Here is a 112,592-nt window from a genome sequence, read left to right on the forward strand (position 1 = left end):
CTCCGACGGTGGCAGGAACAAGGACCTCGACAATCCTCATTCTTGCTGGTCAGAGGCACTTTCTGCGTTTCTGATCAACCACTGGACAGGCCACCTCGTGAAAGCACGAGGTTAGGACGTTCAAGACCCTCCAGGCCAAGGAGAGGCTCGTCCTCGGTGAGGCTTACTCGGACTCCGGGTACGTCGTGGTGCACGAGACCGGGGAGGCTTTCACGATCAAGCAACTCCGCAGGCGCGCGTACCGGCTCATGGAGGTTCTTGGCCTGCGCAGAGTACGTCTCTACGACGCTCGTGCCTCCTGCCTCACCTTCCTTGCCAACAACGGCGTGCCGGATCACATCCTCGCCCGGTGGGCCGGGCACACGAACGTGAAGACCACGAAGAAGTGGTACGTGAAGCCAGACGTGGAAGACCTCCGCGAAGCCGCCACCACATGGGATGGCCTGCACGGTGAGGCGGAGGGTCGTGCGTGAGTTCGGCGGCGTTTCCCGAGGGTGGTTTTCAGGTGGCGATCGGAGCGGCCCGAAAGGTCTCCCGCTACGTCGTCCCGTCCTTCAGGACGGCACCACATGCTTTGCTGCAAACTCGGAACAGCCGGCAGCTGTACTGATGGAGGAGGCAGCGCGTCGATGCGAGGACCAGGAGAGAGTGTGGTCGGCAGGTCACGCTGCGTCAGGGGCGCGTGTACACGCTGAAAGGCTCAGACTCGATCGACGAGGCCGTCGGCAGTGCCCGACGAGTCGATCCTCGAGTGCACCGAGCCGCCGGCTTCCCCGGGCTGTGTGAGATTTCGTGAGACGTGAGAGGGTCTGGGGCGTGAGCGAGACACCACCCAACACCCTGCAATACCGCTTTGACGGGCCAGAAGACGCTCCGGTCCTGATCCTGGGTCCCTCACTGGGTACCACATGGCACATGTGGGACCGCCAGGTGCCCGAACTGGCCCAGCAGTGGCGCGTGTTCCGGTTCGATCTGCCGGGGCACGGCGGGGCTCCCGCCCGGCCGGCGGACTCCGTGGGCGAACTCGCCACGCGGCTGCTGGCCACCCTCGAGGGGCTCGGGGTGCAGCGGTTCGGGTACGCCGGGTGCGCGCTCGGCGGCGCGGTGGGCATCGAGCTGGCGTTGCGCCACCCCGAACGCCTCGCCTCCCTCGCGCTGATCGCGGCCTCACCGCGCTTCGGTTCGGCCGACGAGTTCCGGCGGCGCGGGGTGATCGTCCGGACCAACGGGCTCGACCCGATGGCGCGCAGCGCGCCCGAGCGCTGGTTCACCGGCGGGTTCGCGGCGGCGCAGCCCGCCATCACCGAGTGGGCCGTGCAGATGGTGCGCACGACCGACCCCGGCTGCTACATCGCCGCCTGCGAGGCCCTCGCCTCCTTCGACGTGCGGGCCGGGCTCGGCAGCGTCGGTGTGCCCACGCTCGTCCTGGTCGGCTCCGAGGACCAGGTCACCGGGCCGGCCGAGGCGCGCAACCTGGTCGCGGGCATCCCGGACGCCCGGCTCGCCGTCGTCCCCGGCGCCTCCCACCTGGTGCCGGTCGAGCAGCCCGCCGCCGTGACCGATCTGCTGGTGCGGCACTTCTCGACCGCCTGGCAGCCGGCCTACGACAGCAGCACCGGGCAGGTCGCCCTGCCCGCCGGCGCCGTCGCCCGCCCGACCTCCGCCCCCGTCCCGGCGGCCGCCCCCGTGCGGCATCCGGCGCCCGCCGCGCCGGTCGCCGAGATCGCCCCGGCCGTCGCCCCCCAGCAGCCCGCCCACGGCCCCGCGGACGCGTACGACGAGGGGATGAAGGTCCGCCGGGACGTGCTGGGGGACGCGCACGTCGACCGCGTGCTGGCACAGGCCGACGACTTCTCGGCCGACTTCCAGGAGTTCGTCACCCGCTACGCCTGGGGCGGTGTCTGGGACCGGCCCGGCCTGGACCGGCGCACCCGCAGCTGCGTCACGCTGACCGCCCTGGTCGCCGGCGGTCACCTGGAGGAGCTGGCCTCCCACACCCGCGCGGCCCTGCGCAACGGCCTGACCCCCGACGAGATCAAGGAGGTCCTGCTCCAGGCGGCCGTGTACTGCGGCATCCCGGCCGCGGGCAGCGCCTTCCGCGTGGCCCAGCAGGTCATCCGGGAGGAGACCACACCCCAGGAGTGAGGAGAAGACCACCCCGCGGAGTGAGTTAGTGAGTTAGTGAGCCAGGGGCTCGTGACCGGCCGCTCGCCGAGCCCGCGGGCCGACGGACGGGCCGACCGGGCCCGTCGCCCGCCCGGCCGCCTTGCCCCCGCCGGGCCGCCCACCCCGCCGGACCCACGCCCGTCTCGTCGTCCCGCCCGGTGGCGTCGCCCGCTCGCCCGGCCCGTCTTCCCCGGACCGGTCTCCCGGCCCGTGCTCTGGCCGTCCGCCCGGCCGGACTCCCGCCGCGGGGGCAGGATGGAGACATGAAGCTCACCAAGATGTCGCACTCCTGCGTCCGTCTGGAACGGGACGGCCGTGCCCTGGTCATCGACCCAGGCGGGTTCACCGAGCCGGACGCCGCCGTCGGCGCGGAGGCCGTGCTGGTCACGCACGAGCACCCCGACCACTTCGACGAGGGACGGCTGCGGGCGGCCCTGGAGGCCGACCCGGCGACCGAGATCTGGACCCTGCGGGCGGTCGCCGAGCAGCTCACCGCGGCCTTCCCCGGGCGCGTGCACACCGTCGGGGACGGTGACACCTTCACGGCCGCCGGCTTCGACGTCGAGGTGCACGGCGAGCTGCACGCCGTGATCCACCCGGACATCCCGCGCATCACCAACGTCGGCTACCTCGTCGACGGCGGCGCGGTCTTCCACCCCGGTGACGCGCTGACCGTCCCCGACCGCCCCGTGCGCACGCTGATGCTGCCGGTCATGGCCCCCTGGAACAAGATCTCCGAGGTCATCGACTACGTCCGTGAGGTGCGCCCCGAGCGCGCCTACGACGTCCACGACGCCCTGCTCACCGACCTCGCCCGCCCGATCTACGACCGGCAGATCGGCGCCCTCGGCGGGACCGAGCACCTGCGGCTGGAGCCCCGGGCATCGGTCGAGCTGTGAGCGGGCGGCGGCGGATCCGGGTTGTCACAGGTGCCGGGTAGGTTGGGGGGCATGCGCATCGCGACCTGGAACGTGAACTCGATCACCGCCCGCCTGCCGAGGCTCCTGGCCTGGCTGGAGAGCAGCGGCACGGACGTGCTGTGCCTCCAGGAGGCCAAGGTCGCCGAGGAGCAGTTCCCCGTGGAGCCGCTGCGCGAGCTGGGCTACGAGGCGGCGGTCCACGCCACCGGCCGGTGGAACGGCGTGGCGGTGCTCTCCCGCGTCGGTCTGGAGGACGTCGTCAAGGGTCTGCCCGGCGATCCCGGTTACGACGGCTCCGTGGAGCCCCGCGCGATCTCCGCCACCTGCGGGCCGGTCCGCGTCTGGTCCGTGTACGTGCCCAACGGCCGGGAGGTGGACCACCCGCACTACGCCTACAAGCTCCAGTGGCTGGAGGCGCTGCGGGCCGCCGTCGCCGGTGACGCGGCCGGCAGCCGCCCGTTCGCCGTGATGGGCGACTACAACGTGGCGCCGACCGACGACGACGTCTACGACCGGGCGGCGTTCGAGGGTTCCACCCACGTCACCCCCGCCGAGCGGGCCGCCCTCGCGTCCCTGCGCGGTGCTGGGCTGACCGACGTGGTGCCGCGTCCGCTGAAGTACGACCACCCGTTCACGTACTGGGACTACCGCCAGCTGTGCTTCCCGAAGAACCGGGGCATGCGCATCGACCTGGTGTACGGCAACGAGGCGTTCGCCAAGGCGGTCACCGACTCCTACGTGGACCGCGAGGAGCGCAAGGGCAAGGGCGCCTCCGACCACGCACCGGTCGTCGTCGACCTCGACGTCCCCGTGGACACCGCCCCGGACGCCTGAGCCGCGTCCAGCCACCTGCCCCGGCTCCCGCCGCCCCGGCCCCCCGCCCCGGCCCGCCCGCACGCCGGGGCGGTCCCGTGGCTGCGCCTCGCGGGCCTCGCCCGCACCGCCGGGAGGTCGCGCACCCCTCCGGAACCCGCGCGCCCTGTGGTGCACCACGCGGTACGGGTGCCAGGCTGGAGGGATGAACATCCCCTTCCTGGGCAGCCGGCGCCGGAAGCCGGGGTTCCCCGACGCCGAGGGCCTCGCGGAACCCCTGGCCGAGTGCGAGCTGCTGCGCTCCCAGGCGTCCCGGGCCGGCGTCCGACTGGACGACTCCCCGGCCTCGTTGGAGGCACTGGACCAACTGGTGCCCGGCTGGCGGGACGACGAGGACACCCTGAACTGGCTGGGCAACGACGCCGGTCTCTACCTCGGCACGGTGATCGTGCGGACCGTGCAGGGTGCCCGCTGGGAGATCCGCGGCGACGGGCAGCCCGTCGTACGGCTCGCCTCCGGCCGCGAGTTCGACGTCGTGGAGTCCGGGCACGCGTGGGCGTCCAGCGGAGCGCCCGAACTGTCCCAGCTCTACGCCGAAGTCGCGGAGGCGTGACCCCCGGACCACCCGGCCCACCCGCACCACTCCTCCCGTTCCTCCCGGTCCTCCCGTTCCTCCCGGTCCTCCCGTTCCTCCCGGTCCTCCGGCCCCGCCCGAACAACCCGGCCTCACCCGCCCGTTCGTCCGTGCACCGCCCGGACGCGTGCCGTCGGATGGAAGGCCGCCGGGCCGCCGGGTCACGGGACCGCTAACGGCGAGGAGGGGGTGACGCACCCGCGCGGACAACCGGGCGGACACCCGCGCGGACAACCGGGCGGACACTCGCGCGCACAACCGCGCGGACACTCACGCGGACAACCGCGCGGACACCCGCCCGGCCCCTCGCCGAGAGCGGGCGAGCAACGGCGGGCGGTAAATACGGCTATTGGCCGGAAAGTGCGTGTCGCGCCCTCCGTGCGATCTTGCCTGGATACGTTGCGGCAGCACCACACGGCTGAGAACGAGTAGGGGCGGTATGGCCGTCGATCCGCTGATCGAGCTGCAGGGCGTCAACAAGTACTTCGGTGACCTGCACGTACTGCGGGACATCGATCTCGCCGTGAACCGGGGGGAGGTGGTCGTCGTCATCGGTCCCTCGGGCTCGGGGAAGTCGACCCTGTGCCGGGTGATCAACCGGCTGGAGACCATCAGGTCAGGCACCGTCCGGCTCGACGGCAGGCCGCTGCCTGACGAGGGGAAGGAACTGGCGCGGCTGCGGGCCGACGTCGGCATGGTCTTCCAGTCGTTTAACCTCTTCGCGCACCGCACGGTCCTGCAGAACGTCTCGCTGGGCCAGATCAAGGTGCGCGGCCGTAAGAAGGAGGAGGCGGACCGGCGTTCACGCGAACTGCTCGACCGGGTGGGCGTCGCCGACCAGGCCGACAAGTATCCGGCGCAGCTCTCCGGCGGGCAGCAGCAGCGGGTGGCGATCGCGCGGGCCCTGGCGATGGAGCCGAAGGCGATGCTGTTCGACGAACCCACCTCCGCCCTGGACCCGGAGATGATCACGGAGGTGCTGGAGGCCATGAAGGCGCTGGCCGCGGACGGCATGACGATGATCGTCGTGACCCACGAGATGGGCTTCGCCCGCTCGGCCGCGCACCGCGTCGTGTTCATGGCCGACGGCCGGATCGTCGAGGACCGCACGCCCGACGACTTCTTCGCCCGCCCGAGCAGTGACCGGGCCAAGGACTTCCTCTCCAAGATCCTCAAGCACTGAGCGGGGTGGCGCCGAGCCGTCCGCCCGTCCGGACCTCGACTACGATGGCTCCTCCGCCCCGGTGGAGGAGGGGACTTCGCACCGGGAGCGGGGACGTCGCCGCAGGGAGGGGCCCACCGCCCTCCGCCCGTGGGCGGCGGCCACATCGGCCAGTCCCGTCCGGCCGCAGCCGGAGATCACTGCTCGCCCAGCGGCACCGACACGTACGACGGGTCGTGGGCCGGCGAGGAGAAGGTCAGCTGCGCGCCGGACGGGTTGTGCTCGATGTAGAGCGGATCGACCGTGTCGACGACCAGGGCGAGCCGGTGCCCGGCCGGCACGTCGTAGGCCGTCGCGAACAACTCCAGGTCGACGCCGAACGCCCGGCCGGGGGTGCGGCCGTGGAAGGTGTACGGAGCGCTGCTCACCAGCTTGCCGACGCCCAGTGGTCCCACGTCGTACAGATAGGCGATGAAGGTGCCGCTGCCGGCCGTCGGGGTGAGGGTGGTGTGCAGCGTCGGCGTGCCGCGCACCGTGCGGGCCGTCGGGTACCGCTCCGACTGCCACACGGCCGCCCAGCGGCGGGGCAGCAGCGGCACCCACGCCACCGGCGGCAGCCGGGCCACCTGGTCCAGGATGCTCGACAGGAAGACGACGCCGCCGTCGGCACCGGAGTTGACGTTCGTGCGGATGGTGGTGGAGCCCGCCAGGTCGAACTTCCGGGTGGTGGCGGCCACCGACTTCCAGTCCGGGTAGGTCTCGTAGCCGCCGGAGGTACGGGACGTGAGCAGGACCGGCTGTTCCCGGTCCACGCCGTTGGAGGCGCCGCGCAGGTGGTGGTCGAACCAGCGCCGGGTGTCGCTCCACACGTCGTTGGGCAGCCCGAGCAGTCCGGTCACCTCCGGGGTGGCGTGGTCCCCGGGGCGCAGCTGGAGGCGCTTGGGGCCGGAGAGCTTCTCGAAGAAGTCGGCGTACTGGCCGGGCGGGAACACGGTGTCGCCCCAGGCGCCGGCGAGCATCACCGCCGTGCCGCTCCGGTTGAGCCGGTCGACGTGGGTCGCGGGGGAGCGGACCCTCCCCCAGGCGATCATCTCCTGCTCCCGGGACAGGTCGGAGGCGTAGAGGGCGTCGAAGATGCGTCGGATCTCGGGACTCGGGCGGCCGGTCAGGCGTCCCACGCCGTCGAGCACGGCGGCGGCCTGCACGTGCTGGGTCCGCTCCGAGTAGATCGACTCGATCAGGTCGGCCCAGCCGCTGAGGGCCGCCACGGCACGGACCCGGGGGTCGTGGGCGGCGGCCAGCAGGCTGATGCCGGCGCCGTAGGAGACGCCCGCCATGCCGACGCGGTCCCCGTCCGCCGGAGTGTGAGCGAGGGCCCAGTCGATCACCCGGGAGGCGTCGGCGGTGTCGGCCGGCCCGGCGACCTCGATCTGCCCGCCGGACTGCCAGAAGCCGCGCACGTTGTACGCCACCACCACGTACCCGGAGTCGGCGAGCCTCCGCGCCTGGGCCAGGTACTCGGCCTGGGGGAAACCCCAGCTGGTGGGCAGCACGACGAGCGGGTACCGGCGGCCTGCCTCCGCGCGGGCCGGGGTGAGGACGTTGGCCTTGAGGAGGGTGCCGCCGTCCCCGGTGATGTCGACGAAGCGGACCGGAGCGGGCGCCGCGTGGACGGCGGGCGCGGTGGTGAGGGCGCTGCCGGCGATCAGGGTCGCCGAGGCGGCGCCCAGGGCGGTGGCACGCAGGGCCCTGCGAGGTCGTCGCACGGTCACTCCTCACTCGTGTCAGTGCAAAGTGACCAGACGGTAACCTCGGTGCGCCACCCCCGGTAACCCGTCGGTAAGTTACGTGCCAGTAAAGAATGGTGAAGCGTGAAGGAGTCAGGGCGCCCGGTGCGCCCCGCGTTCGGCGGGCACCGGCAGCGGCGACTGCGCCGCCCGCGTCACGTCCCCGACGAGTTCGACCACGTCCGGCCCGTACGCCTGGGAGTTGACCACCTTCAGCAGCAGCACGAAGGAGCCGGTGCCGTGCTTGCGGGCCAGCCGCTCGTGGTGCCGGGCGAGATAGCGGGTGGCCGCCTGGTTGGTGATCGCCCGCTGGCCGCAGAACAGGAACACCGGGCGGGCCTCCCGCCGGTCCCCGGCCGTCAGCCGGGCCAGGAGCACGTACTCGGTGACCCCCGGCTCCATCCGGTAGCGCTCGCCGCCGATCTGGAACGCGCCCCGGTCCGGGCCCGGTTCGGGATCCACGTTCACCCGTACCCCGGGCAGCATGGCCGCCATGTGGGCCACCATCCGGCGGTTGGTCCCCGGGCCGCCGACGCAGAACTCCGTGCGCTCGCCGAAACCCTGGTGCGCGGTGTCCTGGGTGACCACCTGCACGTTCGCCCCGCACTCCTTGACCAGCGCGGAGAGTTCGAGCAGGGAGAACACGTCGAAGCGGTGCACCGCCGGTTCCGCCGTCGCCGGGTCGCGGTTGACGACGAGCAGCGACTCGGCGTTCTCCGGCAGCCCGAAGAAGACCTGCTTGCGCCGGAGCCTGCGCCGGTACAGATACGTCCTCGCCGTCCAGCCCAGCGCGGCGCCGGCCACGGCGGCGATCACCACACCCAGCACCACGTTGCGTATGTCGTCCGTCATGGGCGCGCATGCTAGCGGTCCGGGGCGCGCCGGTCTCCGCCACCCCGGAACGGCCCGGTCCGGGCCCCGCCGGTTCACAGCCCGCCGCCGGACGCCGGGATAGACCCGTCGGCCACCCCTCGGCATCCCTCGGCCACCCTTCGGCCACCCGAGGATCGCCCGGCGAGGCGTTCCTGACGGGAGCATGGCGAGCACGTAGGCTGCGCCAACGGTCCCTCACCGGAGGTGCGCATGCGTCGTCCCGTCGCACGGAAGCCGGCGGTCCTCATCGCGGTCTCGGCCGCCGTGCTCTCGCTGGGAGCGGGCGCACCGCCCGCCGACCCCCACCACCACCCGGGCCCGCCGCCCGCCAAGACCCCGGTGGCCGTCGGACACGGCGGCGCCGTCTCCAGCGTCGACGCCGACGCCTCCGCCGCCGGGATCGAGGTCCTGCGCCAGGGCGGCAACGCCGTCGACGCGGCCGTCGCCACGGCAGCCGCCCTCGGCGTCACCGAGCCCTACTCGGCCGGCGTCGGCGGCGGGGGCTACTTCGTGTACTACGACGCCCGCACCCGCTCCGTGCACACCCTCGACGGCCGCGAGACCGCGCCGCTCACCGCCGGACGGGACCTGTTCCTGGAGGACGGCGAGCCGATCCCGTTCGCCGAGGCCGTCAGCAGCGGACTCGCCGTCGGCACCCCGGGCACCCCCGCCACCTGGCAGCGGGCGCTCGACGCGTGGGGCCGCAAGGGACTCGGGGCGGTGCTGAAGCCCGCCGAGCGGCTGGCCCGCGACGGCTTCACCGTCGACGCCACCTTCCGCTCCCAGACCGCCGCCAACGAGACCCGCTTCCGCCACTTCCCGGACACCGCCGAGCTGTTCCTGCCCGGCGGCGAACTCCCCGTCGTCGGCTCCACGTTCACCAACCCCGACCTCGCCCGCACCTACGCCGAACTGCGGCGCGAGGGCGTCGACGCCCTCTACCGGGGCGCCATCGGCTGGGACGTCGTCGCCACCGTCAACAAACCGCCCGTGGACCCCGCCTCCGGCTGGAACGCCCGCCCCGGCGACCTGAACGCCCGGGACCTCGCCGCCTACCGCGTCCCGCACCGGCCGCCGACCAGGACCTCCTACCGCGGCCTGTCCGTGCACTCCATGGCCCCGTCGTCCTCCGGCGGCACCACCGTCGGCGAGGCCCTGAACATCCTGGAGCGCACCGACCTGTCCCAGGCCGGCGAGACCCGCTACCTGCACCGCCTGATCGAGGCGAGCCGGATCGCCTTCGCCGACCGGGGACGCTGGGTCGGCGACCCGGCCTTCGAGGACGTACCGACCCGGGAACTGCTCTCCCAGCGGTTCGCCGACAGCCGGGCCTGCCTCATCCGCGACGACGCGGTCCTCACCAGCCCGCTCGCCCCCGGCGACCCGCGCGACCCCGAGCCCTGCGCCGCGCGCGGCACGCCCGCCCCGACGACGTACGAGGGCGAGAGCACCACCCACCTCACCACCGCCGACCGCTGGGGCAACGTCGTCGCCTACACCCTCACCATCGAGCAGACCGGCGGCAGCGGCATCACCGTGCCCGGCCGCGGCTTCCTGCTCAACAACGAGCTGACCGACTTCTCCTTCGCCCCCGCGAACCCGGCCGTCCACGACCCGAACCTGCCCGGTCCCGGGAAGCGGCCCCGGTCCTCGATGGCCCCGACGATCGTGCTCGACCGCCACGACCGGCCCGTGGTGGCGCTGGGCTCACCCGGCGGCTCCACCATCATCACGACCGTGCTGCAGACCCTCACCGGCTTCCTCGACCGCGGCCTGCCGCTGGCCGACGCCATCGCCGCGCCCCGCGCCAGCCAGCGCAACACCGCGCGGACCGACCTCGAACCCGGCCTGTACGACGCCCCGGTCCGGCAGCGGCTGGAGAGCATCGGACACCGCTTCACCCGGAACCCCGAGATCGGCGCCGTCACCGCGGTACAACGCCTCCCCGGAGGGGCGTGGCTCGCCGCCGCCGAACCCGAGCGCCGGGGCGGGGGCTCCGCACGGGTGGTCCGCCCCGCCCGCTGAGACCCCGGGCGCGGACAGGACGGGCAGGGGGGGGCGCGGCGTGCCCGGCGCGCGCCGCCCGTCGCGCGCCGCGCACGGACGGCGCCGGGCTCGCCGTCGGGCCACCCCGGCGCCCGGCCATGGGCGGCCCCGCTCAGGGTTCCGGCGGCGGCGTCTGCGCCACGCGGAACGCGAGGCGTCCGTCCTCCGTCGCCACGGTGACCCGGCCGCCCTCCCGGAGCGTGCCGTCCAGCAGCATCCGGGACAGCTCGTTGTCGACCTCCCGCTGGATGGTGCGGCGCAGCGGCCGGGCCCCGTACTCGGGCTGGTAGCCGCGCCGGGCCAGCCAGTCCACCGCGTCCTCGGTGAACTCCACGCCGATGCCCTGGCCCTTGAGGCCGCGCCGCGTCCCCTCCAGCAGCAGGTCGGTGATCCGGCGCAGCTCCTCGGGGGTCAGCTGGCGGAAGACCACCACCTCGTCGATCCGGTTGAGGAACTCGGGGCGGAAGTGGTCCCGCAGCGGCCGCAGGATCTGTTCGCGCCGCGCCTCCTCGTCCGCCTCCGTGCCGCCGGTCGCGAACCCCAGGGTGGCGCCCCGACGGGTGATCACGTCCGAGCCGAGGTTGCTGGTCATCACGATGACGGTGTTGGTGAAGTCCACCGTCCTGCCCTGCGCGTCGGTCAGCCGGCCGTCGTCGAGCACCTGCAGCAGGATGTTGAAGACGTCGGGGTGGGCCTTCTCCACCTCGTCGAGCAGCAGCAGCGAGTACGGGTGCCGCCGCACCACCTCGGTCAGCTGGCCGGCCTCCTCGTGGCCGACGTACCCGGGCGGGGCGCCGACCAGGCGGCTGACGGTGTGCCGCTCCTGGTACTCGCTCATGTCGAGCCGGACCATCCGGTCGTCGCTGCCGAACAGGGCCTCGGCGAGCGCGCGGGCCAGTTCCGTCTTGCCGACACCGGTCGGTCCGAGGAAGAGGAAGCTGCCGATCGGCCGGTCCGGGCTGGCGAGCCCGGCCCGGGAGCGCAGCACCGCGTCGGAGACGACCCGCACGGCCTCGTCCTGGCCGACGACCCGCTGGTGCAGGTTCTGCTCCAGGCCCAGCAGCCGGGACTTCTCCTCCTCGGTGAGCCGGCTGACCGGGATACCCGTCTGCCGGGACACCACCTCGGCGATCGCCTCGGTGTCCACCGCCAGGTCCTGCCCCTCGTCCACCTCGCTGCCGCCCCCGGCCTCCTCGATGCGGCGCTTCAGCTGCGCGATCCGGTCCCGCAGCTCGGTGGCCCGTTCGTACTGCTCGTCCGCGACCGCCTGGTCCTTGTCGTAGGTCAGCTGCTCCGCCTCCCGCTCCAGGGCCCGTACGTCGGTGCCCTTGGTGCGGGCCCGCAGACGCACCCGGGCGCCGGCCTGGTCGATGAGGTCGATGGCCTTGTCGGGAAGGCGGCGGTCGCTGATGTAGCGGTCGGACAGTTCCACGGCCGACACCAGCGCCTCGTCGGTGTACCGCACCTGGTGGTGGGCCTCGTACCGGTCGCGCAGGCCGCGCAGGATCTCGACGGCGTCCGCGGGGGTGGGCTCCGGCACCAGGATGGGCTGGAAGCGCCGGGCGAGCGCGGCGTCCTTCTCGATCCTGCGGTACTCCTCCAGCGTGGTCGCGCCCACCACGTGCAGCTCGCCCCGGGCCAGGGCCGGCTTGAGGATGTTCCCGGCGTCCATCGACCCGCCCTCGCCGCCGCCCCCGGCGCCGACGACGGTGTGCAGTTCGTCGATGAAGACGATCAGCCGGTCGGAGTGGCCGCGGATCTCGTCGACGATGGCCGTCATCCGTTCCTCGAAGTCGCCCCGGTAGCGGGTGCCGGCCACCACGGCCGTCAGGTCCAGGGCGACCACCCGCCGTCCGAGGAGCACGTCGGGCACGTCACCGTCGGCGATGCGCAGCGCGAGCCCCTCCACCACGGCGGTCTTGCCGACGCCCGCGTCCCCGATCAGCACGGGGTTGTTCTTGCCGCGCCGGGAGAGCACCTCGACGGTCTGCTCGATCTCCTCCTCCCGGCCGATCACCGGGTCGACGCGGCCCTCCCGGGCCAGCTCCGTCAGGTCGCGCCCGTATTTGTCCAGGGTCGGCGTGCCGGTGGCGGGACGCGGCCGCTCGGCACGCGGCGCCGGTCCCTCCGGCGTCTCGGAGGGCGCAGGTGACGGTGCGAAGTGGGCCGCGCTGAGGATGTGGCCCGCGGCCGAGTCGGGGTTCGCGGCCAGGGCGCTGAGCACGTGCTCGGGGCCGATGTAGCCCGCGCCGCCGGCCCGTGCCATCTCGTGCGCGTCCAGCAGGGCACGCTTGACGGCCGGGGTCAGGGACAGGGAGGTCGGCGGGGGAGCGGAGTCGGGCGCGTGCTGGGCCGGGCCCGACCGCTCGTCGATCTGCGACGCCAGTGCGTCGGGATCCGCGCCCGCCCGGCTCAGCAGGCCCCGGGTCGGCTCACTGGCGAGGGCGGCCCGCAGCAGGTGCTGCGTGTCCAGGTCCCGGCTGCCGTGCTCGGCGGCGTACTGGGCCGCGTCGCGCACGAGTTCCCGGGCCGGCCGGCTCAGCAGCCGCCCGATGTCTATCTGCCGGGGGCGCGGCCCGCCGAAGAAGCGTGCGAGGAATTCTCCGAAGGGGTCCGAGCCGTAGCCCTGCGGACCTGTGAACCCGCTGGTCATGGCGATCCGTTCCGGCGCCTCGCGGGGTCCCCCTCAGGCGGAGCCGGGACCGGAGGACCCCGGGGCGCGCTCACTGCTCGACGTACCGGTCCGGACGCGGGTGCCCGGCCGGGTTCCCGGTTACACACGTGCGGGTGGTGCGGGTCGTGCGGTCGTGCGTCACGCGTGTCCCTGGGGCACCCCGAGGGCGCCCACCCCGTCACCTTCGCACGATCGCCGGGGGGCGGCACCCCGGGCCGGAAGGGGCCCGGTGAGGGCCCCGGAGGAGGCCCGGGAGGGGGCCTTGCCCCAGGGGAGCGGGAAGGCTCCGGGAAGGCGCGGGGGAGGCCGTGGGTGGGCGCGGGGGAGGCCGTGGCCGGGCGCGCCGCGGTCCGTCAGCGGGCGGTGAGGATCCGGGGGCCGTCCTCCGTGATCGCCACCGTGTGCTCCGCGTGCGCCGCGCGCGAGCCGTCGTCGGTGCGCAGCGTCCAGCCGTCGGGGTCGACGTGGTACCCGTCGGTGCCGCCGCCGATGACCATCGGCTCGATGGCGAGGACCAGGCCGGCCCGCAGCCGCAGCCCCCGGCCCGGCCGCCCCTCGTTCGGCACCGACGGGTCCTCGTGCATGCGGCGGCCGATGCCGTGCCCGCCGAAGTCCTGCGGGATGCCGAGGCCCGCTTCCCGGCACACGGTGCCGATGGCGTGCGCGATGTCGCCGATGCGGTTGCCGACCACGGCGGCCCCGATGCCGGCCGCGAGCGCCCGCTCGGCGGTCTCGATCAGCCGCAGGTCCGCCGGGCGCGGGGTGCCCACGACGAAGCTGAGCGCCGAGTCGCCCGCCCAGCCGCCGAGCTGCGCGCCGAAGTCCACGGACACCAGGTCGCCGTCGCGCAGCCGGTGGCCGGTCGGGATCCCGTGCACGATCGCGTCGTTCACCGAGGTGCACAGGACGGCGGGGAACGGGGTCGGCGCGAACGACGGCCGGTAGCCCAGGAACGGGGAGGAGGCGCCCGCCGCCCGCAGCGCGTCGTGCGCGACCTCGTTCAGTTCCAGCAGGGACACGCCGACGTCCGCGGACTTCCGCACGGCCGTCAGCGCACCCGCGACGACCTGGCCGGTCTCGTACATGGCATCGATCGATGCCGGGGTCTTGAGCTCGATCATTCCAATTACTATACCGGTATTAGAATGGGTGTCATGGTGCGCACTCCTCTGACTCCGGAAGAACGCAGGCGCGGTGAGCGGCTCGGCGGACTGCTCCGCGAGGCGCGGGGCGACCGCAGCATGGCCGAGGTGGCGGCCGGCGCCGGCATCTCGCCGGAGACCCTCCGCAAGATCGAGACCGGACGGGCGCCCACCCCGGCGTTCTTCACGGTGGCCGCGCTGGCCGGGGAGCTGGGACTGTCCCTGGACGACCTGCTGAGGCGATGCCCACCGGAAGTGCCCCTGGCCGCCTGAGCCACGGGCGCCGCCGCGCGGCCGGCGGTGCGTGCTTCCTCCAGGGGTGCGGCACTCCGGAGCGCGGCACTCCGGGGTGCGGCTGTCGGGCCGGTGCGCCCGGGCACCGCTCCCGCTCCCGACCCCGTCCCCGGCTCACCCACCGGAGTGCGAAACGCCGGGAACACCCCGGTCCGTATGGCGATGGTCTTGGCAAGGGCGTCCGAGAGGCTTACGTTCGTCCCTCTACGGCCGTTTCTACGAGCGTAGAGGCGGCCGTTTCCACGGGCGTAGAGGCGCTGACCCCGCGTCGAAGGAGCAGCTCATGGCCAACGTCGTACGCGCCGCCCTGGTCCAGGCGACCTGGACCGGCGACACCGAGTCCATGCTGGCGAAACACGAGGAGCACGCCCGGGAGGCGGCCCGGCGGGGCGCCCGGATCATCGGGTTCCAGGAGGTCTTCAACGCCCCCTACTTCTGCCAGGTCCAGGACCCGGAGCACTACCGCTGGGCGGAGCCGGTGCCCGACGGGCCGACCACCCGCCGCATGCGGGACCTGGCCCGGGAGACCGGCATGGTGATCGTGGTGCCGGTGTTCGAGGTGGAGCAGTCGGGCTTCTACTACAACACCGCCGCCGTGATCGACGCCGACGGCACCGTCCTCGGCAAGTACCGCAAGCACCACATCCCGCAGGTCAAGGGCTTCTGGGAGAAGTTCTACTTCAAGCCCGGCAACCTCGGCTGGCCCGTCTTCGACACCGCCGTCGGCAAGGTCGGCGTCTACATCTGCTACGACCGGCACTTCCCCGAGGGGTGGCGCCAACTCGGTCTCGGCGGAGCGCAGTTGGTCTACAACCCCTCGGCCACGCACCGCGGGCTGTCGTCCCACCTGTGGCAGCTGGAACAGCCGGCCGCCGCCGTCGCCAACGAGTACTTCGTCGCCGCCATCAACCGCGTCGGCCAGGAGGAGTACGGGGACAACGACTTCTACGGCACCTCCTACTTCGTCGACCCGCGCGGCCAGTTCGTCGGGGACGTCGCCAGCGACCGCGAGGAGGAACTCGTCGTCCGGGACCTGGACTTCGACCTCATCGAGGAGGTGCGGCAGCAGTGGGCCTTCTACCGCGACCGCCGCCCCGACGCCTACGAGGGGCTGGTGCTGCCGTGAACGACGACCTGCTGGGGCGCCACCGGGCGGTGCTCCCCGACTGGCTGGCGCTCTACTACGACGAGCCGCTGGAGATCACCCACGGCGAGGGACGCCACGTCTGGGACGCCCGCGGCAACCGCTACCTGGACTTCTTCGGCGGCATCCTCACCACCATGACCGCCCACGCCTTGCCCGAGGTGACCAAGGCGGTCGCCGACCAGGCCGGGCGGATCGTGCACTCCTCCACCCTCTACCTCAACCGGCCGATGGTGGAACTCGCCGAACGCATCGCCAAGTTGAGCGGCATCCCGAACGCCCGGGTGTTCTTCACGACCTCCGGCACGGAGGCCAACGACGCCGCCCTGCTGCTGGCCACCACCTACCGGCGCAGCAACACGGTCCTCGCCATGCGCAACAGCTACCACGGCCGTTCCTTCAGCGCCGTCGGCATCACCGGCAACCGCGGCTGGTCCCCGACCTCGATGTCCCCGTTGCAGACCCTCTACGTCCACGGCGGCGTCCGGACCCGGGGGCCGTTCGCGGCGCTCGACGACCGCGACTTCGTCGCCGCCTGCGTGGACGACCTGAAGGACCTGCTCGGCCACACCCGCCCGCCCGCCGCCCTGATCGCCGAACCGATCCAGGGCGTCGGTGGTTTCACCTCACCGCCCGACGGGCTGTACGCGGCGTTCCGCGAGGTGCTGGACCGGCACGGCATCCTGTGGATCTCCGACGAGGTGCAGACCGGCTGGGGCCGCACCGGGGAGCACTTCTGGGGCTGGCAGGCCCACGGCCGCAACGGCCCGCCGGACCTGCTGACCTTCGCCAAGGGCATCGGCAACGGGATGTCCATCGGCGGTGTCGTCGCCCGTGCCGAGATCATGAACTCCCTGGACGCCAACAGCATCTCGACGTTCGGCGGCACCCAGATCACCATGGCCGCCGGCCTCGCCAACCTCACCTACCACCTCGAACACGACCTCCAGGGCAACGCCCGCCGGGTCGGCGGACTGCTCATCGAACGGCTGCGGTCCGCCGCGGCCCACGTGCCGCACGTCCGGGAGGTGCGCGGACGCGGCCTGATGATCGGCATCGAGCTGACCCGGCCCGGCACCGACACCGCGGACCCCGAGGCCGCGTCCGCCGTGCTGGAGGCGGCCCGGGCGGGCGGACTGCTCATCGGCAAGGGCGGCGGTCATGACACCAGTTGCCTGCGCGTCGCCCCGCCGCTGTCCCTGAACGTCGCGGAGGCCGAGGAGGGCGCCGCGATCCTGGAGAACGCCCTGCGGAGCCTGCTGTAACCCACCCCGCACGGTTCCGCGGCCCCGCCTCCGCCCCGGCCTCGGAGGCAGGGACACCCCCCGGGGGTGCCGATCGCGGGACGAGGAGCAGCAGACCGAGTCGGACCGAGTCGGATCGAGTCAGAGCACGTCGGACCGAGTCGGACGAGTACCCCGGCAGTTCCCCCGCGACGGCCGCCCCGATGCCCACCTCCCGCCCACTCACCGGGCCCCGATGCCCACCTCCCACCCACTCACCGCGCCCCGACGGCACTTGCCGGCCTCCTCGACCCGGTGGACGGGGCCACCCGCCCCCGGGCCCGGGGGACCGCGCCGGCCGCCCCCGGCGCACCGCACCGTCCGACCACGACCCAGCGGAGCGTGCACCCATGAGCCGTACCGTCATCCGGGATGGACTCGTCATCACCGCCTCCGACGAGATCCACGCCGACGTCCTGATCGAGGACGGCCGCATCGCCGCCCTCGCCGCCTCCGGCACCCCGGCCGCCGAGGCGTTCACCGCCGACCGGACCCTGGACGCCACCGGGAAGTACGTCCTCCCGGGCGGGGTCGACGCCCACACCCACATGGAGCTGCCGTTCGGCGGCACCTTCGCCTCCGACACCTTCGAGACCGGCACCCGGGCCGCCGCCTGGGGCGGCACCACCACCGTCGTCGACTTCGCGGTGCAGAGCGTCGGCCGCCCCCTGCGCGAGGGCCTCGACGCCTGGCACGCCAAGGCCGAGGGCAACTGCGCCGTCGACTACGGCTTCCACATGATCGTCTCCGACGTCACCGACGAGACGCTCAAGGAGATGGACCTGCTGGTGGGGGAGGGCGTCACCAGCTTCAAGCAGTTCATGGCCTACCCGGGCGTCTTCTACAGCGACGACGGCCAGATCCTGCGCGCCATGCAGCGCTCCGTCGACAACGGCGGCCTGATCATGATGCACGCCGAGAACGGCATCGCCATCGACGTCCTGGTCGAGCAGGCGCTGGCCCGCGGGGAGACCGACCCCCGCTACCACGGCGAGGTCCGCAAGGCCCTCCTGGAGGCCGAGGCCACCCACCGCGCCATCCGGCTCGCCCAGGTCGCCGGCGCCCCGCTGTACGTGGTGCACGTCTCCGCGGCCGAGGCGGTGGCCGAACTCGTCCGGGCCCGCGACGACGGCCTGAACGTCTTCGGCGAGACCTGCCCGCAGTACCTGTTCCTGTCCACCGACAACCTCGCCGAACCGGACTTCGAGGGCGCCAAGTACGTGTGCAGCACACCGCTGCGGCCCAAGGAGCACCAGGCGGCCCTGTGGCGGGGCCTGCGCACCAACGACCTGCAGGTGGTCTCCACCGACCACTGCCCCTTCTGCTTCACGGGCCAGAAGGAACTCGGCCGCGGTGACTTCTCCAAGATCCCCAACGGCCTGCCGGGCGTGGAGAACCGCATGGACCTGCTGCACCAGGCCGTCGTCGACGGGCACATCTCCCGCCGCCGCTGGATCGAGATCGCCTGCGCCACCCCGGCCCGGATGTTCGGCCTCTACCCGAGGAAGGGCACGATCACGCCGGGCGCCGACGCCGACGTCGTCCTCTACGACCCGCACGCCGAGCAGGTGCTCTCCGCCGAGACGCACCACATGAACGTCGACTACTCGGCGTACGAGGGCAAGCGGATCGTCGGCCGCGTGGAGACCGTCCTCTCCCGCGGGGTGCCCGTCATCACCGAGCGGGAGTACACCGGGCGTGCCGGGCACGGCGCCTACCTCCCGCGTTCCACCTGCCAGTACCTCACCTAGGAGTGGTGCGCATGGACTTCGGATTCGTCCTGCAGACCGACCCGCCGGCCTCGCGGGTCGTCGAGCTGATGCAGCGCGCCGAGCGCAACGGGTTCAGTCACGGCTGGACCTTCGACTCCGCCGTGCTGTGGCAGGAGCCCTTCGTGATCCACAGCCAGATCCTCGCGAACACCTCGACCCTGACGGTCGGCCCGATGGTCACCAACCCCGGTACCCGCACCTGGGAGGTGACCGCCTCCACCTTCGCCACCCTCAATGACATGTTCGGCAACCGCACCGTCTGCGGCATCGGCCGCGGCGACTCCGCGATGCGGGTCGCCGGCCGCGCCCCCAACACCCTGGCCCGCATCAGCGACGCCATGAAGGTGATCCGTACCCTCGCGAACGGCGGGGAGGCCGACCTCGGCGGCGGCACCGTCGTCCGCTTCCCGTGGATCGGTCCCGACGCCCGCCTCCCGGTCTGGATGGCCGCCTACGGCCCGAAGGCGCTGAAGATGACCGGCGAGGAGGCCGACGGGTTCATCCTCCAGCTCGCCGACCTCTACCTCACCGAGTACATGGTGAAGGCCGTCAAGGACGCGGCCGTCTCCGCGGGCCGCGACCCCGCCGAGGTCACCGTCTGCGTGGCCGCCCCCGCCTACGTCACCGCCGACGACTCGCCCGAGGCGCTCGCCCACGCGCGCGAGCAGTGCCGCTGGTTCGGCGGCATGGTCGGCAACCACGTCGCCGACCTGGTCTCCCGGTACGGCGCCGACGGCAGCGTCGTCCCGCACGAACTCACCGACTACATCAGGTCCCGTCAGGGCTACGACTACTCCCACCACGGGCGCAGCGGGAACCCGGACACGCGGTTCGTGCCGGACGAGATCGTCGACCGGTTCTGCCTCATCGGCCCGCCCGAGAAGCACATCGAGAAGCTGAAGGCCCTGCGCGCACTCGGTGTCGACCAGTTCGCCGTCTACGACATGCACGACGCGCAGGAGGCCGTGATCGACACCTACGGCGAACGGATCATCCCGGCGCTGAAGGGCTGAAGGGCTGAACGGCTGAACGGCTGAACGGCTACAGGGTTGACGGGAGTTACCGGCGCTGAAGCGCTGTGTCGGGCTGACGGGGCTGCGGGCTGAAGGGGGTTACGGGCCGACCGGGCGGCTCACCGTGGGTCGGGTGGCTGCCCGGCCCCGGCCCGGCCCCGGCCCCGGCGCGGCCCCGGCCCCGGTCCGGCGGTCAGTCTCCGGTGCCCTTCTGCAGGGCGGCCATCGCCTCCTTGGCGGCCTTGATGGCGCCCTTGTTGATCTCGTCCGTGCTCGGCGCCTTCTTCGACTCGAAGTCACTGCCGTTGTACGTCACGATCACCAGGGCGTTGGAGGCGCGGGCGAGCACCACGCCCTCCCGTGTCTCCTGCTTGTCCTCGGTGGTCAGGTTCACCACGGAGTAGGCCTCGTCACCGAGCCCGGGCACGGCGCCGCCGCCGCTCTTCTCGTCCACCCGGCCCGCGTAACTGCGCTCCGCCGCCTCGTCGGACGCCAGCACCTCGTAGGACACGTCGAGCCAGCGGTACTCGTAGCCCTTGAGCGCGTTCCACGAACAGGTGCGGCGCAGCTTGGAGTCGGTGGACGCGATCTCCTTGCCGGCCGTCTTGGCGCCCGGGACGAGGGACTTGACGCTCTTGGACGCCAGGGCGTCACAGGGCGCGGGCGCGCCCTCGTACGTCTTCGACTCCTGGGTCGTCGACGGGCCCGGTTCGGACCGGCTCTGGGTCCGGGTCTCCTCGACCGGCTTGTTCTCGGCAGCCTGCGGTGCCGCCAGGGGTCCGGACGACAACGCCCAGCCGGCCGCGGCGAGGACGACCACCGGGGACAGACGTGCGGTGAGGGCGAGCGGCAGAGGCAAGGAACGCACGGCGCACTTCTCGTGGGGGACGGTGCGGAAGGGGCCCGCACTGCGGACGGGACGGCCAGTCTCACACGAGTCCCGATGGGGCGGAAGGGCGAACTCGTACCGTAGGGGCGCGGTGACTGCAACGGGCCGAACTATGCCCCGATACATCCCCTTTGACCCGTGAGCGGGCGATTCGTCCCACCGCCCCCGTTCGCGGGCCGGTCAGGGCACCCGGGCGGTCCACTCCGGCGAGGAGAACTTCGCCCGCGCCAGCTCCGTGGCCCGGGACAGCTCCTCGTCGGTCACCTTGCCCGGGCCGAGGCCGTACCGCTCCCGGAAGGAGGCGATCATCCGCTCGATGACGGCCTCGCGGGGCAGTCCGGTCTGCCGGCGCAGCGGGTCCACCCGCTTCTTCGCGCTGCCGGTGCCCTTGTCGGACAGCTTCTCCTTGCCGATGCGCAGCACGTCGACCATCTTGTCCGCGTCGATGTCGTAGGCCATCGTCACGTGGTGCAGCACCGCGCCCGGACCGCCGGCGGGCCCCACCAGCCGCTTCTGCGCGGCGCCGGCGATCTTGCCCTGGTCGGTCGCGATGTCGTTCAGCGGCTGGTACCACGCCCGGATCCCCATGTCGCCGAGAGCGCCCAGCACCCAGTCGTCCAGGTAGGCGTAGCTGTCCTGGAACGACAGTCCCTGCACCAGCGACTCCGGCACCGAGAGCGAGTAGGTGATCGTGTTGCCGGGTTCGACGAACATCGCGCCCCCGCCGGAGATCCGGCGGACCACCTCGATGCCGTGGCGGCGCGCGCCCTCGGCGTCCACCTCGTTGCGCAGGGACTGGAAGCTGCCGATGATCACCGCCGGGCGGCCCCACTCCCACACGCGCAGCGTCGGTGGACGGTTCCCCGCGGCGACCTCGGCGGTCAGCACCTCGTCCAGGGCCATGTGCAGCGCGGGGTCCTGCGGGGCCTCGTGGATCAGCTGCCAGTCGTAGTCGGTCCAGTCGGTGGCGTGCGCGAGTGCCCGGCGCACGGCGATGCCGATGCCCTCGGAGGTGAGCCCGTACATCACGGTCCCCGCGGGCAGTGCCGCGTCGATCCGTGCCGCCAGCCCGGCGGCGTCCGTCTCCGCCGGGGCGCCCTCCAGCGCGCCGTTCACGGCGTCGAGGGCCTCGTCCGGCTCCAGGAAGAAGTCGCCCGCCACGCGCACCCTGCGCAGCACCCCGTCCGCCACGTCGACGTCCACCACGACCAGCTTGCCGCCGGGGATCTTGTATTCACCGTGCACGTTCGACGTCCTTCCCTCCGGCCGCTCGCTGCCCCTCTGGCCCGGCCGTCCAGGTCAACGCCCACCGGGGACGGGCTGTTCCCGGCGGTCCCACCGGCGTCCGGGGGCCGACGTCCGGGGAGCCGGCGTCGTCGTGACCAGCCTTGCTGCGGGAGCGTGCCGGTGGGTGCCCCCACTGGGCGGTGCCACCGTGGCCTGCATACGGTCCTGCCCGATCAGAGCTGCGATCCGCCGGTGGCGTCGATGACCTGTCCCGTCACCCAGCGGGCGTCGTCGGAGGCGAGGAAGGCGACCACGTCGGCCACGTCCTCGGGGCGCCCGACCCTGCCGAGCGCCGACAGGTCCGCCGCGGACCTCTGGGCCGCCTCGTTGCCGCGCAGCCAGGTGGCGTTCATGTCGGTGTCGATGATGCCGGGCGCGACCGCGTTGACCGTGATGCCCCGCGGGCCGAGCGTCTTGGCCAGGGTGAGGGTGAAGGCGTCCACGGCCCCCTTCGTCATCGCGTACGCGATGATGTCGGTGAGCGCGATCCGGGTCGCCCCCGAGGAGACGTTGATGATCCGCCCGCCGTCGTGCAGGCGCTTGAGCCCTTGCTGGGTGAGGAAGAAGGGCGCGCGCATGTTGACGGCGACGGCCGCGTCGAACGCCTCGGCGGTGGTCTCCTCGATCTCCCCGCGCGGGGTGATGCCGGCGTTGTTGACCAGGATGTCGAGGCCGGCGCCGTCCGCGTGCTCCAGGACCTGCCGGTCGTAGCCTTCCCACAGGGTCGCCACGCCCTCGGGGTCGCTCAGGTCGGCCCGCACGGCGAACGCCTTCCCGCCCCCGGCGCGGATGCCGGTGACGACCTCGTCGGCGGCTGCCGCGTCGCGGCCGTAGTGCACCGCCACCAGCGCCCCCTCCGCGCCGAGGCGCTCGGCGACCGCACGCCCGATTCCCCGACTGCCGCCCGTGACCAGTGCCGTCCGGCCCGTCAGAGCACCCATGACCTCTCCTCCACGTATCACGCCGTCAATGTGTAGCGATCGCTACGCAATGAGGTTACATCAATTCCCTAGCGATCGCTGTAAAATTCATGGATGACCACGACCAAACGCGGCAGACCGTGGAGTTTCGACAGGGAGGCGGCCCTCCGTCAGGCCACGCTCCTGTTCTGGCAGCACGGTTACGAAGGCACGTCCGTCGCGGACCTGACCGCCGCCATGGGCATCTCGCCGCCGAGCCTCTACGCGGCCTTCGGTGACAAGCGCACCCTGTTCAACGAGGTCGTCGAGCGCTACGGCGGCAGCTTCGGCGCCTTCATGGACCAGGCGCTGGACCAGGAGAGCGACCCGCGTGCCGGGTTCGCCCGGATGCTGGACGAAGCGGCGGTCTCCTACACCGCGCCGGACCGTCCCGCGGGCTGCCTGATCATCAGCGCGGCGGCCAACTACTCGCCCCAGACGGCCGACGTCGAGCAGGACCTGCGCGCCCGCAGAGTGGCCAACGTCCGGTCCTTCGAGGAGCGGCTGGCACGCGCGAGGGACCGCGGAGCGCTCGCCGAAGAAACTGACGTGCGCGCGCTGGCGGTCTACTTCGCGGCAGTGATCCAGGGGATGTCGCAGCAGGCCCGCGACGGGGCGACCACCGAGGAGCTGCGGCGCACGGCCGCGTACGCCATGTGCGCGTGGCCCGCGCCGGAAGCCTGAGGGGCGGCCTGGTCCGCCCACCGCCGGGCCCGGCCTTCCGCGGCCGAGCGGCATCCTCGGCCCCGGCGTTCTGCTGCCGAGCGGTATCACGTGCTCTGGCTCCTGGACACCCGGTTCCGTCAGGGCAGCCCAGTACTGGGGGAGACCGCCCTTTGTGCGGGCCTCGACTCCCCACGGCCGGCGAGCAGGAAGACCGCCCGAGCCCTGGCGTCGTAGCCGGGCGGCTGCCCAGGTCCGCCCGACCGCCCGCCCGTCCGCCCGCCCGTCCGTCCGCCGGTCCGCCCGTCCGCCTGTCTGCCCGTCCAGCGGTCCCTGATCCCCGGCACCCCGGCACGACGAAGCCCCGGTGCGCTCCCGTGTGAGGGCGGGCGCACCGGGGCCGGGCGGGTCGGTCGGGGTCTCAGGGCTTGCGGGCCAGGCCCCCGTGCTCGGCGATCAGCGCCGGGGCGGGGCCGTCCGGGTCCGGGCGCCACTCGGTCACCGGGACGACACCGGGCTCCACCAGTTCCAGACCGTCGAAGAACGCGGTGATCTGGTCGACGGTCCGGAGGATGTACGGCGCGGCCCCGCTGTCGTTGTACGCGTCCTGGGCCTGCTCGAACTCCGGGTCGATGCCCCGCGACCCGTCGTTGATCGACAGGTAGCTGCCCGAGGGGAGCCCGGCCATCAGCCGGGTGACGATCGCCCGCGCCTGGTCGTAGTCCGGGATGTGGCCCAGGATGTTGCTCAGGATCAGCGCCGTGGGGCGGCTGAGGTCCAGCGTCTTCGCCGCCGCCTCCAGCACCCGCTCCGGGTCGTGCACGTCCGAGTCGACGTACGCCGTCGCCCCCTCGGGCGTCGAGTACAGCAGCGCGCGGGCGTGCGCCAGCACCATCGGGTCGTTGTCGACGTAGACGATCCGGGTCTCCGGGGCCAGGCGCTGCGCGACCTCGTGCGTGTTGTCGGCCGTCGGCAGGCCCGTGCCGACGTCGAGGAACTGCCGGATGCCGGCCTCCTCGACCAGGTACGTGATGTTGCGGCGCAGGAACGCGCGGCTGCTGCGGGCGATGGTGACGATGCCGGGGAACACGGCGGTGTAGGCGTCGCCGGCCTGCTCGTCCACCGGGTAGTTGTCCTTGCCGCCCAGCCAGTAGTTCCAGATGCGGGCCGAGTGCGGCACAGAGGTGTCGATGTTCTGCTGCGAAGGTCCGGGCGGGGTAGCGGGGTCGCTCATGGGTACGGTCCATCTCTCAGCCGAGGCGCGGGTGATCGAGCACAACCTATGCCCCAACGGGGAGGGTGTGCACTTCAGTTCGCACACTCCGCGGGTCGCGCCCGGCCCCCGTGCCCCGGCCGGCCCACGGGTGACCGTACCGGCGGAGGATCGGTAGCCTGCCGGCATGTTCACGACCCGCCCCACCCTCCAGGGCACCTTCGGCATGGTGTCCAGCACCCACTGGCTCGCCTCGCAGTCCGCGATGGCCGTGCTGGAGGACGGCGGCAACGCCTACGACGCGGCGGTCGCCGGGGCCTTCGTGCTGCACGTCGTCGAACCGCACCTCAACGGCCCCGCCGGGGAGGTCCCGATCCTCCTCGCCCCGGCCGGCGGCCCGGTGCGGGTGCTGTGCGGGCAGGGCGTCGCCCCGGCCGGGGCGAGCACCGCCCACTACCGCGGCCTCGGCCTGGACCTCGTCCCCGGCACCGGACCGCTCGCCGCCGCCGTGCCCGGCGCCTTCGACGCCTGGATGCTGCTGCTGCGCGAGCACGGCACCAAGCCGCTCGCCGACGTCCTGAAGTACGCCGTCGGCTACGCCGAGCACGGGCACCCGCCGGTGGAGAACATCGGCGCCACCGTCGAGACGGTGCGGCACCTGTTCGAGACCGAGTGGACCTCCTCGGCCGAGGTCTACCTGCCCGGCGGCCGGGCCCCGCGCCCCGGCACCCCGCTGCGCAACCCGGCCCTCGCCGCCACCTGGCGGCGCCTGCTCGCCGAGGTCGCCGGCGCGGGGGACCGCGAGGCGCAGATCGAGGCCGCCCGCGCGGTCTGGCGCACCGGCTTCATCGCCGACGCCCTGCTCCGGCAGGCCGCCCGGCCCACCTTGGACACCAGCGGCGGACGCCACCGCTCCACCCTCACCGGCGACGACCTCGCCGCCTGGTCCGCGACCTACGAGGACCCTGCCACGTACGACCACGACGGCTGGACCGTCTGCAAGGCCGGCCCCTGGAGCCAGGGCCCCGTCCTGCTCCAGCAGCTCGCCCTGCTCCCGCGCGACCTGCCGCCGTACGGCTCCGCCGCGTACACCCACCTGCTGATCGAGGGCTGCAAGCTGGCCATGGCCGACCGGGAGGCCTGGTACGGCGCCGCCGCCGAGGTGCCGCTCGACGACCTGCTCTCCGACGCGTACAACGCCGAACGCCGCACCCTCGTCGGCCACCACGCCTCCCACACACTGCGCCCCGGCAGCCCCGGCGGGCGCACCCCTCGGCTCGCCGCCCACGCCCTCGCCGCCGCCACCGACCCCCGCGGCACCGCGCCCGGCGCCGGCGAGCCCACCGTCGCCAAGCACCCGACGTCCCCCGTCCCCGGCGAACCGGAGGTCACCTGGGACGGCGCGACCCGCGGCGACACCTGCCACCTGGACGTCGTCGACCGCTGGGGCAACATGATCGCGGCCACCCCGAGCGGCGGCTGGCTCCAGTCCAACCCGGTCGTCCCCGAGCTGGGCTTCCCGCTCGGCACCCGGCTGCAGATGACCTGGCTGGAGGAGGGCCTGCCGAACACCCTCACCCCCGGCCGCCGCCCCCGCACCACGCTCAGCCCGAGCATCGCCCTGCGCGACGGCCGGCCCGTCCTCGCCTTCGGCACGCCCGGCGGGGACCAGCAGGACCAGTGGCAGCTGCACTTCTTCCTCGCCGTCGCCCTGCGCCCGCCCGTGCGCGGCGGACTCGACCTGCAGGGCGCGATCGACGCCCCGAACTGGCACAACGACAGCTTCCCCGGGTCCTTCTACCCGCGCGGCATGCGCCCCGGCAGTGTCACCGTCGAGTCCCGCACCGACCCGGCGGTCGTCCGTGAGCTGCGGCGCCGCGGCCACGACGTCACCGTCTCGGACGCCTGGTCGGAGGGCCGGCTGTGCGCGGTCGCCCGGGACCCGGCGACCGGCGTGCTCTCCGCGGCCGCCAACCCGCGCGGCATGCAGGGCTACGCGGTGGGCCGCTGAGCCCATACCCCGGTGGTCCGGCAGCCCATTTTTCGCCGGGCCGTCGCCGCTAGCACACCGGGCCGCTGGGGTTTGTCAAGCGGGCATGGTCTCATGGAGGAATGATCGAGGACAACGAAACCATCGAGGAGTTTCTCGCCCGGCACGCCGTCGACGTGGAGGAATCCGTCCGGAAGGCCGCCGCGCAGGAAATCATGCCGCGCTGGCGCCGGCTCGCCGAACACGAGGTGGACCGCAAGTCGGGCCCCCACGACCTGGTCACCGACGCCGACCGCCAGGCCGAGCTGTACCTGACCGACGCCCTGCGCGCCCTGCTGCCCGGCTCCGCCGTCGTCGGCGAGGAGGCGGTGCACGACAACCCCGGCATCTACGGGGCGCTGCGCGAGGACGCGCCGGTCTGGATCGTCGACCCCGTCGACGGCACCCGCCAGTTCGTGCACGGCGACACCGGGTTCTGCACCCTGGTCGCCCTCGCCCACCGCGGCGTCGTGCACGCCTCCTGGACCTACGCCCCCGCCCGCGACCAGATCGCCACCGCCGTCCGCGGCCAGGGCGCCTTCCTGGACGGCGAGCGCCTCCACGCCGGCTCCCCGGAGCCCGGCCGTGACCTGCGGGTGGCCACCTCCCACCCGGACTTCACCACCGACGAGCAGAAGCGCGCCCTGCTCGGCCTGAACACCGAGGGCGTCGCACCCCGCTCCTGCGGTTCCGCCGGACTGGAGTACCTGGACATCGCGCGCGGCGTGTGCGACGCCACCGCGTTCTGCTGGGAGGCCGCCTGGGACCACGCCGCGGGCCTGCTCCTGGTCGAGGAGGCGGGCGGCGCCCACCTGACCCGCGCCGGCGTGCCCTTCCGCATCACCGGGGACAACGTCCTGCCCTTCACCACGGCCCGCGACGAGGCCACCGCCCGCCGGATCGTGGACCTGCTGTCGGCCGGCGTCTGACCCGCACGGACCCCCCGCCCCGCCCCAACTGCCCGCCGCCCGCGGCAGGTGGGGCGGGGCGGCCCCGCCTATGCTGATCCCCCTGGCCGTCGGCTGACGAAGGAGTCCGAAGGTGCCGTCGATGCTCGATGCGGTCGTCGTGGGTGCGGGACCGAACGGCCTGACCGCCGCCGTGGAGCTGGCCCGGCGCGGCTTCTCCGTCGCCCTGTTCGAGGCCCGGGAGACGGTGGGCGGCGGCGCCCGCACCGAGGAACTGACCCTCCCCGGCTTCCGCCACGACCCCTGCTCCGCCGCGCACCCCCTCGGCATCAACTCGCCCGCCTTCCGGGACCTCCCGCTCGAACGCTACGGCCTGCGGTGGCTGCACGCCGACCTGCCCATGGCCCACCCCTTCCCGGACGGCACGGCGGCCGTGCTGTCCCGGTCGGTCGCCGAGACCGCCGCCTCCTTCGGCCCCCGCGACGCGGGCACCTACCGCCGCCTGGTGTCGCCCTTCCTGCCCCGGTGGGACACCCTCGTCCGCGACTTCATGTCCCTGCCGGCGACCGCGCTGCCCCGCGACCCCGTCACCCTCGCCCGCTTCGGCCTGGCCGGCCTCCCCCCGTACAGCTGGCTGATGCGCCGCTTCCGCGACGAGCCGGCCCGCACCCTGCTCGCCGGTCTCGTCGCCCACGTGATGGCCCCGCTCAACGGCTTCGCCACCAGCGCCGTCGGCCTCGTCTTCGCCCTCGCCGCCCACGCCCGCGGCTGGCCCGTCGCCCGCGGCGGCTCCCAGTCCCTCTCCGACGCCCTCGCCGCGTACCTCAAGGACCTCGGCGGTCTGATCCACACCGACTACGAGGTCAAACGCCTCGACGACCTGCCCCCCGCCCGCGCCTACGTCTTCGACACCTCGCCCACCGCGCTGGCCCGCATCGCCGGCCTCGGCACCGCCTACGCGGGCTACCGCTACGGCCCCGGCGTCTTCAAGATCGACTACGCGCTGGACGGTCCCGTCCCGTGGACCGCCCCGCAGGCCCGCACCGCCACAACCGTGCAGATCGGCGCCGACAGCGGCGAGATCGGCACCGCCCTGCGCTCCGCCGCCCGCCAGGACCGCGCCCCCGACGCGCCGTTCCTCATCACCGTCCAGCCCGGCGTCGCCGACCCCTCCCGCGCCCCCGCGGGCCAGCACGTCTTCTGGGCCTACGGTCACGTCCCGAACGGCTGGACCGGCGACCTCACCGACGCCATCGAGCGCCAACTGGAGCGCTACGCCCCCGGGTTCCGCGACCTCGTCCTCGCCCGCGCCACCGCCGGACCCCCCGAACTGGCCGCCCGTAACGCCAACTACGTCGGCGGCGACATCGGCACCGGCGCGGCCTCCGGACTCCGGCTGCTGCTGCGCCCCAAGCCCACCCTCTTCCCGTACGCCACCCGGCACCCCGCCGTGTTCCTGTGCTCCTCGGCCACGCCGCCCGGCCCGGGCGTGCACGGCATGTCGGGCCACAACGCGGCGAAGGCGGTGTGGAGGAGGCTGCGCCAGACATGAGCACCACCCTCACCCTCGTCCAGGGCGACATCACCCGCCGGCGCGCCGACGCCCTCGTCAACGCCGCCAACTCCTCCCTGCTCGGCGGCGGGGGAGTGGACGGCGCCATCCACCGCCGGGGCGGCCCCGAGATCCTCGCCGAGTGCCGTGCCCTGCGCGCCTCCCGCTACGGTGGGGGCCTGCCCACCGGCCAGGCGGTCGCCACCACCGCGGGCCGCCTGGACGCCCGTTGGGTGATCCACACCGTCGGCCCGGTGTTCAGCGCGGACGAGGACCGCTCGCACCTGCTGGCCTCCTGCCACCGGGAGGCGCTCCGCGTCGCCGACGAACTCGGCGCCCGCTCGGTGGCGTTCCCCGCGATCTCCACCGGCGTCTACGGCTGGCCGCTCGACGACGCCGCCCGCATCGCGGTGGACACCGTGCGGGCCACGAACACCGAGGTGGAGGAGATCACCTTCGTCCTGTTCGACGAGCGCGCGTACGAGGCGTTCGCGGCACGGCTGGGCTGAGCGTCGCCCGCCCGGAATGAACCGTCCGGCGGGCGGGTTGGGGCCGAGTGACGACGATCTCCGAGGAGCCCGCATGTCCGACGAACCCGCTGTCCGCGAACTCCGGTTGGTGGTCACCGCGGCCGACTACGACGCCGCCCTGCACTTCTACCGCGACGTCCTCGGCCTCACCGAGCGCGAGGCGTTCAGCTCACCCGACGGCCGGGTCACCATCCTCGACGCGGGCCGGGCCACCCTGGAGCTGGCCGACCCCCGGCAGGCCGATTTCATCGACGAGGTCGAGGTCGGCCGACGGGTGGCCGGGCCGCTGCGGGTCGCCTTCCAGGTGGACGACTCCACCGCCACCACGGCCCGGCTGGCCGCCGCCGGCGCCGAGGTGATCGCCGAGCCGACCCGCACCCCCTGGAACTCCCTCAACTCCCGCCTGGAAGCCCCGGGCGACCTCCAGCTGACCCTGTTCACCGAGCTGGACGGGACCGGGGAACAGGACGCCGACGGGACGGAGGTACGAGACACCGAGGGGACGGAGGAACGGGCAGGGGGCGCCTAGGCTCGGCACCGGCACCGGCAGTGCCACCGGACGGGGATCGTTCCCCGCCGCGTCCCGGCGTCAGCACGCCTCGGCGTTCCGCCCGGCCCCGCACGTCCCCAGGCTGCACCACCGCCGCCGTCCGTCCTCGTCGAGGAACAGCCAGCCGCAGTCCGGGCTCGGGCAGGTGCGGACGGTGAACCGGCGGGGATCGGCGAGCAGGTCGCCCGCGGTGAGGGCGACGGCGCGCAGGGGCAGCCGCAGACCGGACGACGGCGACGGCCGCCAGCGCCCCAGACCGTCCTCGCCCCGGACGAACACGGACGACCGGGCGGCCCGCTGCACCTCCTCCGCGACCGCACGGAAGGCGCTGCCGTCCCGCGTGTCCCGCAGGCAGGCGCGCAGAGCGCTGCGCAAGCGCAGGGCCTCGTCGAGCGCGGCGGCGGCCTCCCCCGGCTGCCGGCCCGCCCGCTCGCGCAGGTGGGCGACCTGCCGGGCGTCGACCAGACCCAGGTGCCCGGCCCACACGGCGAGCGTGGCGTAGTCCCGCAGCCACTCCGATCCGGGCCGCGGGTCCCCGCCCCAGCCGGCGTAGGTGTTGCAGAACTCCAGGGCCGGGTGTCCACCCGTGCTCCACGGCAGCCACCGGTCGTCCACCCGCACCGCGTGGACGGGCCCCGGCGGCCGGTCCAGCCGGGGGTCGCCGCGCAGCATGTGCTCGTGGAGGGTGCGCAGGCCCGGCTGGGGTGCGACGCCGAGTTCCGCCGCCAGCAGGCGCCGGGTGCGGTCGTACAGCTGGAGCGCCTCGGCCCGGCGGCCCGCGCGGTACAGCGCGGTCATGCCGGCGGTCACCAGCGACTCACGGGTGGGGTGCTCCGCGACCACGGGGAGGAGGTCCACGACGACACGGTCGTGCAGCCCCATTCCGAGGTGGTCCCGTGCCCGCTGCTCCACGGCGGACAACCGCAGTTCGGTGAGCCGCACCCCGAGGCCGTCACGCAGCCGGTCGTCCGCGACATCGGCGAGCAGCGGACCCCGCCACAGGGCCAGGGCCTCCTCGTGGTGGCGGAGCCGCTCCACCGGATCGCCGGCCCCGGCCGCCTTCCCGGCGAGCGCGGTGAACTCCTGCACGTCGGTCGAGTAGGGCCCCGGCTCCACGACGTACCCGTCGTGGCGGGTGCCGACCGTGACCCCGTACGGGGCGAGGGCGGCACGCAGCCTGCCCACGTAGGTGTGGACGGTGGCGCGGGCCGACGCGGGCGGTGTGGCGTCCCAGAGCAGGGCGATGAGGCGTTCGGTCGTGACGACGCGCCCCGGGTGCAGCAACAGCACGCCCAGCAGGCACCGTTCCTGCCGGCGGTTGCCCAGCGCCACCGGCCGGCCGTCGTGGCGGGCCGCGAACGGGCCGAGCAGCTGGAACTCCATGGTGGGGCCGGAGCCTAGCAGCGCGGTGCGCCCCGCAGCATGGTCAGACCGTGGTCAGAGACCGCGGGAAGACTGCGTCGCGCCACCCCCTCGGAGCCCCGACACAAGGGAGAAACCCATGCGACGAGCCGTTCTCGCCCCACTGGCGCTGACCGCCGTACTCCTCGGCGCGGCGCCGGCCAACGCCGGGACGGACCCGGGCTGGGAGCCGGCCCCGTCCGCCCCCTGGGACGTCGCCGCCGGTGCGCGCTGCGACTTCCCCGTCCACGGCGAACCGGTCGTCGATGAAGTGGTGCAGCGGGTGCTGAGCACCCACCCCGACGGCTCCCCGAAGCGGGTCGCGTACCGGGGCGATCTGGTCGTCCGGGTCGCCAACACCGACACCGGCGCCCACCACGACGCCGACGTGAGCGGCTCCGCCCTGGTCGAGTACCGGCGCGACGGCTCGCAGTTCTGGGCCGTGCACGGTCCGGTCCTGGTCGGCGTGGGCGAGGGCAGCCTGCCGCGCGGGCTGTACGTCGTCGACGGGGTCTACACGATGGACATCAGCGCCACCGGCCACAAGGACGTCCGTCTCCTCCACGGGACCACCGACGACCTCTGCGCGCGCATCGACTGACGGCGGCCGGAGCGTCCCGCCTGGTCCCCGGGGCCGGGCGGGACGCTCGGTCGGTGACGTGGGCCCGTGGGTGTAGGCGCCGGGATGCGGGCCTGTGGGTGCCGGTGCGGGGATGCGGGCGCGTGGATGCCGGTGCGGGGATGTGGGCGGTCCGGGCGTGGACGGGTGGACGCCGGTACGTGGCGGCGGGCGTCCGGGCGCGGACGGGCGGTGACCGGCACGTGGTGGCGGGCGTACCGGCGTGGAGGAGCAGTGTACGCACGTGGGTGGCGCGTAGCCGGTGGCAGACGAACGGGCTCCGGCCGGTGGTGGCGCGCGTCCCGGCGTGGACGAGGGGACACCGGCGAGCCGGTCCGGCAGGCGATCCGCCCCGGTGCAGGACCGCCGACGTCCATGTCGGATTTCCGCCGGAACCGGGCCGCCCCGTCCCGGATCCTGGAGGCATGCGGAACGCCATGCACACCGACACCGAGCGCTGCGTGCGCGCCGTGCGGTCCAAGGACGCGCGGTTCGACGGCTGGTTCTACACCGCCGTCCTGACCACCGGCATCTACTGCCGGCCGAGCTGCCCGGTGGTGCCGCCCAAGGCGGAGAACATGGTCTTCCACCCCAGCGCCGCGGCCTGCCAGCAGGCCGGCTTCCGGGCCTGCAAGCGCTGCCGGCCCGACACCAGCCCCGGCTCCCCGGAGTGGAACCACCGGGCCGACGCGGTCGCCCGCGCGATGCGGCTGATCGCCGACGGGGTGGTGGACCGCGAGGGCGTGCCCGGGCTCGCCGCTCGGCTCGGTTACAGCACCCGGCAGGTCGAACGCCAGCTGCTCGCCGAACTCGGCGCCGGCCCCCTGGCACTCGCCCGCGCCCAGCGGGCCCAGACCGCCCGGCTGCTCATCGAGACGACGGCGCTGCCCATGGCCGACGTCGCCTTCGCCGCCGGGTTCGCGTCCGTGCGCACCTTCAACGACACGGTGCGCGAGGTCTTCGCGCTCTCGCCGAGCGGCCTGCGCGCCCGGGCGCCCCGCGAGGACGCCCGCCCCACCGCCGGCGCGCTGTCCCTGCGGCTGCCGTTCCGGGCTCCGCTCACCCCCGACAACCTCTTCGGCCACCTCGCGGCGACCGCCGTACCGGGCGTGGAGGAATGGCTCCCCCACAGCCTCGAGGGCGTGGGAGGTGCCCCCATCGGCGCCTACCGCCGCACCCTGCGCCTGCCGTACGGGCACGGCATCGTCGCCCTCGCCCCGCGCCCCGGCCACATCGCCTGCCGGCTCACCCTCGGCGACCTGCGCGACCTGCCCGTCGCCATCAGCCGCTGCCGTCGCCTGCTCGACCTGGACGCCGACCCCGTCGCCGTCGACGGCCACCTGCGCACGGACCCCGTCCTCGCGCCCCTGGTCGACCAGGCCCCCGGCCGCCGGGTGCCGCGCACGGTCGACGCGGCGGAGTTCGCGGTCCGCGCCGTCCTGGGCCAGCAGGTCTCCACGGCCGCCGCCCGCACCCACGCCGCCCGCCTGGTCACCGCCCACGGCGAACGGGTCCACGACCCCGAGGGCGGCCTCACCCACCTCTTCCCGACGCCGGACGCCCTGGCCGCGCTCGACCCCGGCACCCTGGCCCTGCCGCGCGCCCGCCGCGCCACCCTGACCACCCTGGTGCGCGCCCTGGCGTCCGGGGACCTCCCCCTGGGCGTGGACAGCGACTGGCCCGAGACCCGTGCCCGGCTCCTCGCCCTCCCCGGCTTCGGCCCGTGGACCGCCGACGTCATCGCCCTGCGCGCCCTCGGCGACCCCGACGCCTTCCTGCCCACCGACCTCGGCATCCGCCGTGCCGCCCGCGACCTGGGTCTGCCCTCCACCCCGGCCGCCCTCACCGCCTGCGCGGCGGCCTGGCGGCCCTGGCGTGCCTACGCCGTCCAGTACCTGTGGGCGACGGACAGCCACCCGATCAACGTCCTCCCGGTATGAGAAGCCCGTACGAGCCCCGCACGAGCCCGCGCGAGCACCGGAGACACGAGCCCTGCACGAGCCGGCACAAGCACCGGAGACACGAGCCCCGCACGAGCACTGGAGAATCGAAGCCCATGAAGCAGCACAAGCAGCACACCGTGATCGACAGCCCCTACGGCCCGCTGACCCTCGTCGCCGACGACGACGGCGTCCTGTGCGGCCTCTACATGACCGAGCAGCGCCACCGCCCGGCCGAGGAGACCTTCGGCGACCGCGACGACACCCCCTTCGCCGAGGCGCGGGAGCAGCTGTCGGCGTACTTCGCGGGCGAGCTGAAGGAGTTCACCCTCCCGCTGCGCCCGCACGGCACCCCGTTCCAGCGCCGCGTCTGGGACGAACTGAGGCGCATCCCCTACGGCGAGACCCGTTCCTACGGCCAGCTCGCCGACGCCCTCGGCAGCCCCAAGGCGTCCCGCGCCGTCGGCCTCGCCAACGGCCGCAACCCCATCGGCATCGTCATCCCCTGCCACCGCGTCATCGGCGCCTCCGGCAGCCTCACCGGTTACGGCGGCGGCCTGGAGCGCAAGCAGCGCCTGCTGGACTTCGAACGGGGCGCGGGCCTGTTCTGAGCGGCGGGCCCGCCGCCGGTGTCAGCGGGGCTCGCCCTCGGCGCCGATCCGGCGCAGCAAGGCCGGCAGCGCCGTGCCGATGGGCTCCCGGACCACCTCGTCGGCGATCCCGTCGTACGGCGTCGGTTCCGCGTTGACGATGACCAGCCGGGCCCCGTGGTCGGCCGCGACGCCGGCCAGCCCGGCGGCGGGCTGGACTTGAAGGCTGGTGCCGACGGCGAGGAACACCGAGCAGGCCTTGGCGATCGCGAGGGCCTCGGACAGCACCACAGGGTCGAGCGGCTCGCCGAACATCACGGTCGCGGACTTGAGGATCCCGCCGCACACCTCGCACGGCGGGTCCGGCTCGCCGGCCTCGACCCGCGCCAGCGCGTCGGCCATCGACCCCCGTGCGGAGCAGTCCGTGCACTCCACTTCGCGGACGGTGCCGTGCAGTTCCAGCACCTTGCGGGCGGGCATCCCGGCGAGCTGGTGCAGACCGTCCACGTTCTGCGTGATCACCCGCACCGCCGCCGCCCCGGACCGCTCCAGCTCGGCGACGGCGCGGTGCGCGGCGTTCGGCTCGGCGGTGAGCGCGCCGTTCTCCCGGCGCATCCGCCAGGACCGGCGCCGGATGTCCGGGTCGCCCATGTAGTACTCGTACGTCACGAGCTTCTCGGCCTCGGGATCGCGGCGCCAGACACCGTTCGGCCCGCGGTAGTCCGGGATGCCGGAGTCGGTGCTGATGCCGGCGCCGGTGAGGAGGGCGACGAGGGGCTTGCTCATGCGGCCGAGGGTAGGCGGCGGGGCCCCGTGCGGGCCACCGCGTATCCGCAGGCCGGCCCGCCCCCGTCCGTCACCGCACGCGGTGGCCGTCCTCCAGCTCCGCGGTGCCCGAGCCTTCGTCCAGGACGTCCAGGGCCGCCAGCACCCGGCGCCCCAGCGCGTCCGGGAGGTAGGAGGTCAGCTCAGCGCGGGGCACCAGACGCCAGGACAGCAGCTCCTCCTCCTGCAACCGGATCGCCCCCAGTTCCTCGTCGCCGAGCACCCCGCCGTCGAAGAGGTACGCGACCAGCGGCGGCCGTCCCGGACCCCGCACCCAGTCCACGGCCAGCAGCCGCCCCAGCTCCCGGTCCAGCCCGATCTCCTCGGCCGTCTCCCGCCGTGCCCCCTCGCGGGGCGTCTCCCCGTCGTCGGACTCGATCGTGCCGCCGGGCAGCGCCCAGCCCTCCCGGTAGTTCGGCTCCACGAGCAGCACCCGCCCCGCCTCGTCCCGGAAGAGCGCACCGGCTCCGGCGAGAACACGGGGGAGGGAGGCGATGTAGGAGGCGAAGTCCTGGACGTCCGGCGTGGTGGTCATGCCGGGAAGGGTAACCGCGCGGCCGGTCCCCATTCCCGTGAGCGGCGTTCCGGCCCCCGGCGCACGGCAGCACGCGCCGGTGCCACGACCTGCACCGGAGGCGCAGGCGCGGGGCGCACGGGGGGGGGAGGGCAGGGCGGCCCGGGCGATGGCCGGCTCACCGGCGCAGGGCCCCCGCGTCCTCCGCCAACCGCACCGTCCGCTCCGCCAGTTCGGTGATGCTGATGCCGTCGTAGCCGAACACCGCGCTGCGGACGGTGTCGGCCAGGGGCGTGCGCCACTGCTCGGGTACGGCTGCCGCGCCGCACAGGACGCCGGCCACCGAGCCCGCCGTCGCGCCGTTGGAGTCGGTGTCGAGGCCGCCGCGGACGGTGAGGGCGAGGGTGCGGGTGAAGTCGCCGTCGCCGTACAGCAGTCCGGCGGTGATGACGGCCGCGTTCGGGACCGTGTGGATCCAGCCCAGGCCGGCCGTCTCCCGTTCCAGCGTGGCGAGCGTGTCCTCCCAGGCCAGGCCCGCCCCGTGCAGCGAGGCCGCGCGGCGCACCGTGCGGGCCAGGCGGCTGCTCGCCGGGATCACGGCCAGCGACGCCTCCACCGCCTCGCGTACCGTCGCCGCCGTGAAGGCCGCCGCGATCAGCGCCGCCGCCCACATCGCGCCGTAGACGCCGTTGCCGGTGTGGGAGAGCACGGCGTCCCGGCGGGCCAGCGCGGCGGCGCGGCGCGGGGCGCCGGGGGAGGTCCAGCCGTGGATGTCGGCGCGGATGAGGGCGCCGATCCACTCCTGGTACGGGTTGTCGTACGTGGCCGTCAGCGGGGGCTTCAGCCCGTTCGCCAGGTTCCGGTACGCCGCCCGCTCCGCCGTGAAGGTCTGGAGGTACGGCAGCCGCAGCAGCCACAGGTCGCCGACCTGCTCGGTGGTGAAGGCGAAGCCGTGGGTCTCCAGCAGGTGCAGGCCGAGGATCGAGTAGTCGACGTCGTCGTCGCGGCAGCTCCCGTGCACCCGGCCGCGCACACACGCCCGCCACTCCGGCCGAAGCAGGGCGGCCTCGCTCTCGCCGGGCGGCTCGGGCAGGTAGTCGGTCAGCGGCAGGGCGTCGGCCGAGCGCAGGTAGCGGTCGATGCGGTCCCGTGTCCACACCTCGCCCTGCTCGACCGGCTTGCCGAGCATGTTGCCGGCGATCCTGCCGAGCCAGCCCCCGAGGATGCGATCGGCCGGCCCTGCTTCGGTGCCCACGTCCGTGCCCACTGCGGTCATGGGTCCGGTCTACCCGAATCCCGCCCCGCTCGCCCGCGCCGCCCCGTCCGGTGCGCCGCCCCGTCCGCCCGCGCCGCCCCGTCCGCCCGCGCCGCCCCGTCCGGTGCGCCGTCCCGCCCGGTGCGCCGCCCCGCCCGGTGCGCCGCCCCGCCCGGTGCGCCGCCCGTCCGCCCGCGCCGCCCCGCCCGCGCCCGTCACCACGCGGGTCGGAGCCGTTCCACCGGCTGGGCAGCGCATGACGGGGGACACACCCGCCGGTTAAGGTCGCAGCGGCGCGACTGGTCCCGGACGCATGTGCGGGGCCCGGACAGCGAGGGGATGCAAGTGGCGGACACTGCAGTGGGCAGCACCCGGTCGGCACGGTCGATCCGCAGGGTGCTCGTCGCCGCGGACAAGTTCAAGGGCTCGCTGACGGCCGTGGAGGTCGCCGACCGGGTGACGGCCGGGCTGCGCGGCATCGCGCCGGGACTGGAGGTCGAGGCCCTTCCGGTGGCCGACGGCGGCGACGGCACCGTCGCCGCGGCGGTCGCGGCCGGCTTCGACCGCCGGGAGGTACGCGTCCAGGGGCCGCTCGGCGACCCGGTGACCGCGGCGTTCGCGCTGCGCGGCGACACGGCCGTGGTGGAGATGGCCGAGGCCAGCGGCCTCCAGCGGCTCCCGCGGGACACCTTCGCGCCGCTCACCGCCTCCACCTACGGTTCCGGCGAACTGCTGCGGGCCGCGCTGGACGCGGGCGCCCGCACCCTCGTGTTCGGGGTGGGCGGCAGCGCCACCACCGACGGCGGGGCCGGGATGCTGGCCGCGCTCGGCGCCCGCTTCCTCAAGGCCGACGGCGAGCCGGTGGCACCCGGCGGGGGCGGACTGGCCGAGCTGGCCTCGGCCGACCTGTCCGGCCTCGACCCGCGGCTGGGGGACGTCGAGCTGGTCCTCGCCAGCGATGTCGACAACCCGCTGACCGGCCCGAAGGGCGCTCCCGCGGTCTACGGACCGCAGAAGGGCGCCTCACCGGAGGACGTGGAGCGGCTGGACGCCGCCCTCGGGCACTTCGCGACAGTCCTGGAGGGCGCGGTCGGCGCCCGCGCCGCCGAGTACGCCGCCTCGCCGGGCGCGGGCGCGGCGGGCGGCATCGGCTACGGCGCGATGCTCCTGGGTGCCCGGTTCCGGCCGGGCATCGAGGTCATGCTGGACGTCCTCGGCTTCGCGTCGGCGCTGGAGCGGGCCGATCTGGTGATCACGGGGGAGGGGTCCCTCGACCAGCAGACCCTGCACGGCAAGGCCCCGGCCGGCGTCGCCGCCGCGGCCCGCGTCGCGGACCGGGAGGTCGTCGCGGTGTGCGGCCGGCTGGCCCTGCCCCCGGAGGAGCTGGGGCGCGCGGGCATCCGCCGGGCGTACGCCCTGACGGACCTGGAGCCGGACGTCACCCGGTGCATCGCCGAGGCGGGCCCCCTCCTGGAACGCACGGCGGCCCGCATCGCCCGCGACTTCCTGACCTGAGCCCCGGGGCGGGACGGGCCTCGGGCCGGGGGCCCCGCCCGTGGCCGTGGCGGCCCGGTCCCGCGCGGAGCCCGGGCCGGTGCTGATCCCGGGCCGCGGAGAGCCACGCCCCGGGCCTCCGGCCTCGCCCGTCCAGCCTCGACTCGATCCGCAGCACAAGCCCCGCCCCGGAGCCCGTAGGAGAACCGCCCCACCCCGCCCGGGCGGGCACAGCGAAGGGCCCCCGAACCCAAAGGGTCCGGGGGCCCACACCGCCGTACCGGCCGGGACGACCGGCCGCTCCAGCCGAGCGCAGCGCTACGGCATCTGCGCCGCCCGCGCCTCCCGCCGGTTGTCGCGGAAGTTGTTCACCCGGCGTGCCGTGGCGAACAGCGGGATGACCGCGCCCATCACCAGCTGCAGCGCGCACCCCGTCTGCAGCAGCAGCTGGCCGCTCGGCGCGTCGAACGCCCACGCCGCCAGCAGGCCCATCGACAGGACGATCCACGACAGCATGGCCACGGCGAGGCGGCCCCGCGGCTTCGGGTACTCGACCCGGCTCACCATCAGCCAGGCGGTGCCCAGGATCGCCAGCAGCGTCGCCACGAACGGCAGCTCCAGCAGCACGATCGAGACGACGGTCAGCGCGCCGAACGGCGAGGGCATGCCCTGGAAGGTGCCGTCCTTGACCGTGACGCAGGAGAACCTGGCGAGCCGCAGCACCACCGCCAGCAGCACCACGATCGCCCCGACCGCCGCCACTCTCTGGTGCGCGTCGTCGGCGACCATGCCGTAGACGAGGACGAAGTACGCCGGCGCGAGGCCGAAGCTGATCAGGTCGGAGAGGTTGTCCAGCTCCGCGCCCATCGGCGAGGAGCGCAGCTTGCGCGCGACCAGGCCGTCGAAGAGGTCGAAGACCGCCGCGCAGAGCATCAGGATGACGGCGGTGGCCGCGCTGTGGCGGGCCATGCCGGTCTCCTGGCTGCCCGTGAGGTGCGGGATCAGGATGCCGGTGGTGGTGAAGTACACCGCCATGAAGCCACAGGTGGCGTTGCCCAGGGTGAGGGTGTCCGCTATCGACAGGCGGAGCGAGAGCGGCATCTCCTCCTCGTCCTCGTCACGGTCGGCCTCGGGCACCCACCCGGCCTGTGTGTCGGGATCAATCACGGTCAATGCGAGTCACCCCAGCCACGGTCTTCTGACCGACCTCGACCGCGACCTCCACGCCCTCGGGCAGGTAGAGGTCGACACGCGAGCCGAAGCGGATGAGACCGATCCGGTCGCCCTGCTCCACCTTGGTGCCCTGCGGCACGTAGGGGACGATGCGGCGGGCGACGGCGCCGGCGATCTGGATCATCTCGATGTCACCGAGCTCGGTGTCGAAGTGCCAGACCACCCGCTCGTTGTTCTCGCTCTCCTTGTTGAAGGCGGGAACGAAACCACCGGGGACGTGCTCGACCGACGTCACGGTGCCGTCCAGCGGCGCACGGTTGACGTGGACGTTGAGCGGGCTCATGAAGATCGCGACGCGCGTGCGGCCGTCCTTCCACGGCATGATGCTCTGCACCACTCCGTCGGCGGGCGAGATGACCCGGCCCCGGGTGATCTCGCGCTCGGGGTCGCGGAAGAACCACAGCATCCCCGCGGCCAGGGCGGTGGCGGGGACGGCTACGGCCTTCGCGGCACCCGAGCGGCGGGCACGGAGCAGGCTCACGGCCGCCGTGGCCACGGTCGGCAGAAGCCACGGCGAGGCTCCGCGCGCGAGGCGTACGCCGGTGCGGCTGTCGCGGGGTGCAGAGGTTTGGCTGTGGGGCATGGATGACCTTCGTAGCGGATCGTGCCGCGCACTGACGGGGGACGGCGGCTTTCCGGCGATCGTAGCGGCTCCGGACGACAACTGGGTAAGGCAGGCAACCGAGTCGACGGCCGAGGAGTGCTGACGGGGTGTGATCCTGTACTCCAAGAAAACACCCCGTATCCGGACAAGTCAGCCCTGGAATCGATACTCTTCGAGCAGTCGCCGACCGATGATCATTTTCTGGATCTCGGCCGTCCCCTCACCGATCAGCAGCATCGGCGCCTCCCGGTAGAGGCGCTCGATCTCGTACTCCTTGGAGAAGCCGTAGCCGCCGTGGATCCGGAAGGCGTCCTCCACGACCTCCTTGCAGTACTCGGAGGCGAGGTACTTCGCCATCCCTGCTTCAAGGTCGTTTCGTTCCCCGGAGTCCTTTTTGCGCGCTGCGTTCACCATCATCGCATGCGCCGCCTCCACCTTGGTAGCCATCTCCGCCAGCTTGAACTGGATGGCCTGGTGCTGGGCGATCGGCTTGCCGAACGTGTGGCGCTGCTGGGCGTACTGGACGCCCAGCTCGAAGGCACGCTGAGCGACGCCGCAGCCACGCGCGGCGACGTTGACGCGGCCGACCTCGACCCCGTCCATCATTTGGTAAAAACCTCGGCCGGTGACGCCGCCGAGCACCCGATCGGCGGGAACCCGCAGGCCGTCCATGATGAGCTCGGTCGTGTCGACGCCCTTGTAGCCCATCTTGTCGATCTTGCCCGGGATGGTGAGGCCGGGACGCACCTCACCGAAGCCCGGCTCCTTCTCGACCAGGAACGTGGTCATCGACCTGTGGGGCGCCGTGCCCTCGGGGTGTCCTTCGTCACTCCGGACCAGAACGGCCACCAGCGACGAGGTTCCGCCGTTCGTCAGCCACATCTTCTGGCCGTTCAGGACGTACTCCTCGCCGTCCCTCACCGCCTTGGAGGTGATCGCCGACACGTCCGAGCCGAGGCCCGGCTCCGACATGGAGAACGCGCCGCGGATGTCGCCGGCCGCCATCCGGGGCAGGAAGTGGTCCTTCTGCTCCTGCGTGCCGTGCTGCTTGAGCATGTACGCCACGATGAAGTGGGTGTTGATGATGCCGGACACCGACATCCAGCCGCGGGCGATCTCCTCCACGCACAGCGCGTAGGTGAGGAGCGACTCGCCCAGACCCCCGTACTCCTCGGGGATCATCAGACCGAACAGACCCAATTCCTTGAGCCCGTCGACGATCTGCTGCGGATACTCGTCGCGGTGCTCCAGCTCGGTGGCGACCGGGATGATCTCCTTGTCCACGAAGTCGCGGACGGTGGACAGGATCTCCTGCTGGACGTCGGTCAGACCGGCGGTCTGGGCGAGACGGGCCATGGCCTACTTCTCCTGCTCCCTGAGTTCCGGGCGGCCGGGCTGCTCGCCGCCGCGCTCCTTGATGTACGTCTCGGTCGGCACCATCACCTTGCGGCGGAACACGCAGACCAGCGTGCCGTCCTGCTTGTAGCCCTTGGTCTCGACGTACACGATCCCGCGGTCGTTCTTCGACTTCGACGGCCACTTGTCGAGCACCGTCGTCTGGCCGTAGACCGTGTCCCCGTGGAAGGTCGGCGCCACGTGCCGCAGCGACTCGATCTCCAGGTTGGCGATGGCCTTGCCGGAGATGTCCGGCACCGACATGCCGAGCAGCAGCGAGTAGATGTAGTTCCCGACGACGACGTTCTTGCCGAAGTCCGTCGTCTTCTCCGCATAGTTGGTGTCCATGTGGAGGGGGTGGTGGTTCATCGTGAGGAGGCAGAACAGGTGGTCGTCGTACTCGGTGACCGTCTTGCCGGGCCAGTGCTTGTACGTCGCCCCGACCTCGAACTCCTCGTAGGTGCGTCCGAACTGCATGGCGCTCAGCCCTCCGGGATCTCGAACTTGCTGGTGCGCTGCATGCCGGCGGCGCGCCCCTTGCCGGAGATGACCAGGGCCATCTTGCGGCTGGCCTCGTCGATCATCTCGTCGCCGAGCATCGCGGAGCCCTTCTTGCCGCCCGCCTCGGAGGTGTAGTAGTCGTACGCGTCCAGGATCAGCTCGGCGTGGTCGAAGTCCTCCTGCGAGGGCGAGAACACCTCGTTCGCCGCGTCCACCTGACCCGGGTGCAGCACCCACTTGCCGTCGAAGCCGAGGGCGGCGGCCCGCTCGGCGACCGCGCGGAAACCGTCGACGTTGCGGATCTGCAGGTAGGGGCCGTCGATCGCCTGGAGGTCGTTGGCGCGGGCGGCCATCAGGATCTTCATCAGGATGTAGTGGTAGGCGTCCGCCGGGTAGCCGGGCGGCTGCTCGCCCACGACCAGTGACTTCATGTTGATGGACGCCATGAAGTCGGCCGGGCCGAAGATGATGGTCTCGACGCGCGGGGAGGCCTGCGCGATCTCGTTGACGTTGTTCAGGCCGCGGGCGTTCTCGATCTGCGCCTCGATGCCGATCCGGCCGACCTCGAAGCCCATCGTCTTCTCGATCTGCGTCAGCAGCAGGTCCAGGGCGACGACCTGCTGCGCGTCCTGCACCTTCGGCAGCATGATGCAGTCGAGGTTCGGGCCGGCGCCCTCGACGACCGTGACGACGTCGCGGTAGGTCCACTCGGTCGTCCAGTCGTTGACGCGCACCACGCGCGTCTTGCCGGTCCAGTCGCCCTCGTTGAGGAACTTCACGATGGTGTGCCGCGCCTCCGGCTTGGCGAGCGGCGCGCACGCGTCCTCCAGGTCGAGGAAGACCTGGTCGGCGGGGAGGCCCTGGGCCTTCTCCAGGAAGCGCGGGTTGGAACCCGGCACCGCCAGACAGGAGCGCCGGGGGCGCAGACGGTTGACCTGGGGAGCGGGGCTGGTCATGCGGGGACCTCCAGGGGGTCGAGCTTGTTCGCTGTGCGGATCTCGTCGACGATGCGGCCGATGATCCCGGTGATGTCGAAGTCCTTCGGGGTGAAGACCGCGGCCACTCCCGCGGCCCGCAGCGCCTCGGCGTCTCCGGTGGGGATGATGCCACCGGCGATCACCGGTATATCTGTGGCACCGGCCACACGGAGCCGCTCCAGCACGTCCGGCACCAGCTGGGCGTGCGAGCCGGAGAGGATGGACAGGCCCACCGCGTGCACGTCCTCCGCCAGGGCGGCGTCCACGATCTGCTCCGGGGTGAGCCGGATGCCCTGGTAGACCACCTCGAACCCGGCGTCGCGGGCCCGCACGGCGATCTGCTCGGCGCCGTTGGAGTGACCGTCCAGGCCCGGCTTGCCGACCAGGAAGCGCAGCTTGCCGACGCCGAGGTCCTGGGCCGTCAGCTCCACCTTGCGGCGCACCCGGCCGAGCGCGGTGCCCTCCTCGGCGGTCACCGCGAGCGGCGCGGACGACACGCCGGTCGGCGCGCGGAACTCGCCGAACACCTCGCGCAGGGCCCCGGCCCACTCGCCGGTGGTCACGCCGGCCCGGGCGCACTCCAGGGTGGCCTCCATCAGGTTCTCGGTGCCCTTCGCGGCCTCCTTCAGCCGCTCCAGCGCCTTGCAGGGGCGCGGGTGGTTGAACGGCGGCTGGTAGCGGGTGTCCCGCCACTCCTGGAGGGCGGTGACGACCCGGGCCTCGACCGCCGGGTCCACCGTCTGGATCGCGGTGTCCAGGTCGGCGGTCAGCGGGTTGGGCTCGGTGCCCTCGAAGGCGTTCACACCGACGATCTTCTCCTCGCCGGACTCGATCCGGGCGCGGCGCGCGGCGTGCGAGGCGACGAGCTGTGACTTCAGGTAGCCGGACTCGACGGCGGCCATCGCGCCGCCCATCTCCTCGATCCGCTCCATCTCCGCGAGCGAGTCCTCGACCAGCTGCGCGACCTTCGCCTCGACCACCTTCGAGCCCTCGAAGAGGTCGTCGTACTCCAGCAGGTCGCTCTCGTAGGCGAGGACCTGCTGGATGCGCAGCGACCACTGCTGGTCCCAGGGGCGGGGCAGGCCCAGCGCCTCGTTCCAGGCGGGCAGCTGCACGGCGCGGGCGCGGGCGTCCTTGGAGAGGGTGACGGCCAGCATCTCCAGGACGATCCGCTGGACGTTGTTCTCCGGCTGCGCCTCGGTCAGCCCGAGGGAGTTGACCTGCACGCCGTAGCGGAAGCGGCGGTGCTTGGGGTTCTCGATGCCGTACCGCTCGCGGGTGACCTTGTCCCAGATGCGGCCGAAGGCGCGCATCTTGCACATCTCCTCGACGAAGCGGACGCCCGCGTTGACGAAGAAGGAGATGCGGCCGACCACGTCGCCCATGCGTTCCTGCGGCACCTGGCCGCTGTCGCGCACCGCGTCGAGCACGGCGATCGCGGTGGACATCGCGTACGCGATCTCCTGCACCGGCGTGGCCCCGGCCTCCTGCAGGTGGTAGCTGCAGATGTTGATCGGGTTCCACTTCGGGATGTGGGAGACCGTGTACGCGATCATGTCCGTCGTCAGGCGCAGGCTCGGCCCGGGCGGGAACACGTGGGTGCCGCGGGACAGGTACTCCTTGACGATGTCGTTCTGCGTCGTGCCCTGGAGCCTGGTGATGTCCGCGCCCTGCTCCTCGGCGACGACCTGGTAGAGCGCCAGCAGCCACATGGCGGTGGCGTTGATCGTCATCGAGGTGTTCATCTGCTCCAGGGGGATGTCCTGGAACAGCCGGCGCATGTCACCGAGGTGGGAGACCGGCACCCCGACCCGGCCGACCTCGCCGCGGGCGAGGACGTGGTCGGGGTCGTAGCCGGTCTGGGTCGGCAGGTCGAACGCGACCGACAGACCCGTCTGCCCCTTGGCGAGGTTGCGCCGGTACAGCTCGTTGGACGCCTCGGCGGTGGAGTGGCCGGCGTAGGTCCGCATGAGCCACGGCCGGTCCCGTTCCCTGGGCGCCTGCGGCGCCTGACGCTCTGTCATGTCCGACCTCAGATGTTCCGGAAGCGGTTGATGGCGTCGATGTGCTGGGCGCGCTTGGCGTGGTCGCGCACGCCCAGGCCCTCCTCGGGCGCCATGCACAGCACGCCGACCTTGCCCTGGTGCAGGTTGCGGTGGACGTCGTAGGCGGCCTGCCCGGTGTCCTCCAGCGAGTAGGTCTTCGAGAGGGTGGGGTGGATCTTGCCCTTGGCGATGAGGCGGTTGGCCTCCCACGCCTCGCGGTAGTTGGCGAAGTGCGAGCCGATGATGCGCTTCAGCGACATCCACAGGTAGCGGTTGTCGTACTCGTGCATGTAGCCCGAGGTGGAGGCGCAGGTGGTGATGGTGCCGCCCTTGCGGGTGACGTAGACGGAGGCGCCGAAGGTCTCGCGGCCGGGGTGCTCGAAGACGATGTCGATGTCCTCGCCGCCGGTGAGTTCGCGGATGCGCTTGCCGAAGCGCTTCCACTCCTTGGGGTCCTGGGTGTTCTCGTCCTTCCAGAACCTGTAGCCCTCGGCGTTGCGGTCGATGATCGCCTCGGCGCCCATCTTCCGGCAGATGTCGGCCTTCTGGTCGCTGGAGACGACGCAGATCGGGGTGGCGCCGCCGGCCAGCGCGAACTGCGTGGCGTAGGAGCCGAGTCCGCCGCTGGCGCCCCAGATGAGGACGTTGTCGCCCTGCTTCATGCCGGCGCCGTTGCGGGACACCAGCTGCCGGTAGGCGGTGGAGTTGACCAGGCCCGGCGCGGCGGCCTCCTCCCAGGTGAGGTGGTCCGGCTTGGGCATCAGCTGGTTGGACTTGACCAGAGCGATCTCGGCGAGGCCGCCGAAGTTGGTCTCGAAGCCCCAGATGCGCTGCTCGGGGTCGAGCATGGTGTCGTTGTGCCCGTCGGACGACTCCAGCTCGACGGACAGGCAGTGCGCGACGACCTCGTCGCCGGGCCGCCAGGCGTTGACGCCGGGACCGGTGCGCAGCACGACGCCGGCGAGGTCGGAGCCGATGATGTGGTACGGCAGGTCGTGGCGCTTGGTGAGCTCGCTGAGCCGGCCGTAGCGCTCCAGGAAGCCGAAGGTCGGCAGCGGCTCGAAGATCGAGGTCCACACCGAGTTGTAGTTGACCGAGGAGGCCATGACGGCCACCAGGGCCTCGCCGGGGCCGAGTTCGGGCAGCGGCACGTCGTCGAGGTGGATCGACTTGCGCGGGTCCTTGTCGCGGGTCTCGAGGCCCGCGAACATCTCCGTCTCGTCCTTGTGCACGGTGATCGCACGGTACGACTCGGGGAGCGGCAGGGCGGCGAAGTCCTCCGACGTGGAGTCGGGCGACTGGATCGCGGCCAGGATGTCCTTGACGGTCACGGTGTTGCCTCCGGCGGTGAGCGCCCTGAGGGAGGGGCGCTGAGGGTTACGTCGGTGTGCTGCTGGGGGTTGCGAGGGGTGTGCCGTCGGTTCGGCTGTGGTGCTGGGGCAGCGCTGGTGGCGCGGGAGGTGCCTGTGACGCAGGCGTCCGGGCGGGCAGGCCGGGGGACCGGCTTGCTGGGACAGCCGGCGCACGATCGGTCTCTGCGCGCCGGCCGCCCGGACTTCCCTCAACGTATGGCACGCCGTGTCATCCGGCAAGGCACCGAGTGCCAGAACTTGCTCTCAGATGAAATCTTTACGTGACAAATGAGCGATGATCGATCGAACGGGGTCCGCGAGCGTGCAGAAAAGGGCCCCTGACATGCCAAAACGGCCACCCCGTGGGGTGGCCGTCATCACAGGCGCCGCACCGCGCCCGCCGCTCGCCCGGGGCCGTCCCGAGACGTTCCCGACACCTCGCGTCGCGCCTTGGCAGCGGTGTTCTCGGTGCCTCCGCGAGCCTCTTCGGCCGCCGGGTCTCTCCGGGCTTCTGCGGGCCCCGGTTCCGGTTCTCTCCGGTGCCGCTGCGCGTCCTTCCGGACTCCGGGCCACTCCGGCCCAGGCCCTCCGGCCTCCGGGCCACTCCGGGCCGTCCGGCGCCGCCCTCGCGCCGCTGTCCGCCCGGGGCGCCGCCCGGCGGCCCGGGGGTGCCGGGGCGCCCTGTGTGCCCGGGAGGGCCCGCGTCACCGCTCCTTGAGGGCCTGCTCGATGGTCCGCATGACCTCGTCCAGCGGGGCGTCGGTCCGCGTGACCGTCACCAGCACTTCGCCCTGGTCCGCGGCCGACGTCGTCGGGCGCGGCTGCGGAGCGGTGCGTCCGCGGCCCGCCATGATGCCGCTGCCGAAGGTCCTGCGGACGATGGCGAAGGCGTGGTCGAGCTGGGCCTCCACGTCGCCCCGGCCGCCGGCCCGCAGCCAGCGCCGCAGCACGTGGTTGTGGGCGGTCACCACGGCGGACGCGGCCACCTCCGCCAGCAGCGGGTCGTCGTTGCCCGCGTCGTGGTGCGCGTGCTCGTCGAAGTGACCGAGCAGGTAACGGGTGAAGAGGCGCTCGTAGCGGGCCACGGACGCGATCTCCGCCTCGCGCAGGGTGGGCACCTCACGCGTGAGCTGGTAGCGGGCGACCGAGATCTCCGGGTGCGCCGCGTACATCTTCATGACCTCTTTGATGCCGCGGCACACCGTGTCGAGCGGATGCTCGTGGGCCGGCGCGGCGTTGAGCACCGCCTCGGCGCGGACCAGGGTGTCGTCGTGGTCCGGGAAGATCGCCTCCTCCTTGGACCGGAAGTGCCGGAAGAAGGTGCGGCGTGCGACCCCGGCCGCGGCGGCGATCTCGTCGACGGTGGTCGCCTCGTACCCCTTGGACGCGAACAGCTCCATCGCGGCGGCCGCCAGTTCCCGGCGCATTTTCAGCCGCTGGGCTGCGGCACGGGACCCTGCTGTGCTCTCCGGCGCCTCGGTCGTGGCGGATGGACGTACGGACTTGGCGGGCTGGGACATGCCCCGAACGTACTGCATGTGCGCAGCTCGGTGCGCGTGGCCGGGGGCTCCCCCGCCCTCCTCGGGCGGGGGAGACGTGCCGTTCGCGGACGGTGGGAACCGGTCGGGATCGAGCAGCCCGCCCCATTCCGGCCCGGCCGCCGGCCAGTCGCCGGGGCGCCGCTCAGCGCTTGGCATATTCGCGGAAGCCACGGCCGGTCTTGCGGCCGAGGCAGCCCGCGGCCACCAGGTGCTCCAGCAGTGGCGCCGGGGCCAGACCCGGGTCGCGGAACTCGCGGTGCAGCACCTTCTCGATCGCCAGCGAGACGTCCAGCCCGACCACGTCCAGCAGCTCGAACGGGCCCATCGGGTAGCCGCCGCCGAGCTTCATCGCGGTGTCGATGTCGTCGAGCGACGCGTAGTGCTCCTCGACCATCTTGACCGCGTTGTTCAGGTACGGGAACAGCAGCGCGTTCACGATGAACCCGGCCCGGTCGCCGCAGTCGACGGCGTGCTTGCGGATCGTCCCGCACACCTCGCGCACGGTGGCGTGCACGTCGTCGGCGGTCAGCACGGTCCGCACGACCTCGACCAGCTTCATGGCCGGCGCCGGGTTGAAGAAGTGCATCCCGATCACGTCCTGCGGGCGGGAGGTGGCCCGCGCGCAGGCGATGACCGGCAGCGAGGAGGTGGTGGTGGCGAGCACCGCGCCCGGCTTGCAGACCTTGTCCAGCGCGGTGAACAGCTGCCGCTTGACCTCCAGGTCCTCGGCGACCGCCTCCAGCGCCAGGTCGACGTCCGCGAAGTCGTCGTAGGTGCCGGTCGGGGTGATCCGCTCCAGCGCCTGGGCGGCTGCCTCGGCGGTCATCCGGCCCTTGTCGACCGAGCGGGCCAGGGACGTGCCGATCCGGGCCTTGGCGGCCCGCGCCTTCTCCTCGCTGCGGGCGGCGAGGACCACGTCGTAGCCGCCCTTGGCGAACACCTCGGCGATGCCGGACGCCATGGTGCCCGAGCCGGCGACACCCACCGAGCGGACCGTCCGGCCGCCGGTGCCGGCGCCGTCCTCGCGCGGGGTGAGCGCGTCCGGCACGACCGTGCCGCTGCCCGGCGCCTCGTAGGTGTAGAAGCCGCGGCCCGCCTTGCGGCCCGTCAGGCCCGCCTCGCTGAGCTGCCGCAGGATCGGGGCGGGGGCGTGCAGCCGGTCCTGCGACGCGGAGTACATCGCCTCCAGGACGGTGCGGGCGGTGTCGACGCCGATCAGGTCCAGCAGCGCCAGCGGACCCATGGGCAGCCCGCAGCCCAGCCGCATCGCGGCGTCGATGTCCTCGCGGGAGGCGTACTTCGACTCGTACATCGCCGCGGCCTGGTTCAGGTAGCCGAACAGCAGGCCGTCGGCGACGAATCCGGGCCGGTCGCCGACCGCGACGGGCTCCTTGCCCAGGTCGAGGGCGAGATCGGTGACCGCGGAGACGGCCCCCGGGGCGGTCAGCACCGAGGAGACCACCTCCACCAGCCTCATGGCCGGCGCCGGGTTGAAGAAGTGCAGCCCCAGCACGCGCTCCGGCCGCGCCGACTCCGCGGCGAGCCGGGTCACGGACAGCGCGTTGGTGCCGGTCGCCAGGATCGCCTCGGGCCGCACGATCGCGTCGAGTTCGCGGAACACCTGCTGCTTGACCTCGTACGACTCCGGCACCACCTCGATGACCAGGTCGGCGTCGGCCGCGAGGGCCAGGTCGGTGGAGACGCGCACCCGGGAATGCAGGGCGGTGCGCTCCTCGCCGGTCAGCCTGCCGCGCCGCACGGCACGGTCGGTGGAGGCCTCCAGGGCGGCGAGGCACCGGGCGGCCTGGGACTCGCTGATGTCGATGCCGACGACCTCGCGGCCGGCCCGGGCCAGGACCTCGGTGATGCCGGTGCCCATCGTGCCGAGGCCGACGACGGCGACGGTCCGCAGGGCGGAGGGAGGGGTGTGGGACAGGGGAGTGGCCATCGCGGGACTCCAGGAATGAGGGTGACGACGGGAAACGCCGCCCGGGTGCGCCCCGTCGGGGACGCACCGGGCCTGCGTGCGGAGTGCGGGTGTGGTGCCGGGCTGCGAAGCGCACACGCCCGGTGCCGGTGGGGGAAGGGCGTGCACACGCCCCTGCCCTGCGGCGGATCCGGCCGGCCCTGTCCCGGGGCCGGGCCGTACTGCGGTACATCGCGTACCGAACCGACTGCGACTCGCGGCGGCTGCGTCACCAAACCGCCACGAGGAGGGTCTGCGAGTGGGTAACTCGCTCGTCTGAGCTTAACCGGCCGGTAACGAGCGCGCCAGCCCCCACCTTTGTGATGTGGGTCCCGAACGCCCCGTCGCACACCTAACCTCGGGACATGGACGAGGAGTGGCGACAGCTCACGGAGCGCTTACGGACCGAGGCCGCCGGATCGACGGCCTTCGACGACCTCGTGGCGACGGAGGACCCCGACAGTCTCGCCGAGGTCCTCACCGCACCCGGACAGCCGCTGTGGGCCCGCGAACTGGCCGCCGTCCGGCTCGGCCTGGCCGGCGACCGCCGCGCCTTCGAGGCCCTGGTGCTGCTCCTCAACCACCGTGACCCGCCGCGCTGCGCCGCGGCCGCCCTCGCCCTCTCCCGCCTCGGCGACCCGCGCACCGCCCGCGCCGCCGCGGCGCTCGCCACCAACGAACTCCGCGTCGCCTACGCCCTGCACCCGGTCCGCCTGCTGACCGCGCTGGGCGCCCCCGAGGCGGTCCCCGCCCTCATCACCACCCTCCGCCGCCGCCTCGGCCCCCACGACCCCCACCGCCGGGTCGCGCTCGCCTGTGTGGAGGGACTCGGCGAACTCGGCGACCCCCGCGCGGAACCCGTGCTGACCGAGGCCCTGGCCCACCCGGTCCTGGCCGGGGCGGCGGCCCGGGCCCTGGCCCGCATCCCGCGCCAAGGGGGTGCGCGCGGGCGGATCCCGGGGCAGCGGTAGGGCCTGACGGCCCTTCATCTCCGTGCCCGGCCTTGCCGTGCCGGGGTGCGGTCAGCCGCGCGAGCCGAGCAGGCCGTGCAGGACGGTGCCGCGGGACGTGGCCGGGACGGCCTTCGACGTCAAGGGCTCCGGGTCCGGCAGCGCCTCGCACACCGCGTCGGCCACGCCCGCGCCGCCGCCGCGCGGCACCGTCCCGTCGGCCAGGTAGGCCGCCAGGTGCCGGTCCAGGCAGGCGTTCCCGCTCAGCGTGACGCCGTGGTTGCCGCCGCCCCGCTCGACGACCAGTCCGGAGCGGGCCAGCAGGCGGTGCACCGTGACGGCGCCCCGGTAGGGGGTCGCCGCGTCACCGGTCGCCTGGAAGAGCAGGGCGGGCGGGATCAGCCCGTTGGCGACGGAGACCGGGCGCAGCGACCGCGTCGGCCAGAAGGCGCACGGCGCGTTGTACCAGGCGTTGTTCCAGGTCATGAACGGGGCCTCGGCGTGGACCGCCGCGTTGTCCTTGCGCCACTGCCGCCAGTCCCGCGGCCAGGACGCGTCCCGGCACTCGACCGCCGTGTAGACGCTGTAGCCGTTGCCCGCGCCGGGTTCGGCGGCGCCGAGGTTCTCGTACGCGGTGAGCAGCGGGCCGGTGTCGCCGTCGTTCGCGTAGGCCGCGAACGCCTCGGCGAGATGCGGCCAGTACCCGTTGTAGTAGCCGCCCGGGATGAAGGTGTCCTCCAGTTCGGCCGCGCCGACCCTGCCCCCGGCCGGGTCCTCGGCCAGCGCTGCCCGCATCGCGTACCAGCGGGCCTCGACCCGCTCCGGGTCGGTGCCCAGCCCGTACGTCGCGTCGTGCTCGGCGATCCAGGCCATCAGGGCCCGGTGCCGGGCGTCGAAGGCCCGGTTCTGACGCAGGTTGGCGTCGTACCAGACCGCGTCGGGGTCGACCACCGAGTCCAGCACCAGGCGCCGCACCCGCTCCGGGAACAGCTTCGCGTACACCGCGCCGAGGTACGTGCCGTAGGAGTAGCCGAAGTAGCTGATCCGCTCGGCGCCGAGCGTTTCCCGGATCACGTCCAGGTCGCGCGCCGCACTGGTGGTGTCGATGAACGGCAGCAGGTCGGCGTACCTGGTCCGGCAGGCGTCGGCGAAGGACTTCACCCGGGCCAGGTTGGCCTCCTCCACCGCCTTCGCGGTGGGCACGGAGGCCGGGCGCACCGGGGCGAAGTGGTCCGGCGCGCAGTCCAGCGCGGGGCTGCTCGCCCCCACCCCGCGCGGGTCGAAGCCGATGACGTCGTACTGCGCCGCCACCTCGCGCGGCAGCGAGGCGGCGACGAACCCGGCGAGCGTCCGGCCGCTGCCGCCGGGACCGCCCGGGTTGACCAGCAGGGGACCCTGGTACGTCGAGGCGGTGTGCGGGATCCGGGACAGCGCGAGCGTGATGGTGCGCCCGCCGGGGTCGGTGTGGTCCAGCGGCACCTCGACACTGGCGCACTGCAGGGCCGGGTAGTGCTCGGTGGGGCACTTCTTCCAGGCGGGCGCGGCGGCGGGCGCCGCGGCGGGGGCGGATCGGGCGGCCGGCGGGGTGCCGGCCGAGGCGGGCAGGGCCGTCAGACTGCCGGCCACGACGACGGCGGCGCCGCACAGCACGGCTGCGCGCTTCCTCATGAGGTGCTCCCGGGACGGAGGGTCGGCGGACCGCGCGGCGCACGGCCCTCGCCGGATCGTCCCGGGACCCGGGCCCCGGACCAACGCGCTCCGCCGGTACGTGACCCGAACGGGTCGCGGGATGCGCTCCGACGTGCCCCATCCGGTGCCGCGTCCGAACGCCGGCGCGGCGACCCTCCCGCGGCGGCGGGCGCCCGAGCGGAGCCGCCCGCGCGGCCTCGGACCTCTTCGGCCCTGTCGGCTCCCGCGCGGCTACAGCAGCGTCAGCTGAGTCGGCTCCGGGTGTGCGGACTCCACGGACCCCGAAGCCGTGGGGGCGGCCGGGCGGATCCGGCGGGGCAGTCCGGGTGCCGTGGGGCCGATGCCATGGGCGCGGGCCAGCTCGTGCACCTGGCGGGTGATGCGGCGCTGGTACCACTTCGGTGCGTAGGCGCCCTCCGCGTACAGCCGTTCGTAGCGGCTCACCAGGTGCGGGTGGTGCCGGGCGAGCCAGGACATGAACCACTCGCGCGCACCGGGGCGCAGATGCAGCACGAGCGGGGTCACGGACGTGGCGCCGGAGGCCGCGATCGCCCGCACCGTCGCGCGCAGTTGGTCGGGGCGGTCGCCGAGGAACGGGATGACCGGGGCCATCAGCACCCCGCAGCCGATGCCGTGGTCGGCCAGCGTGCGGACGACGTCGAGGCGCCGCTCGGGGGCGGGCGTGCCGGGCTCCACGGTGCGCCACAGGGACTCGTCGACGAAGCCCACGGAGACCGAGATGCCGACGTCGGTCACCTCGGACGCCTGCTTGAGCAGCTCCAGGTCGCGCAGGATCAGCGTGCCCTTGGTCAGGATCGAGAAGGGGTTGGCGTGGTCCCGCAGGGCGGCGATGATGCCGGGCATCAGACGGTAGCGGCCCTCGGCGCGCTGGTAGCAGTCGACGTTGGTGCCCATGGCGATGTGCTCGCCCTGCCAGCGGGCCGAGGCGAGCCGGTGGCGCAGCAGTTCGGGGGCGTTCACCTTGACCACGATCTGGGTGTCGAAGTCGAGGCCGGAGTCGAGGTCCAGGTACCCGTGGGTCTTGCGGGCGAAGCAGTACACGCAGGCGTGCGAACAGCCGCGGTAGGGGTTCACCGTCCATTCGAACGGCATGCGGGAGGCTCCCGGCACCCGGTTGACGATCGACCGGGCGCGGATCTCGTGGAAGGTGATCCCGCGGAACTCGGGCGTGTCGACGGTGCGGGTGGTGACGGCGTCCGCGCCGAACAGCGCGGCGTCGGCCCGGCTGTGGCCGTCCCCGGTCGAGAGGTTCTCCCAGCGCATGGCGCCTCCTCGGTAGTGCAGGACCACAGAATAGAACAAGTGTTCCCTTGATCGTGCGGGTGACAGGTTCGATCACGCTTCCGATCAGTTGTGGACTCCCGATTTGGGCGGCCGGGTGCGGGGGTGGTTGGCTTGGCCGGACCCCCGACACACCAGGTCCTGGAGGAAAGCCATGGCGCAGGTCGAGGCCACTACGGAGCGGATCGTCGCGGCGGACGCGGAGACGGTGTTCGACGCCCTCGCCGACTACAGCGGCACCCGGGCCAAGGTGCTGCCCGAGCAGTTCAGCGAGTACGAGGTCCGCGAGGGCGGCGACGGCGAGGGCACCCTCGTCCACTGGAAGCTCCAGGCCACCAGCAAGCGCGTGCGGGACTGCCTCCTGGAGGTGACCGAGCCGAGCGACGGCGAGCTGGTGGAGAAGGACCGCAACTCCTCCATGGTCACCGTCTGGCGCGTCACCCCGGCCGGCGAGGGCCGCTCCCGGGTCGTCGTGACCACCACCTGGCAGGGCGCCGGAGGCATCGGCGGCTTCTTCGAGAAGACCTTCGCCCCCAAGGGGCTGGGCCGGATCTACGACGCCTTGCTCGCCAAGCTGGCCGCCGAGGTCGAGAAGTAGCCCCGTCCGTCGCGGACTTCGGGCGCCCTTCGCTCAAGGGGTCGCCCCGCGCGGGGACATGATGAGGGCGGCCGGCATTCCGCGCCGGCCGCCCTCACCGGTTCGGGTGATCTCCGGCCGACCTCTCCGTACGCCGTAACTCGCCGTGCTTGCTCGTAGTTGTCGCTTTTACGCGGGAATGGTGCGGCAGGCGACGAGGGGAGCGGGACGTGGGCGGGATCACTCTGACGAAGGACGAACCGGCGGTCGCGGCCCCGCCGGCCCCGGGCCCGCCCCCGGCGTCCGAGGGCCCCGGGCTGAGCCCGCGCCGGATCCGCCTGGTCTTCGTCGCGCTCATGCTCGCGCTGCTGCTCGCCGCCCTCGAGCAGATGATCGTCGCCACCGCGCTGCCGAGGATCGTGGGCGACCTGCACGGCCTGGACCGGATGTCCTGGGCGATCACCGCCTACCTGCTCACCTCCACCATCGGCCTGCCCGTCTACGGCAAGCTGGGCGACCTGCTCGGCCGCAAGGGCGTCTTCCAGTTCGCCATCGTCGTCTTCGTGGTCGGCTCCGCACTGGCCGGCCGGGCGCAGACCATGGACCAGCTGATCGCCTACCGGGCGGTGCAGGGCGTCGGCGCGGGCGGACTGATGATCGGGGTCCAGGCGATCATCGCGGACATCGTCCCGGCGCGGGAACGGGGCCGCTTCATGGGCCTGATCGGCGCCGCCTTCGGTCTCGCCTCCGTCGCCGGACCGCTGCTCGGCGGATACTTCACCGATCACCTGTCGTGGCGCTGGTGCTTCTACATCAACGTGCCGTTCGGGATCGTCACCCTGATCGTGGTCGCCCTGGTGCTGAAGCTGCCCCGGCCCACCGCCCGCCCCCGCCTCGACGTCCTCGGCACGCTCCTGCTGGCCACCGCCTCCACCTGCCTGGTGCTGCTCACCAGTTGGGGCGGCACCGAGTACGCGTGGGGTTCGCGCGTCGTCCTGGGCCTCGGCGCGGGCGCCCTCGCGGCCACCGTCCTCTTCCTCGTCGCCGAGCGCTTCGCCGCCGAACCCCTCATTCCGCTCCGGCTGTTCCGCGACTCGGTCTTCAACGTCACCGGTCTCGTCGGCCTGGTGATCGGCGTGGCGCTGTTCGGCGCCGCCAGCTACCTGCCGACCTACCTCCAGATGGTCGACGGAGCCACCGCCACCGAGTCCGGACTGCTGATGCTGCCCATGATGGCCGGAATCGTCGGCGCGTCGGTCATCTCCGGTCAGCTCATCAGCCGGACCGGACGGTACCGGTCGCACCCGATCATCGGGTCCGCGCTCTCGGTCGTCGGCATGGCGCTGCTGTCCCGCCTGGAGACCGACACGCCCCGGCTGCACTACAGCATCTGGATGGCCGTCCTCGGCGCCGGTATCGGCATGGTCATGCCGGTCCTCGTCCTGGCCGTCCAGAACTCCGTGCGGCCCGCCGACCTCGGCACCGCCACCAGCGCCAACAACTACTTCCGCCAGATCGGCGGCAGCGTCGGCGCCGCCGTCTTCGGCACCCTGTTCGCCTCCCGCCTCACCGACGCCCTGGCCGACCGTCTCCCCGCGTCCGGGGACGGCGGCGCCCTGCCCCACGCCGAGTCCATCACCCCGCAGGCCGTGCACGCGCTGCCGCCCGCCCTGCGCGACGCCTACATCCAGGCCTACGCCGACGCCATGCCGCGCATCTTCCTCCACCTGGTGCCGGTCCTCGTCCTCGGCCTGCTGCTCGCCTTCTTCCTCAAGGAGAAACCCCTGGTGTCCCACAACGCCCCCACCGCGGCCCCGGCCCCGGACGCGTCCTACGCCCCCGGCTCCGTCCCCCAGGCCCGCCTCCACGCCGCGGGCGCGGCGCACACCGCCACGGCGCGCCCGCCGCACGCCGGCGGCGTCCCCGTGTGCGGCACCGTCCAGCATCCCGACGGCACCGTCGTGCCGCGGGCCGCGCTCACCCTCATCGACGTCGGCGGGCGGCAGATCGGGCGCGGCGCCAGCGGCGACGACGGACGCTACGCCCTGGCCACCCCCGGCTCGGGGTCGTACGTCCTGATCGCCGCCGCGGGCGGCCACCAGCCGCAGGCCGTCTCGGTCACCGTCGGCGAACGCCCGGTCGAACTGGACGTCGTCCTCGGCGGCGCGGGCCGCCTCGCCGGTTCCGTCCTCACCGCCGACGGCACCCCGGTCCGCGACGCCGCCGTCACGCTCACCAACGTCCACGGCGAGGTCGTCGCCACCACCCGCAGCGGCCGGGAGGGCGGCTACGTCATCACCGAACTGGTCGCCGGGGAGTACACCCTCGCCGCGAGCGCGCCCGCCTTCCGGCCGGCCGCCCTCCCGGTCACCGTCCAGGCGGCGCGCGAGACCCGCCAGGACGTCGAACTCGCCGGCGGAGCCGTGCTGCGCGGCACCGTCCGGGGGAGCGGCGGGCGTGCCGTTCAGGACGCCCGGGTGACCCTGCTGGACGCGGCGGGCAACGTCGTGGACACCCTCACCACCGGCGCCGACGGGATCTTCCGCTTCGTCGACCTGTCCTCCGGCGAGTACACCGTCATCGCCGCCGGATACCCGCCCGTGGCCACCGTGCTCCAGATGGCCGGAGGGGGCCGGACCGAACGCGACCTGCAGCTGGGACACGAGGACTGAGGCCGCCCGCCGGAGTCGCGGCCGGCCGACCCGGCGCCGGATGTACCGTGCGCCGGGGAGCCGGACCCCGTGCGCGGTCCGTGGTGTGACCGTGGACGTCCGGGCTGCCCGTCGGGCGGGCTCTCCGGCGTGGTCCCCACAGGGCAGAACGTGCTGCGCGGAACGCCCATGAGCCGGCCCGCCTCCGGAGCGGGGGGACCGGCCGCCCGGCGGATCCGGAGGACGGGCCGGGGGATCCCGAGGCGCGGGTCCGGTCGGCGGAGGGCACCGTGCTGTCCTTCCGCCCGGCGCCCGAGCCCAGGACCGTCAAGAACCGGGTCCACCTCTGCCTGCGTCCACGGGCCTCGCGCGAGGAGGAGGTGGCACGGCCGCTGGACCTCGGCGCCACCCCGGTCGCCGACCACCGCGCTCCCGAGCGCGCCACCGGGGCGCTCTGGCAGCGCCCCCGCGAGGGCCCGGCGGGGCCGGTGCGGTGAGAGTTTTCCACAGGCCTGGCCGGGGTTCGGGCCGAGCACGTAGCGTGCCAGGCATGAAGATCCTCATCAGCGCCGACATGGAGGGCGCCACGGGTGTCACCTGGCCGGCCGACGTGCTGCCGGGGACACCGCAGTGGGAGCGCTGCCGGTCCCTGTTCACCTCGGACGTCAACGCGGCCGTGCTGGGCTTCTTCGACGGCGGCGCCGACGAGGTGCTGATCAACGAGGCCCACTGGACCATGCGCAACCTCCTCCTGGAGGAGCTGGACGAGCGGGCCACGATGCTCACCGGGCGGCACAAGGCGCTGTCGATGGTCGAGGGCGTGCAGCACGGCGACGTGGACGGCATCGCGTTCGTCGGCTACCACGCGGGCGCCGGCATGGAGGGCGTCCTCGCGCACACCTACCTCGCCAACTCCGTCACCGGGGTCTGGCTGAACGGGGAGCGCGCCAGCGAGGGCCTGCTCAACGCGCACGTCGTCGCCGAGTACGGGGTGCCGGTGGTCCTGGTCACCGGGGACGACGTCGCCTGCGAGGACGCCCTCGGCTACGCGCCGGGCGCGCTGAAGGTCGCCGTCAAGGACCACGTGTCGCGGTACGCGGCGGTGTGCCGCACACCGAGCAGAACGGCGGCCGACATCCGGGCCGCGGCGAAGGAGGCGGCGGGGCTGGCGGTGCGTCAGCCGCCCGCAGACGCCGGGCCGTTCACGGTCGAGGTGGAGTTCGACGCCGCGCACCTCGCCATGGCGGTCACCGTGGTGCCCGGAGTGCGCCACACCGGGGAACGCAAGGTGGCGTACACGAGCGCCACGATGTACGACGGGATCCGCGTCTTCAAGGCGGTCACCACGATCGCCTCGGCCGCGGTGGAGGAGCAGTATGGCTGACCGGCAGGCACAGGACGAGGTCGTGACCTTCACGTCCGACCTGATCAGGATCGACACCACCAACCGCGGCGGCGGCGACTGCCGGGAGCGTCCCGCCGCCGAGTACGCCGCCGCCCGGCTGGCCGAGGCGGGCCTGGAACCCACCCTCCTGGAGCGCACCGAGGGCCGCACCAACGTCGTCGCCCGCATCGAGGGCACCGACCCGTCGGCGGACGCCCTGCTGCTCCACGGTCACCTCGACGTGGTGCCCGCGGAGCCCGGCGACTGGAGTGTGCACCCCTTCTCCGGGGAGATCCGCGACGGCGTCGTCTGGGGGCGCGGCGCCGTCGACATGAAGAACATGGACGCGATGATCCTCTCCGTGGTGCGGTCCTGGACCCGGGAGGGCTTCCGGCCCCGCCGGGACGTCGTCGTCGCGTTCACGGCCGACGAGGAGGCCAGTGCCGAGGACGGGGCCGGGTTCCTCGTCGACCGGCACCCGGAGCTGTTCGAGGGCTGCACCGAGGCCGTCGGCGAGTCCGGGGCGTTCACCTTCCACGACGGCGCCGGACGGCAGATCTACCCGATCGCGGCCGGGGAGCGCGGCACCGCCTGGCTGCGGCTCACCGCGCGCGGCCGGGCCGGCCACGGCTCCAAGGTCAACCGCGAGAACGCGGTGACCCGTCTCGCCGCCGCCGTCACCCGCATCGGCGAGCACGAGTGGCCGCTGCGCCCCACCCCCACCGTCCGGGCCGCCCTCGGCGAACTGGCCGCGCTGTACGGCATCGAGACCGACCTCACCGACATCGACACGCTGATGGACAAGCTCGGCCCGGCCGCCAAGCTCGTCGAGGCGACCGTCCGCAACAGCGCCAACCCGACGATGCTGGACGCCGGTTACAAGGTCAACGTCATCCCGGGCGCGGCCGTGGCACAGGTCGACGGGCGCTTCCTGCCGGGCACCGAGGACGAGTTCCGCGCCACCCTCGACCACCTCACCGGGCCGGACGTCGACTGGGAGTTCGAGCACCGGGAGGTCGCCCTCCAGGCGCCGGTGGACTCGCCGACGTTCGCCGCCATGCGGGCCGCGATCGAGGAGTTCGCCCCCGAGGGGCACGTGGTGCCGTACTGCATGTCGGGCGGGACGGACGCCAAGCAGTTCTCGCGCCTCGGCATCACCGGGTACGGCTTCGCGCCGACGAAGCTGCCCGAGGGCCTGGACTACCAGGCCATGTTCCACGGCGTGGACGAGCGGGTGCCCGTCGAGGCACTGCACTTCGGCGTCCACGTCCTCGACCGGTTCCTGCGGACGGCCTGACCAGTGGGGGAGACAGTGCGGACACTGCAGTACGGGGCGTGGCCCTCGCCCATCGACGCGGCCACGGTCGCCGCCCAGGGCGGCAGCCCCGAGTACGCGGGCTTCGTCGGCGACGAGGTGTGGTGGACCGAGCCCCGGCCCGCCGAGGGCGGCCGGCGCACCCTGGTCCGGCGGCACGCCGACGGCCGGGAGGAGAGCGTCCTCCCCGCCCCGTGGAACGTGCGCAGCCGCGTCCACGAGTACGGCGGGCTGCCCTGGGCCGGAACCATGACCGACACCGGCCCCCTGGTGGTCTTCGTCGACTTCGCGGACCAGCGCCTGTACCGCTGGGAGCCGGGCACCGCGCCCCGCCCGCTCACCCCCGTCTCCTCCGTCGGGCAGGGCCTGCGCTGGGTCGAACCGACCTGGCGGGCGGACCGCGGCGAGGTGTGGTGCGTCCTGGAGGAGTTCACCGGGGACGGGCCCGGCGACGTGCGCCGCCTCCTGGCCGCCGTCCCGCTGGACGGCTCGGCCGCCGAGAACCGGTCGGCGGTGCGCGAACTCACCGACGACCGGCACCGGTTCGTCACCGGACCACGCCCCTCACCCGACGGCCGGCGCGTCGCCTGGCTGGCCTGGGACCACCCGCGCATGCCGTGGGACGGCACCGAACTCCTCGTCGCCGACGTCACCCCCGACGGCACCTTCGGCGAACCCCGGAGGGTGGCGGGCGGCCCCGAGGAGTCCGTCGCCCAGGCCGACTGGACCGCCGACGGCCGGCTGCTCCATACCAGCGACCGCACCGGCTGGTGGAACCTCTACCGGGACGGCGAACCCGTCTGCCCGCGCGAGGAGGAGTTCGGCGGCCCCCTGTGGCGGCCCGGCTCGCGCTGGTTCGCCCCGCTGGACAGCGGCCTCGTCGCCGTGCTGCACGGCCGGGGCGCCGCGGTGCTCGGGGTCCTCGACCCCGACACCGGCGAGGTCGTCGACGCCGCCGGACCCTGGACCGAGTACGCCTCCTTCCTCGCCGCCCACGGTGAACGCGTCGTCGCCGTGACGGGCAGTCCGCGCAGCGCTCCCGAAGTCGTCGAACTGGACACCCGCACCGGCAGGTCCCGGGTCGTCGGCGCCGAACACCAGGACGTCGTGGACCCCGCCCACTACCCCGAACCGCAGTCGCGCACCTTCACCGGCCCGGACGGCCGCGAGATCCACGCCCACGTGTACCCGCCGCACCACCCCGGCTGCACCGCCCCCGGCGACCGCCCGCCCCCGTACGTCATCCGGGCGCACGGCGGCCCCACCGGCCGGGCACCGCTCCTCCTCGACCTGGAGATCGCCTACTTCACCTCCCGCGGCATCGGCGTCGCCGAGGTCGACTACGGCGGCTCCACCGGCTACGGGCGCGCGTACCGCGACCGGCTGCGCGGACAGTGGGGCGTGGTGGACGTCGAGGACTGCGCCGCCGTCGCGCGGGCCCTCGCCGACGAGGGCACCGCGGACCGCGACCGGCTCGCCCTGCGCGGCGGCAGCGCCGGCGGCTGGACCACGGCCGTCTCCCTGGCCACCACCGACCTCTACGCCTGCGGCACGATCCTCTACCCGGTGCTCGACCTCACCGACTGGAGCACCGGCGGGACCCACGACTTCGAGTCCCACTACCTGGAGAGCCTGATCGGCCCCCGCGACGAGGTGCCCGCCCGGTACACCGAACGCTCGCCCGTCACCCACGCCGAGAAGCTCACCACGCCGTTCCTGCTGCTCCAGGGCCTGGACGACGTGATCTGCCCGCCCGCGCAGTGCGAGCGCCTCCTGGCCGGGCTGGCCGGCCGGCGGGTGCCGCACGCCTACCTCACCTTCGAGGGCGAGGGCCACGGATTCCGGCGCGCGGAGACGCTGGTGCGCGCGCTCGAGGCGGAATTCGCCCTCTACAACCAGGTGTTCGGCCTGAACGCGCCGGACGCCGCACCGCTGGAGCTGACCGGATGAACCGGGTGGAACCCCTGCGACGACCTCCCCGGCTCGCCCCCGGCGCGCGGGTGGCCGTCGTCGCCCCCAGCGGGCCGGTGCCGCAGGACCGGCTTCAGGCCGGTCTGGACGTCCTGCGCGGCTGGGGACTCGACCCGGTCGTGGCCCCGCACGTCCTGGACCGGCACCACCGGTTCGACTACCTGGCGGGCACCGACGCCGACCGGGCGGCCGACCTGCAGGCCGCCTGGTGCGACCCCGCCGTCGACGCGGTGATCTGCGCCCGCGGCGGCTACGGGGTGCAGCGCATGACCGAACTGCTCGACTGGACGGCGATGCGCGCCGCCGGACCGAAGGTGTTCGTCGGTTTCAGCGACATCACCGCGCTGCACGAGGCGTTCGCCACCCGGCTGGGCCTCGTCACCCTGCACGGACCGATGGCCGCCGGGCTCGACTTCGTCAAGAGCACCCGCGCCCAGGACCACCTCAGAGCCACCCTCTTCGCGCCGGAGACCGTCCGCGTGCTGACCTCCGCCGGCACCCCGCTGGTGCCCGGCCGGGCACGCGGGGTCACCCTCGGCGGCTGCCTCGCCCTGCTCGCCGCCGAGCTGGGCACTCCGCACGCCCGGACCTCCGCGCGCGGCGGACTGCTGTGCCTGGAGGACGTGGGGGAGGAGACCTACCGGCTCGACCGCTACCTCACGCAGCTGCTGCGCGCCGGACTGCTGGACGGGGTCGCCGGGGTGCTGCTGGGCTCCTGGACGGACTGCGCTCCCCCCGACGAACTGCGTGCCCTGTTCACCGACCGGCTCGGCGGTCTGGGCGTGCCGGTGGCCGACGCGTTCGGGTTCGGCCACTGCGACGGGGCGATGACCGTGCCCTTCGGCGTCCCGGCGGAACTGGACACGGAGGCGGGCACCCTGACCCTGGAGGAGCCTGCGCTCGGTTGAGCGGGCACTTGGTTGAGCGGGTGGCGGCTGAGCGGGTGGCGGCCGGTGCCGGGCTGCTGCCGGGGCTGCCCAGGGCTCCGGCTGGGCTCCCGTCTCAGGGGGATGCTGAGGCGGTCGGTCGGCCGGTCGGACGGCGGCCGTAAGGGGCGGCGGGCGGTGCCCGTGACCGGAGCGGGGTGTGGGGGACCGTCGTAGGGTGGCAGAGTGCCGCACTCCGCCTCCGCCCCCTCCTACCTCGCCGAGGGCCCCCGCGTGGGGCTGCGCCCGTTCACATTCGCGGACGGCGCCGAGTTCACCGCCCGTGCGCGGGAGAGCAAGGACCTGCACCACCCCTGGCTGTTCCCGCCGGACACCGTCGGTGCCTACCGGGCGTACGCGAAACGCCTGATCGACGACCCGGCCAGGGCCGGTTTCCTGGTCTGCGACAGGGACGACGGCGGCACCATCGCCGGGTTCGTCAACATCAACAACATCGTGCAGGGCGGCTTCCGGAGCGGCGCGCTCGGGTACGGCGCCTTCGCGCACGCGGCCGGGCGCGGACTGATGAGCGAGGGCCTGGACCTCGTCGTGCGGTACGCCTTCGGGCCGATGCGGCTGCACCGCCTGGAGATCAACGTGCAGCCCGGCAACGCCGCCTCCATCGCGCTGGCCCGCCGCCGCGGCTTCCGCCTGGAGGGGTTCTCGCCCCGGATGCTCTACGTCGACGGAGCCTGGCGCGACCACCAACGCTGGGCGCTCACCCAAGAGATGCAACGCTGACGCTCGGCGCTCCACCGTCCTCCACCGTCCTCCGCCCACCGAAGCCCCGCCCGACCGGAGGCAGCCGCCGACCGAGGCGGCAGGGGGCCGGCGCGCCAGCCCCTTCGCGCCCTCGGTGCCCATCGCTCCGTCGTACCGTACGTGTCGTCAGGCGCGGCGGTCGGCGTACTCGTAGATCGCGCCGTCCGGGTGACGCACGATCAGGTTGCGGCCCACCGGCGTGGGGACCGGGCCGGCGATGATGTCGGCACCCATGGCCGTCAGCACCTCGTGGGCCTCCTCCACGTCCTTCACGGCGATCGTCGCCGCGACCTTGCGCAGCACCTCCAACTCGGCCGCGGGGCCGCTCATCAGCAGGAAGCAGCCCACTGCGGCGACATGGACGCCACCCCGCTCGAAGCGGAGCGCCGGCCCGCCCGCCAGCCGCTCGTAGAAGGGGATCGCGGTCTCGATGTCCTCGACGCAGACACGCAGTGTGGCACCCATAATCTCCATGAGCACGAGCCTAGTTGTGCCCGCCCGGCCCCGGGAGTGACGGTGGGTCGTCAACCGCTGCTCCTACCGGGCGGGTTGAAGCGGCGTTACCAGGCCGCGTCGGCGGGTACCCGGGGTGTCATGCAGCGTTTGGAGCACTTGCAGCACTTGGACAAGCACCTGGTCGACGAGCTGGCCCAGGTGGCACGCGAGACGGTGCGGGACGAACTGCGGGAGCAGACGCGCAAGCAGCGTCGTAAGGCGGCCCTGTACGCGGCCTCCGGTGCGACCGCCCTCTACGCGGGCGCCGCCCTGGCGCTCGCGGTGGGGCTCGCGCTCGCCCTGGTCCTGCCGGACTGGGCGGCGGCGCTGATCACCGCCGTACTGTTGGCCGCCGCGGCCTACGCCCTGCGGGGCGCGGCCCGGCCGGCGCCCGCCGGTGGCCCGTCGCACGGAGCGGCTGCGCCGACCGTCCCCGGTCAGGCAGGTGCCTCGGGTCAGGGTCCGTCCGGTCAGACGGGTCCGTCCGGACCGTCCGGCGGCCACGGTGTACCCGTACCGCCCGCCACTCCGCCCACCACGGGTCAGGTTCCGCCGGTCCCGCCCGCTCCGCCGACGGCGGGCGCCGAACCGCCGCACTCCCGTGACGCCGGACCAGGTGCGCACGACCCCCGGTCGTGACGGTCCCGACACTCCGATCACCCTGACTATCCCGAGAGCTCCGACGGCTCCGAGAGCTCCGAGAGCTCCGAGAGCTTCGCGAGCTCCGAGAACCGCAGGAACCGTTGAACGTCGAGCACCCCACCGATCAGGACCGGAAAGCCACGGTCGCGATCGGTGGGGTGCTCCGTTCGACGCCTGTCCCCGAGCCTGTCCCGATGCCGGGTTCGATGCCGGTGGAGGGTTCGTCGTGAGCCGTCCCGGCCGCCGCCGCGTCCGTACCGCCGGGGAGGCCCAGGACCCCCGCGTCACTGGAGCTGAGGCAGCACCTTCGTGCGGTAGAAGTCGAAGAAGCCCCGCAGGTCGGGCCCGATCTGGCTGACGTAGACGCGGTCGAAGCCGGCGTCGGCGAACTGGCGCAGCTCCGCGACGTGCTGGTCCACGTCGTCGCCGCACACCCGGTTGTCCCGCACCATGTCCTCGGTCACCAGCGTCTGGGCCTGCTCGAAGTGCTTCGGTGAGGGCAGCACCTGGCCCAGCTCACCGGGCAGCTGTTCGTTGGCCCACAGCCGGTGCACGGTGCGGACGCACTCCTCGCGGTCGATGCCGTAGCAGACCTTGGTGCCGCCGCTCACCGGCTTTCCGCCGCCCCCGCCCTTGCGGTACTGCTCGACCATCGAGGCGTCCGGCATCATCGTGATGTAGCCGTCGCCGACCCGGGCGGCGAGCTTGGTCGCGGCCGGACCGAAGCCGGAGATGTCGATGGGCACGGGCTCGTCCGGCACCGTGTAGAGGCGGGCGTTCTCCACCGTGTAGTGCGTGCCGTGGTGGTTGACCTCCTCGCCGGAGAACAGCCGCCGCATGATCTGCACGGCCTCCTCCAGCATGTCCAGACGGATGTGGACGGGCGGCCAGGGGGCGCCCAGGATGTGCTCGTTGAGCAGCTCCCCGGTGCCGACGCCCAGCCGGAAGCGGCCGTCCGCCATCACCGCGGCCGTCGCGGCGGCCTGCGCCACCACCGCCGGATGCGTCCGCACGGTGGGGCAGGTCACCGCCGTGCCCACCGGCAACGACACCGCCTCCGAGAGGGCGCCGATCACGGACCACACGAAGGGGCTCTGCCCCTGCGCGTCGTTCCACGGGTGGTAGTGGTCGGAGATCCACAGGGACTCCAATCCGGCCTGTTCGGCCATCCGGGCCTGTTCGATCAGCTCCGCCGGGCCGTACTGCTCGCACGAGAGGAAGTAGCCGTACTCGGGCATGGGGGTGCCTTCCGCGACGAGGGCGGGTCGGTTCCGGATCCGGGTACCCGGGGCCCCGGGCGGAAACCGGCCGACGTTTGGCCCTCGCGGCCAGGGGGACGCGGAAGTCTCCCGAGGTACGCCGACAGCGCCGGAGGACCACCGTGAGCCGACCCTCGAGCCGACCCCGCATCCTGATCGTCGGAGCGGGCTTCGCCGGGTACCGCACCGCGCAGACCCTGTCCCGGCTGGCCCGGGGCCGGGCCGAGATCACCCTGTTGAACCCGATCGACTACTTCCTCTACCTGCCCCTGCTGCCCCAGGTCGCCGCGGGCATCCTCGAACCGCGCCGGGTCACGGTGTCCCTGTCCGGCACGCTGCCGGAGGTCCGCCTGGTGCTGGGGGAGGCCGGCCACATCGACCTCGACGGGCGCACGGTGCACTACACGGACCCGGAGGGCGGGGAGGGCAGCCTCTCCTACGACCGGCTCGTGCTGGCCGCCGGCAGCGTCAACAAGCTGCTGCCCATCCCCGGCGTCGCCGAGCACGCCCACGGCTTCCGCGGCCTGCCGGAAGCCCTCTACCTGCGGGACCACGTGACCCGGCAGGTGGAGCTGGCGGCCGCCACCGACGACCCGGCCCAGTGCTCCGCCCGCTGCACCTTCGTCGTGGTCGGCGCCGGCTACACGGGCACCGAGGTGGCGGCGCACGGCCAGTTGTTCACCGACGCCCAGGTGCGCAAGCAGCCCCTGCGCACCGGGATGCGCCCGCGCTGGATGCTGCTGGACATCGCCGACCGGGTCCTGCCGGAACTGGACGAACGGCTCTCCCGCACCGCCGACCGGGTGCTGCGCGAACGCGGCGTGGACGTCCGGATGGGCACCTCCGTGAAGGAGGCCACGCCCGAGGGAGTGCTGCTCACCGACGGCGAGTTCGTCGACACCCGCACCCTGGTGTGGTGCGTGGGCGTGCGCCCCGACCCGCTCGCCGAGTCGCTCGGCCTGCCCATGGAACGCGGCCGGCTGCTCGTCGACCCGCACCTCCAGGTGCCGGGCCACCCCGAGGTGTTCGCCTGCGGCGACGCGGCGGCCGTCCCGGACCTGGAGAACCCCGGTCAGTACACCCCCATGACCGCGCAGCACGCCTGGCGGCAGGGCAAGGTGTGCGCACAGAACATCGCCGCCTCCCTGGGGGACGGCGAGCGCCGCGCCTACCGTCACAAGGACCTGGGGTTCGTGGTGGACCTCGGCGGCGTCCAGGCCGCGGCCGATCCGCTGGGCGTTCCGCTGTCCGGACCGCTGGCCGGGCTGGTCACCCGCGGTTACCACCTCGCGGCGATGCCCGGCAACCGGGTCCGCGTCGCCGCCGACTGGCTGCTGGATGCCGTACTGCCGCGCCAGGCGGTCCAGTTGGGGCTGGTGCGGTCCTGGTCGGTGCCGCTGGACACGGCGTCCCCGGAACTGGCCCGCATGCCGGGCGGCCCCCAGGACGAACCGTCCGCCGACGCCCGGCCGAAGCCGGAGCCGCCCGGGACGAAGGACGGGACAAAGGGCGGAGAGCAGAACGGGGCGCCGGACGGGACGAAGGACGGCGAGCCCGGGAGGCAGCAGCCCGGCGGGGAACCCGCGAAGCAGCAGCCGGGCGGGGAGGCGGCGAAGCACCCGCCCGCGGGGTCGCGCCCGCCGGACGCGGCGCCCCTCGGGCCGCACGACGCCCCCGGCCCCGTCAAGCGCACCGACAACCCCGGCGACCGCGCCGAAGGAGACTCATGAACACCGGTGAACTCACCGAACTCGGACAGCAGTTGCGCGTGGACAGCGTACGGGCGGCGGACGCCGCGGGATCCGGGCACCCCACGTCGTCGATGTCCGCGGCCGACATCATGGCCGTACTGTTCGCCCACCACTTCCGCTACGACTTCGACCGGCCCGACCACCCCGGCAACGACCGCCTCATCCTGTCCAAGGGCCACGCCTCCCCGCTGATGTACGCGGCCTACAAGGCGGCCGGGGCGATCGACGACGACGAACTGCTCACCTTCCGCAAGGCCGGCAGCCGCCTCGAAGGGCACCCCACGCCCCGCCGGCTGCCGTGGGTCGAGACCGCCACCGGGTCGCTCGGGCAGGGCCTGCCGGTCGGCGTCGGCATCGCGCTGGCCGGGAAGCGGCTGGATCGCACCGACTACCGGGTATGGGTGCTGTGCGGGGACAGCGAGATGGCCGAGGGCTCGGTGTGGGAGGCCGCGGAGCACGCCGGTCACGAGCGTCTGGACAACCTCACCGTCGTCGTGGACGTCAACCGGCTCGGCCAGCGCGGCCCCACCCGGCACGGACACGACCTCGACGCGTACGCCCGCCGCTTCCAGGCGTTCGGCTGGCACACGGTCGAGGTGGACGGCCACGACGTGGACGCCCTCGACCGTGCCTTCGGGGAGGCCGTCTCGACCTCCCGCAAGCCGACCGCGGTCCTCGCCCGCACCCTCAAGGGCAGGGGCGTCGCCGCCGTGGAGGACCAGGAGGGCCGGCACGGCAAGCCGCTGCCCGAGGCGGAGGACGCCGTCGCCGAACTGGGCGGCTCCCGTGACCTGCGCGTACGGCTGCCGGAACCGGTCTCCGCCCGCGCCCCGCACGCCGTGTCCACGACGGACGCCGAGCCGCCCCGCTGGAAGCGCGGCGAGGAGGTGGCCACCCGCGACGCCTTCGGCGAGGCCCTCGCCGCGCTCGGCACCGCGCGCGGCGACGTGGTCGCCCTGGACGGCGAGGTCGGCGACTCGACCCGCGCGGAGTTCTTCGCCGAGAAGCACCCCGAGCGCTACTTCGAGTGCTACATCGCCGAGCAGCAGATGGTCGCCGCGGCGGTCGGCATGGCGGCCCGCGGCTGGGTGCCGTACGCGTCCACCTTCGCCGCGTTCCTGACCCGCGCCCACGACTTCGTCCGCATGGCGTCGATCAGCGGCTCCTCCCTCAATCTGGTCGGCTCGCACGCGGGCGTGGCCATCGGGGAGGACGGGCCCAGTCAGATGGGCCTGGAGGACCTGGCGATGATGCGGGCGGTGCACGGCTCCACGGTGCTGTACCCGTGCGACGCCAACCAGACGGCCCGGCTGGTGGCCGCGATGGCGGGCCTCGACGGCATCCGCTACCTGCGCACCTCGCGCGGCAAGAGCCCGGTGATCTACGGACCCGACGAGGAGTTCCCCGTGGGCGGCAGCAAGGTGCTGCGCGCCTCGGACCGGGACCGGCTCACCCTGGTCGCGGCCGGCGGCACGGTCTTCGAGGCCCTGGCGGCGGCGGACGCGCTCCAGCAGGAGGGCATCGCGGCCCGGGTGATCGACCTCTACTCCGTCAAGCCGGTCGACCGCGAGACACTGCGCCGGGCCGCCGAGGAGACCGGCTGCCTCGTCACCGTCGAGGACCACCACCCCGAGGGCGGGATCGGCGACGCCGTCGCGGAAGCCTTCTCCGACGGGAGCCCGGTGCCCCGCCTCGTGCGGCTCGCCGTGCGGACCATGCCGGGGTCGGCGTCGCCCGAGGAGCAGTTGCGCGCCGCGGGCATCGACGCCGCGTCGATCGCGGCGGCCGGACGGCTGCTGGTGGAGGAGGCGATCGTGCCGTGAGCGCGGGCTCCGGCTCGGACCGCACGGTCCGGGCCGGCCGTCGCAGCGTGGAGGTCCGAAGGCCGGACAAGGTGCTCTTCCCCGGCGGGCGCGGCACCCGCGCGTACACCAAGGGCGACCTGATCGAGTACCACCGGGCCGTCGCGCCGTTCCTGCTGCCCCACGTGCGGGGGCGTCCGCTGATGCTGGACCGGCGTCCGGACGGCCTCGGCGGGCCCGCCTTCATGCAGAAGAACACGCCCGGGCACTACCCGGAGTGGATCACCCGGGTCGAGGTCGGCAAGGAGGGCGGCACGGTCACGCACACCGTGTGCGACGACACGGCGACCCTGCTCTACCTCGTCGACCAGGCGAGCATCACCCTGCACCGCTGGCTGTCCCGGGCCGATCTCCGTCCGCCCCGCTCCCGGTCGCGGGAGGACGATGCCGACCCCGTCGACCGGCCCGACCGGCTGATCTTCGACCTCGACCCCTCGGGGGAGGGCCGCGACGCCTTCGAGACGGTCCGGGAGACCGCGCGCCTGCTCGGGGAGCTGCTGGACGAGCTGCGTCTGCCCTCGGCGCTGATGACCACCGGCTCGCGCGGACTGCACGTGATCGTGCCGCTCGACCGCCGGCAGGGCTTCGACGAGGTGCGCGCCTTCGCCCGCGACGTCGCCGACACGTTGGCCGACGCCCACCCCGACCGGCTCACCACCGCGGCCCGCAAGAAGGACCGCGGCGACCGGCTCTACCTCGACGTGCAACGCAACGCCTACGCGCAGACCGCGGTGGCCCCCTGGACCGTGCGCGCCCTGCCGGGCGCTCCCGTCGCCGCTCCCGTGTCCTGGGAGCAACTGGACGACCCGGAGCTGCACGCCGGCCGCTGGACCGTCGCCGACGCCGTCGAGCACGCCCGCACCGACCCCTGGCGCGGGCTGCCGCGCCGCGGCCGGGCGCTCGGCCCGGCCCGCCGCCGACTGGACGCGCTCGGCGGCTGACGCGAGGGGCGGGGAGAGCCGGGGCGGGGAGCCGGGTGGCGCCGAGCCGGGCGGGCCGTGGGCGGTGGGGCGTGGGCGGTGGGGCCGGTGCGGGGAGCGCCGGCCGGACGCGGCGCCGGGCCGTTGTGGCGCGCCGTTGGCGACGTGCCGCCGCGGCGCCCCGCACAGGCCCCGCAGGCTCGCCAACGGCCCCGCAGCCCTCCGCGGCCCCTGCCTTCCCCGCAAGCCACACGAGCCCCGCAAGCCCCGCAGACGCCTGCGGCGGTCGGTCGCCGAGCCGGCCGCACGGGCGTCCCCGGCGGCGCCCGACGCGCCGGCCCGAGCGGCGGCTCACCGGACCCGCCCCGCCGGCCCGCGCAACCGTTCACCGGAGCCGTCCCGGCACGCCGCGCCCCGCCCACCCGGCGGTCGAGGCCGCGCCCTGCCCGGCGGCACCCCGTCGCGCCGGCCCCGTACCCGCACCGTGACCAGGGGCGCGAGCCGGGTGAGGCAATCGGGTGAGCCGGTGGAGGTTTGACGAACAGACGAGCGGCCACACGGAGGGGGAGGTGGCCATGTCGAACGCTGAACACGCCGAACAAGCCGAGAACACCGAGGAACCGCAGGGTTCCGCCGAAGAACAGAAAACCGAGGAGGGGCAGGAGAAGCGGCAGCCCCGGAAGAAGGCCAGTGCCCCGCGCAGAACCCGGAAGACGACCGGGACGACGACGGCACGGCGGTCCGGGGAGTCGCGGGAGTCCCGGGAGTCCGGGGAGCCCGACGACTCGGGCCCGTCCCGCGAGTCGGAGGAGTCGGACACCACGACGGCCACGACGACCCGGCGGATGAGCCCGATGCAGGTGCTGCGCCAGGCGCGAGAGCAGCTGGCGGAGCTCACCGGCCGGGAAGCCGAGTCCGTGTCGTCCTTCGAGCGCACGGAGCAGGGCTGGGCACTGGAGATCGAAGTGCTCGAACTGGAACGTGTGCCCGACACGATGAGCCTGATGGCGAGCTACCAGGTGGAGCTGGACCCCGAGGGGCTGCTCACCGGTTACCGCCGGGTCCGGCGCTACGAGCGAGGGCGCTCCGACGCACGCAAGGGCGGTCGCTGAGGCAGCGCCCGGGCCCCGACCACACCACATACCCACGAGGAGGAATGGCCGGAAATGACAGTCGTACCGGCACAGCAATCCGGCGGCGGAGGCGGCAGCAGCGGCCTCTACGACGTGCTTGAGCTCGTCCTGGACAGGGGGCTCGTCATCGACGCATTCGTGCGCGTGTCCCTGGTCGGCATCGAGATCCTCAAGATCGACGTACGGGTCGTCGTCGCCAGCGTGGACACCTACCTCCGCTTCGCCGAGGCGTGCAACCGGCTCGACCTGGAGGCCGGGCCGCGCAAGGACCCGGGTCTGCCCGACCTGGTCGGAGAGATCACGGAATCGGGCGCCCGGGGCAAGTCCAAGGGGGCGCTGTCCGGCGCCGCCGAGACCATCTCGGACGCGTTCAAGCAGGCACGAGGCGAGTCCGAGCAGGAGAGCGAGTCCCGCCCGCGGGCCCGTAAGAGCACCTCCTCGCGCCGGAAGGAGGAGCAGTGAGCACCTACGTGTACGGCATCACGTCGAGTTCGCACCCCGCCCTGCCGGAGAACATGGGCGGTGTCGGCGACCCGCCGCGCCCCGTCCGGCTGCTGACCGTGGGCGGTCTGACGGCGGTGGTCAGCGACGCCCCCGACGGGCTGCGCCCGAAGCGGCGGGAACTGCTCGCGCACCAGAACGTGCTCAGCGAGACGGGTGCCGCCGGCTGCGTCCTGCCGATGCGCTTCGGTTCGGTCGCCGAGGACGACGACGCGGTGACGGCGGTGCTCGCCGAGCGCGCCGGGCACTACGAGGAGCGCCTGCGGGCCCTCGACGGGTGCGTCGAGTACAACGTCAAGGCCAACCACGTCGAGGAGGCCGTGCTGCACCACGTGATGGCCGGGAACCCCGAGATCCGTGCCCTCGCCGAGGCCAACCGTCAGGCGGGCGGCGGCAGTTACGAGGACAAGATCCACCTCGGGGAGATGGTCGCCGGTGCGGTGCAGGCCCAGGAGGCCGAGGACGGCGCCGCCGTGCAGCAGGCCCTGGAGCCGGCCGCGGACGCCGTCAGCGTGGGCCCCGAGTCCTCGGGCTGGCTCGCCAACGTCTCCTTCCTGGTGAAGCGGGACTCGGCCGAGAACTTCCTGGCCGCCGTGGAGCAGGTGCGCAAGGACATGCCCCACCTGGAGGTGCGGCTCAACGGTCCGCTGCCGCCGTACAGCTTCGTGGAGCCCGGCCCGGCCGAACCCGCGGCCACCACGGCGGGCGGGGCGGACGCCGGAGCGGGGTGACGTCATGGGTCTGATCTCGGAGGTCCTGCTGCTGCCGTTCGCCCCGGTGCGCGGCAGCGGCTGGGCCATCCGGCAGGTGCTCCGGGAAGCGGAGCGCATCTACTACGACCCTGCCACGATCCGCGCCGAGCTGGCGCGGTTGGAAGAGCAGTTGGAGGCCGGAGAGATCACCGAGGAGGAGTTCGACCTGCAGGAGGACGAACTCCTCGACCGGCTGGAGACCGCGACCCGCGCAGGCGCGGGCACAGGGGACGGGACGGCACCACAATGAATCGAACGGGACTCGGCCTCGCGATCGGGGCCGGCTATCTCCTCGGCCGGACGAAGAAGCTGAAGATGGCGCTCGCCGTCGGCGGACTCGTCGCGGGGAAGAAACTCAACCTCAGCCCGCGCATGGTCGCGGACCTGGTCTCCCAGCAGTTGCGGGACAACCCGCAGTTCAAGGAGATCGGTGATCAGCTCCGCGGTGATCTGAGGGGTGTCGGCAAGGCGGCCTCCGGCGCGATGATCGAGCGTCGGCTCGACTCCCTCGCCGACCGGCTGCACGGCCGCACCGCGCAGATGCGCGACCAGCTCGCGGGCGACGGCTCGAAGGACCGGGACCACGACGAGGAGCCCGACGAGCGCGACGAGCGGGACGAGCGGGACGAGGAGCCCGAGGACCGCGACGACGCGGAGGACGCGGGCGAGGACACCGGGGAAGCCGCGGCGCCCGCCAAGAAGGCGGCGAACAAGGCCCCGGCCAAGAAGGCACCCGCGAAGAGGGCGCCCGCCAAGAAGGCGCCCGCGAAGAAGGCCGCGCCGGCCAAGAAGACCGCGAAGAAGACCGCCGCCAAGAAGACGACGGCCGCCACGCGCGGCGCCGGCTCCCGGGCACGGAAGGGAGGCGGTGAGGAATGAGCGACACACTCGGCTCGGCCACCGGCGCCGCCCGCGACGGGGCGAAGCAGAACCCGCTCGCCGACGTCGCCCACAGCGAGGCCGCCGACCGTCTCAAGGCCGAGGTGCAGGAGTACCTCGCGGCCCAGGCCACCCGTCTGCTGACCGGGGTCGGCCGCAAGCTGGGGGAGACCACCAACAAGCTGAACGACATCGCCGAGGGCAACAGCCCCGGCTTCGCACAGCTCGCACTCGACGGAGGCCGCAAGATCGCCGAGGGCAAGGGCCCCCTGCGCAGCGCCGTCGAGGTGGGCGCCTCCCGCGCCAAGGACAACGTCATGGGTGCACTGAAGGGCCTGGGTGGCGGCGGCGGAGGCAAGAGCAAGCGCAAGCGCTCCGCCGGCAAGAAGCCCACCGTCATCATCGAGCAGATCGACATCGGGGTGCCGGTGCGCACCGCCTACGACCAGTGGACGCAGTACCAGGACTTCAGCACCTTCGCCAAGGGCGTCAAGAGCGCCAACAAGTCCGACGACACCACCTCGGACTGGCAGGCCAAGGTCTGGTGGTCCAACCGCAGCTGGAAGGCCCAGACCACCGAGCAGGTCCCCGACGACCGCATCGCCTGGACCTCCGAGGGCGCCAAGGGCACCACGAAGGGCGTCGTCTCCTTCCACCACCTCGCCGAGAACCTCACCCGGGTGCTGCTGGTCATCGAGTACTACCCCTCGGGGTTCTTCGAGAAGACCGGCAACATCTGGCGCGCCCAGGGCCGCCGGGCCCGGCTCGACCTGAAGAACTTCGCCCGCTTCATCACCATCAAGGGCGAGGCGGAGGACAGCTGGCGCGGCGAGATCCGCGACGGTGAGGTCGTCCGCAGCCACGAGGACGCGATCGAGGAAGAGGAGCAGGAGGAGCAGGAGCGGGACGACGCCGACGCCCCCGAGGGCGAGGCCGGTGACGAGGTTGACGGCGAGGAGGAGCCCCGGGACGACACGGAGACGGACGAGGCCGAGGACGACGAGGCCCCCGACGCCGAACACGACGAGGAGCCCCCGTCCGACGAGGAGCCCGAGGACGAGCCGGACGCCGAGTACGAGGACGAGCCGGAGGCCGAGGACGCCGAGTACGACGACGAGCCGGAGGCCGAGGACGTCGAGGACGCCGAGGACGGCTACGAGGAGTCGGACGAGCCCGAGCAGGACGCCGAGGGCTACGAGGACGAGTACGAAGACGAGGACGAGTACGAGGACGCCGAGGGCGGGAGCCGGCGATGACCACCCCCCGTCGGGTTCCCGATCCGTACGCCGGCCAGGGCACCGGTGCCAATCTGGCCGACATCCTGGAGCGGGTGCTCGACAAGGGGATCGTCATCGCGGGTGACATCCGCATCAATCTGCTCGACATCGAACTGCTCACCATCAAGCTGCGCCTCATCGTGGCCTCCGTCGACAAGGCGAAGGAGATGGGCATCGACTGGTGGGAGACCGACCCGGCCCTGTCCTCGCGTGCCCGCAGGGACGAACTCGCCCGGGAGAACGCCGAGTTGCGTGAACGCCTGGCCCGGCTGGAGGAGCTGGAGCCCCGGCGCGCCCAGGAGGAGGCCCCGTGACCGGACTGCGGTACGTCTACGCCGTCTGCCGCCCCTTCGGCACTCCGCTCCAGGCCCAGCTGACCGGGGTGGCCGGCGCGCCGCCCCGGCTGCTGGGCCACCGCGATCTGGTCGCCGTGGTGAGCCACGTGCCGGAGGCCGACTTCGCCGAGGAACCGCTGCGCGCGCACCTGGAGGACCTGGACTGGCTCACCGCCGTCGCCCGCGCCCACCAGGGCGTCATCGACGCCCTGACGACCGTCACCACGCCGCTGCCGCTGCGTCTCGGCACCGTGTTCCGGGACGACAGCGGCGTCCGCACGATGCTCCAGACGCGCGAGGAGGGGTTCCTGCGCACCCTGGACCGGCTCGCGGGCCGCGTGGAGTGGGGCGTCAAGGTGTACGTGGAGGAGGAACCCCCGCCGGCGGTGCCCGCGGCGAAGCCCGCGTCCGGCCGCGACTACCTGCGGCAGCGCCGCCTGCAGACCCGGTCGCGCGAGGACGTGTGGCGGAAGGCAGAGACCTTCGCCGCCCGGCTCCACGAGACCCTGCGGGAGCATGCCGAGGATTCCCGGCTGCACGCGCCCCAGAATTCCACCCTGTCCGGCGCCTCCGGACGGAATGTGCTCAACGCGGCCTATCTTGTTCCGCGGGCGGATTCCGAGGCGTTCGTGGAAAGGGTGGAACGGACGAAGGACGGTATGCCCGGAATTCGGGTGGAACTCACCGGGCCGTGGGCGGCCTATTCGTTCGCCGGTGAGGAATCCGCCGCCGGTGAGGAATCCGCCGTGGGGGAGGGGCCGTGACCGTCGTCGAACACCGGGAGATCGCCCTGGTGGACCTGCTCGACCGGCTGCTGGCCGGCGGTGTCGTCATCACCGGCGACATCACCCTGCGCATCGCCGACGTGGATCTCGTCCGCATCGACCTGAACGCCCTCATCAGCTCCGTCAACGAGAACGTCCCGTCCCCCTTCGAGGAGCTGCTGTGACCCCGGGACCGTACGGCGAGCACCCCGACGAGCGCCACGCCGGGCACGCCGGGCACGCCGGGCACGGCGGCGGACGGCCGCACCGGGGACGCCGCCACCACATGGACCTGGAGCCCGACACGGTCGAGCGCGACCTGGTCAAACTGGTGCTCACGGTCGTGGAACTGCTGCGTCAGCTCATGGAACGCCAGGCCCTGCGCCGCTTCGACGTGGGCGACCTGACAGAGGAGCAGGAGGAGCGCGTCGGGCTCACCCTGATGCTGCTGGAGGAGCGCATGACGGAACTGCGCGAGCGCTACGGACTGCGGCCCGAGGACCTGAACCTGGACCTCGGGCCGCTCGGACCGCTGCTGCCCCGGGACTGACGTCCCGGGGCACGGTCACCGGTACCTCACCTCGGGAACCGGCCGGTGCCTCACCACCGGTACCAGCGACCCCGGCCTCCGCCCGCCGTCGTGCTGCGCATCACGAAACCCAGCAGCCATACGACCAGCACGGCCACGGCTATCCACCAAAGAGCCTTGACTGCGAATCCCGCACCGAAAAGGATGAGGGCCAGCAGAAGTACGAGCAGAATCGGAACCATAGTGTCATCAACCTCCTGACACCTCTGATTGCCCCGAATTCGAGTTTCAGACTTCCTTGCGGCAGAGAATTTCGCCGTGCAGCACGCTGAACCACCCGTCGTCCCGTGCTCCCCATTCCCGCCAGGCGTCCGCCACCGCCGCCAGGCCGGCGCGGGTGGTGAATCCGCCGTCGACGGCCCGCCCGGCGTAGGACGAGGCCACGGTCCGGTCCGCCCACAGTCCGCTCCACCAGGCCCGCTCGGCCGCCGTGGAGAAGGTCCAGGCGGACGCGGTGGCGGTCACGTCGGTCAGCCCCGCCGCGAGCGCCCACGCCCGGAGCCGCCGCCCCGCGTCGGGTTCGCCCCCGTTGGCGCGGGCGACCCGCCGGTACAGGTCCAGCCACGCGTCCAGCCCGGGGGAGGACGGGTACCAGGTCATGGCGGCGTAGTCGGCGTCCCGCACGGCGACCAGCCCGCCGGGCCGGGTCACCCGCCGCAGCTCCCGCAGCGCCCGCACCGGGTCGCCGACGTGCTGCAGCACCTGGTGGGCGTGCACCACGTCGAAGCTGTCGTCGGGGAAGCCCAGGGCGTGCACGTCGCCCACGGCGAAACGGACGTTCGTCAGTCCCCGCCCGCCGGCCGTGGCCCGCGCCCGCTCCAGGATCCCGGGCGCCCGGTCCACGCCCGTGACGTGCCCGTCGGGCACCCGTTCCGCCAGGTCGGCGGTGATGGTGCCGGGACCGCAGCCCACGTCCAGGATCCGCATGCCGGGCCGCAGGGCGCCGAGCAGGTACCCCGCGGAGTTCTCCGCCGTGCGCCAGGTGTGCGACCTGAGGACCGACTCGTGGTGCCCGTGCGTGTAGACGGCACTGTCCTGCGGTGCGGACATCGTGCTCCACTCCTTCCGATGGCGGGCTGCCGGGAACGACGGTCCTCACCGTACGCCGGTCAACCGCATGATGAGACAGGCGTCTTGGATTGTGGACGTGCCGCTCGGCGGTCCCTGCCGTCCCACGGGGCGCGACGGCTTCCCACCGGGCTCCCCACCGGACCGCACGGCCTACCGGCACGCTGGCTTCAACGGCTACCGACTTCACGGCGGTACCGGTCTCACGGCCTACCGGTCTCACGGCCTCACCAGCCCCGCTGAGACCGGCCGGCCCCGACCCGCCCGGCCCGCTCCCGGCCCGCTCCCCTTGACCCCGACCTCACCGGCCACCGAACGCGCCCGGCTCACCGGCCGCCCGGCCGCCGGACGCGCCCGGCCTCACCACCCGCCCGTAAAGGGTTTGCTCCCCGCCCGCGCTCCCCGGACAATCGCCTTCCATGGGTCACCTGGAAGCCGCACACCTGGAGTACTACCTCCCCGACGGGAGGCCGCTCCTCGGCGACGTCTCGTTCCGGGTGGGGGAAGGCGCCGTCATGGCCCTGGTGGGCCCCAACGGTGCGGGCAAGACGACCCTGCTCCGCCTGCTGGCCGGCGAACTGAAACCGCACGGCGGTTCCGTGACCGTCTCCGGCGGCCTCGGCGTCATGCGCCAGTTCGTGGGCTCCGTGCGGGACGAGAGCACGGTGCGCGACCTCCTCGTCTCGGTCGCCACCCCCCGGATCCGCGAGGCGGCCCGCGCCGTCGACCGGGCCGAGCACGCCCTGATGACCGTCGACGACGAGGCCGCCCAGCTCGACTACGCCCAGGCGCTCGCCGACTGGGCCGAGGCCCGCGGCTACGAGGCGGAGACCCTGTGGGACATCTGCACCACGGCCGCCCTGGGCATGCCCTACGACCGCGCCCAGTGGCGCCAGGTGCGCACCCTCTCCGGCGGTGAGCAGAAGCGGCTCGTGCTGGAGGCCCTGCTGCGCGGCACCGACCAGGTGCTGCTCCTCGACGAGCCCGACAACTACCTCGACGTACCGGGCAAGCGCTGGCTGGAGGAGCGGCTCGCGGAGACCCGCAAGACCGTGCTGTTCGTGTCCCACGACCGCGAACTCCTCGCCCGCAGCGCCCAGCGCCTCGTGTCGCTGGAGCCGAGCCCCACCGGCGCCGACGCCTGGGTGCACGGCGGCGGCTTCGCCACCTACCACCAGGCCCGCCGGGAACGCTTCGCCCGCTTCGAGGAACTGCGCCGACGCTGGGACGAGAAGCACGCCCAGCTGAAGAAGCTGGTACTGAACCTCCGTCAGGCCGCCTCCGTCAGCCCCGACATGGCGTCCCGGTACCAGGCTGCACAGACCAGGCTGCGCAAGTTCGAGGAGGCCGGGCCGCCCCCGGAACCGCCCCGGGAGCAGGACATCACCATGCGGCTGAAGGGCGGCCGCACCGGTGTCCGCGCGGTGACCTGCGAACGGCTCGAACTGACGGGCCTGATGCAGCCCTTCGACCTGGAGGTCTTCTACGGGGAGCGGGTGGCGGTGCTCGGCTCCAACGGATCCGGCAAGTCGCACTTCCTGCGCCTGCTCGCCGGGGACGAGGTCCGGCACACCGGTGACTGGCGGCTCGGCGCCCGCGTCGTCCCCGGGCACTTCGCCCAGACGCACGCGCACCCCGAACTGGAGGGCCGCACGCTCCTGGACATCCTGTGGAAGGAACACGCCCAGGACCGGGGAGCCGCCATGTCCCGGCTGCGCCGCTACGAACTCACCGGCCAGGCCGAGCAGACCTTCGACCGGCTCTCCGGCGGACAGCAGGCCCGCTTCCAGATCCTCCTGCTGGAACTCCAGGGGGTCACCGCGCTGCTGCTCGACGAGCCGACCGACAACCTCGACCTGGAGTCGGCCGAGGCACTCCAGGAGGGCCTGGAGGCGTTCGAGGGCACCGTCCTCGCCGTCACCCACGACCGGTGGTTCGCCCGCTCCTTCGACCGCTTCCTGGTCTTCGGCAGCGACGGCCGGGTCAGGGAGACGCCGGAGCCCGTCTGGGACGAACGCCGGGTGGAACGCGTCCGCTGACCAGCACCCCCGCACGACGGGGGGAGCCCCCACGGCCGACAGCCGTGAGGGCTCCCCCCGTCCGTCGGCTCCCTTCGGTGCCGGCGGGACCGCCGCTCACTTCCAGCGCAGCAGGGCCCCCAGTCCGCCCACCGGCGCGTCCGTGGACGACGGGTCCAGCGTCGCCCCGTCGGCTGCGCCGTCGCCCGGGCCGGCGTCCCGGTCCCGGTCCAGGTCCCCGCTCGGGTCCCGGTCCAGGTCCGCGCCCACGACCAGCGCGGAGGCGTCCGACATCGCCGCCGACCGGATCAGCGCGTCGTCGGCCCGGGCCGCCCAGGACCGCTGCTCACCCAGGACCTTCAGCTCCGTGCGCCGCACCGCGACCTGGTCGGGGTCCTCCCCGATCCACACCTCACGGCGCCCGTCCGGCGCGCCGGGACGGATCAGCAGTTCGTCGATGCGGTGCTCGCGCGCCGCCTCCACCAGCGCCGGGACGCCCTCGACGGCCGCCGCCCGGCCCTCGTCGTCCGGGGCCCGCGCGGCCAGGAACCGCTCCAGCTCCGCCGCCTCCCGCTCCCGTACGTGCGCGGTGCGCAGCCGTTCCACGTCGTCGTCCAGCAGCCGGCTCCCGCTGCCGTGCGACGCCTCCACCACCATGCCGTGCAGCCGTTGCGGCAGCCGCTCGCGCACCGCCCGCCGTTCACGGTCGTCCCCCACCAGGATCAGCAGGTCGGCGCCGCTCTCCTCCTGGCACACGGCGAGCGCGTCGGCGATCTCCGCCGCGTTGTGCTCCCAGGTGTTCTCGACCCGCAGCTGGAAATGCCGCTCCGACCAGTCCGCGGTGGCGGTCCGGTGCACCGGCCACTGCCGCCCGGTGACCCCGCCGGCGTCGTCCCGGCCGAGGACGCTGCGCAGCTCGAAGTCCGCGCCCTTGCGGTCGACGTAGGCCACCACCGCCACGGGGTCCTCCCCGGCCAGTTCCAGCAGCGGCGCCACCCGCGGCAGGGCCGCCCAGCGGGCCCAGTCACCGCCCTGCGGCGGCCGGGCGAGCGGCGCCTCCAGCACCACCTCGCCGTCCCGGGCGAACACCACCCGGCCGTCCGGTCCGGAGAAGCGCGGCGCCTCGTCGACGGCTTCCAGCACGGCCCGGCACGTCGCCTCGTCCGCACCCTGGTCGGCCAGGTCCCGGGCCATCGCCCGGGCCGTCAGGTGCCGCTGGTGCGCCGCGTCCTCCGTGTGCCGGGAGGTGTCGACGTACACGGAGGCCCAGGGGCCGGGACGTTCGTAGAGTGGGTGCAGAAACGCGAGATCCATGGGTCCCTCCCGGAAACCGCTCGGGGTAGTGCTCGTGCTGCCGGGCGGGTACCCGGACACCATGGACGAACACGACGAGCGGGGCACCCCCATGACCGGTATCGAGCCCGACCGCCTGGACGACCAGCAGCTGATGAAGGAACTGGAGACGATCCACCGCACGCGTCACGACACGCTGCTGTACGGCTCCGACGACGCGCTGCGCACGCACAACGGGCGCATGGCACAGCTGGAGGGCGAGTACCTGCGCCGCAACCCGCGCCGCCCGGTGGCCGCGGGCCGCACCCGCGAAGGCGCGCGGGAACGCACCGGTTCGGACGCCGCGGCCCCGTCGACCCCGGGCACCTGACAGCCGGGAGCGCCGGAGCCGTCGTTCGGCCTCCGGGCCGGTGCTCTCAGCCGGGGCCGCGGACTCGCCGGCCCCGGAGGCTCCTGACCGGGCGCTCCCGTACGGGGTCTCCCGTCCGGGCCTCCCGGCCCCGGACTCTCCGGCCCCGGACCACCCTGTCCCTGCCCGGGCATCCCGTCCCGGGTCCCTTCTCACGCCTCCCGTCCCGGGCCTTCTCATGTCTCCCGTCCCGGGCCTCCTTGCTCCGGACCTCCCGCCCCCGGGCTCCCCTCTCGGCCGTCCGGGCCCCTCCGGTCGGCGCGGGGCTCGGCCACACCGCGGGGTGCGCGGGGTGAGCCCGCGTCCGGAGACACCGCGGGGCCCGCTCGGGTGAGCGGGCCCCGCGAGGGGGTGGCGGACCGCCGGCCGGGACCGGGCCGCCGTCCGTGGGGGCGGGTGGCCCCGGTGGCGCGGCCGGTCGGGCGGTCGCGCCACCGCGCCGCCGCGCCGCCGCGCAGGCTCAGGCGACCGCCTGCCTCTCGCGGGCGAAGACCTCGACGAAGGTCTCGCAGAACGCCTTCAGGTCGTCCGGCTTGCGGCTGGTCACCAGCTTGGAGGGTGCGTGGTCGCACACCTTCACCTGCTCGTCCACCCAGGTGGCGCCCGCGTTGCGCAGGTCCGTCCGCAGGCTCGGCCAGCTGGTGAGCACCCTGCCGCGCACCACGTCCGCCTCGATCAGGGTCCAGGGTGCGTGGCAGATCGCCGCGACCGGCCGTCCCTGGTCGAAGAAGTCCCGGACGAAGGCGACGGCCTGGTCGTCCATGCGCAGGAAGTCGGGGTTGGCCACTCCGCCCGGCAGCACCAGGCCGTCGAAGGAGTCCGCCGACGTCTCGCCGACCACCTCCTGCACGGGAAACGTGTCCGCCTTGTCGAGGTGGTTGAAGGCCTGGATGCGGCCGGACCGCGTCGACACCAGCACGGGCTCGTGCCCGGCGTCCACCGCCGCCTGCCACGGCTCGGTCAGCTCGACCTGCTCCACGCCCTCGGGTGCGGTCAGAAATGCGATACGCATCGTGTTCCTACGTCCTTCCTCAGTCGTTCCTTCGTTCCTTCGTTCCTTCGTCCACTCGCCCGTGGCCGTGCTCACGAGCCTCTCCGTACGCCTGTTCACAGGGCTCTGTGCATGCGTCGGTCCGCGGGTTCGTCCACGGGGTCACGGGTGTTCTCGCGCGTGGGTCACGTCCGCTCGTCGGGATCGGCGCGGCTGATGCCGGCGAGCGCGGACTCCGGGTCGCGGGCCTCGGCGAGGTCGCCGAGGCTCACCACGCCCACCGGAAGCCCGTTCTCCACGACCGGGATCCGCCGTACGGCCTGGTCGCGCATCAGCCGGGCGGCCGTCGACACCGGGTCGTCGGGGGCCAGGATCAGCGGGTCCGGCGTGCACACCGACACGGCACTCACGCCCTGCGGGTCGCGCCCGTCGGCGACCGCCCGGACCGTGATGTCCCGGTCGGTGAGCACGCCGACGACCCGCTCGCCGTCGGCCACCACCACGTCGCCGATGTCCTGCGCGCGCATGAGCTGCGCGGCCTCCGCGATCGAGGCGTCCGGGCGCACGGCGACGACACCCGGAGTCATCACGTCCTTGACGTACTGCGTCATGGCGGGGTCTCTCCTCCACATCCCCGGTGGTCCGGTGCATCACGGGCCGGTCCGGCCGGCGCCGCGATGCCCCGGGGACACCGGTCGCTAGGCGTTCTCCGTCTCCCGTGACCGGGTCAGCGCCTCGGCCAGCTCCTGGACGTTGGCGTACCGGGCCTGCCGGGGCAGGCGTTCCAGGGCCTCGACCAGCGCGTCGGGGGCGTGCCGCCGGGTCAGGGCGCGCATCAGCTCCCGCGGTCCGGCGGGGAACGGCGCCCGCCCCAGGATCCTGGCCAGCTCCAGCCGCACCGACTCCATCGACGTGGGCGCCCGGCTCGGTGTCACCGGGCCGTACGCGACCTCCGGGTCGTCCTCGGCGGACGGCTCCGGGTCGTGCCACTCCTCGGCCCGGGTCGGGTGGCCCGAGCGGAGCAGCCCCTGCAGTTCGTGCTTCATCTCGTCGTCGCGGTGGACGCTGAGCCGGTCACTGCCTCGCTGCATGTCTCCCTCCAGCTCCTTCGGGGGTCCGCACCGCGTACCCGCCGGGCGGAGGCCGACACCGTGTTCCGGCCGGCGGATCGGCACATCCCCGGCGGGTACGGCGAACGGAACGTTCGGGACGCCCCCGGTTTGCGCCCGGCGGTGGCGGTGACCCGGCACCACGGCCCCCCACGAGCCTTCTGGAAGGACTGGCCATGGCGGTGCTCGCCGTGCTCATACCGGTACTCATGCTCGGCATGCTCCTGATGATGGGGCGTTACGAGGATCTCGTGCTGCCGAGGGAGGCCGATCCCGACGCCGTGCCGGATCCCGAGGCGGTGACCGCCGCGGCCCTGAAACCCTGACCTGCGCACCGGTCGCGGACCGGACCCGCGGCCCACCAACCCGTCCGAGGGTTTCCGCGCCGCCGGGGTTTGCCGGGGACACGGGCGGGCAGGCGCACTCACAGTGCTTCGGACAGGAGGCACGTCCGTGATGCGGCTCCGCCGCCCGGCGCGCCTGTCCCGAAGAGGGCGTGCTGCACGGTGACCGTCCGTCCCCCAGCACTCCCAGGGAGTTGCGACGCACCATGCCGACCCGTTCGAACACCAGGGCACACCCCCACGACGACGCTCCCGACACCGCCGAGGCGTTCCGACGCCTGGCCGGTCTCCCTCCCGGCCCCGAACGCGACGCGCTCCGCGACGAGATCGTCGAGGCGTGGCTCCCCATGGCCGACCGCCTCGCCGGGCGCTTCCGCAGCCGCGGCGAGAGCTACGACGACCTGCGCCAGGTCGCCGCGCTGGGCCTCGTCAAGGCCGTCGACCGCTACGACCCGGACCTGGGCAACGCCTTCGAGAGCTACGCCGTCCCCACCATCACCGGCGAGATCAAGCGGCATTTCCGCGACCACATGTGGACCCTCCACGTCCCCCGCCGCGTGCAGGACCTGCGCAACCGTGTCCGCCATGCCACGCAGGACCTCTCCGCGACGATCCCGGGCCGCCGGCCCACCGTGGCCGAGATCGCCGAGCAGGCGCACCTCAGCGAGGAGGACGTGCGCGCCGGCCAGGAAGCCCTGGAGAGCTTCACCGCGCTGTCCCTGGACGCGGAACTCCCCGGCAGCGACGACGGCTACTCCCTCGGTGACGCCCTCGGCGGCCCCGACCCGGCGCTGGACGTCGTGGTCGACCGCGAGGCCGTCAAGGACCGGCTGGCCGCCCTCCCCGAGCGCGAGCGGGCCATCCTCTACATGCGGTTCTTCGACGACATGACCCAGAGCCGCATCGCCGAGCAACTGGGCATCTCCCAGATGCATGTCTCCCGCCTGATCACCCGCTGCTGCGGCCGGGTCCGCGACGAGGTGCTGAGCGAGGGGGACAAGGGCTGACGCCGACGCGAGCGGCGGCTCCCGGCCGGTGACCACCGCCCCGGTGACCGCCCCGGTGGCCGTCGGCCGGTGACGGTCGCCCCGGCCGGCCTCGGCGGGTGACCGGCGGGTGGCTCCGGTCACCCGCCGGACCGCGAGCGCCGGTCGCCGTGCCACCTGCGCACGGCGGCCGGCGCTCGCGCACGTCTTGCCCCCGACCGGCCTTCGGCGCCGAGGGCCGGCCGAGGGGGCCGGAGCGGCGCTTCCCCGGCGCTTCGGGGGCGAGCCGCTCCGGGGGAGCGCCCCTCCCCGGCCTCTCCACCTCCACGACCTCCAAGAGACCTCCCCACCTCCCCCCTCTCCGCCCCGCCGACCGGTCCCTCCCGGCCGCCTCCGTCGCCGGACCGTCCGTTCGCAGCGGGCCGCGCTCCCCAACTGATCGGAGCCCGTTCGGGGGCCGATTCGCGGTCACCTGAGGCCGTTCATCGCCCGTCCGCCCGTCCGCCCGTCCGCCCGCCCGTCCGCCCGGAGGCCGATCGGCCGGGGCCTGTTCGTCCGGCCGCCGAGCCGGTGCGGACCCGACGCGCACGCCGCCACGCGGACCGGGGGCGCGTCGTTCACCCGGTCGGCCCCGGTCCGTCGCGCGAATGGGGCCCGGCCGCGCGCGGAGCGCCCGGTGCGGGGCTGTGATGGACCGCGGGGCGCGAACCCCGCGCCCCGCGCCACGCGGGACCACCCACGCGCCCGCCGTCCTCGCGGACCGCACCGGCGTCGCGCCGCCCCACCTGGCGGGTGGGCGATTCCGCGGGGCCCCGGGCGCGGTCGCCGCGCCCCCGCCACCGCTCGAAGGAGCCCCCATGCGCCGCACCGCCAGCGCCCTGACCGCCGTCGCCGTGGCCGGCACCGCCCTGGGCGTGCTCGGCGGCCTCGCGCCCGCGGCCTCCGCCGCCGATCCGCGCGCCGAGGTCAGCCCGGGCAGTGCCAGGCCCGGCGGCTCCGTCACCGTCACGGTCACCTGCGCACCGACCGGCGGACCTGCCCCGCAGACCCTCCAGGCGGCCTCGGAGGCGTTCACGGGCGGCGCGGCGACCCTGACCCTGCTCCCCGGCGAGGAGAGCGCCGGCCCCACCTACAAGGGCACGGCCACCCTCCCGGACGCCACGCACTTCGCGCGGGCGGGCGCCGCCGGCACCGGCACGGCGGGTGAGGTCCCCGAACCCCCGGGCAGCGAGATCCCGCCGCCGGACAGCGTGCCGGAGATCCCCGACCCCGAGCCCGGGGCGGAGGACGACCTGCTCGGCGCGTTCCCCGCGATCCCCGACGCGCCCCTCGACGAGTCCGGCACCGTCGACGACTCCTCGGACGACCTCTCCGTGGAGTTGGACGAGGAAGTGTCCGAGGCCCCCGAGACCCTGTCGGCGCCCGGCGGCGGCATCCGGTGGACGGTCCACGGCACCTGCCCGGCGGCACCCGGCGGGAAGGGCACCCCCTGGAGCGTGACCTTCACCGTCACCGTGCACTCCGGCGGCACCCCCACCCACACCCCGACCCGTACACCCGCTCCCGTGCCGACCCCCTGCCCCGGTCACCGCGACGGCCACTGCGGAGCGACCACCCCGCCGGGCGGCGTGCACGCGGGGGACGGCGGCGCCTTCACCGACTCCGTGCCCGCACTGGCGGCCGGCGGACTGCTGATCGCCGGAGCGTTCGGCGCCGCCGCGCACCGGGTGTACCGGGACCGGACCGCCCGCGAGGAGGGCTGACCCCGGCCCGGCGCCCCGGCGAGCCCACGGCCGCACCACTCCCGCCCGTCGCTTCCCGCACCGTCGGCCCGCCCCGGCACCCATGGCCCGGCCGCCTCCGGGGTAACCGACGGACCGGAGGGTACGAGAGCACCGGATCGCGGGACGGGCCCCCCGGCCGGGGGGCCCGTCCGGGGGAGTGGACACCCCCAGCAGGCACTACAGCAGCACACCTGTACCACGGCGGACACCAGGGACTGCGCGGAGGCAGGCATGCGACGGACGGATCCGCAGGGACACGGCCCCGTCCGCTTCGGGCCGGCCGTCCCCGAGGACGGGCTGCCCGTCCTGCCGGAACTGGCCGCCGTGATCGCCGCCGCCGCGACCCGTGCCGAGGCCGAGCCCGTCGGCGGGGGAGCGGCGCTGCTGGACGCCGCGTGCGGCCACGCGGAGCGCCGCGGCCTGCCGGCCACCGCCGACCGGGTCGCCGTCGCCCCCGGCGCCCCCGCGCTGCTGGTCGCGCTGACCGCCGCCGTCGGCGGCGACGTCCTCGTGCCGAAGCCGTGCGCGGCCTGGTGGGTCCCGTACGCCCACCTGCTGGGCCGCCCCGCCTACCACGTCCCGACCCCGGCCGAGAGCGGCGGCGTCCCCGACCCGTACGCCCTGCTGGAGACGGTGCGCAGGGTGCGGGAGGAGGGCGGGGACCCGCGGCTCCTCGTGCTGTCCGTGGCCGACGACCCGACGGCCACCGTCGCCCCGCCGGAACTGCTGCACGCCACCCTGGAGGCGGCCGTCGGCGAAGGGCTCCACCTGGTCAGTGACGAGACCTGGCGGGACACCCTGCACGCACCGCGGGACACCGTGGTGCTCAGCCCCGCCGAGATGCTGTCGGACCGGGTCACCGTGGTCTCCGACCTGGCGGGGACGCTGCTCCCGCCGGGCTGGCCCGCCGCGGTGGCCCGGTTCCCGGCGGGCGGATCGGGCGCCGCGCTGCGCGCGCGGGTGCTCGACGTGCTCACCGCCCTCGACGCGTCCGTGGCCGCGCCCGTCGCGGTGGCCGCCGGGTACGCGCTGTCCGAGCCGGAACCGGTCACCGCGCGCGCCGCCGCCGCGACCCGGCTGCACGCACGGGTGGCCGCCGCCGCCCACGCGGCGCTCGTCGACGCGGGCGCCCTGGTCCTGCCTCCCCAGGCCGGCCGGCACCTCTACGCCGACCTGACCTCGCTCGGCCCCGGGCTCGCCGCCCGCGGCGTCGGCGACGCCCAGGAACTGGAGGACTTCCTCTCCACCCGCCTCGGCATGCCCGCCCCGGGCGGCCACCGTTTCGGGGACGACCTGGAAGCGCCGCGCGTGCGTCTGTCCACGGCGCCGCTGCTGGGCGACACCCCCGGCGAGCGGGCGGAATGCCTCGACGCGCCCGACCCGCTGGTCCTGCCCCAGGTGCGGCGCGCGCTGCACCGCCTCACCTCCGTCCTCGACGACCTCCGTGACGACGCCCGGCGATGGGAGACCCCTCGATGACGCGACAGTCCGAGTCGACCACGAGCCGCACGGCGGCCGGCCGGGCCCCGAGCGACTGGGCCCCGAGCGGCCGGGCCCCCGCCGACCCCGCTCCCGCCCCCACCGGCCGGTCCGCGACCGGTGGCAGCGGGATCGATGGCAGCAGGACCGGCGGGAGCGGGGCCGGCGGAGCGACGACCGGCGGGACGACGACCGGCGGGACGACAACCCTGGGGGCGACGGCCCACCGGGCGCGTACCGCTCCGCCGACCTCCGGCCGGGAGGAGGGCACCAGCCGCACGGAGTCGGCGACGGAGAGAGGGGAAGAGACGGGAGCCCGCCATCGGGCCGTTGTGGCCGTGGACGGTGGCGGCGCCCCCGACGCCACGGCACCGCCCCGGCACGCGCCCGCCGACCCCTGCCCGCCGCCCGCCGAGCCGCGCCCCCTCGCCGAGCGGCGGATGTGGCCGCGCACCTTCCACGACCGGCTCACCGCGCCCCTGCCCGGCCTCAAGGCGTTCGCCCGCTTCGCCCGCGAGGGCGCCGTGCGTCCGGGCCGCGACGGACTCGCCGACGTCCCCCGGCTGCCCTACGAGCCCGGCCCGCTGCCCCGGGTCGACGCCCGCACGGTCGCCGTCACCTGGGCGGGACACGCCAGCTGGGTGGTGCGCATCGGCGGGCTCACGGTCCTCACCGACCCGGTCTGGTCCCGCCGGATCCTCGGCACCCCGGCCCGCGTCACTCCGGTCGGCGTCCCCTGGGAATCCCTGCCCCGCGTCGACGCCGTGGTGATCAGCCACAACCACTACGACCACCTGGACGCCCCCACCCTGCGGCGGCTGCCGCGCGACACCCCGGTGTTCGTCCCCGCCGGACTCGGCCGCTGGTTCCACCGCCGCCGCTTCACCCGCGTCACCGAACTGGACTGGTGGGAGGGCGCCGAACTGCGGCCCCGTGACGTCGGGGGCACCGGCGCGGACGGTGCCGCACGGCCCGGGGGCCCGGTCCGCTTTGACTTCGTCCCGGCGCACCACTGGTCCAAACGGACCCTCACCGACACCTGCCGCTCGCTGTGGGGCGGCTGGGTGCTCACCGCCCCCGACGGGCAGCGCGTCTACTTCGCCGGGGACACCGGCTACGGCCACTGGTTCTCCCGCATCGGCCGCCGCCACCCGGGCATCGACCTGGCCCTGCTGCCGATCGGCGCCTACGAGCCCCGCTGGTGGCTGCGCGACGTCCACTGCGACCCGGAGGAGGCGGTGCGGGCCGCCCAGGACCTGGGGGCGCGCCGCATGGCGCCGATGCACTGGGGCACCTTCGTGCTGTCCGCCGAGCCGGTCCTGGAACCCCTCACCCGGGTCAGGGCCGCCTGGGCCCGCGCCGGACTGCCCCGCGCCGACCTGTGGGACCTCCCGGTGGGAGCCTCCCGCGTCCTCACCTGAACCCGCCGCCCCGAGGGACCCCGGCCCGCGCACCGTCGTCGCCACCGTCGCCCCGCCCGGACGAACCTCCGGGCGGGTCCTCGGCCACCCCGGCCGGCCCGCGCGTGGGCGGGCTCACCCGGCCGTGTCCCCCCGCAGCCGCCGCCACAGCGTCGGGGTCACGCTGATCAGCAGCGTCAGCACCACCGCCGCCAGCACGCCCTCCCACGGTTCGGCGAACAGCGAACCCCCGAGGACACCGATCAGCTGGTACGTCACCGCCCACGCCAGGCAGGCCGGGAGGTTGCCGCGGGCGAAGCGGCGCACCGGCCACCGGGCCAGCAGGCACGCCAGCATCACCGGGAGCCTCCCGGCCGGCACCAGCCGGGACAGCACCAGGACGGCCACCCCGTGCTCGCCCAGCTTCCCCTGGGCCTGCTCCAGGCGGTCCTCCGGCGCCCGGGCCCGGATCGCCTCCAGCCAGCGCGAGCCGCCCCGCGACCTCATCCCCCGGCGGCCCAGCCCGTACAGGGCCATGTCGCCCAGGAACGCCGCCAGCGCCGCCGTCACGAACACCAGGGCCATCGAGAACGGCGCCGTCTGGTGGAAGGCCACCACCGCCGCCGAACTCACCAGCGCGCCCGTCGGCACCACCGGGACCAGCGCGCCGATCAGCACCAGCAGGAACAGCGACGGGTAGCCGATGGCCTGCTGGGTGGTCTCCGGTGCCACGGCCGGGACGACGGCCACGATCACCGGGCGTCCTCCAGCCGCATGCTCTCCCCGTGCCCGAGCCGGTGCACCGCCACCCGCGGCGCCCGGTCCGCCGCCAGCCGTACGAACTCGTCACCCGGGGCGTGGAACTCGTGCGGGCGCACCGCGTCCATCCCGATCGGCCAGTACGTCCCGTAGTGCACCGGGACCGCGGCCGCCGCCTCCAGCAGGGTCAGCGCCTCGGCCGCCCGCCCGGCGTCCAGGTGCCCCTCCCCGAGGTACGGCCCCCAGCCGCCGACCGGCAGCAGCGCCACGTCCACCGGCCCGACCTCCTCGGCCATGGTCTCGAACAGACCGGTGTCCCCGGCGAAGTAGGTGCGCGCCTCACCCTCCACGACGTAACCGAGCGCGGGGCACCGGCGCCGCCCGACCGGCAGCCGCCGTCCGTCGTGGCGCGCGGGCACGGCCCGCACCGCCAGGTCCCCGACCTCCAGCACGTCCCCGGGCCCCACCTCCCGCACCCGGAGGTGCGTGAGCCGGCGCAGCCCCGGCACCGCGCGGAGCGCGCCGTGGGGCACCAGCAGGAGCGTGCCCTCCTCCAGCAGCGCCAGCGACGGCACGTGCAGGTGGTCGGCGTGCAGATGGGACACCAGGGCCACGTCGGCCCGCCGGGCACCGGGCGGCGGCAGCGCGCCGCGGCGGCGCCGCAGATGAGCCAGGCGCCGGGCGAACAGCGGGTCGGTCAGCACGCGCGTGTCCGAATCCTCGACCGTGCACGTCGCGTGACCCCACCAGGTGACCTCCACCGCCACTTCCCGCCTCCCTCGCGCGACTCCCCGAAGCGTACGTGCAGGAGTAGGGTCGGCGACGAAGCCGGTGGTGAGGGGGGTGGGCATGGGAGCGGTCCGGGTGACGGCGATCGCGAGTCTGACGCCGCTGGAGGAGCTGGACGACGACCCCTTCCTGGTGGACTCCCGCAGCCAGCACGCCATGTGCGCGCACTGGGCCGCCGAGCGCGGCTACGTGGTCGCCCGGGAGATGCTGGTGCGCGGGCTGCGCCCCGATCACGGCGCGCTCTGGGAGGGCGTGCGCCCCGGCACCGACCTGTTCGTCGCGCCCAGTCGCCGGGTGCTCGCGAGCGCCCTGTCGTCCGTGGAGGAGTTCACCGCCGAGTGCGCGCGGCGCGGCGTGCGCGTGGAGACCGTCGGCCGGCCCGAGCCCTCCTACGACGCGGAGATGAAGGCCCGCGTCCACCGCAGGCTGTCCATGCCGACCGCGGGCTACGACGGCTGCTGACCGCGAGCCGACCTCTCTGTCCGCGGCCCACTCGACCTTCCTGTGCGGGCCCGCTCGGCCTCCCTGTCCGCGCTCCCTCGGCCTCTGTCCGCGCCCGCTCGGCCTTTCTGTCCGCGTCCTCCGCCCCCTCTTCGCGGCCGCTCGGCCTGCTGCCGGTCCGCGCCCTCAGTGACTCCGCGCCTCTTCACCACTCGTCGGAGTCCTCCCCGTGCCCCTGTGCACCTCCCGCGCCTCTTCGCACTCCTTCACGCCCCTCCGCGCCCCTCCCACCGGGGACATAACGGCCCTTCCGGCCGTTGTGGCAGGGTGGGTACCGGTTTTCGAGGCCGGTCGGTGACGACGGGCGGGGACGCGAGGTGTGGCGGGGCGTGGGCGACGTGCGGTGGCGACGGGTCGCCAGTCAGATCGGGCGGAGCGTCGCCGTGTGGGTGGTCTCCACCCTCACCATGCTGCTGCTCGCCGGACTGCTGCCGGACTTCCGGCTGCGCTCCGCGGACGGCGGCAGCGCCACCGACATCGCGGTGACCGCCGCGCTGGGCGCCGGTGCCTTCGGTCTGCTGTCGGCCCTGGTGTGGCCCCGGCTGGTGCGGCTGCTGCTGCTCGTGCCCGCGCTGGTGCTCGGCCTGCTGGTGTTCTTCCTCAACGGCGGGCTGCTGTGGCTGGCGCTGTGGCTCAACCCGGTCGAGCGCGGGTCCGCCGCCCCGGAGACCGCGGTCGTGGTCGCCGCGGTGATGTCCGCCGTCGCCTCCGCCACCGGCGCCGCCCTCGCCGTGCGCGACGACGACGCCTACCGCCGCCGCCTCTACCGGCTGGCCGACCGGCGCCGCCGCTCCACCGGCCCGGCCCCCGCCACCCCCGGCACCGTCTTCCTGCAATTGGACGGCGTCGGTCACGACGTGCTGGTGGACGCCGTCCGGCGGGGCCTGATGCCGACCGTCGCCCGCTGGCTCGGCACCGTCCCCGACCAGACCGACGGCACGGCACCCGCCGCGACCGACGGCACGGCACCCGACACGGCCGACCGCGCGGCACCCGACACGGCACCCGACACGGCCGACGGCCCGGCTCCTGGCACGTCCGGTGGCCTTGCGACCGGTACGGCAGGCGGGGCGGCTCCGGTTCCCGCACCCGGCGCCCGCCCCACCCACCGGCTCATACCGTGGCGGACCGACTGGTCCAGCCAGACCGGCGCCACCCAGCTCGCCGTCCTGCACGGCAGCAACCACGACGTCCCCGCCTTCCGCTGGTACGAGAAGGAACGCCGGGAGGTCATGGTCTGCAACCGCCCCACCAGCGCCGCCGAACTCGAACGCCGCGCCGCCGCCCACGCCGGGCACCCCGGCCTGCTCGCCGACGACGGCGCCAGCCGCGGCAACCTGTTCGGCGGCGGCGCCGACCAGCAGGCCCTGGTGCTGTCCATCGCCACTCGCCGCCGGGCCCCGGGCACCCGCTCCCGGGCGGGCTACTTCGCGTACTTCTCCGACCCGGCCAACGCCGTGCGCACCGCCCTGTCCTTCGTCGCCGAGGTCGGGCGCGAGATCGTCCAGTCCACCCGGGCCCGCTGGTCCGGGCAGCGCCCGCGCGTCTCCCGCGGCGGCCTCTACCCGTTCGTGCGGGCCTTCGCGACCGTCGTCCAGCGGGACGTGGTGGTCGCCGCGGTGACCGGGGACCTGCTCGCCGGCCGCACGTCCGTCTACGCCGACCTGGTGGCCTACGACGAGGTCGCCCACCACTCCGGCCCGAGAGGCCGGGACACCGCCAAGGTGCTGGAGCGCCTGGACCGCGCCCTGGCCCTGATCGAGAACGTGGCGGAGCACGCCCCCCGCCCCTACCGCATCGTCGTCCTGTCCGACCACGGGCAGAGCCCGGGCGAGACCTTCCGCTCCCGCTACGGCCTCACCCTCGGCGACCTGGTGCGGGCGGGCTGCGGCCTGCCGGTGCCGCGCCGGGCCGGCCGTACCCACAGCGGCGCCGAGGCCCGCGCGGCCGTCCGCGCCGCGCTGCGCCGGCCCGTCGAGGAGGGCGTCGAGCAGTACCGGCCCACCCGCCGCGACGAGCCGATCGTGCTGGCCTCCGGCAACCTCGGCCTGGTGTCCTTCCCGGACGTGCCGCACCGGATGAGCAAGGAGGAGATCGACGCCCGCTACCCCGCCCTGCTGCCGACCCTCGCCAACCACCCCGGCATCGGCTTCCTCCTGGTGCGCAGCGAACGCCACGGGGGGGTCGTCCTCGGCCCGCACGGCGCCGAGGTCCCCCTCGACCGGCTCGACGACGACCCGGGCCCGCTGGCCGCCTTCGGTCCCGGCGCCGCCGACGTCGTGCGCCGTACCCACTCCTTCCCGCACACCGCCGACATCATGGTCAACTCCTTCCACGACCCCGCCACCGGCGAGGTCCACGCCTTCGAGGAGCAGATCGGCTCGCACGGCGGCCTCGGCGGCGCCCAGTCCCGGCCCTTCCTGCTGTCACCGCTGACGCTGACCCCGCCGGTGCCCGAGGGCGCCGAACTGCGCGGCGCGGAGGAGGTCCACCGGGTGCTGCGCCGCTGGCTGGCGGAGGCCGACGGCACCGCGTCACCGGCGGCCCCGGGCCGGGAGCACGCGGCCTGAGCCACACCGTCCCGCCCGGTCCGGCCCCGGACGGGGACGGACCGACGGGGCCGGCGGCCGGTCCCGCCCGGGACGCACCGGCCGCCGGAAGCCATCAGGGGGCCCGTCCTCCGGGTGAGTTGGCCGGTGATGTGATCGGATGGGGGAGGGCACCCGGGGACCGGGGGCCCCGGACAGAGCACCACCGGACACACCGCAGGACATTCCGAAAGGATGGCGTCATGGCAGCCACGCGCTCCGCACACACCGTTTGGGAAGGCAACCTCTTCCAGGGCAACGGTGTCGTCAGCTTCGACTCCTCCGGCAGCATCGCCGACCAGCCCGTCACCTGGGCTTCGCGCGCCGAGGAGGCGAACGGGAAGACCAGCCCCGAGGAGCTCATCGCGGCCGCGCACGCCAGCTGCTTCTCGATGGCCTTCTCCAACATCCTCGACAAGGCCGGCAACCCGCCCACCCGCCTGACGACCGCCGCCGACGTCACCTTCGTGCCCGGCGAGGGCATCACCGCCATCCACCTCACCGTGGAGGGCACCGTCCCCGGCCTGGACGAGGCGGCCTTCCAGGCCTCCGCCGAGGACGCCAAGGTGAACTGCCCGGTCAGCCAGGCGCTGAAGGGCACCGAGATCAGCCTGACGGCGAAGCTGGCCTGACCGGACCGCTGCCGCACCGCACGCAGGCCGCCCCGCCCGGGGCGGCCTGCGGCACGTCCCCCTCCGGGAGCCGACCACCGCCATGCCGCCACGCCCCGCCGTCTCCGCCCACCGCGGCGGCAGCGAACGGGCCGCCCCCGCCACCTGGGCGGCCTACGAGGACGCCCTGCGCTCCGGCGCCGAGTACGTCGAGATCGACGTCCGACGCACCGCCGACGGAGTCTTCGTCGTCCACCACGACGCCCGCGCGGGCGGCACCGGCCCCCCGGTGGCCGCCCTGACCCGTGCCCGGCTCGACGCCCTCACCGGCCGTCCGGTGCCCGTCGTCGACGACGTCCTGGCCCTGATCGCCGGCCGGCTCGTGGCCCACCTCGACCTCAAGGAGACCGGCCACGAGCGCGAACTCATGGACCGGGCGGTCACCCTGCTCGGCGCGGACGGCTGCGTCGCCACCTCGCTGGAGGACCGGTCCGTCGCCATCGTCGCCGGCGCCTTCCCCGGGGTGCGCACCCTGCTGTCCCTCGGCCGGGACGGCCGTGAGGTGGGCCGGCGCCGCCTGGTGGCGACCCGGCTGAGCGAGCTGCTGCCCCTGCGCCGGGTCCGTGCCTGCGGGGCCCACGGCGTCGCCGTGCACCAGCGTCTGGCCCGCGCGACGGTACTGCGCGAGGCCGCCCGCAACGGCCTGTTCACCATGGTGTGGACGGTCAACGACGACGCGCCCCTGTGCGCCTTCCTCGCCGATCCGCGGGTCGACGTCCTGGTCACCGACCGCCCCCGCGGGGCCGTGGAACTGCGCGACGCGGTCCCCGCGCGCCGCCCCTGAACCGGACGCCCCATTGACAAGGACCCCCTCAGGTTTTGGGCTGGAGGGGGAGGAACCCGGACGGCAGGCGCTCCGACGGAAGGAAACGGCGATGGGACGTGCGGTCGGGATCGATCTGGGGACCACGAACTCGGTGGTGGCCGTCCTGGAGGGCGGTGAGCCCACCGTCGTCGCCAACGCGGAGGGCGCGCGCACCACCCCGTCCGTCGTGGCGTTCGCCAAGAACGGCGAGGTACTGGTCGGTGAGGTCGCCAAACGGCAGGCCGTCACCAACGTGGAGCGCACCGCCCGCTCGGTCAAGCGGCACATGGGGGACCCGGAATGGCGGTTCCCGCGGGAGGGCTCGGTCGACGGGTCCCGCTACCGGGCCCAGGAGCTGTCCGCCCGCGTGCTGCAGAAGCTCAAACGGGACGCCGAGTCCTACCTCGGCGAGGACGTCACCGACGCCGTGATCACCGTGCCGGCGTACTTCGACGACACGCAGCGCCAGGCCACCAAGGAGGCCGGGGAGGTCGCCGGGCTGAAGGTCCTCAGGATCATCAACGAGCCCACCGCGGCGGCCCTCGCCTACGGCCTCGACAAGGAGAACGAGACCGTCCTCGTCTTCGACCTCGGCGGCGGAACCTTCGACGTGTCGCTGCTGGAGATGGGCGACGGCGTCATCGAGGTCAAGGCCACCAACGGCGACACCTCGCTCGGCGGCGACGACTGGGACCAGCGCCTCGTCGAACACCTCGCCAAGCGGTTCAAGGGCCAGTACGGCATCGACCTCCTGCAGGACAAGATGGCCGTGCAGCGGCTGCGGGAGGCCGCCGAGAAGGCCAAGATCGAACTGTCCTCGTCCACCGAGACGACCATCAACCTGCCCTACGTCACGGCCTCCGCCGAGGGCCCCCTGCACCTGGACGAGAAGCTCACCCGCGCCCAGTTCCAGGAACTCACCGAGGACCTGCTGGAACGCTGCAAGACCCCCTTCCACCAGGCCGTCAAGGACGCCGGCGTGAAGCTGGGCGCCATCGACCACGTCATCCTGGTCGGCGGCTCCACCCGGATGCCCGCCGTCACCGACCTGGTCCGCGAACTCACCGGCAAGGACCCGCACAAGGGCGTCAACCCCGACGAGGTGGTCGCGGTCGGCGCCGCCCTCCAGGCGGGCGTGCTGCGCGGCGACGTCAAGGACGTGCTGCTCCTGGACGTCACCCCGCTGTCCCTGGGCATCGAGACCAAGGGCGGCATCATGACCAAGCTGATCGAGCGCAACACCACGATCCCCACCCGGCGTTCGGAGATCTTCACCACGGCCGCCGACAACCAGCCCTCCGTCGGCATCCAGGTCTACCAGGGCGAACGCGAGATCGCCGCCTACAACAAGAAGCTCGGCGTCTTCGACCTCACCGGTCTGCCGCCCGCCCCGCGCGGTGTCCCGCAGATCGAGGTGGCGTTCGACATCGACGCCAACGGCATCATGCACGTCTCCGCCAAGGACCTCGCCACCGGCCGCGAGCAGAAGATGACCGTCACCGGCGGATCCGCCCTGCCCAAGGACGACATCGACCGCATGATGCGCGAGGCCGAGCAGCACGCCGAGGAGGACCGGGCCCGACGCGAGGCCGCCGAGACCCGCAACCAGGCCGAGCAACTCGTCTACCAGACCGAGCGGTTCCTGACCGACAACGCCGACCGGGTGCCCGCCGACACCAGGACCGAGGTGGAGAGCGCGATCGCCGACCTCAAGCGGCAGCTGGAGGAGAACGCCGACACCGCCGCCCTGCGCACCGGCGTGGAGAGGCTCGCCGCCGTCAGCCAGCGCATGGGCCAGGCGATGTACGCCGGCGCCGAGCAGTCCGGCGGCCCGGCGGGCGCGGGCACCGCGCAGGAAGGCGCCTCGGACACCGGCGCGGACGACGGTCCGTCGTCGTCCCGGGACGACGACGGGGTGGTGGACGCGGAGATCGTCGACGACGACACCGACGGCACCGGCGGGGCCTCCGGCGACCGCCGGGGCGGCGCCTCCTGACCGGGCGCCCCACCCGCCGCGGACCGGTGGCGGAGGGGGAGGGACCGGGCACCGGTCACCGGGCGCGGCGGGCCGGCGTGCGCGTGGCCGCCGCGCCCGGTGCGCAGCGGAGCTCGCCGGCCCTGACGTGATGGATCACTGGCGGTCGCGGGACCGGGACGCGGTGATTCAGTGCTGCAGTGGCGCAGTGGCGCAGTGGCGCAGTGGCGCAGTGGCGCAGTGGCGCAGTGGCGCAGTGGCGCAGTGGCGCAGTGGCGCAGTGCCGCGGTGACTCAGTGCCGCAGGGACTCGGTGCCGCGGTGGCTCAGTGGCGCTTGCGCCACACCCGCAGCAGTTCCCGGGTGCGTTCCGTCGTCGCGGCGCGGGCCGTCATGTGGTCCAGCACCTCCAGGTGCACCGCGACCTCGGTCCGCGAGTCCAGGTACAGCGCGCCCGTCAGGTACTCGGTGAACACCATGTCCGGCAACTCCGGCTCCGCGAACCGGAACAGGGAGAACGGCGCGTACGTGCCCGGGTGCGGCCCCCCGGCGAACTCCATGACCTGGAGGGTGATCCGGTCGCGCTCGGACAGCTCCAACAGCCGGTCCAGCTGCTCGCGCATCACCCGGCCGTCGACGCTCACCGGCCGCCGCAGCACCGTCTCGTCCATGGTCACCCACAGGTGGGGCGGATCCGGCCGGTCCAGCAGCCGCTGGCGTTCCATGCGCAGCGCGACGTGCCGCTCCACCGTCTCCGGCCCCTCCGTGCCGATGGTCCCCGCCTCCAGCACGGCGCGCGCGTAGTCCTCCGTCTGCAGCAGCCCCGGCACGAAGTGCGGCTCGTAGGACCGGATGACCCGGGCGGCGCCCTCCAGGCTCACGTACAGGCTGAACCAGTCCGGCAGCACGTCGTGGTAGCGCTGCCACCAGCCGGGCCGGTTCGCTTCCTCCACCAGTTCGACGAAGGTGACCGCCTCCTGCTCGGGCACCCCGTAGGCGTCCAGCAGGATCTGGACGTAGGGCACCTTCAGTGCCACGTCCGCCGTCTCCATCCGCCGCACGGTCGCCGGTGCCACCCGCAGCACCCGGGCCGCCTCGTCGCGTCCCAGACCGGCCGCTTCCCGCAGTTCCTGGAGTCGCCTGCCCAGCACCACCTGGCCCACGGTGGGGGCGGCTCGCCGCTCACTCACGCCACGCCTCTCCCACGTGCCCACGCATGCGGTCAGTCTGTCACGTCCCGGCCGCACTCTCACGGCACCGGCCGCCGGACGGGTTCGGCCGGTGCCGCGGCCCCGTCCCGACCTGGCCCTTTACCTCGCGGGTAATCGACCGGGGTGCCGCCCGGGCGCCATCGTGGACGCACCGGGTCCCGGGCCGGCGCACTCCGGCCCGGGACCCGGCCCACCGCCCACCGCCACATGACGGAGAGTGATGCCCCATGTCCGCGCCCCAGATCGCCGCGCTCGCCCGCACCTCCGTGCCGCAGTCCGTGCTGCGCCGCTTCCTGGCCCTGGACGCGGTCGTCACGGGAGTCAACGCGCTCGCCTACCTGGCCCTGTCCGGCCCGGTCGGTCGCCTCCTCGGTGTCGACGCCCGACTGCTGCTCGTACTGGGCGTGTTCCTCGCCGTGTACGCCGCCGCGGTCGCCCTGCTCGCCTCCCGGGACCACCCGTCCGCCCCCGGGGTGCGCGCGGTCGTGGAGGCCAACCTCGCCTGGTCCGCGGTGAGTCTGGCCGCCCTCTTCCTGTGGCTCACCCCCACCACCACCGGCGCGGTCTGGATCGTCCTGCAGGCGTTGGTGGTGGCCGGGTTCGCGGTGCTCCAGCACCTGGCGCTGAGGGGCCGTCAGGCGACACGCGACTGAAGGTACTTCGCCGTCGCCGGGTCGGCCGGGAGCAGCGTCTCCACGGCCAGCTCGGCGACGGTCACGTCCATCGGCGTGTTGAAGGTGGAGATCGACGACACGAACGACAACGTCCGGCCCCGGTGCTCGATCCGCAGCGGCAGCGCGACGTACGCCACCGCCTCCTCGCACGTCCCGCCGGCCTCCGGCACCGGGTACGCCGCCACCTCCTCGTACAGGGCCCGCAGGGGCGCCGAACGGCGCAGCGCGACCTGCCGCTCCATCTGCCCCAGCAGGTGGCCCCGCCACTGGCGCAGGTTGCGGATCCGGGGCGCCAGACCCTCCGGGTGCAGGGTCAGCCGCATAGCGTTCAGCGGCGGTTCCAGCAGTGTCGCGGGCACCCCTTCGATCAGCTCCAGCACCCCGCGGTTGGCCGCCACGACGTCGTACAGGGCGTTCACCACCAGCGCCGGATACGGCTCGAAGCCCCCGATCAGCCGCTCGATGCCCTCGCGGAGCGCGCCCAGCGCCGGGTCGTCCAACGGGGTCTCCGGGAAGCGGGGCGCGTAACCGGCCGCCAGCAGCAGCGCGTTGCGCTCCCGTACGGGGACCTCCAGGTGCCCGGCCAGCCGCAGCAACATCTCCTCGCTTGGCCGGGCGCGGCCGGTCTCGACGAAGCTGATGTGCCGTGCGGACGAACCGGCCCGCAGGGCCAGTTCCAGCTGACTGACGCGCCGCTGTTCCCGCCAGGCCCGCAGCAGCGGACCGACCCCCTCGGCACGGGAAGGAGGAGGGGAGGGGAAGGCGGCGGACGCGGGCGGGACGGTGGCCATCCGGCGACGGTAACCGACGGCACGGACCCCGGGGACCCGTACGCGTACCCACGGGACCCCCGTCGCCCCCTGTGGCAGGCTGAGGGCGCGCCCCCAGCGGGCGTGAGCGGCCGATCCGACCAGCGAAGGAGCACGTCCATGCCCGTCGAACCGCTGTCGCCCGAGGAGATCGAGAACCGGCTCGCCGAGCTGCCGGGCTGGACCCACGACGGGGACCGCCTCACCCGTTCCTACCGGCTCGCCTCGCACACCGCCGCCACGGCGATGGTCGTGCACATCGCCCAGGTGCAGGAGGAGCTCGACCACCACTCCGACCTCACCCTGGGCTACAACACCGTCGCCCTGTCCGTGCACACCCACAGCGCGGGCGGCGCCGTCACGGAGAAGGACCTCGAACTGGCCCGCCGAGTACAGGACCTCGCGCCCGCCCACGGGGCACACTGAGGTGCGTGCTCGACTACGACGAGGAAGCCGGACGGTACGACGCCTCGCGCGGCGGTGAGCCCAGGGCCCGCGCCGCGGCCGAGGCCGTGCTCGCCCTGCTCCCGGACGGCACCCGTGACCTGCTCGACGTGGCCTGCGGCACCGGCATCGTCACCCGGCGCTTCGCCGCCGCCCGCCCCGGGCTGCGTGTCACGGGCGTCGACCTCGCCCCCGCCATGACCCGCCGGGCCGCCGCCCGCCTCCCCGGCGCCGTGGTGCGCGGCGACAGCCGGCGGCTGCCGGTGCGCGACGCCTCGGTCGACGCGGTGGTCAGCGTGTGGCTGCTGCACCTGCTGGCCGGGCCGGGCGAGGTGCGCCGGGTGATCGGTGAGTGCGCGCGCGTGCTGCGGCCCGGCGGTGTCTGGGTCACCACCGTGGGCAAGGCGGCCTCCCACAACGTCGGCAGTGACATCGACGCCGTCCTCGCCGCCCGGCCGCCCAGCCCGGTGCACGACGGTCCCGAGGACGTGACGGCGCACGCCGCCGGACTGGGGCTCCGGCCGGCCGGACAGGGCCGATTCACCGGTCACGGCCAGGGCCGCAGCCCCCGCCGCACCATCGCCGACCTGCGCCGCGGCTGGTTCGTCACCCTGCCGCCCGGCGACCCCCACGCCGACGGCTTCGCCGACCGGCTGTCCCGCCTGCCGGACCAGGACCGGACCCGCCCGGACCCGGTGTTCCACCTGCGCGCCTTCCGCAAGGAGGTCTGAGCAGGCGCCGTACCCGGTGGGGCGCCGAGACGGATCACGGCCCTGGGCCGGTGTTCTGCGTCCCGTCCTCCCGAGGCGGCCGCGAGGCGACCAGTGGCTCCCGGCGAGCACGGTGACGCTCGGTCGGAGGTGCCGGGGCGAAGATTGCTCGGTGAGGCAACGGTCCCGGCCTCGCGCGGACTCTCTTGAGCATCCAGGAGGGAGGTGCTCATGGGAGTGCGAAAGCAGGCCGGGGACGAAGAGTTCCACGATTTCGTCGTCGGCCGCTGGCCACGCCTGATGCGCACGGCATTTCTGCTCACGGGTGAGCAGCACGCCGCGGAGGATCTGGTCCAGTCGACGTTGGAACAGGTCTATGTGGCCTGGCACCGGGTCGCCTCGGCCGACGCCCCCGAGGCGTATGTGCGACGCGTGATGATCAACACGCATGCCCGCAGACACCGGAGGAAGCTGCGGGAGTTCCTGGCGCCCAGGAGCGGGGACGCGGGCCCGGCACCCGAGGTGGCCGACACCGGTGACCGGATCGCGCAGGCCGACGACCGTCACGCGCTGTTGAAGGCGCTGGCCGAACTGCCGGCACGACAGCGGGAAGCAGTGGTCCTGCGCTACTGGGAGGACCTCACCGAGACCCAGACGGCCGAGGCGATGGGCTGTTCGGTCGGCACGGTGAAGAGCAACGCGGCCAAGGGGATCGCGAAGCTGCGCGCCGCATGGGGACGGGTGGAGACAGTGACGCAGGGAGGACGGAAGTGAAGAGCGCGGACTGGGAGACGGACCCCGACATGACACAGCACGACATCGCCTTCCTGCTGGCCGACGCGACCGACGAGGTGACGATCGGCACGGCCCCCGCCCAGGCACTGATCCGCGGTGGCCGCCGCCGCAGGGCCCGTCGCCGGGCGGTCATGGCGACCACCGCCCTGGTCCTGGCCGGCTCCACAGGGGCTCTGGCGCTGAACGGGCTGTCCGGTGACAGGGGCCGGGAGGTCGTGTCGGAGGTCTCGCCGGCGAGCCGGCCGGCCACCACCCCCGAGGCACCCGAGCCGCCCATGCGGACGACCCTGGCGAGCGGCACCGACGCGGGAGTGCCGTGGAGGGTGTACATCGACGTGTGGGAGGCTCCGGCGGACACGGCGGAGGCCCGGGCCGCCCTGGCGGCCATGGCGAAGTTCGGCGAGCAGCCGCAGGACGTCTCCTCGGCCTCCGACCTGGTGGGCAAGGTCGCGCACTTCGTGTACCGGGTCACCGGTGAGGAGGCGAGTACCACTCAGCTCCTGAACTGGGTGGTGTCCGAGGGCGACGCCCTGACCGGCGGCGAGTACGGGACCGCCTCGCAGCTCCTGCTCCCGGGGGACGACACGGCCGCCGCGCGCCTGGTCTACGCCCACGTCGCCAAGAACGCCCGGGAGGTCACCTGCACGTGGAAGGACGGCACCTCCACCACGGTCGGCCGTACGTCAGCGGACACCGAGGTGAACGCCGAGGTGAACGCCGGGGTCCCCGTCCTTCATCGCATCGAGAACTCCCCCTACGACTGGTTCGCGATCCTGGCGCCGGAGTCCACCGAGCTGGAGGGGATCAAGGTCACGAAGTAGACCAGGCGGGGGACCGACGCCGGGAGGGGGCGACGGCGTGGTCCTCCGCGCCCAGGACCGGGCGACGGCGGCGTCCGCGAGGAGGGCCGCTCCGAGCCGGGCCGGCTTGCGGGAGTGGCAACAGTGTTTGCCGCAATCCGGTGCGTCACCGCACCCTGGGGGCACCCGAGCGGAGAGGCTGACCCCATGGCGCACGATCACCACCCCGACCACCACGTCCCCGGCCACCACATCCCCGGCCCGCACGACCCGGACCGTCACGACGCGCCCGGTCACGGCGGGCACCACCACGCCCACGGTCACGACCACGCCGACATCGACTGGGCCGAGCTGGCCCCGCTCCTCGAATCGCAGGCGGAGCTGTTCACGCCGCTGTACGAGCGGGCGCTCGGCTGGTTGGCGAAGGAGGTCACCGAGCCCGGACTCGTCGTCGACGCCGGCAGCGGACCCGGCGTCATCTCCACCCTGTTCGCCGAGACCTTCCCGGGGGCCCGGATCGTCGCCGTGGACGGTTCCGAGCCCCTGCTGGAACGGGCCAGGGACCGGGCCGCCCGGCACGGGGCCGCCGACCGCTTCAGCACGCTCACCGGTGAACTCCCGGAAGTGCTGGACGAGTTGGACTACCCGGCCGATCTGCTGTGGGCCAGCCGCAGTGTGCACCACCTGGGCGACCAGGCCGGCGCGCTCACCGCCCTCGCGGCCCGGCTCGCGCCCGGCGGCACCCTCGCGGTGATGGAGGGCGGGCTGCCCGCCCGGTTCCTGCCCCGCGACATCGGCTTCGGCCGGCCCGGTCTCCAGGCCCGGATCGACGCGGTCGAGCAGGACTGGTTCACCCGGATGCGCGCCGACCTGCCGGGCTCGGTCGCCGCCACCGAGGACTGGCCCGCGCTGCTGGTGGCCGCCGGGCTCCACCACACCCGCACCCGCACCTTCCTCCTGGACCTGCCCGCTCCCACCACCGACCGTGCCCGCGCCTACGTCGCCGCCACCCTCACCCGGACCCGGGAGACCCTTGCCGAGGACCTGGACGCCGAGGACCGCGCCACCCTCGACCGTCTCCTCGACCCCGACGACCCGGCGAGCGTCCACCGCCGTCCGGACGTCTTCGTCCTGGCGGCCCACACGGTCCACACCGCCGTCCGGCCGGTGTAGGCATGCGGTTCCGCCGCCGCGCGGACCGAGCGGGACCGGGTGCGTGGACGGACGACGAGGGGGACCGGGGGCGGGCCGAGGGCGCGTCGAACACGGTGCCGCGTGCTCCCGGCGGTCGAGCGGTGCGGACGCCGCGCTCCTCGGCTGCCGGGCGCGGTGCGGACGCCGCGCTCCTCGGCCGCCGGGCGCGGTGCGGACGCCGTGCCCCTCGGCCGCCGGGAGCAGTGCCGCGCGGCCTCGCTCTAACCGTCGAAGCGGTGCCGCGCGGCCTCGATGTGGCCGAGGTGCTCGTGGGTCCAGCCGCAGATGGCGTCGACCGTGGTGCGCAGGGCCCGGCCCGCCCCGGTGAGGGTGTACTCGACCTTCGGCGGCACCGTGGGGTGCACCGTGCGCTCGGCCAGGCCGTTGCGCTCCAGCATGCGCAGGTTCTGGGTGAGCATCTTGTGGCTGATGCCCTCGACCTCGTTCCGCAGCTCGCTGAAGCGCAGAGTGCGGTCGCCGAGCGCCTCGATGATCAGGAGCGCCCACTTGTTGGCGACGTCGGAGAAGATCTCCCGCGCCAGGGAGTCCGCGCGCCTGAGGTCCGCGTCCGCCGGCAGGTCCTCGAGCCGTTGCTTGGTCACCATGAGGTTCCTCGGTTACGAAAAAGTGCGTTCTTCCAGGTCAGCCGTCACTCTCCTATGGTTTCCGAGTCACCGCAAGAGAGTGACCTGTCACCAGGAGAGGCGATCCCCATGACCACCAACGATGTCTACAACCACGGCGTGCCGGCCGAGAGCGCGTTCGGCTACTCCCAGGCGGTCAGGTCCGGCGACCTGATCCACGTCTCCGGCCAGCTCTCGCTCAGCGACGCGGGCGAGTTCCTCCACGCCGACGACTTCGCCGCCCAGCTCCGGCTGACCTACGTCAACCTGGACAAGGTGCTGGACCACTTCGGCGCCACCCGCAACCAGGTCGTCTCCCAGACCCTGTACGTGGTGGACCTGCAGCGGAACTCCGAGGAGATCATGCGGGGCAATCCGGCCTACTTCGGTGACCACCGGCCGGCCAGCACCGTCTTCGGGGTCACCGAACTGACCTTCCCCGGCCAGGCCGTCGAGATCGCCTTCGTGGTGGACCTGAAGCTGCCCGCCTGAGCGGCGCACCGGGGGCGGGACGGCGGGCGGCCCCGGCGCGGCCCGACCCGCCGGTCCCTCCCGGCCGGACGGGCCGCGCGCCGCGCGTGGGCCCCTGTCCGTGCCGGGCCCGCGCGTCGCGCCTCCCGGACCGGACGCGCGACGGGCTCCCCGCGGCCCGCGGAGTGCGGGAGCGGGGAGGCCGTCGTGGGCGGGCCGGGTGCGGTCCTGCTCAGGCGCCGTTCAGGCGGGCCGGGTCCGGGCCCAGGCGCCGGTCCTCGTTCAGCGCGCTGATCGCGGCCAGGTCCTCCGCGTCCAGGGAGAAGTCGAACACGTCGAAGTTCTCCCGGATCCGCGACGGCGTCACCGACTTCGGGATCACCACGTTGCCCAGCTGGAGGTGCCAACGCAGCACCACCTGGGCCGGTGTGCGCTCGTGCTTGCGCGCGATCGCCACGATGGCCGGCACCTCCAGCAGCCCCTTGCCCTGGCCCAGCGGCGACCACGCCTCCGTGGCGATGCCCCGCTCGGCGTGGTACTCGCGCGCCGCGTGCTGCTGCAGGTGCGGGTGCAGTTCGATCTGGTTCACCGCCGGGACCACCGACGCCTCGTCCGCGAGCCGGTCCAGGTACTCGGGCAGGAAGTTGGACACACCGATGGCGCGGACCCGGCCGTCCGCGTACAGCTTCTCGAACGCCCGGTACGTCTCGACGTACAGGTCGCGCTCCGGGGTCGGCCAGTGGATGAGGTACAGGTCCACGTGGTCCAGGCCCAGCTTCGACACCGACGCGTCGAAGGCGCGCAGCGTCGCGTCGTAGCCCTGGTCGCTGTTCCACACCTTGGTGGTGACGAACAGTTCCTCGCGGGGCACGCCGGACCGTGCGATCGCCCTGCCGGTGCCCTCCTCGTTGCCGTAGGCGGCCGCGGTGTCGATGCTGCGGTAGCCCGCCTCCAGAGCCGTCGCCACGGCCGTCTCGGCCTCGGCGTCCGGAACCTGCCAGACGCCGAAGCCCAGTTGGGGCATCTCCACGCCGTTGTTCAGGACGATCGGGGGGACCTTGCTCACGAGCTCTCGATCCTTCGGTTGTGGACGGTGAACAGCCCCATCCTCAACGATCACACCCCGCCGTGCATTCCGGACCGCACAATTCACGCGTGGTACAACGCCTCCACCTCCTCGGTGTACGCCTTCTCGATGGCCTTGCGCTTCAGCTTCAACGAGGGTGTGAGCAGGCCGTGTTCCTCGGTGAACGGCTGCGCCAGGATGCGGAACGTGCGGATCGACTCGGCCTGCGAGACCAGGGTGTTGGCCGCCACCACGGCCCTGCGCACCTCCGCCTCCAGGTCGGCGTCCTGCACCAACTCGGCGGCCGGCAGGGCCGGTTTGCCCCGCATGGCCAGCCAGTGCTCCACGGCCTCCGGGTCCAGGGTGATCAGCGCCGCCACGTACGGGCGGTCGTTGCCGACGACGATGCACTGGTTCACCAGCGGATGGTCCCGCACCCGCTCCTCCAGCGGCCCCGGTGAGACGCTCTTGCCGCCGGAGGTCACCAGGATCTCCTTCTTGCGGCCGGTGATGGTGAGGTAGCCGTCCTCGTCCAGGGAACCCAGGTCGCCGGTGGCCAGCCAGCCGTCGCGCAGCACCTCGTGCGTGGCCCCGGGGTTGTTGAGGTACCCCTGGAAGACGTTGTCGCCGTTCAGCCAGATCTCGCCGTCGTCGGCCAGGCGCACCGACACGCCCGGTACCGGCCGTCCCACGGTGCCGAAGCGGGTCCGCTCCGGCGGGTTGGCGGTGGCCGCCGCCGTCGACTCGGTCAGGCCGTAGCCCTCGTAGACGTGGATGCCCGCCCCCGCGAAGAACAGCCCGAGCCGCCGGTCCATCGCCGAACCGCCCGACATCGCGTGCCGGATCCGCCCGCCCATCGCGGCCCGCAGCTTCCCGTACACCAGCTTGTCGAACAGCTGGTGCTGCACGCGCAGCGCCGCCGAGGGCCCCGGCCCGGTGCCCCACCCCTTCGCCTCCGTCGCGTCGGCGTGGTGCACGGCCACCTCGACCGCCTTCTCGAACGCCCCCGCCCTGCCCTCCCGCTCCGCCTTCCGCCGCGCCGCGTTGAACACCTTCTCGAAGATGTACGGCACGGCCAGGAAGAACGTCGGCCGGAACGCGGCCAGGTCCGGCATCAGCGCCGCCGCGTTGAGCTGCGGCTGGTGGCCGAACCTGACCCGCCCGCGGATCGCGGCCACCTGTACCATCCGCCCGAAGACGTGCGCGAGCGGCAGGAACAGCAGCGTCGCCGCCTCGTCGCCCCGGCGGGAGTGGAACACCGGCTCCCAGCGTTCGATGACGGTGTCCGCCTCGAACATGAAGTTGCCGTGCGTGAGCACGCAGCCCTTCGGGCGGCCCGTGGTGCCGGAGGTGTAGATCACGGTCGCCACCGAGTCGGGGGTGACGGCCCGGCGGTGGCGGTGCACGACCTCGTCGTCGAGCGGGGCGCCCGCCTCGTACAACTCCTGCACCGCACCCGCGTCGAGCTGCCACAGCCGCCGCATCCCGGGCAGCCGGTCGATGACGGTGGCGATCGTCATGGCGTGGTCCTCGTGCTCCACGACCGCCGCGCTGACCTCCGCGTCGTGCAGCATCCACAGGACCTGCTCCGCCGACGACGTCGGGTAGAGCGGCACGACCTGGGCGCCGACCGTCCACAGCGCGAAGTCGAACAGCGTCCACTCGTAGCGGGTGCGGGACATGATCGCGACGCGGTCACCGAACCGGATCCCCTGGGCGAGCAGGCCCTTGGCGAGGGCCAGCACCTCGTCACGGAACGCGCCGCTGGTCACGTCACGCCACCGGCCGTCGGCGTCCTTGCGGCCGAGCGCGACCCGCGACGGGTCCTCCTGCGCGTACCGGAACACGACGTCCGCCAGACCGCCCACCGGAGGGGGCAACGCCAGCGCAGGGCTGGTGAACTCGCGCACGGCCGCTCCCGTTCCTGGCTCCCCGGTACTCGCACGATGCGGACCCTTCACCGCGCCGACGGGGGAACCCCCGGCACGGCGCGGTGAAAGCTACCCCACCTTCCCCGGGGCGCGGGAGGGGGCGGGAAACCTGAACGTCGCTCGCGTCCGCGCAGGTCAGCGCCTCAGAATGCACCCACAAGGGGAAGGGCCGGACAGATTCCTGACTTTTGAGTAAGGATCGCGGGGGCAATCTCCACGGAATCTGTACGCGGGGTTGACCGGCGCTTGACGCTCGGGGGTGGGAGGGCGGCGGGCCCCGGCGGGCTCGGCGCCCCACGGAAGCGGCCTGCCGTCGATGCCACCCGCCCTCGATGCCGTCCGCCCCGGGAGTCGCCCGCCCTCGACACGCCACCCGCCCCCGGGCGTCACCCGCCCCGGTGCAGCCGGTCGCCGCCCGCCAGGATGGCACCCGCCAACGCCTGCGCCGCGTCCCGGGCGGACGTCCGGCGGTCGCCGCGCGCCACCACGAAGTCCACCCGCCCCGGCTCCGGCAGCCCCGTCCGCTCCGGCAGCCGCGCCAGGCCGGGCGGCACCAGCCCCCGCGCGTGCACCATCACCCCCAGCCCGGCCCGGGCCGCCGCGACCAGCCCGTTGAGGCTGCCGCTCGTGCAGACGATCCGCCACTCCCGGCCCTGCCGCTCCAGCGCCCGCAGGGCGAGCGCCCGCGTGATGCCCGGCGGCGGGTACACGATCAACGGCACCGGCCGCTCCGGGTCCACCCTCAGCCCCGGGGCGCCGACCCACACCAGCTCGTCGCGCCACACCAGCTCACCGCCGGCGTCCTCCGGCCGGCGCTTGGCCAGCACCAGGTCCAGCCGGCCCGCCGCCAGCCGCTCGTGCAGCGTCCCCGACAGCTCGACCGTCAGCTCCAGGTCCACCTCGGGGTGATCGTGCCGGAACCGTTCCAGGATCTCCGGCAGCCGGGTCAGCACGAAGTCCTCCGACGCCCCGAACCGCAGCCGCCCGCGCACCCGCGTCCCGGCGAAGTGCCGCGCGGCCTGCTCCTGCACGTCCAGGATCCGCCGGGCGAAACCGGTCATCGCCTCGCCGTCCTCGGTCAGCTCGACGGCGTGCGTGTCCCGGGTGAACAGGGGCCGTCCGGTGGCCTCCTCCAGCCGCCGCACGTGCTGGCTGACCGTGGACTGGCGCAGCCCCAGCCGCCGCGCCGCCTGGGTGAAGCTCAGCGTCTGCGCCACGGACAGGAAGGTCCTCAGGTGTCCCGGGTCGTACACCGGCCCAGGCTATCGCGGATCGTGATGACAGTCAGAGCGGTGTGCGGGTTCCCCGATCACCGCGCCGCGGCGCACCATGGGGAGGCCGGCCGACCGCGGCCGGCTGCCCATGTGCCGTCCACCGCCCGCACGGCGACCACCCCGGAGACCTGGAGGACCGTGACCCGCCCGCGCCGGCCGAGCCGGATGCCGCTCGACCCGTACCTCCTGCTGCTGCTCGCCACCGTGGCGCTCGCCACCGTCCTGCCGGCCCGGGGCACCGCCGCGGACCTCGCCTCGGGGGCGTCCACGGCCGCCGTCGCGGCCCTGTTCTTCCTCTACGGCGCCCGCCTCTCCACCCGCGAGGTGGTGGACGGCCTCCGCCACTGGCGGCTCCACGTCACGGTGCTGGCCTGCACCTTCGTCCTCTTCCCCGTCCTCGGACTGGCCGCCCGCGGTCTCGTCCCCACCATCCTCACCGACCCCCTGTACCAGGGCCTGCTGTTCCTCACCCTGGTCCCGTCCACCATCCAGTCCTCCATCGCCTTCACCTCCCTGGCCCGCGGCAACGTGCCCGCCGCGGTCTGCGCGGGTTCCTTCTCCTCCCTCGCCGGGATCGTCCTCACCCCGCTGCTGGCGGCGGCCCTGCTCGGCGGCGCGGCCGGGTTCTCCGGCGAGTCGGTGCTGCGGATCGTGTCGCAGCTGCTCGTGCCCTTCCTCGCCGGACAGATGCTGCGCCCCCGGATCGGCGCCTTCGTCGCCCGGCACCGCCGCGTCCTCGGCCCGGTGGACCGCGGGGCGATCCTCCTCGTCGTCTACACCGCGTTCGGCGCGGGCACCGCACAGGGCGTCTGGCAGCAGGTCAGCCCCGCCCGGCTCGGCGCCCTGCTCGCCGTGGAGGCCGTCCTGCTGACCGTGATGCTGCTGCTGACCTGGTACGGCGGCCGGGCGCTCGGCTTCGGCCGGGCGGACCGGATCGCCCTCCAGTTCGCTGGGTCCAAGAAGTCCCTGGCCGCCGGACTGCCCATGGCGAGCGTCCTGTTCGGCGCGCAGGCGTCGCTCGCCGTGCTGCCGCTGATGCTGTTCCACCAGATGCAGCTGATGGTCTGCGCGGTGATCGCCGGGCGCCGCTCGCGCGACCCGGAGGCCGGCGAGGTCAGCGAGGCCGGCACGGTGCACCAGGCCGGTGAGGTGCGCCTGGCCGGTGAGGTCCGCGAGGCCGACGCGGACGCGCCCGATGCCGGGGTCACCCCGCCGGGCCGAGCCGCACCGTCAGGAACCGGGGCCGGTACAGCGCCACGTTCCGGCTGAGCATCACCGCCGCCTCGGCCGTCTCCATCCAGTTGACGTCGTAGCTGAGCACCAGCCGCCCGTCACGGCTGAGTTCGGGGTGCGTCTGGGGGTTGTAGGCGGCGGTGCCCTCGTGCGGCAGCGCGGGGGTGAACTCCTTCTCCGGCCCGTGCCATGGCCCGGCCGGCGAGCAGGCCCAGTACGACGCCACCGTGGTGAGACCCTTCGCGCCCGCCGCCATCGTGAACAGCACGTACGTCCCGTCGTCACGGACCACGGAGAAGGCGCTGCCCACCCCGGCGCGCCGCCCGTCGCCGAGGACCGGGCGCGGGTCGGCCCGGGTCTGCCACTCCGAGCCGTTCCAGAACTCCCAGGCCGCCGGGTCCGCCAGGCCGCCCTCCGGGACCCGGGCCACGTACGCCCGCGAGACCGGCCGGGACACCGCCCGGCCGTCGTCCCCGCCGAACACGTACGTCCAGCCGTCCTCCTCGGTCAGGGTGGTGCCGAACAGCACCCGGCGCGACGGGTCGGTGACCTGCTGCTGGTCGTGGACGGTGGTCACCGACTCCAGGCGCAGGCCGGGCAGGGAGAGCGTCGCCACCTCCGTGGCCGTGGGCACCCCGTAGATCCAGGGGGGCGGCCCGGTGCGGCGCACCCACAGCAGGACCCGCACGACCTTCTCCGACGAGCCGGGGGAGCGCGGTTCCACCCGGGCGGCGACCGGCCAGCGCCACCGGTCGGGGCCCGGATCCGCGAACAGCGGGGCGGGCAGGGTCCGTTCCAGGCGGCCGTCGCGCATCACCACGGCCGAGTTGCGGACCATCGGCGCGGCGGGCTCCCGCCAGGTGTACGACTCGCCGACCGGGTTGGGCGGTCCGTTGACCCTTCCCAGGAACGTGTCGGAGAACAGCCACAGCAGCCGGCCGTCCGGCAGCCGCACCGAGTGGGTGCCGTCGCCGCCGGTCCAGTCGTCGGTGCGTATGGCGTCGTCGCCGTAGCGGGCGAACTCGGCGGTGAGGGTGTCGTCGGCCGACCAGGAGGCGACCGTACGCGGTGCGCAGGCGTCGCTCCCGGGCCGGCCGTCGTCGGGATGCGGGCCGGAGAGCAGGACGGCACCGAGCACCAGGGCCAGC

At 73.8% G+C, this 112,592-nt stretch carries 103 protein-coding genes and 2 pseudogenes (1 of these 105 running past the window's edge); 65 read left to right on the top strand and 40 right to left on the bottom strand.

Going from position 1 to position 112,592, the window contains the following annotated elements; genetic code table 11:
* Positions 1 to 167: 167 nt before the first annotated feature.
* The 6 genes and pseudogenes from AC02VZ_RS17805 to AC02VZ_RS17830 form a co-directional block, all read left to right on the top strand.
* Positions 168 to 473, top strand: a pseudogene (locus AC02VZ_RS17805) (tyrosine-type recombinase/integrase); the annotation flags it as partial.
* Between the two features lie 343 nt (positions 474 to 816).
* A complete protein-coding gene (gene pcaDC, locus AC02VZ_RS17810; protein WP_432056291.1) occupies positions 817 to 2,145 on the top strand; it encodes a bifunctional 3-oxoadipate enol-lactonase/4-carboxymuconolactone decarboxylase PcaDC in 1,329 nt (442 codons plus the stop codon).
* A gap of 284 nt (positions 2,146 to 2,429) precedes the next feature.
* The gene (locus AC02VZ_RS17815; RefSeq protein ID WP_476475826.1) at positions 2,430 to 3,065 is read left to right on the top strand and encodes an MBL fold metallo-hydrolase; all 636 of its coding nucleotides are present in this window, start codon (positions 2,430 to 2,432) and stop codon (positions 3,063 to 3,065) included.
* A gap of 51 nt (positions 3,066 to 3,116) precedes the next feature.
* Positions 3,117 to 3,920: an exodeoxyribonuclease III gene (locus AC02VZ_RS17820; protein WP_476475827.1), complete on the top strand. Its 804-nt coding sequence runs from the start codon at positions 3,117 to 3,119 to the stop codon at positions 3,918 to 3,920.
* 184 nt (positions 3,921 to 4,104) lie between these two features.
* Positions 4,105 to 4,512 (top strand): DUF6278 family protein, encoded by a 408-nt coding sequence (locus AC02VZ_RS17825; protein WP_432056294.1) that lies wholly within the window; start codon positions 4,105 to 4,107, stop codon positions 4,510 to 4,512.
* A 460-nt stretch (positions 4,513 to 4,972) separates the two neighbouring features.
* A complete protein-coding gene (locus AC02VZ_RS17830; RefSeq protein WP_476475828.1) occupies positions 4,973 to 5,716 on the top strand; it encodes an amino acid ABC transporter ATP-binding protein in 744 nt (247 codons plus the stop codon).
* Positions 5,717 to 5,892: 176 nt separating this feature from the next.
* Here AC02VZ_RS17830 and AC02VZ_RS17835 read toward each other — a convergent pair whose 3' ends face one another.
* Both AC02VZ_RS17835 and AC02VZ_RS17840 read right to left on the bottom strand, forming a co-directional pair.
* A complete protein-coding gene (locus AC02VZ_RS17835; RefSeq protein WP_476475829.1) occupies positions 5,893 to 7,461 on the bottom strand; it encodes a CocE/NonD family hydrolase in 1,569 nt (522 codons plus the stop codon).
* 114 nt (positions 7,462 to 7,575) lie between these two features.
* Positions 7,576 to 8,334 (bottom strand): hypothetical protein, encoded by a 759-nt coding sequence (locus AC02VZ_RS17840; protein ID WP_432056297.1) that lies wholly within the window; start codon positions 8,332 to 8,334, stop codon positions 7,576 to 7,578.
* A 231-nt stretch (positions 8,335 to 8,565) separates the two neighbouring features.
* Here AC02VZ_RS17840 and ggt point away from each other — a divergent pair, with 231 nt between their 5' ends.
* On the top strand, positions 8,566 to 10,380 hold the full coding sequence (ggt, locus tag AC02VZ_RS17845) for a gamma-glutamyltransferase (protein ID WP_476475830.1): 1,815 nt from the start codon (positions 8,566 to 8,568) through the stop codon (positions 10,378 to 10,380).
* A gap of 133 nt (positions 10,381 to 10,513) precedes the next feature.
* Here the strand turns inward: ggt and AC02VZ_RS17850 are convergent, their stop codons facing one another.
* The gene (locus AC02VZ_RS17850) at positions 10,514 to 13,054 is read right to left on the bottom strand and encodes an ATP-dependent Clp protease ATP-binding subunit (RefSeq protein WP_476475831.1); all 2,541 of its coding nucleotides are present in this window, start codon (positions 13,052 to 13,054) and stop codon (positions 10,514 to 10,516) included.
* A 374-nt stretch (positions 13,055 to 13,428) separates the two neighbouring features.
* Positions 13,429 to 14,196, bottom strand: a complete 768-nt coding sequence (gene map, locus AC02VZ_RS17855) for a type I methionyl aminopeptidase (RefSeq protein WP_432056300.1) — start codon at positions 14,194 to 14,196, stop codon at positions 13,429 to 13,431.
* 33 nt (positions 14,197 to 14,229) lie between these two features.
* On the opposite strand from map, the gene AC02VZ_RS17860 reads away from it, so the two are divergent.
* The 5 genes from AC02VZ_RS17860 (at position 14,230) to AC02VZ_RS17880 (ending at position 19,723) form a co-directional block, all read left to right on the top strand.
* Positions 14,230 to 14,490, top strand: a complete 261-nt coding sequence (locus AC02VZ_RS17860; protein WP_432056301.1) for a helix-turn-helix domain-containing protein — start codon at positions 14,230 to 14,232, stop codon at positions 14,488 to 14,490.
* 304 nt (positions 14,491 to 14,794) lie between these two features.
* Positions 14,795 to 15,637, top strand: coding sequence for a nitrilase-related carbon-nitrogen hydrolase (locus tag AC02VZ_RS17865; protein WP_432056302.1), 843 nt, complete (start codon positions 14,795 to 14,797; stop codon positions 15,635 to 15,637).
* Positions 15,634 to 16,920 carry an aspartate aminotransferase family protein gene (locus AC02VZ_RS17870; RefSeq protein ID WP_432056303.1) on the top strand — a complete coding sequence of 429 codons (1,287 nt, stop codon included), beginning with the start codon at positions 15,634 to 15,636 and terminating at the stop codon, positions 16,918 to 16,920. Before AC02VZ_RS17865 ends, AC02VZ_RS17870 begins: the two co-directional genes overlap by 4 nt.
* A gap of 368 nt (positions 16,921 to 17,288) precedes the next feature.
* Positions 17,289 to 18,689, top strand: coding sequence for a dihydropyrimidinase (hydA, locus tag AC02VZ_RS17875; protein ID WP_476475832.1), 1,401 nt, complete (start codon positions 17,289 to 17,291; stop codon positions 18,687 to 18,689).
* A gap of 11 nt (positions 18,690 to 18,700) precedes the next feature.
* Entirely contained in the window at positions 18,701 to 19,723 is a 1,023-nt protein-coding gene (locus AC02VZ_RS17880; protein WP_476475833.1) for a TIGR03842 family LLM class F420-dependent oxidoreductase, read from the top strand.
* A 193-nt stretch (positions 19,724 to 19,916) separates the two neighbouring features.
* On the opposite strand, the gene AC02VZ_RS17885 is transcribed toward AC02VZ_RS17880, so the two are convergent.
* From AC02VZ_RS17885 to AC02VZ_RS17895, 3 genes are all read right to left on the bottom strand, one after another.
* The gene (locus AC02VZ_RS17885; protein ID WP_476475834.1) at positions 19,917 to 20,591 is read right to left on the bottom strand and encodes a hypothetical protein; all 675 of its coding nucleotides are present in this window, start codon (positions 20,589 to 20,591) and stop codon (positions 19,917 to 19,919) included.
* Between the two features lie 201 nt (positions 20,592 to 20,792).
* Positions 20,793 to 21,857 carry a lipoate--protein ligase family protein gene (locus AC02VZ_RS17890; protein WP_476475835.1) on the bottom strand — a complete coding sequence of 355 codons (1,065 nt, stop codon included), beginning with the start codon at positions 21,855 to 21,857 and terminating at the stop codon, positions 20,793 to 20,795.
* A 215-nt stretch (positions 21,858 to 22,072) separates the two neighbouring features.
* The gene (locus AC02VZ_RS17895; RefSeq protein WP_476475836.1) at positions 22,073 to 22,840 is read right to left on the bottom strand and encodes an SDR family oxidoreductase; all 768 of its coding nucleotides are present in this window, start codon (positions 22,838 to 22,840) and stop codon (positions 22,073 to 22,075) included.
* A gap of 93 nt (positions 22,841 to 22,933) precedes the next feature.
* Here AC02VZ_RS17895 and AC02VZ_RS17900 point away from each other — a divergent pair, with 93 nt between their 5' ends.
* Positions 22,934 to 23,542: a TetR/AcrR family transcriptional regulator gene (locus AC02VZ_RS17900; RefSeq protein WP_476475837.1), complete on the top strand. Its 609-nt coding sequence runs from the start codon at positions 22,934 to 22,936 to the stop codon at positions 23,540 to 23,542.
* Between the two features lie 400 nt (positions 23,543 to 23,942).
* On the opposite strand, the gene AC02VZ_RS17905 is transcribed toward AC02VZ_RS17900, so the two are convergent.
* A complete protein-coding gene (locus tag AC02VZ_RS17905; RefSeq protein ID WP_432056310.1) occupies positions 23,943 to 24,755 on the bottom strand; it encodes an SAM-dependent methyltransferase in 813 nt (270 codons plus the stop codon).
* A gap of 166 nt (positions 24,756 to 24,921) precedes the next feature.
* Here AC02VZ_RS17905 and AC02VZ_RS17910 point away from each other — a divergent pair, with 166 nt between their 5' ends.
* From AC02VZ_RS17910 to AC02VZ_RS17930, 5 genes are all read left to right on the top strand, one after another.
* Complete coding sequence (locus AC02VZ_RS17910) at positions 24,922 to 26,745, top strand: gamma-glutamyltransferase family protein (protein ID WP_476475838.1); 1,824 nt, start codon at positions 24,922 to 24,924, stop codon at positions 26,743 to 26,745.
* A gap of 101 nt (positions 26,746 to 26,846) precedes the next feature.
* Positions 26,847 to 27,692, top strand: a complete 846-nt coding sequence (locus AC02VZ_RS17915; RefSeq protein WP_476475839.1) for an inositol monophosphatase family protein — start codon at positions 26,847 to 26,849, stop codon at positions 27,690 to 27,692.
* A gap of 121 nt (positions 27,693 to 27,813) precedes the next feature.
* A complete protein-coding gene (locus AC02VZ_RS17920; protein ID WP_432056313.1) occupies positions 27,814 to 29,223 on the top strand; it encodes a phytoene desaturase family protein in 1,410 nt (469 codons plus the stop codon).
* Positions 29,220 to 29,732, top strand: coding sequence for an O-acetyl-ADP-ribose deacetylase (locus AC02VZ_RS17925; RefSeq protein ID WP_432056314.1), 513 nt, complete (start codon positions 29,220 to 29,222; stop codon positions 29,730 to 29,732). The genes AC02VZ_RS17920 and AC02VZ_RS17925 overlap by 4 nt, the downstream gene beginning before the upstream one ends.
* Before the next feature lie 73 nt (positions 29,733 to 29,805).
* Positions 29,806 to 30,282: a VOC family protein gene (locus tag AC02VZ_RS17930; RefSeq protein WP_432056315.1), complete on the top strand. Its 477-nt coding sequence runs from the start codon at positions 29,806 to 29,808 to the stop codon at positions 30,280 to 30,282.
* 60 nt (positions 30,283 to 30,342) lie between these two features.
* Here the strand turns inward: AC02VZ_RS17930 and AC02VZ_RS17935 are convergent, their stop codons facing one another.
* Positions 30,343 to 31,686, bottom strand: coding sequence for an AfsR/SARP family transcriptional regulator (locus tag AC02VZ_RS17935; protein ID WP_432056316.1), 1,344 nt, complete (start codon positions 31,684 to 31,686; stop codon positions 30,343 to 30,345).
* Between the two features lie 118 nt (positions 31,687 to 31,804).
* Here AC02VZ_RS17935 and AC02VZ_RS17940 point away from each other — a divergent pair, with 118 nt between their 5' ends.
* From AC02VZ_RS17940 to AC02VZ_RS17950, 3 genes are all read left to right on the top strand, one after another.
* Positions 31,805 to 32,305, top strand: a complete 501-nt coding sequence (locus AC02VZ_RS17940) for a hypothetical protein (RefSeq protein WP_432056317.1) — start codon at positions 31,805 to 31,807, stop codon at positions 32,303 to 32,305.
* A gap of 443 nt (positions 32,306 to 32,748) precedes the next feature.
* Positions 32,749 to 34,263: an AlkA N-terminal domain-containing protein gene (locus AC02VZ_RS17945; protein WP_476475840.1), complete on the top strand. Its 1,515-nt coding sequence runs from the start codon at positions 32,749 to 32,751 to the stop codon at positions 34,261 to 34,263.
* A 116-nt stretch (positions 34,264 to 34,379) separates the two neighbouring features.
* Complete coding sequence (locus AC02VZ_RS17950; protein ID WP_432056319.1) at positions 34,380 to 34,874, top strand: methylated-DNA--[protein]-cysteine S-methyltransferase; 495 nt, start codon at positions 34,380 to 34,382, stop codon at positions 34,872 to 34,874.
* A 21-nt stretch (positions 34,875 to 34,895) separates the two neighbouring features.
* On the opposite strand, the gene AC02VZ_RS17955 is transcribed toward AC02VZ_RS17950, so the two are convergent.
* The 3 genes from AC02VZ_RS17955 to AC02VZ_RS17965 all read right to left on the bottom strand — a co-directional run bounded on the left by AC02VZ_RS17955 (position 34,896) and on the right by AC02VZ_RS17965 (position 37,468).
* Positions 34,896 to 35,639: an SIR2 family NAD-dependent protein deacylase gene (locus AC02VZ_RS17955; protein ID WP_432056320.1), complete on the bottom strand. Its 744-nt coding sequence runs from the start codon at positions 35,637 to 35,639 to the stop codon at positions 34,896 to 34,898.
* Between the two features lie 70 nt (positions 35,640 to 35,709).
* Positions 35,710 to 36,213 (bottom strand): NUDIX domain-containing protein, encoded by a 504-nt coding sequence (locus AC02VZ_RS17960; RefSeq protein ID WP_476475841.1) that lies wholly within the window; start codon positions 36,211 to 36,213, stop codon positions 35,710 to 35,712.
* A 157-nt stretch (positions 36,214 to 36,370) separates the two neighbouring features.
* Entirely contained in the window at positions 36,371 to 37,468 is a 1,098-nt protein-coding gene (locus tag AC02VZ_RS17965; RefSeq protein ID WP_476475842.1) for an ADP-ribosylglycohydrolase family protein, read from the bottom strand.
* Between the two features lie 318 nt (positions 37,469 to 37,786).
* Between AC02VZ_RS17965 and AC02VZ_RS17970 the strand changes: the two genes are divergently transcribed.
* Positions 37,787 to 38,962 (top strand): glycerate kinase, encoded by a 1,176-nt coding sequence (locus AC02VZ_RS17970; protein ID WP_476475843.1) that lies wholly within the window; start codon positions 37,787 to 37,789, stop codon positions 38,960 to 38,962.
* A 297-nt stretch (positions 38,963 to 39,259) separates the two neighbouring features.
* On the opposite strand, the gene pssA is transcribed toward AC02VZ_RS17970, so the two are convergent.
* From pssA to AC02VZ_RS18015, 9 genes are all read right to left on the bottom strand, one after another.
* Positions 39,260 to 40,078 carry a CDP-diacylglycerol--serine O-phosphatidyltransferase gene (gene pssA, locus AC02VZ_RS17975; RefSeq protein WP_432056364.1) on the bottom strand — a complete coding sequence of 273 codons (819 nt, stop codon included), beginning with the start codon at positions 40,076 to 40,078 and terminating at the stop codon, positions 39,260 to 39,262.
* 22 nt (positions 40,079 to 40,100) lie between these two features.
* Positions 40,101 to 40,757 (bottom strand): phosphatidylserine decarboxylase, encoded by a 657-nt coding sequence (locus AC02VZ_RS17980; protein ID WP_362094693.1) that lies wholly within the window; start codon positions 40,755 to 40,757, stop codon positions 40,101 to 40,103.
* A gap of 171 nt (positions 40,758 to 40,928) precedes the next feature.
* On the bottom strand, positions 40,929 to 42,134 hold the full coding sequence (locus tag AC02VZ_RS17985; protein ID WP_476475844.1) for an acyl-CoA dehydrogenase family protein: 1,206 nt from the start codon (positions 42,132 to 42,134) through the stop codon (positions 40,929 to 40,931).
* A gap of 3 nt (positions 42,135 to 42,137) precedes the next feature.
* Entirely contained in the window at positions 42,138 to 42,650 is a 513-nt protein-coding gene (locus AC02VZ_RS17990) for a MaoC family dehydratase (protein WP_192231520.1), read from the bottom strand.
* Between the two features lie 5 nt (positions 42,651 to 42,655).
* Positions 42,656 to 43,630: an HpcH/HpaI aldolase/citrate lyase family protein gene (locus AC02VZ_RS17995; RefSeq protein WP_476475845.1), complete on the bottom strand. Its 975-nt coding sequence runs from the start codon at positions 43,628 to 43,630 to the stop codon at positions 42,656 to 42,658.
* Positions 43,627 to 45,675, bottom strand: coding sequence for a protein meaA (locus AC02VZ_RS18000; protein ID WP_476475846.1), 2,049 nt, complete (start codon positions 45,673 to 45,675; stop codon positions 43,627 to 43,629). Before AC02VZ_RS18000 ends, AC02VZ_RS17995 begins: the two co-directional genes overlap by 4 nt.
* A gap of 8 nt (positions 45,676 to 45,683) precedes the next feature.
* The gene (gene ccrA, locus AC02VZ_RS18005) at positions 45,684 to 47,027 is read right to left on the bottom strand and encodes a crotonyl-CoA carboxylase/reductase (RefSeq protein ID WP_432056327.1); all 1,344 of its coding nucleotides are present in this window, start codon (positions 47,025 to 47,027) and stop codon (positions 45,684 to 45,686) included.
* 725 nt (positions 47,028 to 47,752) lie between these two features.
* The gene (locus AC02VZ_RS18010) at positions 47,753 to 48,568 is read right to left on the bottom strand and encodes a TetR family transcriptional regulator (protein ID WP_476475847.1); all 816 of its coding nucleotides are present in this window, start codon (positions 48,566 to 48,568) and stop codon (positions 47,753 to 47,755) included.
* Between the two features lie 163 nt (positions 48,569 to 48,731).
* The gene (locus AC02VZ_RS18015) at positions 48,732 to 50,537 is read right to left on the bottom strand and encodes a 3-hydroxyacyl-CoA dehydrogenase family protein (RefSeq protein WP_476475848.1); all 1,806 of its coding nucleotides are present in this window, start codon (positions 50,535 to 50,537) and stop codon (positions 48,732 to 48,734) included.
* A 383-nt stretch (positions 50,538 to 50,920) separates the two neighbouring features.
* Between AC02VZ_RS18015 and AC02VZ_RS18020 the strand changes: the two genes are divergently transcribed.
* A complete protein-coding gene (locus AC02VZ_RS18020) occupies positions 50,921 to 51,526 on the top strand; it encodes an adenylosuccinate lyase (protein WP_432056330.1) in 606 nt (201 codons plus the stop codon).
* 51 nt (positions 51,527 to 51,577) lie between these two features.
* Here the strand turns inward: AC02VZ_RS18020 and AC02VZ_RS18025 are convergent, their stop codons facing one another.
* Entirely contained in the window at positions 51,578 to 53,173 is a 1,596-nt protein-coding gene (locus AC02VZ_RS18025) for an alpha/beta hydrolase (protein ID WP_476475849.1), read from the bottom strand.
* Between the two features lie 252 nt (positions 53,174 to 53,425).
* Entirely contained in the window at positions 53,426 to 54,478 is a 1,053-nt protein-coding gene (locus AC02VZ_RS18030) for an Rv2578c family radical SAM protein (RefSeq protein ID WP_476475903.1), read from the bottom strand.
* Between the two features lie 172 nt (positions 54,479 to 54,650).
* Here AC02VZ_RS18030 and AC02VZ_RS18035 point away from each other — a divergent pair, with 172 nt between their 5' ends.
* The 8 genes from AC02VZ_RS18035 to AC02VZ_RS18070 all read left to right on the top strand — a co-directional run bounded on the left by AC02VZ_RS18035 (position 54,651) and on the right by AC02VZ_RS18070 (position 64,061).
* Positions 54,651 to 55,094 (top strand): SRPBCC family protein, encoded by a 444-nt coding sequence (locus tag AC02VZ_RS18035; protein ID WP_476475850.1) that lies wholly within the window; start codon positions 54,651 to 54,653, stop codon positions 55,092 to 55,094.
* A gap of 209 nt (positions 55,095 to 55,303) precedes the next feature.
* Complete coding sequence (locus AC02VZ_RS18040; RefSeq protein WP_476475851.1) at positions 55,304 to 57,745, top strand: MFS transporter; 2,442 nt, start codon at positions 55,304 to 55,306, stop codon at positions 57,743 to 57,745.
* A gap of 104 nt (positions 57,746 to 57,849) precedes the next feature.
* Positions 57,850 to 58,221: a VOC family protein gene (locus AC02VZ_RS18045; RefSeq protein WP_476475904.1), complete on the top strand. Its 372-nt coding sequence runs from the start codon at positions 57,850 to 57,852 to the stop codon at positions 58,219 to 58,221.
* A 53-nt stretch (positions 58,222 to 58,274) separates the two neighbouring features.
* A complete protein-coding gene (locus AC02VZ_RS18050) occupies positions 58,275 to 59,108 on the top strand; it encodes a M55 family metallopeptidase (protein WP_476475852.1) in 834 nt (277 codons plus the stop codon).
* Positions 59,101 to 60,405 (top strand): M20/M25/M40 family metallo-hydrolase, encoded by a 1,305-nt coding sequence (locus tag AC02VZ_RS18055; protein WP_476475853.1) that lies wholly within the window; start codon positions 59,101 to 59,103, stop codon positions 60,403 to 60,405. Before AC02VZ_RS18050 ends, AC02VZ_RS18055 begins: the two co-directional genes overlap by 8 nt.
* A 3-nt stretch (positions 60,406 to 60,408) precedes the next feature.
* Complete coding sequence (locus AC02VZ_RS18060) at positions 60,409 to 62,373, top strand: dipeptidyl-peptidase 5 (protein ID WP_476475854.1); 1,965 nt, start codon at positions 60,409 to 60,411, stop codon at positions 62,371 to 62,373.
* Positions 62,370 to 63,302: a S66 peptidase family protein gene (locus tag AC02VZ_RS18065; RefSeq protein ID WP_476475855.1), complete on the top strand. Its 933-nt coding sequence runs from the start codon at positions 62,370 to 62,372 to the stop codon at positions 63,300 to 63,302. Before AC02VZ_RS18060 ends, AC02VZ_RS18065 begins: the two co-directional genes overlap by 4 nt.
* Before the next feature lie 204 nt (positions 63,303 to 63,506).
* On the top strand, positions 63,507 to 64,061 hold the full coding sequence (locus AC02VZ_RS18070; protein ID WP_432056337.1) for a GNAT family N-acetyltransferase: 555 nt from the start codon (positions 63,507 to 63,509) through the stop codon (positions 64,059 to 64,061).
* Positions 64,062 to 64,208: 147 nt separating this feature from the next.
* On the opposite strand, the gene AC02VZ_RS18075 is transcribed toward AC02VZ_RS18070, so the two are convergent.
* Positions 64,209 to 64,556 (bottom strand): VOC family protein, encoded by a 348-nt coding sequence (locus tag AC02VZ_RS18075; RefSeq protein ID WP_432056338.1) that lies wholly within the window; start codon positions 64,554 to 64,556, stop codon positions 64,209 to 64,211.
* 120 nt (positions 64,557 to 64,676) lie between these two features.
* Between AC02VZ_RS18075 and AC02VZ_RS18080 the strand changes: the two genes are divergently transcribed.
* On the top strand, positions 64,677 to 65,216 hold the full coding sequence (locus tag AC02VZ_RS18080; protein ID WP_432056339.1) for a phage holin family protein: 540 nt from the start codon (positions 64,677 to 64,679) through the stop codon (positions 65,214 to 65,216).
* A gap of 287 nt (positions 65,217 to 65,503) precedes the next feature.
* Here AC02VZ_RS18080 and AC02VZ_RS18085 read toward each other — a convergent pair whose 3' ends face one another.
* Positions 65,504 to 66,457, bottom strand: a complete 954-nt coding sequence (locus AC02VZ_RS18085; protein ID WP_476475856.1) for a TIGR03557 family F420-dependent LLM class oxidoreductase — start codon at positions 66,455 to 66,457, stop codon at positions 65,504 to 65,506.
* A 173-nt stretch (positions 66,458 to 66,630) separates the two neighbouring features.
* Here AC02VZ_RS18085 and AC02VZ_RS18090 point away from each other — a divergent pair, with 173 nt between their 5' ends.
* The 13 genes and pseudogenes from AC02VZ_RS18090 to AC02VZ_RS18150 all read left to right on the top strand — a co-directional run bounded on the left by AC02VZ_RS18090 (position 66,631) and on the right by AC02VZ_RS18150 (position 77,202).
* Positions 66,631 to 68,208 carry an NAD(P)/FAD-dependent oxidoreductase gene (locus AC02VZ_RS18090; RefSeq protein WP_476475905.1) on the top strand — a complete coding sequence of 526 codons (1,578 nt, stop codon included), beginning with the start codon at positions 66,631 to 66,633 and terminating at the stop codon, positions 68,206 to 68,208.
* Positions 68,205 to 70,052: a transketolase gene (locus AC02VZ_RS18095; RefSeq protein WP_476475857.1), complete on the top strand. Its 1,848-nt coding sequence runs from the start codon at positions 68,205 to 68,207 to the stop codon at positions 70,050 to 70,052. The genes AC02VZ_RS18090 and AC02VZ_RS18095 overlap by 4 nt, the downstream gene beginning before the upstream one ends.
* Positions 70,049 to 71,032: a non-homologous end-joining DNA ligase gene (gene ligD, locus AC02VZ_RS18100; protein WP_432056342.1), complete on the top strand. Its 984-nt coding sequence runs from the start codon at positions 70,049 to 70,051 to the stop codon at positions 71,030 to 71,032. Before AC02VZ_RS18095 ends, ligD begins: the two co-directional genes overlap by 4 nt.
* Positions 71,033 to 71,784: 752 nt before the next feature.
* A pseudogene (locus tag AC02VZ_RS18105) lies at positions 71,785 to 72,123 on the top strand (gas vesicle protein GvpO); the annotation flags it as partial.
* Between the two features lie 54 nt (positions 72,124 to 72,177).
* The gene (locus AC02VZ_RS18110) at positions 72,178 to 72,606 is read left to right on the top strand and encodes a gas vesicle structural protein GvpA (protein WP_432056343.1); all 429 of its coding nucleotides are present in this window, start codon (positions 72,178 to 72,180) and stop codon (positions 72,604 to 72,606) included.
* The gene (locus AC02VZ_RS18115) at positions 72,603 to 73,376 is read left to right on the top strand and encodes a GvpL/GvpF family gas vesicle protein (RefSeq protein ID WP_432056344.1); all 774 of its coding nucleotides are present in this window, start codon (positions 72,603 to 72,605) and stop codon (positions 73,374 to 73,376) included. The genes AC02VZ_RS18110 and AC02VZ_RS18115 overlap by 4 nt, the downstream gene beginning before the upstream one ends.
* A gap of 4 nt (positions 73,377 to 73,380) precedes the next feature.
* On the top strand, positions 73,381 to 73,647 hold the full coding sequence (locus tag AC02VZ_RS18120; RefSeq protein ID WP_362094622.1) for a gas vesicle protein GvpG: 267 nt from the start codon (positions 73,381 to 73,383) through the stop codon (positions 73,645 to 73,647).
* The gene (locus AC02VZ_RS18125; RefSeq protein WP_432056345.1) at positions 73,644 to 74,276 is read left to right on the top strand and encodes a DNA primase; all 633 of its coding nucleotides are present in this window, start codon (positions 73,644 to 73,646) and stop codon (positions 74,274 to 74,276) included. The genes AC02VZ_RS18120 and AC02VZ_RS18125 overlap by 4 nt, the downstream gene beginning before the upstream one ends.
* Complete coding sequence (locus AC02VZ_RS18130) at positions 74,273 to 75,532, top strand: SRPBCC family protein (RefSeq protein WP_432056346.1); 1,260 nt, start codon at positions 74,273 to 74,275, stop codon at positions 75,530 to 75,532. The genes AC02VZ_RS18125 and AC02VZ_RS18130 overlap by 4 nt, the downstream gene beginning before the upstream one ends.
* Entirely contained in the window at positions 75,529 to 75,867 is a 339-nt protein-coding gene (locus AC02VZ_RS18135) for a gas vesicle protein (protein ID WP_432056347.1), read from the top strand. Before AC02VZ_RS18130 ends, AC02VZ_RS18135 begins: the two co-directional genes overlap by 4 nt.
* Complete coding sequence (locus AC02VZ_RS18140; RefSeq protein WP_432056348.1) at positions 75,864 to 76,652, top strand: GvpL/GvpF family gas vesicle protein; 789 nt, start codon at positions 75,864 to 75,866, stop codon at positions 76,650 to 76,652. The genes AC02VZ_RS18135 and AC02VZ_RS18140 overlap by 4 nt, the downstream gene beginning before the upstream one ends.
* A complete protein-coding gene (locus AC02VZ_RS18145; RefSeq protein ID WP_362094610.1) occupies positions 76,649 to 76,837 on the top strand; it encodes a gas vesicle protein in 189 nt (62 codons plus the stop codon). Before AC02VZ_RS18140 ends, AC02VZ_RS18145 begins: the two co-directional genes overlap by 4 nt.
* Positions 76,838 to 76,938: 101 nt before the next feature.
* Positions 76,939 to 77,202, top strand: a complete 264-nt coding sequence (locus AC02VZ_RS18150; protein ID WP_164338051.1) for a gas vesicle protein K — start codon at positions 76,939 to 76,941, stop codon at positions 77,200 to 77,202.
* A gap of 50 nt (positions 77,203 to 77,252) precedes the next feature.
* Here AC02VZ_RS18150 and AC02VZ_RS18155 read toward each other — a convergent pair whose 3' ends face one another.
* Positions 77,253 to 77,423, bottom strand: coding sequence for a hydrophobic protein (locus tag AC02VZ_RS18155; protein ID WP_164338052.1), 171 nt, complete (start codon positions 77,421 to 77,423; stop codon positions 77,253 to 77,255).
* A 46-nt stretch (positions 77,424 to 77,469) separates the two neighbouring features.
* A complete protein-coding gene (locus AC02VZ_RS18160; RefSeq protein WP_432056349.1) occupies positions 77,470 to 78,291 on the bottom strand; it encodes a methyltransferase domain-containing protein in 822 nt (273 codons plus the stop codon).
* A 437-nt stretch (positions 78,292 to 78,728) separates the two neighbouring features.
* On the opposite strand from AC02VZ_RS18160, the gene AC02VZ_RS18165 reads away from it, so the two are divergent.
* Positions 78,729 to 80,348, top strand: a complete 1,620-nt coding sequence (locus tag AC02VZ_RS18165; protein WP_432056350.1) for an ABC-F family ATP-binding cassette domain-containing protein — start codon at positions 78,729 to 78,731, stop codon at positions 80,346 to 80,348.
* Positions 80,349 to 80,444: 96 nt separating this feature from the next.
* On the opposite strand, the gene AC02VZ_RS18170 is transcribed toward AC02VZ_RS18165, so the two are convergent.
* The gene (locus AC02VZ_RS18170) at positions 80,445 to 81,641 is read right to left on the bottom strand and encodes a baeRF2 domain-containing protein (RefSeq protein WP_432056351.1); all 1,197 of its coding nucleotides are present in this window, start codon (positions 81,639 to 81,641) and stop codon (positions 80,445 to 80,447) included.
* A gap of 61 nt (positions 81,642 to 81,702) precedes the next feature.
* Between AC02VZ_RS18170 and AC02VZ_RS18175 the strand changes: the two genes are divergently transcribed.
* Positions 81,703 to 81,990 carry a DUF6158 family protein gene (locus tag AC02VZ_RS18175; protein WP_432056352.1) on the top strand — a complete coding sequence of 96 codons (288 nt, stop codon included), beginning with the start codon at positions 81,703 to 81,705 and terminating at the stop codon, positions 81,988 to 81,990.
* A gap of 499 nt (positions 81,991 to 82,489) precedes the next feature.
* On the opposite strand, the gene AC02VZ_RS18180 is transcribed toward AC02VZ_RS18175, so the two are convergent.
* The 3 genes from AC02VZ_RS18180 to AC02VZ_RS18190 all read right to left on the bottom strand — a co-directional run bounded on the left by AC02VZ_RS18180 (position 82,490) and on the right by AC02VZ_RS18190 (position 84,111).
* Positions 82,490 to 83,041 carry a type 1 glutamine amidotransferase domain-containing protein gene (locus AC02VZ_RS18180; protein WP_432056353.1) on the bottom strand — a complete coding sequence of 184 codons (552 nt, stop codon included), beginning with the start codon at positions 83,039 to 83,041 and terminating at the stop codon, positions 82,490 to 82,492.
* Between the two features lie 164 nt (positions 83,042 to 83,205).
* Entirely contained in the window at positions 83,206 to 83,631 is a 426-nt protein-coding gene (locus AC02VZ_RS18185) for a CBS domain-containing protein (protein WP_432056354.1), read from the bottom strand.
* Positions 83,632 to 83,718: 87 nt separating this feature from the next.
* Entirely contained in the window at positions 83,719 to 84,111 is a 393-nt protein-coding gene (locus AC02VZ_RS18190; RefSeq protein WP_432056355.1) for a DUF2795 domain-containing protein, read from the bottom strand.
* A 194-nt stretch (positions 84,112 to 84,305) separates the two neighbouring features.
* On the opposite strand from AC02VZ_RS18190, the gene AC02VZ_RS18195 reads away from it, so the two are divergent.
* The 5 genes from AC02VZ_RS18195 to AC02VZ_RS18215 all read left to right on the top strand — a co-directional run bounded on the left by AC02VZ_RS18195 (position 84,306) and on the right by AC02VZ_RS18215 (position 90,143).
* The gene (locus AC02VZ_RS18195; protein ID WP_432056356.1) at positions 84,306 to 84,455 is read left to right on the top strand and encodes a hypothetical protein; all 150 of its coding nucleotides are present in this window, start codon (positions 84,306 to 84,308) and stop codon (positions 84,453 to 84,455) included.
* 224 nt (positions 84,456 to 84,679) lie between these two features.
* A complete protein-coding gene (locus tag AC02VZ_RS18200; protein WP_432056357.1) occupies positions 84,680 to 85,480 on the top strand; it encodes an RNA polymerase sigma factor SigF in 801 nt (266 codons plus the stop codon).
* Positions 85,481 to 86,316: 836 nt separating this feature from the next.
* Complete coding sequence (locus tag AC02VZ_RS18205) at positions 86,317 to 87,222, top strand: hypothetical protein (RefSeq protein ID WP_432056358.1); 906 nt, start codon at positions 86,317 to 86,319, stop codon at positions 87,220 to 87,222.
* A 252-nt stretch (positions 87,223 to 87,474) separates the two neighbouring features.
* The gene (locus AC02VZ_RS18210; protein WP_432056359.1) at positions 87,475 to 88,722 is read left to right on the top strand and encodes an aminotransferase class I/II-fold pyridoxal phosphate-dependent enzyme; all 1,248 of its coding nucleotides are present in this window, start codon (positions 87,475 to 87,477) and stop codon (positions 88,720 to 88,722) included.
* Between the two features lie 338 nt (positions 88,723 to 89,060).
* The gene (locus AC02VZ_RS18215) at positions 89,061 to 90,143 is read left to right on the top strand and encodes an MBL fold metallo-hydrolase (RefSeq protein ID WP_476475906.1); all 1,083 of its coding nucleotides are present in this window, start codon (positions 89,061 to 89,063) and stop codon (positions 90,141 to 90,143) included.
* 114 nt (positions 90,144 to 90,257) lie between these two features.
* Here AC02VZ_RS18215 and AC02VZ_RS18220 read toward each other — a convergent pair whose 3' ends face one another.
* Positions 90,258 to 90,875, bottom strand: a complete 618-nt coding sequence (locus tag AC02VZ_RS18220; RefSeq protein ID WP_432056368.1) for a DedA family protein — start codon at positions 90,873 to 90,875, stop codon at positions 90,258 to 90,260.
* Positions 90,875 to 91,648 carry an MBL fold metallo-hydrolase gene (locus AC02VZ_RS18225; protein ID WP_476475858.1) on the bottom strand — a complete coding sequence of 258 codons (774 nt, stop codon included), beginning with the start codon at positions 91,646 to 91,648 and terminating at the stop codon, positions 90,875 to 90,877. Before AC02VZ_RS18225 ends, AC02VZ_RS18220 begins: the two co-directional genes overlap by 1 nt.
* Before the next feature lie 82 nt (positions 91,649 to 91,730).
* Here AC02VZ_RS18225 and AC02VZ_RS18230 point away from each other — a divergent pair, with 82 nt between their 5' ends.
* From AC02VZ_RS18230 to dnaK, 5 genes are all read left to right on the top strand, one after another.
* Entirely contained in the window at positions 91,731 to 92,132 is a 402-nt protein-coding gene (locus tag AC02VZ_RS18230) for a hypothetical protein (RefSeq protein ID WP_476475859.1), read from the top strand.
* A gap of 368 nt (positions 92,133 to 92,500) precedes the next feature.
* Positions 92,501 to 94,741, top strand: coding sequence for a phage holin family protein (locus AC02VZ_RS18235; protein ID WP_476475860.1), 2,241 nt, complete (start codon positions 92,501 to 92,503; stop codon positions 94,739 to 94,741).
* Between the two features lie 221 nt (positions 94,742 to 94,962).
* Complete coding sequence (locus AC02VZ_RS18240; RefSeq protein WP_476475861.1) at positions 94,963 to 95,391, top strand: OsmC family protein; 429 nt, start codon at positions 94,963 to 94,965, stop codon at positions 95,389 to 95,391.
* Between the two features lie 82 nt (positions 95,392 to 95,473).
* Complete coding sequence (locus AC02VZ_RS18245; protein WP_476475862.1) at positions 95,474 to 96,214, top strand: glycerophosphodiester phosphodiesterase family protein; 741 nt, start codon at positions 95,474 to 95,476, stop codon at positions 96,212 to 96,214.
* A gap of 91 nt (positions 96,215 to 96,305) precedes the next feature.
* The gene (gene dnaK / locus AC02VZ_RS18250; protein WP_476475863.1) at positions 96,306 to 98,231 is read left to right on the top strand and encodes a molecular chaperone DnaK; all 1,926 of its coding nucleotides are present in this window, start codon (positions 96,306 to 96,308) and stop codon (positions 98,229 to 98,231) included.
* 304 nt (positions 98,232 to 98,535) lie between these two features.
* Here the strand turns inward: dnaK and AC02VZ_RS18255 are convergent, their stop codons facing one another.
* Positions 98,536 to 99,399, bottom strand: a complete 864-nt coding sequence (locus tag AC02VZ_RS18255; RefSeq protein ID WP_476475864.1) for a helix-turn-helix domain-containing protein — start codon at positions 99,397 to 99,399, stop codon at positions 98,536 to 98,538.
* Positions 99,400 to 99,647: 248 nt separating this feature from the next.
* Between AC02VZ_RS18255 and AC02VZ_RS18260 the strand changes: the two genes are divergently transcribed.
* Positions 99,648 to 100,073 carry a hypothetical protein gene (locus AC02VZ_RS18260; protein WP_476475865.1) on the top strand — a complete coding sequence of 142 codons (426 nt, stop codon included), beginning with the start codon at positions 99,648 to 99,650 and terminating at the stop codon, positions 100,071 to 100,073.
* On the opposite strand, the gene AC02VZ_RS18265 is transcribed toward AC02VZ_RS18260, so the two are convergent.
* Positions 100,055 to 100,885 (bottom strand): helix-turn-helix domain-containing protein, encoded by an 831-nt coding sequence (locus AC02VZ_RS18265; RefSeq protein ID WP_476475866.1) that lies wholly within the window; start codon positions 100,883 to 100,885, stop codon positions 100,055 to 100,057. The genes AC02VZ_RS18260 and AC02VZ_RS18265 overlap by 19 nt on opposite strands.
* A gap of 138 nt (positions 100,886 to 101,023) precedes the next feature.
* Here AC02VZ_RS18265 and AC02VZ_RS18270 point away from each other — a divergent pair, with 138 nt between their 5' ends.
* From AC02VZ_RS18270 to AC02VZ_RS18290, 5 genes are all read left to right on the top strand, one after another.
* A complete protein-coding gene (locus AC02VZ_RS18270) occupies positions 101,024 to 101,329 on the top strand; it encodes a 4a-hydroxytetrahydrobiopterin dehydratase (RefSeq protein WP_432058488.1) in 306 nt (101 codons plus the stop codon).
* Between the two features lie 5 nt (positions 101,330 to 101,334).
* Complete coding sequence (locus AC02VZ_RS18275; protein ID WP_476475867.1) at positions 101,335 to 102,078, top strand: class I SAM-dependent methyltransferase; 744 nt, start codon at positions 101,335 to 101,337, stop codon at positions 102,076 to 102,078.
* Positions 102,079 to 102,288: 210 nt separating this feature from the next.
* A complete protein-coding gene (locus AC02VZ_RS18280) occupies positions 102,289 to 102,831 on the top strand; it encodes a SigE family RNA polymerase sigma factor (protein WP_432058491.1) in 543 nt (180 codons plus the stop codon).
* A 29-nt stretch (positions 102,832 to 102,860) separates the two neighbouring features.
* On the top strand, positions 102,861 to 103,673 hold the full coding sequence (locus tag AC02VZ_RS18285; protein ID WP_476475868.1) for a hypothetical protein: 813 nt from the start codon (positions 102,861 to 102,863) through the stop codon (positions 103,671 to 103,673).
* 186 nt (positions 103,674 to 103,859) lie between these two features.
* The gene (locus AC02VZ_RS18290; RefSeq protein ID WP_476475869.1) at positions 103,860 to 104,825 is read left to right on the top strand and encodes a class I SAM-dependent methyltransferase; all 966 of its coding nucleotides are present in this window, start codon (positions 103,860 to 103,862) and stop codon (positions 104,823 to 104,825) included.
* A 242-nt stretch (positions 104,826 to 105,067) separates the two neighbouring features.
* Here AC02VZ_RS18290 and AC02VZ_RS18295 read toward each other — a convergent pair whose 3' ends face one another.
* Positions 105,068 to 105,451, bottom strand: coding sequence for a winged helix-turn-helix transcriptional regulator (locus AC02VZ_RS18295; protein WP_432058494.1), 384 nt, complete (start codon positions 105,449 to 105,451; stop codon positions 105,068 to 105,070).
* A gap of 108 nt (positions 105,452 to 105,559) precedes the next feature.
* On the opposite strand from AC02VZ_RS18295, the gene AC02VZ_RS18300 reads away from it, so the two are divergent.
* On the top strand, positions 105,560 to 105,961 hold the full coding sequence (locus AC02VZ_RS18300; protein WP_476475870.1) for a RidA family protein: 402 nt from the start codon (positions 105,560 to 105,562) through the stop codon (positions 105,959 to 105,961).
* A gap of 211 nt (positions 105,962 to 106,172) precedes the next feature.
* Here AC02VZ_RS18300 and AC02VZ_RS18305 read toward each other — a convergent pair whose 3' ends face one another.
* From AC02VZ_RS18305 to AC02VZ_RS18315, 3 genes are all read right to left on the bottom strand, one after another.
* On the bottom strand, positions 106,173 to 107,006 hold the full coding sequence (locus AC02VZ_RS18305) for an aldo/keto reductase (RefSeq protein ID WP_432058496.1): 834 nt from the start codon (positions 107,004 to 107,006) through the stop codon (positions 106,173 to 106,175).
* 83 nt (positions 107,007 to 107,089) lie between these two features.
* Positions 107,090 to 108,916 carry an AMP-dependent synthetase/ligase gene (locus AC02VZ_RS18310; protein WP_476475871.1) on the bottom strand — a complete coding sequence of 609 codons (1,827 nt, stop codon included), beginning with the start codon at positions 108,914 to 108,916 and terminating at the stop codon, positions 107,090 to 107,092.
* Positions 108,917 to 109,323: 407 nt separating this feature from the next.
* Positions 109,324 to 110,190, bottom strand: a complete 867-nt coding sequence (locus AC02VZ_RS18315; protein ID WP_432058498.1) for a LysR substrate-binding domain-containing protein — start codon at positions 110,188 to 110,190, stop codon at positions 109,324 to 109,326.
* 186 nt (positions 110,191 to 110,376) lie between these two features.
* On the opposite strand from AC02VZ_RS18315, the gene AC02VZ_RS18320 reads away from it, so the two are divergent.
* Positions 110,377 to 111,480 (top strand): bile acid:sodium symporter family protein, encoded by a 1,104-nt coding sequence (locus AC02VZ_RS18320; RefSeq protein WP_476475907.1) that lies wholly within the window; start codon positions 110,377 to 110,379, stop codon positions 111,478 to 111,480.
* Here the strand turns inward: AC02VZ_RS18320 and AC02VZ_RS18325 are convergent.
* On the bottom strand, positions 111,416 to 112,592 hold the 3' portion of the coding sequence (locus tag AC02VZ_RS18325) for a DUF4185 domain-containing protein (protein ID WP_432058499.1). 68 nt of this gene lie beyond the right edge of the window; 1,177 of the gene's 1,245 nt are visible here — the last part of the coding sequence; the start codon falls outside the window, past its right edge — the gene reads right to left on this strand; the stop codon is at positions 111,416 to 111,418. The genes AC02VZ_RS18320 and AC02VZ_RS18325 overlap by 65 nt on opposite strands.

This window comes from Streptomyces sp. 3-6, from assembly GCF_056323165.1.

Coding starts and splice junctions, on each gene's coding strand:
- AC02VZ_RS17920 (WP_432056313.1), top strand. CDS start 27,814: ATGCTCGATGCGGTCGTCGTGGGTGCGGGACCGAACGGCCTGACCGCC.
- AC02VZ_RS18095 (WP_476475857.1), top strand. CDS start 68,205: ATGAACACCGGTGAACTCACCGAACTCGGACAGCAGTTGCGCGTGGAC.
- AC02VZ_RS18245 (WP_476475862.1), top strand. CDS start 95,474: ATGCCGCCACGCCCCGCCGTCTCCGCCCACCGCGGCGGCAGCGAACGG.
- AC02VZ_RS18190 (WP_432056355.1), bottom strand. CDS start 84,111: ATGCAGCGAGGCAGTGACCGGCTCAGCGTCCACCGCGACGACGAGATG.
- hydA (WP_476475832.1), top strand. CDS start 17,289: ATGAGCCGTACCGTCATCCGGGATGGACTCGTCATCACCGCCTCCGAC.
- AC02VZ_RS18240 (WP_476475861.1), top strand. CDS start 94,963: ATGGCAGCCACGCGCTCCGCACACACCGTTTGGGAAGGCAACCTCTTC.
- AC02VZ_RS17820 (WP_476475827.1), top strand. CDS start 3,117: ATGCGCATCGCGACCTGGAACGTGAACTCGATCACCGCCCGCCTGCCG.
- AC02VZ_RS18265 (WP_476475866.1), bottom strand. CDS start 100,885: ATGGCCACCGTCCCGCCCGCGTCCGCCGCCTTCCCCTCCCCTCCTCCT.
- AC02VZ_RS18165 (WP_432056350.1), top strand. CDS start 78,729: ATGGGTCACCTGGAAGCCGCACACCTGGAGTACTACCTCCCCGACGGG.
- AC02VZ_RS18185 (WP_432056354.1), bottom strand. CDS start 83,631: ATGACGCAGTACGTCAAGGACGTGATGACTCCGGGTGTCGTCGCCGTG.
- AC02VZ_RS17995 (WP_476475845.1), bottom strand. CDS start 43,630: ATGACCAGCCCCGCTCCCCAGGTCAACCGTCTGCGCCCCCGGCGCTCC.
- AC02VZ_RS18260 (WP_476475865.1), top strand. CDS start 99,648: ATGTCCGCGCCCCAGATCGCCGCGCTCGCCCGCACCTCCGTGCCGCAG.
- AC02VZ_RS17860 (WP_432056301.1), top strand. CDS start 14,230: ATGGTGCGCACTCCTCTGACTCCGGAAGAACGCAGGCGCGGTGAGCGG.
- AC02VZ_RS18210 (WP_432056359.1), top strand. CDS start 87,475: ATGCGACGGACGGATCCGCAGGGACACGGCCCCGTCCGCTTCGGGCCG.
- AC02VZ_RS18075 (WP_432056338.1), bottom strand. CDS start 64,556: ATGGAGATTATGGGTGCCACACTGCGTGTCTGCGTCGAGGACATCGAG.
- AC02VZ_RS17825 (WP_432056294.1), top strand. CDS start 4,105: ATGAACATCCCCTTCCTGGGCAGCCGGCGCCGGAAGCCGGGGTTCCCC.
- AC02VZ_RS17965 (WP_476475842.1), bottom strand. CDS start 37,468: ATGACCGCAGTGGGCACGGACGTGGGCACCGAAGCAGGGCCGGCCGAT.
- AC02VZ_RS17960 (WP_476475841.1), bottom strand. CDS start 36,213: ATGACCACCACGCCGGACGTCCAGGACTTCGCCTCCTACATCGCCTCC.
- AC02VZ_RS17930 (WP_432056315.1), top strand. CDS start 29,806: ATGTCCGACGAACCCGCTGTCCGCGAACTCCGGTTGGTGGTCACCGCG.
- AC02VZ_RS18120 (WP_362094622.1), top strand. CDS start 73,381: ATGGGTCTGATCTCGGAGGTCCTGCTGCTGCCGTTCGCCCCGGTGCGC.
- AC02VZ_RS18285 (WP_476475868.1), top strand. CDS start 102,861: ATGACACAGCACGACATCGCCTTCCTGCTGGCCGACGCGACCGACGAG.
- AC02VZ_RS17865 (WP_432056302.1), top strand. CDS start 14,795: ATGGCCAACGTCGTACGCGCCGCCCTGGTCCAGGCGACCTGGACCGGC.
- AC02VZ_RS17980 (WP_362094693.1), bottom strand. CDS start 40,757: ATGCCCCACAGCCAAACCTCTGCACCCCGCGACAGCCGCACCGGCGTA.
- AC02VZ_RS17905 (WP_432056310.1), bottom strand. CDS start 24,755: ATGAGCGACCCCGCTACCCCGCCCGGACCTTCGCAGCAGAACATCGAC.
- map (WP_432056300.1), bottom strand. CDS start 14,196: ATGATCGAGCTCAAGACCCCGGCATCGATCGATGCCATGTACGAGACC.
- AC02VZ_RS17815 (WP_476475826.1), top strand. CDS start 2,430: ATGAAGCTCACCAAGATGTCGCACTCCTGCGTCCGTCTGGAACGGGAC.
- AC02VZ_RS18135 (WP_432056347.1), top strand. CDS start 75,529: ATGACCACCCCCCGTCGGGTTCCCGATCCGTACGCCGGCCAGGGCACC.
- AC02VZ_RS17900 (WP_476475837.1), top strand. CDS start 22,934: ATGACCACGACCAAACGCGGCAGACCGTGGAGTTTCGACAGGGAGGCG.
- dnaK (WP_476475863.1), top strand. CDS start 96,306: ATGGGACGTGCGGTCGGGATCGATCTGGGGACCACGAACTCGGTGGTG.
- AC02VZ_RS18160 (WP_432056349.1), bottom strand. CDS start 78,291: ATGTCCGCACCGCAGGACAGTGCCGTCTACACGCACGGGCACCACGAG.
- AC02VZ_RS18230 (WP_476475859.1), top strand. CDS start 91,731: ATGGGAGCGGTCCGGGTGACGGCGATCGCGAGTCTGACGCCGCTGGAG.
- AC02VZ_RS18010 (WP_476475847.1), bottom strand. CDS start 48,568: ATGTCCCAGCCCGCCAAGTCCGTACGTCCATCCGCCACGACCGAGGCG.
- AC02VZ_RS17955 (WP_432056320.1), bottom strand. CDS start 35,639: ATGAGCAAGCCCCTCGTCGCCCTCCTCACCGGCGCCGGCATCAGCACC.
- AC02VZ_RS18050 (WP_476475852.1), top strand. CDS start 58,275: ATGAAGATCCTCATCAGCGCCGACATGGAGGGCGCCACGGGTGTCACC.
- AC02VZ_RS17935 (WP_432056316.1), bottom strand. CDS start 31,686: ATGGAGTTCCAGCTGCTCGGCCCGTTCGCGGCCCGCCACGACGGCCGG.
- AC02VZ_RS17880 (WP_476475833.1), top strand. CDS start 18,701: ATGGACTTCGGATTCGTCCTGCAGACCGACCCGCCGGCCTCGCGGGTC.
- AC02VZ_RS18295 (WP_432058494.1), bottom strand. CDS start 105,451: ATGGTGACCAAGCAACGGCTCGAGGACCTGCCGGCGGACGCGGACCTC.
- AC02VZ_RS18205 (WP_432056358.1), top strand. CDS start 86,317: ATGCGCCGCACCGCCAGCGCCCTGACCGCCGTCGCCGTGGCCGGCACC.
- AC02VZ_RS18055 (WP_476475853.1), top strand. CDS start 59,101: ATGGCTGACCGGCAGGCACAGGACGAGGTCGTGACCTTCACGTCCGAC.
- AC02VZ_RS17850 (WP_476475831.1), bottom strand. CDS start 13,054: ATGACCAGCGGGTTCACAGGTCCGCAGGGCTACGGCTCGGACCCCTTC.
- AC02VZ_RS18180 (WP_432056353.1), bottom strand. CDS start 83,041: ATGCGTATCGCATTTCTGACCGCACCCGAGGGCGTGGAGCAGGTCGAG.
- AC02VZ_RS18065 (WP_476475855.1), top strand. CDS start 62,370: ATGAACCGGGTGGAACCCCTGCGACGACCTCCCCGGCTCGCCCCCGGC.
- AC02VZ_RS17840 (WP_432056297.1), bottom strand. CDS start 8,334: ATGACGGACGACATACGCAACGTGGTGCTGGGTGTGGTGATCGCCGCC.
- AC02VZ_RS17990 (WP_192231520.1), bottom strand. CDS start 42,650: ATGCAGTTCGGACGCACCTACGAGGAGTTCGAGGTCGGGGCGACGTAC.
- AC02VZ_RS18025 (WP_476475849.1), bottom strand. CDS start 53,173: ATGAGGAAGCGCGCAGCCGTGCTGTGCGGCGCCGCCGTCGTCGTGGCC.
- AC02VZ_RS18200 (WP_432056357.1), top strand. CDS start 84,680: ATGCCGACCCGTTCGAACACCAGGGCACACCCCCACGACGACGCTCCC.
- AC02VZ_RS18150 (WP_164338051.1), top strand. CDS start 76,939: ATGGACCTGGAGCCCGACACGGTCGAGCGCGACCTGGTCAAACTGGTG.
- AC02VZ_RS17950 (WP_432056319.1), top strand. CDS start 34,380: ATGAAGCAGCACAAGCAGCACACCGTGATCGACAGCCCCTACGGCCCG.
- ggt (WP_476475830.1), top strand. CDS start 8,566: ATGCGTCGTCCCGTCGCACGGAAGCCGGCGGTCCTCATCGCGGTCTCG.
- AC02VZ_RS18035 (WP_476475850.1), top strand. CDS start 54,651: ATGGCGCAGGTCGAGGCCACTACGGAGCGGATCGTCGCGGCGGACGCG.
- AC02VZ_RS18085 (WP_476475856.1), bottom strand. CDS start 66,457: ATGCCCGAGTACGGCTACTTCCTCTCGTGCGAGCAGTACGGCCCGGCG.
- AC02VZ_RS18170 (WP_432056351.1), bottom strand. CDS start 81,641: ATGGATCTCGCGTTTCTGCACCCACTCTACGAACGTCCCGGCCCCTGG.
- AC02VZ_RS18000 (WP_476475846.1), bottom strand. CDS start 45,675: ATGACAGAGCGTCAGGCGCCGCAGGCGCCCAGGGAACGGGACCGGCCG.
- AC02VZ_RS17925 (WP_432056314.1), top strand. CDS start 29,220: ATGAGCACCACCCTCACCCTCGTCCAGGGCGACATCACCCGCCGGCGC.
- AC02VZ_RS17830 (WP_476475828.1), top strand. CDS start 4,973: ATGGCCGTCGATCCGCTGATCGAGCTGCAGGGCGTCAACAAGTACTTC.
- AC02VZ_RS18125 (WP_432056345.1), top strand. CDS start 73,644: ATGAATCGAACGGGACTCGGCCTCGCGATCGGGGCCGGCTATCTCCTC.
- AC02VZ_RS18020 (WP_432056330.1), top strand. CDS start 50,921: ATGGACGAGGAGTGGCGACAGCTCACGGAGCGCTTACGGACCGAGGCC.
- AC02VZ_RS17970 (WP_476475843.1), top strand. CDS start 37,787: ATGCAAGTGGCGGACACTGCAGTGGGCAGCACCCGGTCGGCACGGTCG.
- AC02VZ_RS17910 (WP_476475838.1), top strand. CDS start 24,922: ATGTTCACGACCCGCCCCACCCTCCAGGGCACCTTCGGCATGGTGTCC.
- AC02VZ_RS18300 (WP_476475870.1), top strand. CDS start 105,560: ATGACCACCAACGATGTCTACAACCACGGCGTGCCGGCCGAGAGCGCG.
- AC02VZ_RS17940 (WP_432056317.1), top strand. CDS start 31,805: ATGCGACGAGCCGTTCTCGCCCCACTGGCGCTGACCGCCGTACTCCTC.
- AC02VZ_RS18155 (WP_164338052.1), bottom strand. CDS start 77,423: ATGGTTCCGATTCTGCTCGTACTTCTGCTGGCCCTCATCCTTTTCGGT.
- AC02VZ_RS18280 (WP_432058491.1), top strand. CDS start 102,289: ATGGGAGTGCGAAAGCAGGCCGGGGACGAAGAGTTCCACGATTTCGTC.
- AC02VZ_RS18290 (WP_476475869.1), top strand. CDS start 103,860: ATGGCGCACGATCACCACCCCGACCACCACGTCCCCGGCCACCACATC.
- AC02VZ_RS18110 (WP_432056343.1), top strand. CDS start 72,178: ATGACAGTCGTACCGGCACAGCAATCCGGCGGCGGAGGCGGCAGCAGC.
- AC02VZ_RS18080 (WP_432056339.1), top strand. CDS start 64,677: ATGCAGCGTTTGGAGCACTTGCAGCACTTGGACAAGCACCTGGTCGAC.
- AC02VZ_RS18270 (WP_432058488.1), top strand. CDS start 101,024: ATGCCCGTCGAACCGCTGTCGCCCGAGGAGATCGAGAACCGGCTCGCC.
- AC02VZ_RS18175 (WP_432056352.1), top strand. CDS start 81,703: ATGGACGAACACGACGAGCGGGGCACCCCCATGACCGGTATCGAGCCC.
- AC02VZ_RS17915 (WP_476475839.1), top strand. CDS start 26,847: ATGATCGAGGACAACGAAACCATCGAGGAGTTTCTCGCCCGGCACGCC.
- AC02VZ_RS18320 (WP_476475907.1), top strand. CDS start 110,377: ATGCCGCTCGACCCGTACCTCCTGCTGCTGCTCGCCACCGTGGCGCTC.
- AC02VZ_RS17895 (WP_476475836.1), bottom strand. CDS start 22,840: ATGGGTGCTCTGACGGGCCGGACGGCACTGGTCACGGGCGGCAGTCGG.
- AC02VZ_RS17945 (WP_476475840.1), top strand. CDS start 32,749: ATGCGGAACGCCATGCACACCGACACCGAGCGCTGCGTGCGCGCCGTG.
- AC02VZ_RS17985 (WP_476475844.1), bottom strand. CDS start 42,134: ATGGCCCGTCTCGCCCAGACCGCCGGTCTGACCGACGTCCAGCAGGAG.
- AC02VZ_RS18015 (WP_476475848.1), bottom strand. CDS start 50,537: ATGGCCACTCCCCTGTCCCACACCCCTCCCTCCGCCCTGCGGACCGTC.
- AC02VZ_RS18030 (WP_476475903.1), bottom strand. CDS start 54,478: ATGCGCTGGGAGAACCTCTCGACCGGGGACGGCCACAGCCGGGCCGAC.
- AC02VZ_RS18195 (WP_432056356.1), top strand. CDS start 84,306: ATGGCGGTGCTCGCCGTGCTCATACCGGTACTCATGCTCGGCATGCTC.
- AC02VZ_RS18130 (WP_432056346.1), top strand. CDS start 74,273: ATGAGCGACACACTCGGCTCGGCCACCGGCGCCGCCCGCGACGGGGCG.